106 protein-coding genes and 1 pseudogene (1 of these 107 cut by a window edge) are annotated in these 112,756 nt (G+C 70.4%); 57 read left to right on the top strand and 50 right to left on the bottom strand.

All coding sequences use genetic code 11. The annotated features are described in order from the left end of the window. Positions 1–325, bottom strand: the start of a protein-coding gene (locus tag AB0J87_RS02650; protein ID WP_363962324.1) for a BMP family ABC transporter substrate-binding protein. It extends 746 nt beyond the left edge of the window; only the first 325 of its 1,071 coding nucleotides appear in the window; its start codon is at positions 323–325; its stop codon lies off the left edge, out of view. Positions 326–604: 279 nt separating this feature from the next. On the opposite strand from AB0J87_RS02650, the gene AB0J87_RS02645 reads away from it, so the two are divergent. Beyond that, positions 605–2,485: a Xaa-Pro dipeptidyl-peptidase gene (locus tag AB0J87_RS02645; RefSeq protein ID WP_363962323.1), complete on the top strand. Its 1,881-nt coding sequence runs from the start codon at positions 605–607 to the stop codon at positions 2,483–2,485. 3 nt (positions 2,486–2,488) lie between these two features. On the opposite strand, the gene AB0J87_RS02640 is transcribed toward AB0J87_RS02645, so the two are convergent. After that, positions 2,489–3,715, bottom strand: coding sequence for a M20 family metallopeptidase (locus AB0J87_RS02640; protein ID WP_350731293.1), 1,227 nt, complete (start codon positions 3,713–3,715; stop codon positions 2,489–2,491). A gap of 533 nt (positions 3,716–4,248) precedes the next feature. On the opposite strand from AB0J87_RS02640, the gene AB0J87_RS02635 reads away from it, so the two are divergent. Further along, on the top strand, positions 4,249–5,601 hold the full coding sequence (locus AB0J87_RS02635) for a peptide ligase PGM1-related protein (protein ID WP_350731291.1): 1,353 nt from the start codon (positions 4,249–4,251) through the stop codon (positions 5,599–5,601). Here AB0J87_RS02635 and AB0J87_RS02630 read toward each other — a convergent pair. Beyond that, positions 5,573–5,806 (bottom strand): hypothetical protein, encoded by a 234-nt coding sequence (locus AB0J87_RS02630; protein ID WP_363962322.1) that lies wholly within the window; start codon positions 5,804–5,806, stop codon positions 5,573–5,575. The genes AB0J87_RS02635 and AB0J87_RS02630 overlap by 29 nt on opposite strands. An 83-nt stretch (positions 5,807–5,889) precedes the next feature. Between AB0J87_RS02630 and AB0J87_RS02625 the strand changes: the two genes are divergently transcribed. After that, entirely contained in the window at positions 5,890–7,002 is a 1,113-nt protein-coding gene (locus tag AB0J87_RS02625; RefSeq protein ID WP_363962321.1) for a D-alanyl-D-alanine carboxypeptidase, read from the top strand. Here the strand turns inward: AB0J87_RS02625 and AB0J87_RS02620 are convergent. Beyond that, entirely contained in the window at positions 6,991–7,953 is a 963-nt protein-coding gene (locus tag AB0J87_RS02620) for a YihY/virulence factor BrkB family protein (protein ID WP_363962320.1), read from the bottom strand. The genes AB0J87_RS02625 and AB0J87_RS02620 overlap by 12 nt on opposite strands. 44 nt (positions 7,954–7,997) lie before the next feature. After that, positions 7,998–9,278, bottom strand: coding sequence for an amidohydrolase family protein (locus AB0J87_RS02615; protein ID WP_363962319.1), 1,281 nt, complete (start codon positions 9,276–9,278; stop codon positions 7,998–8,000). A gap of 61 nt (positions 9,279–9,339) precedes the next feature. On the opposite strand from AB0J87_RS02615, the gene AB0J87_RS02610 reads away from it, so the two are divergent. Then, the gene (locus AB0J87_RS02610; RefSeq protein ID WP_363962318.1) at positions 9,340–9,843 is read left to right on the top strand and encodes a MarR family transcriptional regulator; all 504 of its coding nucleotides are present in this window, start codon (positions 9,340–9,342) and stop codon (positions 9,841–9,843) included. A 7-nt stretch (positions 9,844–9,850) separates the two neighbouring features. Here AB0J87_RS02610 and AB0J87_RS02605 read toward each other — a convergent pair whose 3' ends face one another. Then, positions 9,851–10,729 carry a haloalkane dehalogenase gene (locus AB0J87_RS02605; RefSeq protein ID WP_363962317.1) on the bottom strand — a complete coding sequence of 293 codons (879 nt, stop codon included), beginning with the start codon at positions 10,727–10,729 and terminating at the stop codon, positions 9,851–9,853. Positions 10,730–10,810: 81 nt separating this feature from the next. Here AB0J87_RS02605 and AB0J87_RS02600 point away from each other — a divergent pair, with 81 nt between their 5' ends. The 3 genes from AB0J87_RS02600 (at position 10,811) to AB0J87_RS02590 (ending at position 12,818) form a co-directional block, all read left to right on the top strand. Then, entirely contained in the window at positions 10,811–11,284 is a 474-nt protein-coding gene (locus AB0J87_RS02600; RefSeq protein WP_350731278.1) for a MarR family transcriptional regulator, read from the top strand. 71 nt (positions 11,285–11,355) lie between these two features. Beyond that, positions 11,356–12,546: a helix-turn-helix transcriptional regulator gene (locus AB0J87_RS02595; protein ID WP_363962316.1), complete on the top strand. Its 1,191-nt coding sequence runs from the start codon at positions 11,356–11,358 to the stop codon at positions 12,544–12,546. Positions 12,547–12,623: 77 nt separating this feature from the next. After that, on the top strand, positions 12,624–12,818 hold the full coding sequence (locus AB0J87_RS02590) for a hypothetical protein (protein ID WP_363962315.1): 195 nt from the start codon (positions 12,624–12,626) through the stop codon (positions 12,816–12,818). Positions 12,819–12,901: 83 nt separating this feature from the next. Here AB0J87_RS02590 and AB0J87_RS02585 read toward each other — a convergent pair whose 3' ends face one another. The 3 genes from AB0J87_RS02585 to AB0J87_RS02575 form a co-directional block, all read right to left on the bottom strand. Beyond that, complete coding sequence (locus tag AB0J87_RS02585) at positions 12,902–13,720, bottom strand: alpha/beta hydrolase (protein ID WP_363962314.1); 819 nt, start codon at positions 13,718–13,720, stop codon at positions 12,902–12,904. 121 nt (positions 13,721–13,841) lie between these two features. Further along, the gene (locus AB0J87_RS02580) at positions 13,842–15,425 is read right to left on the bottom strand and encodes an MDR family MFS transporter (protein ID WP_363963091.1); all 1,584 of its coding nucleotides are present in this window, start codon (positions 15,423–15,425) and stop codon (positions 13,842–13,844) included. 118 nt (positions 15,426–15,543) lie between these two features. Beyond that, complete coding sequence (locus AB0J87_RS02575) at positions 15,544–16,215, bottom strand: sulfotransferase family protein (RefSeq protein WP_363962313.1); 672 nt, start codon at positions 16,213–16,215, stop codon at positions 15,544–15,546. A gap of 181 nt (positions 16,216–16,396) precedes the next feature. On the opposite strand from AB0J87_RS02575, the gene AB0J87_RS02570 reads away from it, so the two are divergent. Further along, complete coding sequence (locus AB0J87_RS02570) at positions 16,397–17,014, top strand: helix-turn-helix domain-containing protein (RefSeq protein ID WP_363962312.1); 618 nt, start codon at positions 16,397–16,399, stop codon at positions 17,012–17,014. Between the two features lie 192 nt (positions 17,015–17,206). On the opposite strand, the gene AB0J87_RS02565 is transcribed toward AB0J87_RS02570, so the two are convergent. Together AB0J87_RS02565 and AB0J87_RS02560 are read right to left on the bottom strand one after the other, a co-directional pair. After that, positions 17,207–17,407 carry a hypothetical protein gene (locus AB0J87_RS02565; protein ID WP_363962311.1) on the bottom strand — a complete coding sequence of 67 codons (201 nt, stop codon included), beginning with the start codon at positions 17,405–17,407 and terminating at the stop codon, positions 17,207–17,209. Further along, on the bottom strand, positions 17,404–18,012 hold the full coding sequence (locus AB0J87_RS02560) for a hypothetical protein (RefSeq protein ID WP_363962310.1): 609 nt from the start codon (positions 18,010–18,012) through the stop codon (positions 17,404–17,406). Before AB0J87_RS02560 ends, AB0J87_RS02565 begins: the two co-directional genes overlap by 4 nt. A gap of 218 nt (positions 18,013–18,230) precedes the next feature. On the opposite strand from AB0J87_RS02560, the gene AB0J87_RS02555 reads away from it, so the two are divergent. Further along, positions 18,231–19,769, top strand: a complete 1,539-nt coding sequence (locus tag AB0J87_RS02555; RefSeq protein ID WP_363962309.1) for an alpha/beta hydrolase — start codon at positions 18,231–18,233, stop codon at positions 19,767–19,769. Positions 19,770–19,882: 113 nt separating this feature from the next. Here AB0J87_RS02555 and AB0J87_RS02550 read toward each other — a convergent pair whose 3' ends face one another. Then, positions 19,883–20,602, bottom strand: coding sequence for a GntR family transcriptional regulator (locus tag AB0J87_RS02550; protein ID WP_363962308.1), 720 nt, complete (start codon positions 20,600–20,602; stop codon positions 19,883–19,885). A gap of 3 nt (positions 20,603–20,605) precedes the next feature. Further along, on the bottom strand, positions 20,606–21,193 hold the full coding sequence (locus AB0J87_RS02545; protein WP_363962307.1) for a UTRA domain-containing protein: 588 nt from the start codon (positions 21,191–21,193) through the stop codon (positions 20,606–20,608). A 232-nt stretch (positions 21,194–21,425) separates the two neighbouring features. Between AB0J87_RS02545 and AB0J87_RS02540 the strand changes: the two genes are divergently transcribed. Continuing rightward, complete coding sequence (locus AB0J87_RS02540; RefSeq protein WP_363962306.1) at positions 21,426–21,755, top strand: hypothetical protein; 330 nt, start codon at positions 21,426–21,428, stop codon at positions 21,753–21,755. Between the two features lie 588 nt (positions 21,756–22,343). Here AB0J87_RS02540 and trpS read toward each other — a convergent pair. Both trpS and AB0J87_RS02530 read right to left on the bottom strand, forming a co-directional pair. Beyond that, positions 22,344–23,348, bottom strand: a complete 1,005-nt coding sequence (trpS, locus tag AB0J87_RS02535; protein WP_350731256.1) for a tryptophan--tRNA ligase — start codon at positions 23,346–23,348, stop codon at positions 22,344–22,346. Between the two features lie 14 nt (positions 23,349–23,362). Next, complete coding sequence (locus AB0J87_RS02530; RefSeq protein ID WP_363962305.1) at positions 23,363–24,676, bottom strand: hemolysin family protein; 1,314 nt, start codon at positions 24,674–24,676, stop codon at positions 23,363–23,365. Between the two features lie 86 nt (positions 24,677–24,762). Here AB0J87_RS02530 and galE (AB0J87_RS02525) point away from each other — a divergent pair, with 86 nt between their 5' ends. Beyond that, the gene (gene galE / locus AB0J87_RS02525) at positions 24,763–25,713 is read left to right on the top strand and encodes a UDP-glucose 4-epimerase GalE (RefSeq protein WP_363962304.1); all 951 of its coding nucleotides are present in this window, start codon (positions 24,763–24,765) and stop codon (positions 25,711–25,713) included. 210 nt (positions 25,714–25,923) lie between these two features. Here the strand turns inward: galE (AB0J87_RS02525) and AB0J87_RS02520 are convergent, their stop codons facing one another. Next, positions 25,924–26,910: a malate dehydrogenase gene (locus AB0J87_RS02520; RefSeq protein ID WP_363962303.1), complete on the bottom strand. Its 987-nt coding sequence runs from the start codon at positions 26,908–26,910 to the stop codon at positions 25,924–25,926. A gap of 53 nt (positions 26,911–26,963) precedes the next feature. Continuing rightward, a complete protein-coding gene (locus AB0J87_RS02515; protein ID WP_363962302.1) occupies positions 26,964–28,904 on the bottom strand; it encodes a serine/threonine-protein kinase in 1,941 nt (646 codons plus the stop codon). 144 nt (positions 28,905–29,048) lie between these two features. Here AB0J87_RS02515 and AB0J87_RS02510 point away from each other — a divergent pair, with 144 nt between their 5' ends. Further along, entirely contained in the window at positions 29,049–30,176 is a 1,128-nt protein-coding gene (locus tag AB0J87_RS02510) for a saccharopine dehydrogenase NADP-binding domain-containing protein (RefSeq protein ID WP_363963089.1), read from the top strand. Here AB0J87_RS02510 and AB0J87_RS02505 read toward each other — a convergent pair. Beyond that, positions 30,163–30,693, bottom strand: coding sequence for a hypothetical protein (locus AB0J87_RS02505; RefSeq protein WP_363962301.1), 531 nt, complete (start codon positions 30,691–30,693; stop codon positions 30,163–30,165). The two genes, AB0J87_RS02510 and AB0J87_RS02505, sit on opposite strands and share 14 nt — an antisense overlap. Positions 30,694–31,367: 674 nt before the next feature. On the opposite strand from AB0J87_RS02505, the gene AB0J87_RS02500 reads away from it, so the two are divergent. Next, the gene (locus AB0J87_RS02500) at positions 31,368–32,054 is read left to right on the top strand and encodes a hypothetical protein (RefSeq protein WP_363962300.1); all 687 of its coding nucleotides are present in this window, start codon (positions 31,368–31,370) and stop codon (positions 32,052–32,054) included. Here AB0J87_RS02500 and AB0J87_RS02495 read toward each other — a convergent pair. From AB0J87_RS02495 to AB0J87_RS02480, 4 genes are all read right to left on the bottom strand, one after another. Then, positions 32,048–33,052 (bottom strand): polysaccharide deacetylase family protein, encoded by a 1,005-nt coding sequence (locus AB0J87_RS02495; RefSeq protein WP_363962299.1) that lies wholly within the window; start codon positions 33,050–33,052, stop codon positions 32,048–32,050. The genes AB0J87_RS02500 and AB0J87_RS02495 overlap by 7 nt on opposite strands. 170 nt (positions 33,053–33,222) lie before the next feature. After that, the gene (locus AB0J87_RS02490; protein ID WP_355190438.1) at positions 33,223–34,440 is read right to left on the bottom strand and encodes an NADP-dependent isocitrate dehydrogenase; all 1,218 of its coding nucleotides are present in this window, start codon (positions 34,438–34,440) and stop codon (positions 33,223–33,225) included. A gap of 56 nt (positions 34,441–34,496) precedes the next feature. Continuing rightward, a complete protein-coding gene (locus AB0J87_RS02485; RefSeq protein ID WP_350731236.1) occupies positions 34,497–34,793 on the bottom strand; it encodes a DUF3017 domain-containing protein in 297 nt (98 codons plus the stop codon). Next, positions 34,790–35,911 (bottom strand): citrate/2-methylcitrate synthase, encoded by a 1,122-nt coding sequence (locus AB0J87_RS02480; protein WP_363962298.1) that lies wholly within the window; start codon positions 35,909–35,911, stop codon positions 34,790–34,792. Before AB0J87_RS02480 ends, AB0J87_RS02485 begins: the two co-directional genes overlap by 4 nt. Before the next feature lie 237 nt (positions 35,912–36,148). Between AB0J87_RS02480 and AB0J87_RS02475 the strand changes: the two genes are divergently transcribed. Then, the gene (locus tag AB0J87_RS02475) at positions 36,149–36,796 is read left to right on the top strand and encodes an FHA domain-containing protein (protein WP_192790024.1); all 648 of its coding nucleotides are present in this window, start codon (positions 36,149–36,151) and stop codon (positions 36,794–36,796) included. A gap of 152 nt (positions 36,797–36,948) precedes the next feature. On the opposite strand, the gene AB0J87_RS02470 is transcribed toward AB0J87_RS02475, so the two are convergent. Next, a complete protein-coding gene (locus AB0J87_RS02470) occupies positions 36,949–38,412 on the bottom strand; it encodes a family 10 glycosylhydrolase (RefSeq protein WP_363962297.1) in 1,464 nt (487 codons plus the stop codon). A 152-nt stretch (positions 38,413–38,564) separates the two neighbouring features. Here AB0J87_RS02470 and AB0J87_RS02465 point away from each other — a divergent pair, with 152 nt between their 5' ends. Continuing rightward, positions 38,565–40,001 carry a glycoside hydrolase family 3 protein gene (locus AB0J87_RS02465; RefSeq protein WP_363962296.1) on the top strand — a complete coding sequence of 479 codons (1,437 nt, stop codon included), beginning with the start codon at positions 38,565–38,567 and terminating at the stop codon, positions 39,999–40,001. Beyond that, positions 39,986–40,858 (top strand): MurR/RpiR family transcriptional regulator, encoded by an 873-nt coding sequence (locus tag AB0J87_RS02460; protein ID WP_363962295.1) that lies wholly within the window; start codon positions 39,986–39,988, stop codon positions 40,856–40,858. The genes AB0J87_RS02465 and AB0J87_RS02460 overlap by 16 nt, the downstream gene beginning before the upstream one ends. 101 nt (positions 40,859–40,959) lie before the next feature. On the opposite strand, the gene AB0J87_RS02455 is transcribed toward AB0J87_RS02460, so the two are convergent. Then, positions 40,960–41,730 (bottom strand): IclR family transcriptional regulator, encoded by a 771-nt coding sequence (locus AB0J87_RS02455; RefSeq protein WP_363962294.1) that lies wholly within the window; start codon positions 41,728–41,730, stop codon positions 40,960–40,962. 101 nt (positions 41,731–41,831) lie between these two features. Between AB0J87_RS02455 and AB0J87_RS02450 the strand changes: the two genes are divergently transcribed. The 6 genes from AB0J87_RS02450 to AB0J87_RS02425 are packed head-to-tail and all read left to right on the top strand — an operon-like array spanning position 41,832 to position 48,199. Next, positions 41,832–42,773 (top strand): ABC transporter substrate-binding protein, encoded by a 942-nt coding sequence (locus tag AB0J87_RS02450; RefSeq protein ID WP_363962293.1) that lies wholly within the window; start codon positions 41,832–41,834, stop codon positions 42,771–42,773. Beyond that, entirely contained in the window at positions 42,770–43,549 is a 780-nt protein-coding gene (locus tag AB0J87_RS02445; RefSeq protein WP_363962292.1) for an ABC transporter permease, read from the top strand. Before AB0J87_RS02450 ends, AB0J87_RS02445 begins: the two co-directional genes overlap by 4 nt. After that, positions 43,546–44,298 carry an ABC transporter permease gene (locus AB0J87_RS02440; protein WP_363962291.1) on the top strand — a complete coding sequence of 251 codons (753 nt, stop codon included), beginning with the start codon at positions 43,546–43,548 and terminating at the stop codon, positions 44,296–44,298. The genes AB0J87_RS02445 and AB0J87_RS02440 overlap by 4 nt, the downstream gene beginning before the upstream one ends. Continuing rightward, positions 44,291–45,061 (top strand): ABC transporter ATP-binding protein, encoded by a 771-nt coding sequence (locus AB0J87_RS02435; RefSeq protein ID WP_363962290.1) that lies wholly within the window; start codon positions 44,291–44,293, stop codon positions 45,059–45,061. The genes AB0J87_RS02440 and AB0J87_RS02435 overlap by 8 nt, the downstream gene beginning before the upstream one ends. After that, entirely contained in the window at positions 45,058–46,728 is a 1,671-nt protein-coding gene (locus tag AB0J87_RS02430) for a thiamine pyrophosphate-dependent enzyme (RefSeq protein ID WP_363962289.1), read from the top strand. Before AB0J87_RS02435 ends, AB0J87_RS02430 begins: the two co-directional genes overlap by 4 nt. Positions 46,729–46,738: 10 nt before the next feature. Further along, the gene (locus AB0J87_RS02425) at positions 46,739–48,199 is read left to right on the top strand and encodes a benzaldehyde dehydrogenase (RefSeq protein WP_363962288.1); all 1,461 of its coding nucleotides are present in this window, start codon (positions 46,739–46,741) and stop codon (positions 48,197–48,199) included. Between the two features lie 57 nt (positions 48,200–48,256). On the opposite strand, the gene AB0J87_RS02420 is transcribed toward AB0J87_RS02425, so the two are convergent. Continuing rightward, positions 48,257–49,105 (bottom strand): bifunctional methylenetetrahydrofolate dehydrogenase/methenyltetrahydrofolate cyclohydrolase, encoded by an 849-nt coding sequence (locus tag AB0J87_RS02420; protein ID WP_363962287.1) that lies wholly within the window; start codon positions 49,103–49,105, stop codon positions 48,257–48,259. Between the two features lie 289 nt (positions 49,106–49,394). Between AB0J87_RS02420 and AB0J87_RS02415 the strand changes: the two genes are divergently transcribed. Further along, positions 49,395–50,306: an ROK family protein gene (locus AB0J87_RS02415; RefSeq protein ID WP_363962286.1), complete on the top strand. Its 912-nt coding sequence runs from the start codon at positions 49,395–49,397 to the stop codon at positions 50,304–50,306. 121 nt (positions 50,307–50,427) lie between these two features. On the opposite strand, the gene AB0J87_RS02410 is transcribed toward AB0J87_RS02415, so the two are convergent. The 3 genes from AB0J87_RS02410 to purN all read right to left on the bottom strand — a co-directional run bounded on the left by AB0J87_RS02410 (position 50,428) and on the right by purN (position 53,272). Next, positions 50,428–50,604, bottom strand: coding sequence for a hypothetical protein (locus AB0J87_RS02410; protein WP_350731209.1), 177 nt, complete (start codon positions 50,602–50,604; stop codon positions 50,428–50,430). A gap of 503 nt (positions 50,605–51,107) precedes the next feature. Continuing rightward, a complete protein-coding gene (gene purH, locus AB0J87_RS02405; RefSeq protein WP_363962285.1) occupies positions 51,108–52,646 on the bottom strand; it encodes a bifunctional phosphoribosylaminoimidazolecarboxamide formyltransferase/IMP cyclohydrolase in 1,539 nt (512 codons plus the stop codon). Further along, entirely contained in the window at positions 52,643–53,272 is a 630-nt protein-coding gene (gene purN, locus AB0J87_RS02400) for a phosphoribosylglycinamide formyltransferase (RefSeq protein WP_363962284.1), read from the bottom strand. Before purN ends, purH begins: the two co-directional genes overlap by 4 nt. Before the next feature lie 74 nt (positions 53,273–53,346). Between purN and AB0J87_RS02395 the strand changes: the two genes are divergently transcribed. Next, positions 53,347–53,766, top strand: coding sequence for a hypothetical protein (locus tag AB0J87_RS02395; protein WP_350731203.1), 420 nt, complete (start codon positions 53,347–53,349; stop codon positions 53,764–53,766). 12 nt (positions 53,767–53,778) lie between these two features. Here the strand turns inward: AB0J87_RS02395 and AB0J87_RS02390 are convergent, their stop codons facing one another. The 3 genes from AB0J87_RS02390 to sucC all read right to left on the bottom strand — a co-directional run bounded on the left by AB0J87_RS02390 (position 53,779) and on the right by sucC (position 57,761). Continuing rightward, complete coding sequence (locus tag AB0J87_RS02390; RefSeq protein ID WP_363962283.1) at positions 53,779–55,404, bottom strand: DUF6350 family protein; 1,626 nt, start codon at positions 55,402–55,404, stop codon at positions 53,779–53,781. Positions 55,405–55,700: 296 nt separating this feature from the next. Next, entirely contained in the window at positions 55,701–56,576 is an 876-nt protein-coding gene (sucD, locus tag AB0J87_RS02385) for a succinate--CoA ligase subunit alpha (RefSeq protein ID WP_350731199.1), read from the bottom strand. 3 nt (positions 56,577–56,579) lie between these two features. After that, positions 56,580–57,761 (bottom strand): ADP-forming succinate--CoA ligase subunit beta, encoded by a 1,182-nt coding sequence (sucC, locus tag AB0J87_RS02380; protein WP_363962282.1) that lies wholly within the window; start codon positions 57,759–57,761, stop codon positions 56,580–56,582. A 413-nt stretch (positions 57,762–58,174) separates the two neighbouring features. Here sucC and AB0J87_RS02375 point away from each other — a divergent pair, with 413 nt between their 5' ends. After that, the gene (locus AB0J87_RS02375; protein WP_363962281.1) at positions 58,175–58,966 is read left to right on the top strand and encodes a hypothetical protein; all 792 of its coding nucleotides are present in this window, start codon (positions 58,175–58,177) and stop codon (positions 58,964–58,966) included. 161 nt (positions 58,967–59,127) lie between these two features. Here AB0J87_RS02375 and AB0J87_RS02370 read toward each other — a convergent pair whose 3' ends face one another. Genes AB0J87_RS02370 through galE (AB0J87_RS02355) form a run of 4 tightly spaced genes read right to left on the bottom strand, consistent with a single transcriptional unit; the run spans position 59,128 to position 61,206 of the window. Further along, the gene (locus AB0J87_RS02370; RefSeq protein ID WP_363962280.1) at positions 59,128–59,478 is read right to left on the bottom strand and encodes a hypothetical protein; all 351 of its coding nucleotides are present in this window, start codon (positions 59,476–59,478) and stop codon (positions 59,128–59,130) included. Continuing rightward, entirely contained in the window at positions 59,475–59,726 is a 252-nt protein-coding gene (locus tag AB0J87_RS02365) for a zinc ribbon domain-containing protein (RefSeq protein WP_355190404.1), read from the bottom strand. Before AB0J87_RS02365 ends, AB0J87_RS02370 begins: the two co-directional genes overlap by 4 nt. Then, a complete protein-coding gene (locus AB0J87_RS02360; protein WP_350731191.1) occupies positions 59,723–60,169 on the bottom strand; it encodes a MarR family transcriptional regulator in 447 nt (148 codons plus the stop codon). The genes AB0J87_RS02365 and AB0J87_RS02360 overlap by 4 nt, the downstream gene beginning before the upstream one ends. A gap of 59 nt (positions 60,170–60,228) precedes the next feature. Next, positions 60,229–61,206, bottom strand: coding sequence for a UDP-glucose 4-epimerase GalE (gene galE, locus AB0J87_RS02355; RefSeq protein WP_363962279.1), 978 nt, complete (start codon positions 61,204–61,206; stop codon positions 60,229–60,231). Between the two features lie 648 nt (positions 61,207–61,854). Here galE (AB0J87_RS02355) and AB0J87_RS02350 point away from each other — a divergent pair. From AB0J87_RS02350 to AB0J87_RS02325, 6 genes are all read left to right on the top strand, one after another. After that, complete coding sequence (locus tag AB0J87_RS02350; protein ID WP_363962278.1) at positions 61,855–63,264, top strand: glutamate--cysteine ligase; 1,410 nt, start codon at positions 61,855–61,857, stop codon at positions 63,262–63,264. Further along, entirely contained in the window at positions 63,261–63,905 is a 645-nt protein-coding gene (locus AB0J87_RS02345; protein WP_350731185.1) for a neutral zinc metallopeptidase, read from the top strand. The genes AB0J87_RS02350 and AB0J87_RS02345 overlap by 4 nt, the downstream gene beginning before the upstream one ends. Before the next feature lie 101 nt (positions 63,906–64,006). Continuing rightward, positions 64,007–64,264, top strand: coding sequence for a WhiB family transcriptional regulator (locus tag AB0J87_RS02340; RefSeq protein ID WP_192790004.1), 258 nt, complete (start codon positions 64,007–64,009; stop codon positions 64,262–64,264). A gap of 220 nt (positions 64,265–64,484) precedes the next feature. Then, positions 64,485–65,168, top strand: a complete 684-nt coding sequence (locus tag AB0J87_RS02335) for a CPBP family intramembrane glutamic endopeptidase (protein WP_363962277.1) — start codon at positions 64,485–64,487, stop codon at positions 65,166–65,168. A 188-nt stretch (positions 65,169–65,356) separates the two neighbouring features. After that, positions 65,357–65,557: a type II toxin-antitoxin system VapB family antitoxin gene (locus AB0J87_RS02330; RefSeq protein ID WP_363962276.1), complete on the top strand. Its 201-nt coding sequence runs from the start codon at positions 65,357–65,359 to the stop codon at positions 65,555–65,557. Next, a complete protein-coding gene (locus tag AB0J87_RS02325; RefSeq protein ID WP_350731179.1) occupies positions 65,551–65,982 on the top strand; it encodes a PIN domain nuclease in 432 nt (143 codons plus the stop codon). The genes AB0J87_RS02330 and AB0J87_RS02325 overlap by 7 nt, the downstream gene beginning before the upstream one ends. Before the next feature lie 6 nt (positions 65,983–65,988). Here AB0J87_RS02325 and AB0J87_RS02320 read toward each other — a convergent pair whose 3' ends face one another. Next, a complete protein-coding gene (locus AB0J87_RS02320; RefSeq protein ID WP_350731177.1) occupies positions 65,989–66,708 on the bottom strand; it encodes a PIG-L deacetylase family protein in 720 nt (239 codons plus the stop codon). A 125-nt stretch (positions 66,709–66,833) separates the two neighbouring features. Here AB0J87_RS02320 and pcrA point away from each other — a divergent pair, with 125 nt between their 5' ends. Further along, the gene (pcrA, locus tag AB0J87_RS02315; RefSeq protein WP_363963087.1) at positions 66,834–69,053 is read left to right on the top strand and encodes a DNA helicase PcrA; all 2,220 of its coding nucleotides are present in this window, start codon (positions 66,834–66,836) and stop codon (positions 69,051–69,053) included. 68 nt (positions 69,054–69,121) lie between these two features. Here pcrA and AB0J87_RS02310 read toward each other — a convergent pair whose 3' ends face one another. From AB0J87_RS02310 to AB0J87_RS02300, 3 genes are all read right to left on the bottom strand, one after another. Continuing rightward, complete coding sequence (locus AB0J87_RS02310) at positions 69,122–70,096, bottom strand: L,D-transpeptidase (protein ID WP_363962275.1); 975 nt, start codon at positions 70,094–70,096, stop codon at positions 69,122–69,124. A gap of 502 nt (positions 70,097–70,598) precedes the next feature. After that, positions 70,599–71,231, bottom strand: a complete 633-nt coding sequence (locus AB0J87_RS02305) for a response regulator transcription factor (RefSeq protein ID WP_185070757.1) — start codon at positions 71,229–71,231, stop codon at positions 70,599–70,601. Further along, on the bottom strand, positions 71,228–72,436 hold the full coding sequence (locus tag AB0J87_RS02300) for a PspC domain-containing protein (RefSeq protein ID WP_363962274.1): 1,209 nt from the start codon (positions 72,434–72,436) through the stop codon (positions 71,228–71,230). Before AB0J87_RS02300 ends, AB0J87_RS02305 begins: the two co-directional genes overlap by 4 nt. Before the next feature lie 113 nt (positions 72,437–72,549). On the opposite strand from AB0J87_RS02300, the gene AB0J87_RS02295 reads away from it, so the two are divergent. The 8 genes from AB0J87_RS02295 to AB0J87_RS02260 all read left to right on the top strand — a co-directional run bounded on the left by AB0J87_RS02295 (position 72,550) and on the right by AB0J87_RS02260 (position 82,668). Further along, positions 72,550–74,133 carry a PspC domain-containing protein gene (locus AB0J87_RS02295; RefSeq protein ID WP_363962273.1) on the top strand — a complete coding sequence of 528 codons (1,584 nt, stop codon included), beginning with the start codon at positions 72,550–72,552 and terminating at the stop codon, positions 74,131–74,133. Then, a complete protein-coding gene (locus AB0J87_RS02290) occupies positions 74,123–74,326 on the top strand; it encodes a hypothetical protein (protein WP_350731169.1) in 204 nt (67 codons plus the stop codon). The genes AB0J87_RS02295 and AB0J87_RS02290 overlap by 11 nt, the downstream gene beginning before the upstream one ends. Positions 74,327–74,397: 71 nt before the next feature. Then, a complete protein-coding gene (locus tag AB0J87_RS02285; RefSeq protein ID WP_350731167.1) occupies positions 74,398–74,880 on the top strand; it encodes a (2Fe-2S)-binding protein in 483 nt (160 codons plus the stop codon). Next, positions 74,877–77,237 (top strand): xanthine dehydrogenase family protein molybdopterin-binding subunit, encoded by a 2,361-nt coding sequence (locus AB0J87_RS02280; RefSeq protein WP_363962272.1) that lies wholly within the window; start codon positions 74,877–74,879, stop codon positions 77,235–77,237. The genes AB0J87_RS02285 and AB0J87_RS02280 overlap by 4 nt, the downstream gene beginning before the upstream one ends. Beyond that, positions 77,234–78,088: a xanthine dehydrogenase family protein subunit M gene (locus tag AB0J87_RS02275; protein WP_363962271.1), complete on the top strand. Its 855-nt coding sequence runs from the start codon at positions 77,234–77,236 to the stop codon at positions 78,086–78,088. The genes AB0J87_RS02280 and AB0J87_RS02275 overlap by 4 nt, the downstream gene beginning before the upstream one ends. A gap of 83 nt (positions 78,089–78,171) precedes the next feature. Beyond that, complete coding sequence (locus tag AB0J87_RS02270; RefSeq protein WP_363962270.1) at positions 78,172–78,867, top strand: SRPBCC family protein; 696 nt, start codon at positions 78,172–78,174, stop codon at positions 78,865–78,867. 109 nt (positions 78,868–78,976) lie between these two features. Continuing rightward, on the top strand, positions 78,977–81,607 hold the full coding sequence (locus AB0J87_RS02265) for a CDP-glycerol glycerophosphotransferase family protein (protein WP_363962269.1): 2,631 nt from the start codon (positions 78,977–78,979) through the stop codon (positions 81,605–81,607). Next, positions 81,604–82,668 (top strand): glycosyltransferase, encoded by a 1,065-nt coding sequence (locus AB0J87_RS02260; protein WP_363962268.1) that lies wholly within the window; start codon positions 81,604–81,606, stop codon positions 82,666–82,668. The genes AB0J87_RS02265 and AB0J87_RS02260 overlap by 4 nt, the downstream gene beginning before the upstream one ends. A gap of 20 nt (positions 82,669–82,688) precedes the next feature. On the opposite strand, the gene AB0J87_RS02255 is transcribed toward AB0J87_RS02260, so the two are convergent. Genes AB0J87_RS02255 through AB0J87_RS02245 form a run of 3 tightly spaced genes read right to left on the bottom strand, consistent with a single transcriptional unit; the run spans position 82,689 to position 86,071 of the window. Further along, positions 82,689–83,726 carry a sulfotransferase gene (locus tag AB0J87_RS02255; protein WP_350731155.1) on the bottom strand — a complete coding sequence of 346 codons (1,038 nt, stop codon included), beginning with the start codon at positions 83,724–83,726 and terminating at the stop codon, positions 82,689–82,691. Positions 83,727–83,746: 20 nt separating this feature from the next. Next, entirely contained in the window at positions 83,747–84,574 is an 828-nt protein-coding gene (locus AB0J87_RS02250) for a CDP-alcohol phosphatidyltransferase family protein (protein ID WP_363962267.1), read from the bottom strand. Between the two features lie 48 nt (positions 84,575–84,622). Further along, positions 84,623–86,071 carry a glycosyltransferase family 2 protein gene (locus tag AB0J87_RS02245; protein ID WP_363962266.1) on the bottom strand — a complete coding sequence of 483 codons (1,449 nt, stop codon included), beginning with the start codon at positions 86,069–86,071 and terminating at the stop codon, positions 84,623–84,625. A 147-nt stretch (positions 86,072–86,218) separates the two neighbouring features. Here AB0J87_RS02245 and AB0J87_RS02240 point away from each other — a divergent pair, with 147 nt between their 5' ends. Together AB0J87_RS02240 and pseI are read left to right on the top strand one after the other, a co-directional pair. Next, positions 86,219–86,710, top strand: coding sequence for a GNAT family N-acetyltransferase (locus AB0J87_RS02240; RefSeq protein WP_350731149.1), 492 nt, complete (start codon positions 86,219–86,221; stop codon positions 86,708–86,710). Next, positions 86,707–87,750: a pseudaminic acid synthase gene (gene pseI, locus AB0J87_RS02235; protein WP_350731147.1), complete on the top strand. Its 1,044-nt coding sequence runs from the start codon at positions 86,707–86,709 to the stop codon at positions 87,748–87,750. The genes AB0J87_RS02240 and pseI overlap by 4 nt, the downstream gene beginning before the upstream one ends. Here pseI and AB0J87_RS02230 read toward each other — a convergent pair. Together AB0J87_RS02230 and AB0J87_RS02225 are read right to left on the bottom strand one after the other, a co-directional pair. After that, entirely contained in the window at positions 87,731–88,696 is a 966-nt protein-coding gene (locus AB0J87_RS02230) for a hypothetical protein (RefSeq protein WP_363962265.1), read from the bottom strand. The genes pseI and AB0J87_RS02230 overlap by 20 nt on opposite strands. Further along, the gene (locus tag AB0J87_RS02225) at positions 88,693–89,421 is read right to left on the bottom strand and encodes a glycosyltransferase family protein (RefSeq protein ID WP_350731143.1); all 729 of its coding nucleotides are present in this window, start codon (positions 89,419–89,421) and stop codon (positions 88,693–88,695) included. The genes AB0J87_RS02230 and AB0J87_RS02225 overlap by 4 nt, the downstream gene beginning before the upstream one ends. Before the next feature lie 104 nt (positions 89,422–89,525). On the opposite strand from AB0J87_RS02225, the gene pseB reads away from it, so the two are divergent. Then, on the top strand, positions 89,526–90,503 hold the full coding sequence (gene pseB / locus AB0J87_RS02220) for a UDP-N-acetylglucosamine 4,6-dehydratase (inverting) (protein ID WP_363962264.1): 978 nt from the start codon (positions 89,526–89,528) through the stop codon (positions 90,501–90,503). Beyond that, a complete protein-coding gene (locus AB0J87_RS02215) occupies positions 90,503–91,627 on the top strand; it encodes an aminotransferase class V-fold PLP-dependent enzyme (protein WP_363962263.1) in 1,125 nt (374 codons plus the stop codon). The genes pseB and AB0J87_RS02215 overlap by 1 nt, the downstream gene beginning before the upstream one ends. On the opposite strand, the gene AB0J87_RS02210 is transcribed toward AB0J87_RS02215, so the two are convergent. Genes AB0J87_RS02210 through AB0J87_RS02200 form a run of 3 tightly spaced genes read right to left on the bottom strand, consistent with a single transcriptional unit; the run spans position 91,624 to position 96,010 of the window. Next, positions 91,624–93,510, bottom strand: coding sequence for a glycosyltransferase family 2 protein (locus AB0J87_RS02210; RefSeq protein ID WP_363962262.1), 1,887 nt, complete (start codon positions 93,508–93,510; stop codon positions 91,624–91,626). The two genes, AB0J87_RS02215 and AB0J87_RS02210, sit on opposite strands and share 4 nt — an antisense overlap. 59 nt (positions 93,511–93,569) lie before the next feature. Next, positions 93,570–95,198, bottom strand: coding sequence for a hypothetical protein (locus AB0J87_RS02205; RefSeq protein WP_350731135.1), 1,629 nt, complete (start codon positions 95,196–95,198; stop codon positions 93,570–93,572). Continuing rightward, a complete protein-coding gene (locus AB0J87_RS02200) occupies positions 95,174–96,010 on the bottom strand; it encodes a hypothetical protein (protein WP_363962261.1) in 837 nt (278 codons plus the stop codon). Before AB0J87_RS02200 ends, AB0J87_RS02205 begins: the two co-directional genes overlap by 25 nt. Positions 96,011–96,172: 162 nt before the next feature. Between AB0J87_RS02200 and AB0J87_RS02195 the strand changes: the two genes are divergently transcribed. The 10 genes from AB0J87_RS02195 (at position 96,173) to AB0J87_RS02150 (ending at position 107,457) form a co-directional block, all read left to right on the top strand. Continuing rightward, the gene (locus AB0J87_RS02195) at positions 96,173–96,421 is read left to right on the top strand and encodes an acyl carrier protein (RefSeq protein WP_350731131.1); all 249 of its coding nucleotides are present in this window, start codon (positions 96,173–96,175) and stop codon (positions 96,419–96,421) included. Further along, positions 96,396–97,154, top strand: coding sequence for an SDR family oxidoreductase (locus AB0J87_RS02190; protein ID WP_363962260.1), 759 nt, complete (start codon positions 96,396–96,398; stop codon positions 97,152–97,154). Before AB0J87_RS02195 ends, AB0J87_RS02190 begins: the two co-directional genes overlap by 26 nt. Beyond that, positions 97,154–98,461 (top strand): AMP-binding protein, encoded by a 1,308-nt coding sequence (locus AB0J87_RS02185; protein ID WP_363962259.1) that lies wholly within the window; start codon positions 97,154–97,156, stop codon positions 98,459–98,461. The genes AB0J87_RS02190 and AB0J87_RS02185 overlap by 1 nt, the downstream gene beginning before the upstream one ends. Positions 98,462–98,543: 82 nt before the next feature. Beyond that, complete coding sequence (locus tag AB0J87_RS02180) at positions 98,544–99,569, top strand: acyl-protein synthetase (RefSeq protein ID WP_363962258.1); 1,026 nt, start codon at positions 98,544–98,546, stop codon at positions 99,567–99,569. Continuing rightward, on the top strand, positions 99,569–100,789 hold the full coding sequence (locus tag AB0J87_RS02175; protein WP_363962257.1) for an acyl-CoA reductase: 1,221 nt from the start codon (positions 99,569–99,571) through the stop codon (positions 100,787–100,789). The genes AB0J87_RS02180 and AB0J87_RS02175 overlap by 1 nt, the downstream gene beginning before the upstream one ends. After that, positions 100,786–102,957 carry a hypothetical protein gene (locus tag AB0J87_RS02170; protein WP_363962256.1) on the top strand — a complete coding sequence of 724 codons (2,172 nt, stop codon included), beginning with the start codon at positions 100,786–100,788 and terminating at the stop codon, positions 102,955–102,957. Before AB0J87_RS02175 ends, AB0J87_RS02170 begins: the two co-directional genes overlap by 4 nt. Before the next feature lie 109 nt (positions 102,958–103,066). Continuing rightward, a complete protein-coding gene (locus AB0J87_RS02165; protein ID WP_363962255.1) occupies positions 103,067–104,278 on the top strand; it encodes a glycosyltransferase in 1,212 nt (403 codons plus the stop codon). 3 nt (positions 104,279–104,281) lie between these two features. Then, a complete protein-coding gene (locus tag AB0J87_RS02160; protein WP_363962254.1) occupies positions 104,282–104,980 on the top strand; it encodes a class I SAM-dependent methyltransferase in 699 nt (232 codons plus the stop codon). A gap of 65 nt (positions 104,981–105,045) precedes the next feature. Further along, positions 105,046–105,717 (top strand): polysaccharide deacetylase family protein, encoded by a 672-nt coding sequence (locus tag AB0J87_RS02155; RefSeq protein ID WP_363962253.1) that lies wholly within the window; start codon positions 105,046–105,048, stop codon positions 105,715–105,717. A 6-nt stretch (positions 105,718–105,723) separates the two neighbouring features. Beyond that, positions 105,724–107,457: a hypothetical protein gene (locus AB0J87_RS02150; protein WP_363962252.1), complete on the top strand. Its 1,734-nt coding sequence runs from the start codon at positions 105,724–105,726 to the stop codon at positions 107,455–107,457. A 15-nt stretch (positions 107,458–107,472) separates the two neighbouring features. On the opposite strand, the gene AB0J87_RS02145 is transcribed toward AB0J87_RS02150, so the two are convergent. Further along, positions 107,473–107,943: a helix-turn-helix domain-containing protein gene (locus AB0J87_RS02145; RefSeq protein ID WP_350731111.1), complete on the bottom strand. Its 471-nt coding sequence runs from the start codon at positions 107,941–107,943 to the stop codon at positions 107,473–107,475. An 81-nt stretch (positions 107,944–108,024) separates the two neighbouring features. Here AB0J87_RS02145 and AB0J87_RS02140 point away from each other — a divergent pair, with 81 nt between their 5' ends. Continuing rightward, a complete protein-coding gene (locus AB0J87_RS02140; RefSeq protein WP_363962251.1) occupies positions 108,025–109,428 on the top strand; it encodes an MFS transporter in 1,404 nt (467 codons plus the stop codon). A 52-nt stretch (positions 109,429–109,480) separates the two neighbouring features. On the opposite strand, the gene AB0J87_RS02135 is transcribed toward AB0J87_RS02140, so the two are convergent. Beyond that, positions 109,481–109,954: an ATP-binding protein gene (locus AB0J87_RS02135; RefSeq protein ID WP_363962250.1), complete on the bottom strand. Its 474-nt coding sequence runs from the start codon at positions 109,952–109,954 to the stop codon at positions 109,481–109,483. Positions 109,955–110,290: 336 nt separating this feature from the next. Between AB0J87_RS02135 and AB0J87_RS02130 the strand changes: the two genes are divergently transcribed. After that, the gene (locus AB0J87_RS02130; RefSeq protein WP_363962249.1) at positions 110,291–110,812 is read left to right on the top strand and encodes a hypothetical protein; all 522 of its coding nucleotides are present in this window, start codon (positions 110,291–110,293) and stop codon (positions 110,810–110,812) included. A gap of 60 nt (positions 110,813–110,872) precedes the next feature. Here AB0J87_RS02130 and AB0J87_RS02125 read toward each other — a convergent pair whose 3' ends face one another. Continuing rightward, entirely contained in the window at positions 110,873–111,787 is a 915-nt protein-coding gene (locus AB0J87_RS02125; RefSeq protein ID WP_363962248.1) for a CHRD domain-containing protein, read from the bottom strand. Between the two features lie 353 nt (positions 111,788–112,140). Between AB0J87_RS02125 and AB0J87_RS02120 the strand changes: the two are divergent. Further along, positions 112,141–112,756, top strand: a pseudogene (locus AB0J87_RS02120) (hypothetical protein); the annotation flags it as partial.

Genomic DNA, 112,756 nt, shown 5'->3' with positions numbered 1-112,756 from the left:
CGTCGGCGAGCTGGCGCAGCAGGTCGCCACGGTTGGAGCCGTCGGCCGCCGGGCTCAGCTCCTTGATGTCCGCGCTGAGGTCCGTCTTGGCCTTCTCCAGACCGGCGTAGGCCGCGTCGTTGAAGGACTTGTCGCCCCGGCCGCCGACGTCGAACGCCAGTCCGACCTTCAGCCCGCCCTTCGACGCCTCACTGCTCGCGTCGGCGCTGCTGGGCGCCTCGCTGGCCGTGGTACCCCCACCACTGCCGCCGCAGGCCGCCGCGGCCATGAGCATGACCCCGGCCACGGAGCCGATCGCCATCCTGCTGAATCGCTTGCCGAGCAAGGCGACTCCCTTCCATTTCCCCGTCGTCCTCGCCGCTGTCAGGCCCAAAAGAACGTACGGCACCTGCACGGAAGATAGTTGCTTGACCAGGGCGAACCAAACCAGCGCACAGGGTCGCAACCGCTCCGTTATCGACATCACTCGCGTCCGTGACCTGAAGGACGAATCGGGAGCAATCCGTGACACACGGAAGGTTTTGCCCAACTTTGACCCCTTGTGCCGGCGCGGATCATGACGGAGATTCCGACAGACGGTGGAAACCTGATCTCGGAGCCCCGTATGCATCCTTGGAAGGTCCTGACAGTGCCGCTGGCCACATTGCTCGTCGTGGCCCTGAGTGGAAACACGCCCGCGACGGCCGACGCACCGGCCATAAAGATCGAGAACAACGCCACCCAGCCCGTCTTCTCCCGCGCGGACGCCGTCAAGCAGACGGTGTTCGTCGAGGTCGAGGGCACCGACAGCGACAACGACGGCAAGCCCGACCGGGTCGCCGTCGACATCCTGCGCCCCAAGGAGACCGACCAGGGGCTGAAGGTCCCGGTCATCATGGAGGCCAGCCCGTACTACGCCGGCGGCAACGACGTTCCCAACCACCCCGTGGACGTGGACGCGAACGGCAACCCGCTGCCCGCCCTCGCCGCCGCCAGGAACAAGCTGGCCGCCGAGCCCTTCGACGGCTACTACGACAACTACTTCCTGCCCCGCGGGTACGCCATCGCGCTGGTGGAGAACCTCGGCAGCGGCCGCGCCACCGGCTGCCCCACCTCCGGCGACCGCAACGAGACGGCCGGCCCGAAGGCCGCGATCGACTGGCTGAACGGCCGCGCCAAGGGCTTCGACGCCGCCGGCAACCCGGTCGAGGCCACCTGGTCGACGGGCAAGGTCGGCATGATCGGCGTCTCGTACAACGGCACGCTGCCCAACGCGGTCGCCACGACCGGCGTCGAGGGCCTGAAGACGATCGTGCCGATCGCCTCGATCTCCAGCTGGTACGACTACTACCGCGCCAACGGCGGCGTGCTGGCGCCCGGCGGCTTCCAGGGCGAGGACCTGGACGTGCTCGCCAAGTACGTGCTGACCAGGCAGGACGGCCAGGCCGCCTGCGGCGCCCTGATCGACGGGATCACCACGGCCCAGGACCGGATCACCGGCGACTACAGCCAGATGTGGGACGCCCGCAACTACCTGAACGACGTCGGCAAGGTCAAGGCCAGCGTCTTCCTGGTGCACGGGCTCAACGACTGGAACGTCAAGACCAAGCAGTTCGCCCAGTGGTGGTACGCCCTGGCCAAGCGGCACGTGCCGCGCAAGATCTGGCTGCACCAGGGCACCCACATGAACCCCTTCAACCTGCGCACGGTCGAGTGGCTGCGCCAGCTGCACGGCTGGTTCGACTACTGGCTGTACGGGATCGACTCGGGCATCATGCGCGAGCCGCAGGCCGACGTGGAGATCGCGCCCGGCCAGTGGGCCCAGCACGCCTCATGGCCGCTGCCCGGCGCGGCCACGGTGCCGCTCTGGACGGGCTCGGGCTCGAAGCTGGGCCTGCTGCCCAGCCCGCGCTCGGCCAGGGAGTCGTTCGTGGACCAGAAGTCCAGGACGGCCGAGCAGCTGGTGGAGGCCACGGGCTCCGATCCGAACCGGCTGGCGTACGTGACCGGCGACCTGCCCGCCGACGTGCGGATCTCCGGCACCCCGACGGTGTCGGTGCGGGCCTCGCTGAAGGACGGCTCCTCGCCGTACCTGACGGCCCTGCTGGTGGACTACGGCACGGACGTCCGCGCGAACGGCTCCCTGGTCTCGACCGGCCAATCCTACTGCTACGGCGAGGGCTTCCCGGGTGACACGGGCTGCACGACGCTCAGGACGCTCGGCACCGCCACCACCCCGTACAAGATCGTCACCAGGGGCTGGCTGGACGTCCGCAACCGGCACCGCGCGGACCGGACCGAGGCCCTGCGCCCGGGCAAGGAGTACACGTTCACGTGGGACTTCCAGCCGACGGACTACCTGTTCAAGAAGGGCCACCGGCTGGGCCTCGTGATCATCTCGACCGACGTCGACTACACCCTGCGGTACCCGCCGGGCACGAAGGTCACGGTCTCGCCCGGGCAGTCGTCGCTGCGACTGCCCGTGGTCTTCGGCAAGCTGCTGTAGGGACTAGGCCATCGCGGTGGTGGTGACCGTGTCGAGCGGGCCGACCTCCCACAGCGCGGTCAGCGCCGTGGCGGCCATGACGCGCACACCCATCGCGATCGCCTTCTCGTCGACGTCGAAGGTGCCCTGGTGGATGTCGTACGTCACGCCGTCGGGCGAACGCGTGCCCAGGCGGGCGAACGCGCCGGGGATCGACTCGAGGTACCAGGCGAAGTCCTCGCCGCCGAGTGACTGCTGGGTCGGGACCACCGCGCCCGCGCCCAGCACGCGCTCGGCGGCCTCGGCCAGCATCTCGACGCTGACCTCGTCGTTGACGACCGGCGGCACGCCGCGCGTGTAGTCCATCTCGGCCTCCACGCCGTAGGCGCCGGCCACCGACTCCAGCAGCGACTTGATCAGGTCGGGGGCGGCGTGCCAGGCGCCCTCGTCGAGGCAGCGGACCGTCCCGGCGGCCAGGCCGTCGTCGGGGATCGCGTTGGCCGCCGTGCCGGCCTCGACCTTGCCCCAGACCAGGCTCAGCGAGGAGCGCGGGTCGACCCGGCGCGACAGGGCGGCGGGCAGCTCGGTGAGGATCTTGGCCAGGGCGAAGACCAGGTCGGCGGTCAGGTGGGGGCGGGCGGTGTGCCCGCCGGGGCCCGACACCCTGACGACCAGCTTGTCGCAGGCCGAGGTGATCGGGCCGGCCTTGAGCCCGACCTGGCCGACGTCCACGCGCGGGTCGCAGTGGAGGCCGAAGATGCGGTCGACGCCGCTGATGCCGCCCTGGGCCATGACCTCGAGCGCGCCGCCGGGCAGCTCCTCGGCGGGCTGGAAGATCAGCCGCACCCGGCCGGGCAGCAGGCCGGCGGCGGCCTGCTGGGCGAGGAAGAGCGAGGTGCCGAGCAGGACCGTGGTGTGCACGTCATGGCCGCACGCGTGGCAGACACCGGCCACGGTGGAGCGGTAGGACACGTCCTTCTCGTCCTGCAGCGGCAGCGCGTCGATGTCGGCGCGCAGCGCGACGGTCGGGCCGTCGCCGCTGCCCACGTCGCAGATCAGCCCGGTGCCGCGCGGGAGCACCGAGGGGGTCAACCCGGCGGCGGTGAGCCGCTCGGCGATCCGCTGCGTCGTGCGATATTCCGCGAAGGCCAACTCAGGGTGCATGTGCAGGTCGCGGCGGAACGCCACGAGATCCTGCTCGGTCTCCGCCAGGAACGCGTCGAGTTCCCCCCGAAGCTCACGTCCCCGCATATGTCACCGTCCCGTCCATGCCGCGCGCACCAATATGTCTGACCACCGCGGCTCATCCGCTGTGAAAGCTCGTCCATCCCGCCGTGGCCTCCCGGTCGAGCGGCACACTCGGCGGATCAAAAAACACACCCACTGGTAGGGGTGCGCGAGATCGTCAGCATGGGCTTTGCGTTCGTCAGTCGCGAGCGCCGCTGCAGCCCGGGAGCACAGCGGTCGGCCGTGAGCCCGATGGCGATGCTTCGACTTTATCGCCCCGGCGCAAGTTCGCGGTGACAGATACTCCAAAAGTTCCTGTGAGCATGTCCGTAACCCCAGGTGGTCACGGTCCGTGAACGTTCAGGTGATCCGGAAATGGTCACAACGGATCAGTAGATCATGACCCGATGCTGTTAGTTCAAACGTGGTCAGCGATTCCGAATCCTGTCACCTTCTGTCATGGTCATCACACTTCGACGATGGCTGCATTTGAGAAGAATGCGTGTTTCACTCGCAATATGATCACTAATATCCCGTTCGGGGAGAAGTATGCTGGGTTGAGCATCTTCAAGCCGAGCGAGGGGACCCTGGTGGTCGTACCCTCGCTCTCCCTTCCTCAGGATGAGCTCCGCCGGATCACAGGGGCCAGATCCTACGAGGAGCGGCTGCTGTTCCTGCTGCTCACGCTCCGCGAGCCCGGGGTCAAGGTGGTCTACCTCTCCTCCGCGCCCATCGATCCCGACATCATCGACTACTACTTCGCGTTCCTGCCGGATCCGGATGACGCGGCCAAACGGCTCACATTGATCAGCCTCGACGACCCTTGGTCCCAGCCGCTGACCAAGGCCCTGCTCGCCCGCCCGGACGCGCTGGAGCAAGTGCGCGCGGCCATCGAGGGCGACGCCTGGCTGGTGCCGTTCGTCCTGAGCGAGCTCGAGGAGGAGCTCGCCTCGTTACTCAACGTCCCCCTCTACGGACCGGCCACCGCCCTGGCCTATTACGGCTCCAAGAGCGGGGCGCGCGAGGTCGGCCACGAGGCGGGCGTGCCGATGGCGCGGGGCTTCGGCGACGTCCGGCACGTGCTGGAGATCGAGGAGGCGATCGAGGCCCTGCCGGGCGAGCGGGTGATCGTCAAGCTGAACGACAGCTACTCCGGGCTCGGCAACGCGATCGTCACCAAGGCCGACCGGTCGCTGACCAGCTTCTCGGCCTCCGGCGAGACCTGGGCCAATTTCACCGCGAAGATCAGGGATCGGGGGGCGGTGGTCGAGGAGTTCATCGAGCACCGGCCGCTGTACTACCCGAGCGCGCTGGCCTGCATCACGCCGGGCGGCACCGCGCAGGTGCTGGCCACGCACGACCAGATCCTCGGCGGGCCCAACGGCCACGTCTACCAGGGCTGCACGTTCCCCGCGGCGCTCGAGTACCGGGCCGAGGTGGGCTCGTCCGCCGAGCGGATCGCCCAGGTGCTGGCCGATCGGGGCGTGGTGGGGATATTCGGCATGGACTTCTTCGCGCTGAAGGCCGACGCCGGGTACGCGGCGCTGCTGTGCGAGATCAACCTGCGGATCGGCGGCACCACCCATCCGTTCGGCGCCGCCGTGCTGACGACCGGGGCCACGTACGATCCGGCCACCGGCCTCCTCATGTCCGGAAATCAGCCGAAGTTCTACACCGCGACCGACAATTGCTCATCGACCTGCCTGCGCGGGCGCAGCCCCGGCGAGGTCGTGCGCATGGCCGATCGGCTCGGGGTCGGGTTCGACGCGGAACGGCGTACCGGGAACGTCTTCCACCTGCTCGGCGCCGTGCCCGAGCACGGGAAGCTGGGCTTCACCACGATCGGCGACTCCCGGGAGGAGGCGGACGAGCTGCACGCCCTCACCCGGCGTCTCCTGTGCGGCCCGTGACCCCCTTCTCGCCACTCCCGCGCAACCCCCGCCAGCCGATGATCCCCAGCACGATGGCGAGGATGATGTTCACCGCGATCAGGATTCCGTGCACCACGTAGAAGCTGGTCGGATGCCCGTCTGCCAAGTTAAACCCGAGGTTCACCCACTCGAAGATCATGAATGCGCCGAGGATGATGAGGAATCCGGCGATCTTTCGTGACATGAGCGCCTCTCTAGTATCGAAGGTGGATCAACGGGGGATGTGTCGCCACATGGGCATTCACTCGAAGCTACGCTGAGACCGCCATGTGGACGAAACTCGTGCCGGTCACGGCACTCATCGCCTCGGTCTCGCTCACCGGCGGGACAGCATATGCCGCTCCGACGACACCGGTCGGGGGTGAGGCGCTGGGCAGCCGCGGCCTGGTGACGCCCGAGGGCGTCAAGGAACCGCCCAAAACCCAGGCTACGTCGTACGTCGTCGCGGACGTGGACACGGGTGAGGTGCTCGCGGCCAAGGACCCACACGGGCGCTACCTGCCGGCCAGCACGCTCAAGACGCTGACCGCGCTCACGCTCATTCCCAAGCTCGACAAGGACCGCAGGATCCGGCCCAGCGAGAACGCCTGCAACCAGGAGGGCACGGCGGTCGGCCTGTCGGTCAAGGCGACGTACAAGATCGACGACCTGTTCAGGGCGCTGATGATGTCGTCGGGGAACGACGCGGCCATGGCCCTGGCCGAGACGAACGGCGGCGTCGCCAAGACCATGAGCGACATGAACGCCACGGCCAAGCGGCTGCAGGCGTACGACACCGTGGCCAAGACGCCCAGCGGGCTGGACAAGCCGGGGCAGAGCAGCTCGGCGTACGATCTGGCGCTGATCGCCCGCGCCGGCCTCGCCAATCCCGCTTTCCGCGGATATATCAGCACGAAGACGTCCAAGTTCCCCGCGCCCAAGGGCTACTACGAGATCAGCAACCACAACAAGCTGCTCTGGCGCTACAAGGGCATGATCGGCATCAAGAACGGCTGGACCTCGAAGGCCCTGGGCAGCTTCGTCGGCGCGGCCACCCGCGACGGGCACACGATCGTCGTGAGCATCATGCGGCACGAGGGGTACTTCTGGGAGGAGGTGGCCAAACTGCTCGACTGGGGCTTCTCGGTCAGGGGCAAGGTCCAGCCGGTCGGCCGGCTCGTCGACCCGCTCCCGGCGGTCCAGGCCGTCCCGCGCTCCTCCGCTCCGCCGGCCTCCAAGGTCACGCCCGCGGCCCAGCCGCCGCTGCTGGACACGGCCGCCTCCAAGCAGACCGACTCCACGAAGACGATCGGATCCGTGGTGATCGGCGGAGGGCTGCTGTTCGGGCTGGTCTGGCTCGGGTTCGGCATCCGCCGCCGGCGCGGCCGCTCAGGCTCCTGACGTGCCCTCGCGCACGGCCCAGCCGTCCGGGTTCCAGGACGGGACCGGGGTCGGAGAAGGCGGCGGGCAGCGGCCGGCGGTGGCCGTCCAGGCGGCGACGTAGAGCACGAGCCTGGCCGAGAAGTTGATCCAGACGAGCAGCCCGACGATGACGGCGAACGTCCCGTAGATCGGGTTGCTCAGCGTCTGCCCGAGCACCAGCGTCGCCGCCTGCTTGAGCACCCCGAACCCGATCGCGCCCAGCAGCGCCCCCCTGGCGATCAGCCGGAACGGCCGGGTCGGCCGGTCCACCCACCCGAGCAGGATCAGGAACAGCAGCCAGTCGGCCGCCACGCTCGCCACCACGCCCGCGAGCCGCAGCCCCCAGGTGGCCAGCGCCGACTCGCTCCCGAAGACGAACTGCATGACCTTGTCCGTGGCCGTGGTGGCGAACCCGGCGACCAGCACGGACGCGATCATCGTGACCCCGATCAGGAGGATCGAGGCCAGGTCGCGCAGCTTGCCGACGAGGAAGCTGAGCGGCGGCGCGGTGGTCATCGACATCTCGCGCAGGGCCCCGCGCAGCGCGTCCAGCGCGCCGAGCCCGGCGTAGAGCAGACCGAGCAGACCGATGACCCCGGCCGTCTGCCTGGCCGTGGCGATGGCGTCGAGGTTGAGCTGGGTGGCGATGCCGGGCAGCCGCTCGACGATCGCCTTCTCCAGCGCGTCCCTGGTGGCCTCGCTGGTCGCCACCACGAACCCGAGCACCGCGTACGAGAGCGCCACGAGCGGGAAGAACGACAGGAACGCGTAGTAGGTGACGGCGCCCGCCAGCGTGTCGCCGGACTGGTGCTGGTAACGCCGCACCGCCCTGATCGCGTGGTCCAACGCCGGACGCCGTTCCCGCCAGCGTGTCACCTTGCGGCGGCCCCGGGCCTTGACCGCCTCGATCCGCTTCATCACGCTCGCCATGACGCGCCTCCTGGGGACCCACTACCCCGGCGCCGGGGCGACGATCAGGGGTTCGCCACCATATCCGCCGATTCGATCAGTGTGGAGAGGACCGCCGCCACGTCGTGGTGGAGCAGCCGCCCGTCACGCTTGACCACCCGGCCCCCGACCAGCACCGTGTCCACGGCGCTGGTGTCGGCGTTGAGCACGACGGCGCCGATCGGGTCGTGCGCCGCTGCCATGCCGAACGTGTCCGTACGCAGCAGCACGAGGTCGGCCTGCTTGCCCGGCCGCAGCGAGCCGATGACGTCGGCGAGGCCCAGCACCTGGGCGCCCTCGATGGTGGCCATGCGCAGCGCGTCGCGGGTGGTGAAGCCCATCCCGGCGCCGCCGGGGCGGCCGCGTTCGAGCAGGTGGACCGCCCGCATCAGGCTGAACAGGTCCCCCGGCGCGCAGACCACGGTGTCCGCGCCGAGGCCGGTCGGGATCCCCGCCGCCCTCAGCCGGCCGGTGGCGGGGTAGCCGAGGCCCAGGTTCATCTCGTCCACGGGGGCGAGCGAGGCGGTGCCGCCGGCGGCCGCGATGCGCCGGAGCGCCTCGTCGGTGTAGTGCAGCGCGTGCACGAAGGTCGTGGGGGTGGCCAGGAGGCCGTTCGCCTCCAGGAACGCGAGCCCGCGCTCGGCGCTCTCCGGGCCGTGGCCGCCCAGGTGCGCGGTGACGGGAAGGCCGAGCTCGGCCGCCACGCGCCACTCCTCCAGCGAGCGCTCCTCCCCCACGATCTCCGGACCGAGCGCCGCGACCACCATCGTGACCAGCCCGGACGAGCAGAAGAGCGAGTCGTGGACCCGCCGGGTCTCCTTGGTCAGCTCGTCGGAATCGCCGCCGTAGCAGTAGCCGAACACGGCCCGGATGCCCGACTCGCCCAGCCCCCGCACGGCCGCGTCGGTGTGCTCCGGGCTGAACTGGACGTGCGACCAGTCGAGCAGCGTGGTGATGCCCGCGTCCAGGCACTCCAGCGCGCCCGCGAGGTTGCCCGCGTAGACGTCCTTGGGGCGGTGGCGGGGTGCGAGCTCGGTGAGGACCCGCCGCAGATAGGTGTCGAACGTGATGTCGGGCGCGACGGCCCTGATGCCCGCCTGCCAGGTGTGGCGGTGGGTGTCGACGAAGCCGGGGAGCACGATCCGCCCGGTCGCGTCGATCACCTCCGCACCCGGGACGTCCGGCAGGCCGGGGCCCACTTCGGCGATGAGGCCGTCCTCGATCCGCACGTCCACCTGACCCAGCACGACGGGCTCGGGCTCGGTGTCCACGACGACGCCGTTCCTGATCAAGATCGTAGATGTCATGGCCGAAAGCTTAATGAGAAGCTTTTAAGAAAGCAATATTGTGACAGGTATCCTCGATGGCGTGACACACGATGAGGTCGACGCGCTGGTCCCCCGCTGGAAGGACGCGGGCCTGTCGCCGTCGCTCATCGCCGCCCTGGAGCTCAGCAAGCGGACGGCGCGGCTCCATCTGCTGTTCGATCAGGTGGTCAAGGCCGAGCTGGCCGAGCTGGGGCTGACGTATGCCGAGTTCGACGTGCTGGCCGCGCTGAGCCGGGCGCCGGCGTACCGGATGAAGCCGAGCGAGCTGTCGAAGGCGCTGTTCCTGACGTCGGGCGGGATCAGCAACGTGCTGCAGCGGCTGGCGACGGCGGGATACGTCGAGCGCGAGGCCGACGCGGGCGACGCGCGCAGCCGCTGGGTGCAGCTCACCGAAGAGGGGCAGCGCGTGGCGGAGGCCGCGCTGGTGGCCTCGGGGCGGGCGACCGAGGAGGTGGCGGGCGGGATCCCGGACGAGGTCGTGCGCGAGGCGGCCGACGCGCTGCGCGAGGTCCTCTCCCGCCTCGGCCGCCGCCGCTTCCGCTGACCCCCGCTCAGGACGTGCCCGCGCGCCACCCGTGGCGGGCCGCCCAGCCGGCGATCGCGGCGGCGATGGCCTCCGGCTGGTCCTCGGAGGCGTGGTGGCCGGCCGGGCCGCAGTGCTCGACCTCCAAGGCGGCCATGTTCGCGGCGCACCAGGCGGCCGCCTCGGGCCCGATCAGCAGCGTCGGGGAGGAGTCGAAGGTCAGCAGCAGCTTGGGCACGTCAGAGCTGGCCCCGAGCCACTTTCCGTAACCCTCGACCCGCTCGGCCACGTCGGCGGGCTCGCCGTCCAGCGGCAGGGACCGCGCCCACTCCAGCAGCGGCCGCCTGCTCTCCCTGGTGGGGTACGGCGCCCGGTACGGCTCCTTCTCCTCCTCGCTCAGGCTCGTCAGCACGCCGCCCGAGAACGCCGTCTCCACGAGGAAGTTCTGGTCGAGCGCCAGCGCCTCCCCCTGGGCGCTCCGCAGCATCTCGGCGCGGGCACGCGGGGCCTCGCCCAGGTCGCTCCAGCTCATCGTGCGGACGATGCTCTCCATGAACGCCACCCCACGGACCCGCTCCGGGCGACGGGTGGCCCAGTCGAACGCGAGCGCGCCACCCCAGTCATGCCCGACGAGCACCACTTCCTCCAGCCCGAGCGCGTCGAACCACGCGTCGAGGTAACGGGCGTGGTCGCCGAACCGGTAGGGAATGTCCGGCTTCCCCGAGCGCCCCATGCCGATGAGGTCGGGGGCGAGCAGGCGGCCGTCCAGCCCCCGCAGCACCTTCCGCCACGCATGGGACGAGGCCGGGTTCCCGTGCAGGAACACGAAGGGCAGGCCGGAGCCGCCGGAGTCCTCGAAGTACATGGTCGAGTCGAGCACGTCGATCGTCGGCATGACGGTTCTCATTTCGTAAGTGCGACTAACGTTTATGACACTAACGAACGTACATCGTTAGTGCCACTAACGCAAGGGACTATCATCGGGAGCATGACGGACGACCTCAGGGCCACCCCCGCAGCGCTGCGGCTCCTGCCGAGCCGGACGCTGTCGCTGGTCGCGATGCACGCCGACCGGCTGGTCAACGAGGGTCTGGCCGCCGTCGACGCCCGCAAGTGGCACTACGCGGCGCTTGTCGCGCTCCGCGAGGCGGGCCCGGTGAGCCAGGCCGAGCTGAGCAGGCGCACCGGCATCTACCGCAGCGACATGGTCGCCGTCATCAACGAGCTCGCGGAGCGCGGCTTCGTCGAGCGCGCCCCCGACCCCGCCGACCGCCGCCGCAACGTCATCACCATCACCCCCGAGGGGATCCAGCAGGTACGACGGCTGCACACGCTCATCGCGAGCCTTCAGGACGAGCTGTTCGCCCCTTTGAGCCAACCGGAACGCGAGCAGTTGTCAGGTCTGCTGACCCGCCTCCTGGAGCATCACGCGCGCTCCGGCAGCTCCTCTGAGCAGGGCTGAATCCAGGACAGGCGATCTCCTGGAGCCCTAGCCTGTGGGATGTCGGGACCCACCCAGGAGGCCGCACGTCCATGTCCGAAATAGCCACCGGGCAGATGATCAGGCTCCAGCGCGAACGAAGGGGCATGAGCACCACCGCGCTGGCGACCCAGTCCGGCTGCACCCCCAGGCACATCGAGCTGATCGAGCACGGCAAACGAACCCCCTCGCTCCCCCTGCTGCGGGAGATCGCCAAAGTGCTGGGCGTACGCACCGCCGTGCTCTTGGGGGAGACCCCGCGCGACTCGCACGAGCCCAGCCGGCCGCAGATCAGCGACATCGAGCGGGCGTTGTTCACGTGGCGCTCGCTGGAGCCCGACATCGAGCCGCCCGACGCCGAACAGCTCTCCGAACGGGTGGCGGCGGCGCGCAGCGCCTGGTTCACCTCGGCGCACCGCTACTCGATCCTGATGGCGTCCCTGCCGTCCCTGATCTCCGACGCCGAGAACCTCGCACTCGCGGACACGCCGCAGGCCCACCGCGTCGCGTCCGACGCGTACATGCTGGCCAGGGGGGTGCTCAAGCACCTGCGGCGGGTCGATCTCGCGCATCTGGCCGCGGACCGGGCCATGAGGTTCGCGGAGGAGTCGGGGGATCCGCTGATCCGGGCGTGGGCGTACTGGAGCCTGGGGCAGTCGATGTTGTCGGACGACATGCACCAGATCGCGTACGACATCGGCCGGCGCGGCATCGAGATGCTGGAACCCCACGTCGCCGACGGCGACGAACGCCACGTCAAGGCGCTCGGCGCGCTGCACCTGCTGACCGCGATCGGCGCGGCGCGCGGGGGCTACGACGACGAGGCCAGGGAGATCGTCCGCGGGCCCGCGGCGCGGCTCGCTCAGCGCGTCGAGGACGGGGCCGACGTCTACGACCTGGCCTTCTTCGGGCCGACCAACGTCGCCATCCACATGGCCAGCATCGAGAACGACCTGGGGCGGCCGGAGGCGGTGCTGCAGATCGCCGACGACATCGACCTGCGGCACACGCCGTCCATCGAGCGGCGCGCCACCCACCTCAGCCAGGTCGCCCGCGCCTGCGAGGACGTGGGCGACGACGCCGCCAGCCTGCTCCACCTCCTGCGGATCGAGCGCGAATGCCCGGAGGAGCTGGACCACAAGCTGCTGCTGAGGGAGATGGTGCGGTCCCTGGCGCGGCGCGCGCGGCCGTCGTGGGCGCCGGAGGTCCGCTACCTGGCCGAGCGCCACGGCATCGCGAACTGAGAGTTCGGGCCGGATGAACGGGGAGTTCTGCGGCCGGAGTTCGTCACGGAGCGGGGTGTTGGTGCCACGCTGTGTTCATGACCACAGCGCCGAGTGCCGAGTTCGTCATGGAACGACTGCTTCAGGAGGCAACGCGGGAGTTCCCCGGGTGGTCGTTCCAGCGGGATCGTTCAGGCTGGACCGCCACCCACGGGGACACCCGCCTCACCCGCCCCAGCCTGGCGGCCCTGCGCGCCCTGCTCCGGCTCCACCGCAGCACCCGCCGGGGCTGACCGAGCCATCGCAGCGGCCCGCCGGGACCTCGGCGACCCTTGAGCCTCGACTACCGGCCGGGACCTTCCGCGACTCCGGCACCTCAGCGACCGGGTCGGCCGAGCACCTTGGCGGCGAAGGAATCGATGACGGCGGCGACCTCACCGGGGGCCTTGGCGTGGGCGGAGTGCCCCTGCCCGCGCATCACCACCCGCTCCACCCGCGGCATCACCCGCTCCAGCGCGTCGAGCCGCTCCCCGAGATGCGCCGGACTGCGATCACCGCCGAGCAGCACGGTGGGCACCTCGATCCCCGAGTAGGCGTCGAGCCGCACGCCGAGCGAGTCCATGCCCACGTTGTCCTCGATCTGCGACGGAACGAGCGCCCGCATCCTCGGCACCACCGTCACGAACACCCCGGCCAGTAACGCCACCCACGCGGGAACCCGCACGGAACGCCGCAGGAAAACCCTCAGCGCCTTCCCCGGCCGACCGGCCGCGATCGCCGCCCGAGCCCGCGCGTGCACCTCACCGTGCGGCCCGCCGAGCGGCGCCCCGATCACGGTGGGCGGCTCGTACAGGACCGCCCCCGCGAACGCCGACGGGCCGGCCACCAGGGCCTCCAGCGCGATCACGGCACCCGAGGAATGCCCGACGAGCACCATCGGCCCGCCACCCAGCGCCGCCACCACGGCCAGGACGTGCTCGACCTCCTGAGCGACCGTGCAGGAGGCGCCGTCGAGATCGAGCCGGTACCGCCGCCGGTGCAGCCGCACGACCCGGTAGCCCGCGGCGAGCCGCGCGGCCACCTCCCGCCAGGACGAGCCGTCGTCGAGGCCGGGATGGAGAACGAGAACGATCGGCCCCTGCCCCTCATCGACAGCCCGCGCCTCGGTCCCGTCGGCCGTCATCACGCTGATCATCAGCCACCCCCTTAGCGTCGCTAAGGCAAATTTAGCACCGCTAAGGCCGCACGACTACTGGGTGCCGTATCGCCTCGCGTCGTGGGCGTTGCCTGGTGCCGGCCGGTGGCGGCGGATGGCCTCACCTACCGGCCGCGACCGGCTCGGCGTCGGGGCTGGCAGCCGGTGCGGCGGCGCTGCGCAGTGGGACCTGGCGGATGAACAGGGCCAGGATGACGCCGACGGCGGTCACCGCCGCGCCCCAGGTGAACAGGGTGGTGATGCCGTCGGTGACGGCTTGCTGGAACAGGTGCCGGGCTGCCTCGGGCAGGGCACGCAGCGCTTGCGGGGTCATCGAGACGGCGGAGGCGGCCACGCCCTGCCCGGCCGGCCCGGCGGCTGCCAGGGAGTCGGCCAGTTGGCTGGTGTAGACGGCGCCGAGCAGGGAGACGCCGAGCGAGCTGCCCATGTTGCGCAGGAAGGTCGACACCCCGGTGCCTGCGCCCATGTCGCGCAGGTCGAGGCTGTTCTGGGCGATGAGAGTGCTGGTCTGCATCAGCGCGCCCATGCCGGCGCCGAGGACCACCATGTAGAGGGCCGTCATCGTGGTGGTGGTGTCGAGGCCCACGGTGGCGAACAGTGCCAGGCCGACGGTGACGAGGATGGAGCCGATGATGGGCAGCGATTTGTAGTGCCCGGTCTTGCTGATCAGTGAGCCACCGGCCAGGCTGACGATCATCGCGGCGATCATCATGGGCATGAGCAGCAGGCCGCTGTTGGTGGCCGAGGAGCCCTGGACGAACTGCTGGAACTGCGGCAGGAAGCCCGTGGCGCCGAACATGGCGAAACCCGAGATGAAGGCGACGGCGCCGGCGAGGGAGAAGTTGCGGCTCTTGAAGACTCGCAGCGGCATGATCGGCTCGGCTGCCCGCCGCTGGACGATCACGAAGGCGACGAACCCGGCCACTGCCAGCGCCGCCAGGCCAAGGATCTGCGGCGAGCTCCAGTCATACTGGGTGCCGCCCCAGCTGGTGATGAGCACCAGTGCGGTGATCCACACTGTCAGCAGCGCGGTGCCCCACCAGTCGATCACGGCCTTGCCGGTGCCCTTGGGCAGCTTGGCCAGGGTGATCCAGCACAGGACCAGGGTGACGGCGCCGAGCGGCAGGTTGACGTAGAAGGCCCAGCGCCAGCTCAGGTTATCGGTGATGAAGCCGCCGATGAGCGGGCCACCGATCATCGCCACCGGCATGGCGGCCATCATCACGCCCTGGTACTTGCTGCGGTCCCGCGGCGGGATCATCTCACCGATGATCGACAGCACGCCGACCATCAGGCCGCCCGCTCCCAGGCCCTGCAGCGCGCGGAAGCCGATCAGCTGCGCCATGTCCTGTGACATCCCGCACAAGACCGAGCCGAGCAGGAAGAGCGCCACGGCGGCGACGAAGACGATACGCCGGCCGTACAGGTCGCCGAGCTTGCCCCAGATCGGCGTGGCCACGGTGGAGGCCAGGACGTAGCCGGTGGTCACCCACGCCAGGTGGTTCAGGCCGCCCAGATCACCGACGATGGTCGGCAGCGCAGGGGCGACGATCATGTTGTCCAGCATCGCCAGCATCATGGCGATGACCAGGCCGCTCATGGTCACGAGGATCTGGCGATGACTGAACCCCAGTCCGGCCTGCTGCCCCGCCGCCGGGGGACTCGTCGCGCTGTCTCCTGCCATCATTGCGCTCCCATCGATGCAATAGAACTTACCGGTCGGTCGGCAAGCTTACTTGCTAACCGGCCGGTAAGCAATTGCACGACTGTCCTCCTCGCCGGCATCTGACGCGGCACTGGGGTCATTGCCCGCCGAGGTCGCCCATCCGGGCCCGCATGTCGGCTGCGGTGTTCTCGTGCGGGAACGGCTCGTCGGGAACCGGGAGGTCGAGTGCGGCGCACAAGGGCTGCCAGCCGTCGGCCGGCTGCCATTCCAGCAGCCGGTGCGCCGGCACGGTGGCGCGGACCTCAGCGAGGTGCCGCTCGTAGGCCGCGATGACCTTGTCGCGGTCGTGGGGGTCGCCGAACGCGCCGCCGAACAGGGCCCGGATCATCTCCTCCATGGCGCGGGCCTGCTCCGGGGTGCCACCGGCGTCCATCGGCGGCCGCGCGCCGGCGAAGTCGCCGCGCGTCAGGCGGCGCGCCCCTTCCAGCACCGTCCGGTCCATGCTCTGGTACCAGCGCTCGGCACTTTCCCGCCGGGACAGCAGCACCAGCGCGTCCGGGAACTCGGCGGACAACTCCCGCCAGAACCACGACATCGGCCAGTCCACCCCGGTGGCGTATCCTGCGAGGAACCGCTGCCAGTCAGGCATGACACCCGCGCAGGCGTCGCGCCAGACCGCGGCGTCGTCCGGCCGCCCGAACAGGTCCCGCATGTGGTAGCAGGGCGCCCCGAGCAGCCGTTCCAACGCCGCCTTCAGCGAAGTCGTCCCCGTACGCGGAAATCCCGCTCCCACAACTCGCAAACTCATGCCAGCCCTTCCTTCCTCGATCACGGCGACCCCAGTCACCTCCGGCTGGGCCAGGTCATCAAACACCCATGCTCCGCCCCGGAGGTGGTTGCCTACCGGCCGGCTAGCAAGCTACTTGCCGACCGGCCGGTAAGCAAGGTGTAGACTTTCCGGAGAGCTGAGCCTGGGAGCAAGAAGAGCGATGTCAAAGACGGAACAGGCCACGGCCCCGCGGCGCAAGGGCAGCCAGACGCGGGGTGAGATCCAGCAGGCCGCGCTGTCGCTGTTCACCGAGCGCGGCTACGACGCCACCTCGATGCGCGAGATCGCCGAACAGATCGGCATCACCAAGGCGGCGCTCTACTACCATTTCGACAGCAAAGAGGCGATCATCCTCAGCCTCTTCCAAGACAACATGCGCGCCCTCGACGACCTCCTGGACTGGGCCGCAGGCCAGGCGCTCACTCCGGAGCTGTCCTCCGAATTCCTGGGCCGCTGGATCGCCCTGAGCGGCGGACGGGGACTGCGGGTCATGCGGTTCGCCGCCGCCAACCATGCCACCCTGCGCAAGGTGATGCCACTACGGGACGGCGGCCCGCTGGAACGGATAGGCAGGGCCACACAGCTCCTCCTCGGCCCCGACGCGCCGCTGACCGACCGGCTGCGCGTCCGGATGGCCCTGCTCAGTGTGCACAACGCCGTGCTGGCCGCCCAGGGCACCGAAGCCACGGACGACGACATCCTCGCCATCGCCACGCAAGCGGCGACGCTGCTGGTCGGCGATCTGTTCCCGGCGCCGCGGCTCCCCGTCCCCGAGTAGGCACGCAGGACGTGGCGACCGGTTGTTCGATCTCTGGCGCCACTCCGACGACCCGCACGCCCGCCTGCCTCGCTCTTCGGGCGTGAAGTCGTCGAACAATGCCGCCGCCGATCGTGACGGTCCGAGCTCACCCGCGTGGGAAGCGCCCGTGCTGCGTGAAGTACTGCCAGGAGACGTTGGTCAACGGCACCCCTACTGCTCGTCCGGTGGTGAATCCTCCGCGGTTCGCAGGTGTGCCGCGTCCTGGTACGCCCGGATCACGGCGGCGATCATGGCGAGCAGCGCGACGGCGGGCGCGACGAGCCAGCCGATCTCCCCGGAGACGTACCAGGCGGGAATCAGCTGCGCGGCAGCCAGGTAGACCCAGAAGCCGGGCGTTCCGGGGACTCTCAAAACCGGCTCTCCCATACGTACCAGGGACCCCGGATATGCGTGTATCCGGTGTGGGACTCGTCCGGCGGCTCACCGCCGGGGCTCCACGCGAAGCCATAGCGGTCGAGGAACCCGGTGTCGCTCACCAGGAAACGAGCCCCGCCCTCGATCCGCTCGATCGACGTCAACGGGTAGAGCCCCGCCCATTGGTCGTCGTGCCCGCCGGCCTCGTCCCCCGAGGCGACCGTCCGGGCGAGCTGCTCCAGGCTCGCCTCCGAGAACGCAAACCGGGCGGCGAAAGGCAGGTCGGTATACACCAGGCCGACCACGGCCACCCCGATGACCGGCGCGCACGCCCAGCGCAGCCAGTGCCGTCGCAGCCCGGCGCGGCCGTCCGAACGCAGCAGGCCCACCAGGAACCGGGCGGTCCAGACGACGACCGTGGCGAGCCCCAGCAGCAAGCCCGTCAACACCAGCGGGAAGGGACCGCCGCCCGGCAGGCTCCAGTGGTTCAGGATGATCAGCGCGAGCAGGACGACCAGGGGAAGCAGCACCTTGCCAGGCGGACCGATCAGGATCCGGGTGAGCTCCGGTAACGGAGGTTGCGCGGTGGCATCGTCGGACACGCCGCGAGCGTATCGCGGCGTGCCCGCTACAACGTGGGAGAAGCTACTGGCCCGGGTGGAAACGCACAGCCTGGGCGAGTCCGCCGCCAGGCGCCAGGCGCCCGACCTTTGACCGGTGCATAGGACCAAAGACCCAGTGCCGTCGTCCTCGCGAAGGAGCCGCCGGTCCATACCTGCGCCCGATTCACAGTCGTCCGGAGGCCGTTGAAGATCAGAGCATGCGAAGACTCACCGCATTGTTGTTAGGACTCATCTCGCCGCTCGCCTTACTCACGCCGGTCTCGGCCGCCACCACGCGGGCCACGCAGCCACGGGACACGATCTCGTGGGCGCCGTGTCCGGAAGAGCCGGCCGTCGAGTGCGGAACGCTCACCGTGCCCATCGACTGGAACCAGCCGTCGAGCGGCACGTTCGAGGTGGGTGTGGCGCGCCGCAAGGCCACCGATCCCGCCGCCAGGATCGGCGCGCTCGTGCTGGGAGCGGGCGGCCCCGGAGGATCCGGGGTGAGGCTGGTCTTCGGCAGCCCGTACACGTTCAGTCCCGAGATCCTGCGCCGCTTCGACATCGTCGGCCTCGACCCGCGGGGCACCAACCGCAGCCACCCCGTGGTCTGCTCCACGGACGTGATGATGCAGGCCCCGGATCCGCTCCTGAAGAGCCAGGCCGACTTCGACAGGATGCTGGCCTACAACGACCGCCTGCGTGCCGACTGCCGGGCCCGTACCGGCCCGCTCTTCGACCACGTCGACTCGCTCAGCACCGCGGCCGACCTCGACGCCTTCCGCGCCGCGCTCGGCGAGGAGAAGCTGACCTTCTGGGGCGGCTCCTACGGCACCCTCCTCGGCCAGTTGTACGCCGAGCGTTACCCGTCGCGGGTCCGCGCCTTCGTGCTCGACAGCACGATGGACCACAGCCTGGGCACGCGGGGTTTCATGGACACGGAGACCTGGGGCGCGCAGGACGCCTTCAACGAGTTCGTGGCCTGGTGCGACCGCGACAGCCGGTGCGTCCAGCACGGCAAGGACGTCAGGTCGATCTGGAAGGGGCTGCTGGAGCGCGCCGACCGCGGCGAACTGCCCGTCCCGGGAGAGCCGGACACCAAGGTGACCGCGTTCATGCTGATCCGCGAGGCCCTGGGCGCCTTCTACGATCCAGCCAACTGGCAGCCGCTTTCCCAGCTGCTCGCCGATCTGGAGGCCGGTGAGACCCCGCGCCCGGGCGCGTTCCCCTTGGCGATCGACCGGACGCAGGAGGTCAGCCCCAACCCGTTCCAGGTCTTCTGCCTGGACTTCCGGCTGCCCGTACGCGACTACCGGGAGTTCAGCAAGCACCTGCGCCGCCTGGCGAAGATCGCGCCCGATATGCGTTACAGCCCGCTGGCGATCGGTCCGGTCATCTCGTGCCTCGGCCAGCCGGACCCGATCCCCAACCCGCAGCACCGCCTGAAGGTGCGGACGAACACGCCGCTGCTGGTCCTCAACTCCCTGCACGACCCGGCCACCGTCTATCCGTGGGCGCTCAGCACGACCCAGCAGCTGGGCCGGTCGGGCCGGCTGCTCACGTACGAGGGCTGGGGCCACATCGCCTACGGGCGTGGAGCCTGCACCACGGGGGCCGTCGACACCTACCTGATCTCGCGGACCCTCCCGGCGCCGGGGACCCGTTGCCCGGCTGTCCCACCCGCCGAGGTCCAGACGTTCAGGGAGCCCGTCTCCCCGCTGCCCGGAACGCCTGGCTGGATGGGCCTCTTCAAATGATCTTCGGGTGATCTCGTGATGAGGGGTGGCTCGTGCGCGTACGAGCCACCCCTCTGTCGACTGTCACGCAGAGCAGGGAACGCCAATGGGGAACCGCCGGCGGCGGCTGAGCACTATTGGTCGGCGACCTGGTGGTAAGAAAGCTCGTAGAGGTGCCCGCCTTTGATCAGGATCGAAATCTCCACCGGTCGCTGGAAGTCGCTGTAGATGACCCGGAACTGCCGGAAAACCGGTACATCGGCCGGCAGGTCCAGGCCCTCTACTTCGTTCACGGTGGGTTGCCGGACAGAGATGCGATCATCGAAATGCCGCTCGGGAAACCCAAGGTCCGCCAGGACCCGCGGTGCGCCACCGCGGATCTTCTTGCGGCTTGCCAGGGGACTCCCACCAGCGATGTCCACGGGATAGAACGACCACGAGAGCTCAACGGGCTCGCCGTCATGCAGCAACAGCCGATGACGCATGATGACGCTGCCACCGGGAGACATCGCGAATGCCGCGGCGACATCGTTGGGCGGCTCCACCTCGCCGACGTCGAGCAGTTCGTAGCTGTAGCCACGCGGGCCCGGGGACTTGTACGGGGTGGCTTCGACAACGAATTGCCGTCCCTCTCGGACGAACACCCCTTTACCAGCATGGCCGCGTACGAATCCCTCGTCCTTCAGTGATTGAAGGGCGCGTTGAATCGTCGCGTTGGCCGCCCCGAAACGCGCGACCATCTGGGGTGTCGAAGGAAGTTGCTCGCCCGGCTTCAGTGCGCCGGACATGATCTCGGCTCGCAGCTCCGCGGCGATCTGCTGATGACGAGGACGTGGGTCCGGGCGCCTTGCCAAGGGTCAGATCTCCTCGTTAATGATCATTCTGTAGCGTAGCTCACGCCCGTCGGCGACCATCGTCATGACGGTGGCCTCGATCGGCATTCCAGTGTCCGTGCGCAACACTCTAGTGAGGACCATCACCCAGTCTTCCGGGTGGATATCAAGCGCATCCTGTTCAGGCTTGGTCGAAGGACGGGCCGTTACCGACTCCTCAGCGCTATGGGGCCGGTAACCCAGTTCGGCCAGCGCGGTGAGGGCCCCACCTGGAATCTTGCGCTCTTCGGCCAGCCGCGTGCCGCGGGCGATCGACGCCGGATAATAGGAGTCGGCCAACTCCGTCGGCCGGTCGTCGAGGAGCACCAGCCTCCGCCGGATGACCGCCGCCCCCTCGGGACCAAGGTCGAGCGCATCAGCCACTTCGCGGGGAGGGCTCGCCTCTTCCACGGCTCGCAGACGGTTCGTACCGACGTGACCATGCGCGGCCGCTTCCTCCGTCCAGGCATCCGCTTCGCCGGGCCGCCGCGGCCTTACGTAAGGGGTGGAGACGCTGGCCCAGCCTGGGTCTGGCATGTGCTCCTCCATCGAGACGAAAAGGACCACCAGCACGCCACTATCCGGTTCGTACGTGGCGCCTGGATCAAAGCGTACTCAGGTCAGCGTCAACTCTACCTTGCCGCCTTTCGGGAATGGCATTAAGGTTGTCCTGGGCGACCAAGGCTTGGATCCCAGGGACGGGCACGGTTTCAGCACTGAACGGCCCCTGATCAGGAATCGAGGTCCACGCAGTGATGGCTTGTCTTTACCGCACCGGCAGGCAGGCGACCGGAAGGGTGGGGCGATGACGGGCACCGAGCAGGACGGCGTCGTTCCTCCGGTGGGTCAGAACATGCGTCAGGTCGTCGCGCAGGCGGCGCTCCTACAGGACTGGGCAGGTCGCCAGCTTTCGACCTTGAGAAGCACCTATCCAGCATGGGACATCGGACGCGAGCGTGATGTGTCCGGTCAGATGTGGTGGACCGCCAGGCTGCGCCAGCAGCTCAGCCTCGACATGGTGGCGGCTGGGGTGCTGCAGACCGTCCAGCAGCCGGACGCCATTGCGCTCGCGGCAGCACTGGCCTGGCAGACGGCCTTCTTGCAATACGCCCGGGCCCGCGTCGCACCACGGTGAGCATGCTGGTTCGAAGAGTCCAAAGCCAAAGATCCAGCCTTGCGCAAGGAAGCCATCTCGCGGCCTCATAGGTCCGGCAAGAAGAGATCCGAACGGACTCTATGGGTCTGAGCCCGGACGCCATGAGCCGGCGCGGCGGTGCTTCCCTTCGACCGGTCCCACCGCCGCGCCACAAGATCTCCCGCAGCCCTCCGGAGTGCTGCCGGAGGCCCCGCCTGTCCGGGTCGGGCGGTGCCACTCTTCTGCCGCCGCGTGACGGGCATAGCCTGCGGAATCGCACCTTTGGCGTCGACGAACCGCGCTCGGGCGACAGGGCAGCCTTGGGCGATAGCGCGGCCGAAGGCCGCCCGAGGGAGGGCAGCCCGAGCGTCAGCGAGGACCGCTCGGGGTGGGCTCCAGGAGGCCCACCCGGTAATCGGGCAACGGGCGGGCGAGGCGCCGCGAGGCGCGGGGGTTGCGCCGCCAGGCGCCCAAATGGGGACGCCTGAGCCCCGAGCGCGAAGCGCTCCCGGCGAAGACCTTTGGCCCGGGGCGGGGTCCAGCGGGCCCACCCGGTGACCGGGCAACGGGTGGGTGGAGCCGCGCGACCTACAGCGTGGGGAGGAAGCCGACCTTGTCACGAACTTCGGCCATGGTCTGCTTGGCCACCGCCGCGGCGCGCTCGGCGCCGATGGCGAGCAGGCGGTCGAGCTCGGCCTCGTCCGACAGCAGCTTCTCCGTACGCTCCCTGATGGGCGTGAACGTGTCCGCCACCGCCTCCGCCACGTCCTTCTTGAACGTGCCGTAGCCCTGTCCCTCGTAGCGGGCCACGAGGTCGGGGATGGGGGTGCCGGTCAGGGCCGACTGGATGCGGAGCAGGTTGGAGATGCCCGGCTTGTTCTCCTCGTCGAACAGCACCTCGGAGCCCGTGTCCGTGACCGCCCGCATGACCTTCTTGCGCAGCGGGCCGGGCTGCTCCAGGACGTCGAGGATGCCGGCGGGGCTCGAGGAGGACTTCGACATCTTCGCCGTGGGGTCCTGGAGGTCGGTGATCTTCTCGACCTCCTTGAGGATGTACGGCTCGGGCAGCGTGAACGTGTCGCCGAAGCGGTGGTTGAAGCGCTGGCCCAGGTCGCGGGTGAGCTCCAGGTGCTGCTTCTGGTCGGCGCCCACCGGGACCCGGTTGGCCTGGTAGAGCAGGATGTCGGCGGCCTGCAGGATCGGGTAGGTGAAGAGGCCGACGCTGGCCGCGCTCTCCCCGAACTTGGCCGACTTGTCCTTGAACTGGGTCATCCGGCCCGCCTCGCCCATGCCGGTGAGGCAGATCAGGATCCAGGCGAGCTCGGTGTGCTCACGTACGTGCGACTGCACGAAGACCGTGGACTGCTCCGGGTCGAGGCCCGCGGCGAAGAGCTGGGCGGCGGCGACGCGAGTGCGGCGGCGCAGCGCGGCGGGCTCGGTCGGCACGGTGATCGCGTGGAGATCGACCACGCAGTAGAAGGCGTCGTGGGTCTCCTGCAGAGCAACCCACTGACGGACGGCACCCAGGTAGTTGCCCAGGTGGAAGGAGTCCGCTGTGGGCTGGATGCCGGAGAGTACACGAGGTCTGGCCATAGCACGCAATTGTGTCAGGAATCTTGCTCGGGCGGCGACTCGACCGCCGGGCCGCGTTTCACTCTCACCCTGGCGATACGGCGCCCGTCCAGCTCTGTGACAGTCATCTCAAAACCCGATATTTCCACCTTTTCCCCCACGACCGGCACATGCCCCAGCATCGCCATGACAAATCCGGCAAGCGTCTCATAAGGGCCGTCCGGCAATCGGATGCCGGTCTCGGTGGCGAAGTCGTTGAGGTTCGTGAGGCCGTCGATCTCGATCTCACCGGCGGGCAGGACCACGACGTCCTCCTCCTCGTCGTACTCGTCCCTGATGTCCCCGATCAGCTCCTCGACCAGGTCCTCCAGGGTCACGATGCCCGCCGTGCCGCCGTACTCGTCCACCACGATCGCCAGGTGCTGGCCCTCGTCGCGCATCTCGTTCAACGTGCTGAGCAGCCGCTTCGAGGCAGGCACGAACTTGGCCGCGCGGATCGGCACCACCGCGCTGATCGGCTCGGTCCGCCCGTTGAGCTCGGGGTCCAGCAGGTCCCGTACGTGTACGAACCCGATGACCTCGTCGTACGTCTCCCGATAGACGGGGAAGCGCGAGTGCGGCAGCCCCGCCGCGAGGCGGGCCGCCTCGTCCAGCGGCGTCTCGGCGTCCATGAACTCGACCTCGGTACGCGGCAGCATCACCTCCCTGAGCTGCCGTTTCCCGGCCGCGAACACCTCGCCGATCAGCTTGCGCTCGTCGGCGGTGAGGTCGGTGTGCCCGACCACCATGTCACGCAGTTCCTCGGTGGTGACCTCTTCGCGGTCGGCCTCCGGATTGCCGCCGAGCAGCCGGACCACGAGGTCGGTGGACTTCGACAACATCCAGATGATCGGCCGCGACAGGGACGCGATCCGGTCGAGGAACGGCGCCACGTACAGCGACAGCCCCTCGGCCCGCTGCAGCGCCAGGCGCTTGGGCGCCAGCTCGCCGAGCACGAGCGACACGTACGAGATCGCCAGCGTCACCAGCACGAGGCCGAGCACGGGGGCCACGGCCTTGGGCACCTGCCACTGCTCCAGCACGGGCACGAGCTGCGCGGCCAGCCGGTCGGCGCCGAACGCGGCCGACAGCATGGTGGCGACGGTGACGCCGATCTGGACGGCGGACAGGAAGCGGTTGGGGTCATGGGCGAGTTTGGCCACCCGCTCGCCGCGGCGGCCCCGCTGGGAGAGCTTGCGGACCTGGCTTTCCCGGAGGGAGACCATGGCGATTTCGGCGGCGGCGAAGAACCCCCCGATCAGGATGAACACCAGAACCAGGGCGATGTTGGCCGCGAGGGTGTCAAACATGGTGGTTGGCAGCGTACTCGGCGGCCTTCGCGCGTATGCTGGGCGGCGAGCCGTACAAAATCCAACATATTTGAACAGGAGTACACATGAGACTATTGGTCACCGGGGGTGCCGGATACGTCGGCAGTGTCGTGGCGGCGCAGCTCATCGAGGCAGGGCACGAGGTGACCGTACTCGACGACCTGTCAACCGGGCATCAGGACGCGGTGCCGGAAGGTGCCCGATTTGTCCAAAAAAGCATCACCGAGGCACATGACGTGCTCGACGGCATGGACGCGGTGCTGCACTTCGCGGCCAAGTCGCTGGTGGGCGAGTCGGTGGAGAAGCCGGGCCTCTACTGGGCGCACAACCTCGGCGGCACGCTGGCCCTGCTCGACGCCATGCGGGACAAGGGGGTGAGCAGGATCGTGTTCTCCTCGACCGCGGCCACGTACGGGGAGCCCGAGCGCTCCCCCATCGAGGAGGACGACCCCACGCGCCCGACCAACCCCTACGGCGCCTCCAAGCTGGCCGTCGACACCGCGCTGAGCGCGTTCGCGGCGATCCGCGGGCTGGGCGCGGTGAGCCTGCGCTACTTCAACGTGGCCGGCGCCTACGGCCGCTACCGCGAGCGGCACACGATCGAGACCCACCTCATCCCGAACGTCCTGAAGGTCGCGACCGGCGAACGCGAGTCCGTGAGCGTCTTCGGCACCGACTACCCGACGCCCGACGGCACCTGCGTGCGCGACTACGTTCACGTGTCCGACCTGTCGCGGGCGCATCTGCTGGCGCTGGACGCCGTCACGCCGGGCGAGCACAAGATCTACAACCTGGGCAGCGGCACCGGCTTCACCGTCCAGGAGGTGATCTCGGTCTGCCGCGAGGCCACCGGGCACGAGATCCCGGCCGTGGTCGCGGACCGGCGCCCCGGCGATCCCGCCGTGCTGGTCGCCTCGTCCGCCAGGATCCAGCGGGAGCTCGGCTGGAAGGCCGAACGACCCGCGCTGCGTGACATCGTTTCTGACGCGTGGGACGCGCTTTCCGCAAATGCGTGATGTGGCACCGGAAAATGTGCTGTGATACCGAAATGTGAGGAACTTTTCACCAAGGGTCACGAAGCTGCTCTTCGGTGTCCTCATCGTGACGGGTAGTCTCCTGGCCGCCGCCGGCGTGATCTTCGCCACCCCGCCGGCCGTCCCCGCCGTGCAGCCCGTGTTCTGTCCGCCCTGAAGCCCCCCGCCTCGCGCGGGGGGCCGGGCCGGTCGTCAGATGAGGCCGAGTTCCTTGACCGCGTCGCGCTCCTCCACCAGCTCGCGCACGCTGGCGTCGATCCGGTCGCGGGAGAACGCGTCGATCTCGAGCCCCTGGATGATCTCGAACTTGCCGTTCGCCGCACGCACGGGGAACGACGAGATGAGCCCCTCGGGCACGCCGTAGGAGCCGTCGGAGACGACGGCCGCGGAGGTCCACTCGGTGCCGTTGACCCAGTCGTAGACGTGGTCGATCGCCGCGTTGGCGGCCGAGGCGGCCGAGGAGGCGCCGCGGGCCTCGATGATGGCGGCGCCGCGCTTGGCCACCGTCGGGATGAACGTCTCGCGCAGCCACTCGCCGTCGACCTGCTCGGCCGCGATCTTGCCGCCCACCTCGGCGTGGAACAGGTCGGGGTACTGCGTCGCGGAGTGGTTGCCCCAGATCGTCATCTTCTTGATCTCGGTGACCGGCACCTGGAGCTTGGCGGCCAGCTGGGACAGCGCGCGGTTGTGGTCGAGCCGGGTCATCGCGGTGAAGCGGTCGGCGGGCACGTCGGGCGCGTTCTGCTGGGCGATGAGCGCGTTGGTGTTGGCCGGGTTGCCCACGACCAGGACCTTGATGTCGTCGGCGGCGTGGTCGTTGATCGCCTTGCCCTGGGGGCCGAAGATGCCGCCGTTGGCGCCGAGCAGGTCGCCGCGCTCCATGCCGGCCCTGCGCGGCATGGCGCCGACCAGCAGCGCGACGTTGGCCCCGGCGAAGGCGACGTTGGGGTCATCGGTGATCTCGATGCCGGACAGCAGCGGGAACGCGCAGTCGTCGAGCTCCATCGCGGTGCCCTCGGCCGCCTTCACCGCCGCCGGGATCTCCAGCAGGCTGAGCTTGACCGGGACGTCGGCGCCGAGCAGCTGGCCCGACGCGATGCGGAACAGCAGTGCGTAACCGATCTGACCGGCGGCTCCGGTGACGGTTACCTTGACGGGCCCGTTGGCTGACGACGCCATGGCCTTCCCCTCACTCGCAGGATATTCGTTGACTTTGGGATGCTACCTGCTCGTCATCCACAGCTTTCCATCGCGGGCACCTTCAGCTCCGGATCGAATTCGACCTTGGCGAAGTACTTGCTCAGAAGCTGCTTCATGAAGCCCGTGCGATAGAGGTCGGCGATGACCGCCTTCACCGCCTTGCAGGTCTTCACGTCGCCGTTCTTGATGCCGACGGCGTACCGCTCGTTGTTGAGCTTGGCGCCGACGATCTTGTAGCGCATGTTCTCGCGGGCGGCGAACCCGGCCAGGATCAGGTCGTCGCCGGGGATCGCGTCCACCTTGCCGTCGCGGAGCAGCTGCATGCAGACGGCGTAGTCGCCGGCCGAGACCGGCTCGACCTTCACCTTCTGCTGCACCTCGCCGACGGACGGGCTGTCGGGCGCGCAGAGCTTCTTGCCCTCCAGGTCGTCCACGGAGTCGATGCCGCTGCCCGCGCGGACGAGGACGTCGTGGTGCGCCACGTAGTACGGCCCCGCGAACTGGGTCTCGGACCGGTCGACGGAGTAGGTGGCCACGACCAGGTCGACGCTGCCTTCGGCCAGCGCGTCGGCCCGGTCGCCCCTGCTGACCTTGACGAGCGCGGTGTCCTTCGCTCCTAACTCGGCGGCGATGCGCTTGGCGACCTCGACGTCGAAGCCCTGGAAGTCGTCGCCGTCCTGCAGCGCGACGCCGGGCAGGTCGCCCTTGACGCCGATCACGATCTTCCCGGTCTGCGCCACTTTGTCGACCACGGTGGCGAACGCGGTCGAGGGAGCCTTCTGCTCGGCCGTCTCCGTGGGCTCGGGCCCCTCGCGGAACGCGAGCGGCCAGCCGCCGTTCATCGCGAGCGCGATGGCGGCGGCGGCGAGCAGGACGACGGCGGTGCCCACCGCGAACCACACCCTCGCGCGGCGCGACCGCCCTGGGAGGGAGGGCTCGGTCACCGGGTACGGCACCCTGTCCCCCTCCGGCGGCACCGTCGCGGGAGGCGCAGCCGTGGCGGAAGGCGCAGCCGCAGGCGGTGCCGTCGCGGACGGGGCCGTCGCGGGTTGCGGCCGGGGCAGGTCCGTGATCGACCCCGCCGACACCCTGTTGAACGGCGTCGTGTCGTCGCTGGCCACCTGCACGCCCCGGGTGAGCACCGCAGTGGACGCCCCCACCGTGGACGGCTGCCCGAGCAGCCGCAGCAGGATCTGGTCGGCGGACGGCCGGTCGGCCGGGGACTTGGACAGCGCGGAGCTCACCACGCCGCGCAGCGGCTCCGGCATCATGCCGACGTCGACCTCGTGGTTGAGGATCCGGTTGAGCACCACGGCGATGGACTTGCCCTCGAACGCGGGCGTCCCCGTGGCCGCGAACGCGATGGTGGCGCCCCAGGAGAACACGTCCGTGTAGGGCCCGACGTCGTCGCCCGCGATCTGCTCGGGCGCCATGTAGGCGGGGGTGCCGATGGCCCGGCTGGTGATCGTGCCGGTGGAGTCGATGATCCGGGCGATGCCGAAGTCCACCACGCGCGGCCCGTCGGCGGCGATCAGCACGTTGTCGGGCTTGAAGTCCCGGTGGACGATCGAGGCGTGGTGGATCGCGGTGAGCGCGGTCGCCGTGCCGATGGCCAGCCGGTCGAGCACCGTGCCGGTGAGCGGCCCGTCGGTCTCGATGATGTCCCTGAGCGCCCGGCCGTCGATGTACTCGCTGGCGATGTACGGCGTGTTGCCGTCGAGATCGGCCTCCATCACCCTGGCCGTGCAGAACGACGCCACCCGCTTGGCCGCCTTCAGCTCCCTGGCGAAGCGCGACCTGGCGATCGTGTCACCGGTGAACTTGACGTGCAGCAGCTTGATGGCCGCCTGCTCCCCGTTGTCGTTGACGCCCAGGTAAACGATGCCCTGACCGCCTTCCCCGATCCGTCCGGACAGCCGGAAGGACCCCAGCTGTGTGGGATCGCCGGCGACCAGCGGCGAGATTTGCGGCATTCGTCATCCCCACGTGTGCTAACCCCAACGACGCAAACTTTACGACGTTCAGCAACTCCTCAGGGATCCGTTAAGCGTTCGTGACGTCACGGTTTTACCGGCGTGGAGTTGCGCGCGCGGGCCGTCGAGGGGAGGCTCGGGATCATGGAGCGCCCCTACGACATCGTACTTTTCGGAGCGAGCGGCTTCACCGGCGCGCTCACGGCCGCCTACCTCGCGCAGGCCGCCGGACCCGGCACACGGTGGGCGCTGGCCGGGCGCGACCGCGCCAAGCTGGAGCGGCTGGGGCTCGACGTACCGATCCTGCTCGCCGACGCCACGGACCCCGCCTCTGTGGCCGCGCTCGCCCGTCAGACGCGCGTCCTGGCCACGACGGTCGGCCCTTATGTGGCGTACGGAGAGCCGCTGGTGGCCGCGTGCGCCGACGCCGGCACCCATTACCTGGATCTGACGGGCGAGCCCGAGTTCGTGGACCTGGTCTACGTGCGCTACCACGACCGGGCGGCCAGGAGCGGCGCCAAGCTCGTGCACGCCTGCGGCTTCGACTCCATCCCGTACGACCTGGGCGTGCTCCACACCGTCACCCACCTCCCCGAGGGCGTCCCGCTCAGGGTGAGCGGCTTCCTGCGGGCGAGGATGGCCCCGTCGGGCGGCACCCTGGCCACGATGATGTCCATCCTCGGCCGCGCCCGCCAGACGGTCCAGCAGGGCACGCAGCGCCGCTCCGCCGAGCCCCGGCCCAGCGGCCGCAGGGTGAGCTCGCTGCCCGGCGGCGTCCGCTACGTGGGCGGCTGGGCGCTCCCGATGCCGAGCCTCGACCCGTTCGTGGTCGGCTACTCGGCCCGCCTCCTCGACCGCTACGGCCCCGACTTCACCTACCGCCAGCACTACGCCGTCCGCACCCTTCCCGAGGCCCTGGCCACCGTGACGGCCGCCGGCGCCTTCGCCGCACTCGCCCAGATCCCGCCCGTACGCGGCTGGATCCAGGACCGGCTGAAGCCCGGCGAGGGCCCGTCGGCCGAGCGCCGCGCCCGGAACTGGTTCAAGGTCACGTTCCTGGGCGAGGGCGGGGGCGAGCGCGTGGTCACGGAGGTCGCGGGCGGGGACCCGGGCTACGGCGCGACGGCCAGGATGTTCGCGGAGTCGGCCCTCTGCCTCGCCTTCGACGACCTCCCGGACCGCGCCGGCCAGCTCACGACGGCCTCGGCCATGGGCCGGCCGCTCATCGACCGCCTGCGCGCGGCGGACATCTCCTTCGTCAGGAAGCGTTGACGCGGCAAGCGGACTCGACCGAGAGGGTGTGCCAGGGTTCCTCGGACTGCGCCTCGGCGGTGGTGCGGCCCCACCACTGCTCCACCTCCACCACGAGGGGGACATCCTCCGACAGGGCGGCCCGGCAGTCGGTGACACCGAGGACGAGGGCCAGCGTCATCCGCGTGCGGGGCGGGATCGAGCGGGGAAAGGCACCGCTACCGTCGAGGGTCACCGATCGGAGCGCGAGACCGGCCGAGCGCACGCCCACCGCCGTGACCGTCGTGGGCAGCCAGCCTTCGTTGACGACCTCCAGGCCGATCAGCACCTCGACGTGCCGCCGACCCGCCTCATCCTGGGACGTCGTGCCGGAGCCACCGCTCGCGTCGTACGACAGGCGGGGGACGATCGCTCCGCTCATCCAGGTGGCCCCGGCGGCGAGCACCGCGATCGCGGCCAGGACCCAGCGTCCGTAGGCGAACCGGCGCACCATGCCCGTCCTTGGGTCCAGGCGCACCCAGACTTCATCGGAAATCACTCGAGCCCCCTTTTTGGCGATTCCGCATTCTGCTACTTTTCCGGGCGTGGCGAAAGACGACTCTTGTTGCTGACCGGCTTTCTGGTCTTCCTGTTATTGGCGATACCGATGGTCGCCGCGGCCGCCAACTCACCCCTGCACCGCGTGGAGGCGGACCGATTCGGACACCGCCAAATGGTGGACGTCACCGCGTTCAACGGCCCTCACATACTGCGATATCTCCAGGTGACGCGGCGATACCGGTGGATGGGCACCAGCGCGGGACTGGCCACGGGTGTTTTCAGCGCATCATCCGGATCAATGTTTCTGGCTCCTTACTTCGTGCTGATCGGCTGGCTCCTCGGAGTCATGGCCGGTGAAATCGCATTCGGCCGCCCGCGGGGCCCAATTCGGCGCGCGCCAGGAATACGACTCGTCCCGCCGCAGCTCACCGCGACCTGGCTGATCTGCGCCGCCCTCTCCTGCGGGGTCGCCTTCAGCACGGTCGAACGGTCCCTCTCCGCGGAGACCACCGTCGGCCCTCGACTCGGCGCCGCGGCCGCGCTTGCCGTGGTGGCCGGCGTCCAGTTCATGGTCAGCGGCCTGCACCGGCGGGCGCTGCTCCCGGGGCCGGCTGACCTCGTGGGCGGGGAACTGGCCACGCGGTCCCATGCCGCCCGCTCAAGGCGCTCCCCGTGCGGCAGAAGGGCGGCACGGTCAGCGAGATGTTCGGCGCCCAGATCCCGCTGTTCTCCCTCGACGGCCGCCACCTGCTCATCCAGCGCGACCACCTGGACAAGGACGACGAGACCGTGCTGGAGAACCCGATGATCGTGGACCTCGGCACCGGCGCCGTCCGTCACCTGCCCGCCGTCGGGCAGGTCGTCGGCTGGACGTCCGCGGGGCTCATGACCAAGACGACCCGTCGCACGAACAGCCTGCCCGGGCACACCACGTCGGCCTCGTTCACCGTCTGGTCGGCCAAGGGCAAGGTGGTCGGACGCTTCACGCTGCCCGGCAACCTGGCGGCTGGCGCCATGCCGTCGCCGTCCGGGCGCGCGACGGCCACACTCGCCCGCGAGATCACGCCGGACGGCGTCGTCGGGCACGGCATCGTGCTCACCGACACGTCAACCGGCAGGCCGGCGCGGACCGTCGCGCCGGGGCTGCCGGCGGGCTGGCAGGCCACGAGCGTCCTGCGCTGGGACGGCGAGGACGCCGTCGTCGTGCGGACCTCCGGACCTCGTGCCGAGATTGCCTACCACGTCGTGGACCTCGCCACCGGGGCGGCGCGGCGACTCGACGTACGCATGAGTGACGTGGCCGACCTTTTCCTGCAGCCCGCCGAACTGGGAGTGGTCCTCGGGAAGGTCCGTCAGTAGGGCAGCCCCCACTTGGAGAAGGTCTTGCGCAGGTACGGGTTCTTGAACTTCGGATACGCCACGGTCCGCACGTCCCCGTCCGAGGTGTAGCGCATGTCCGGGTTGTTCTTGAGCCAGTCCAGCCACGCCTCCGAGCAGAACTGCTTGCAGTCGCCCTTCTTCTCCATGACCTTGATCCGCGGGATCCCCGGCGGTTCGAACGCCTTGCTGAACGGCGCCGGCGCGGGCGTGTAACCGGCCAGGAACGCGCCCAGGTGGTTGTAGGCCTTGCCGTGCATGGCCCACTCCTTGGTGCTCGGCTGGTTGCCGTACGGCAGGGCGATCGTGGTGGGGTGGACGCCGGAGAGGGAGGCGATCTGCTGGGCGATCGTGCTGATCTGCTCGTCGACCTCCTGGTGCGAGCGTCCGCGCAGGTTGATGTGGTCGCGGGTGTGGTTGCCGATCTCGAAACCGTTGTCCTTGAGCCAGCCCAGCATCTGGGCCTGCTCCTCGCGTACGGTCTTGCCGAACATGTCGCGGGTCACGTAGAAGGTGGCCTTCGCCGGGAAGCCCGGGTTCTTGGCCGCCACGTCCTTGAGGATGGCGACGGCGGTGTTCGGGGCGGGGACGCCTACCTCGTTGAGCGTCAGCTGCGACGGCGACGAGTCGTCGAAGGTCAGCACCACCGGGTGCTTGCCCGCCGGAATGTCGATCTTCCCGGCCACCATCTCGGCGGCGGTGATCGGCACGTACCCCTCCCTGGCCAGCCGCTCCAGATCCGCGCGGAACTGCTGCGGCGTCCTGTCGTCCGTCGAGCCCGGTTTGTCGATCACCCGGTGGAACATCAGCACCGGGATCTGCCCCAGCTCGTTCGCCTTGACCTCGGCGGCGCGCTTGGCCTTGGCAGCCTGGGTCGCCTTGAGCTTGGCGGCGGCGTCGACCTTGGTGTCGGCCATCTTGACGGTGGTGGGCTGCGAGTCGCAGCCGCTCAGGAGGGCGGCGGCGGCCAACAGCCCCACTCCACTGAAAATACGCAGTCGCATCCGAACCCCCCGAGACGCGCACGACTGTTACGAGGTGGCTCTTACCCAGCTGATCAACTGCGCCACGCCGCGTCACTGTCAAGAGATGGTCTGGGAAGCGGACAAGCGAAAGGGCCGCCCGCGGGCGGCCCCTTAAGCTGAAACGATCAAATTGCCATCTTCTTCTTGAGGTTCTCGTCCAGTGCGCCCAGGAAGTCCTGGGTGGTGAGCCACTTGGCGTCGCCGCCGACCAGGAGCGCCAGGTCCTTGGTCATCTGGCCGCCCTCGACGGTCTCGACGCAGACCTCTTCCAGCTTGTTGGCGAAGTCGGTCACGGCGGGGGTGTTGTCGAGCTTGCCCCGGTGGGCCAGGCCGCGCGTCCACGCGAAGATCGAGGCGATGGGGTTGGTGGAGGTGGGGTTGCCCTTCTGGTGCTCGCGGTAGTGGCGAGTCACGGTGCCGTGCGCGGCCTCGGCCTCGACGGTCCTGCCGTCGGGGGTCATCAGGACCGAGGTCATCAGGCCGAGGGAGCCGAAGCCCTGCGCCACAGTGTCGGACTGCACGTCGCCGTCGTAGTTCTTCGCGGCCCAGACGTAGCCGCCCTCCCACTTCATCGCCGCGGCGACCATGTCGTCGATGAGGCGGTGCTCGTACGTGAGACCGGCCTTCTCGAAGTCGGCCTTGAACTCGCTCTCGTAGACCTCGGCGAAGATGTCCTTGAAGCGGCCGTCGTATGCCTTGAGGATCGTGTTCTTCGTCGACAGGTAGACCGGGTAGTTGCGGGCCAGGCCGTAGCGCATCGAGGCGCGGGCGAAGTCGCGGATCGACTCGTCCAGGTTGTACATCGCCAGCGCGACGCCGCTGCCGGGGAAGTCGTACACGTCGAGCTCGATCGGCTCGGAGCCGTCCTTCGGCGTGTACGTCAGGGTCAGCGTGCCCTCGCCGGGGATCTTCAGGTCGGTGGCGCGGTACTGGTCACCGAAGGCGTGACGGCCGACGACGATCGGCTTGGTCCAGCCGGGGACGAGGCGCGGCACGTTCGACATGATGATCGGCTCGCGGAAGATCACGCCGCCGAGGATGTTGCGGATGGTCCCGTTGGGGGACTTCCACATCTTCTTGAGACCGAACTCCTCGACCCGCGCCTCGTCCGGGGTGATGGTGGCGCATTTCACACCGACGCCGTACTTCTTGATGGCGTTTGCGGCGTCGATGGTGACCTGGTCGTCCGTCTCGTCCCGGTACTGGATACCGAGGTCGTAGTACTTCAGGTCGACGTCGAGGTAGGGAAGGATCAGCTGGTCCTTGATGAACTGCCAGATGATCCGGGTCATCTCGTCGCCGTCAAGCTCGACGACAGGACCCTCCACCTTGATCTTGGGCATGCGAATGGTTCCCCTTCAATGTTTTGATGCGTTGAGGCTATCGGACCGTCCGGTCATCAGGCGAAAAGGGACAGTATCAACGCTTTGAGCTCGTTGTTGTAGAGCAGGAGCGAGGTCAGGACCAGCACGAACCCGAACCCGGCCAGCGTGATGACGTCAACCTTCTTGCTGCGGATGGACAGCTGCCCACCGTAACCGGCGAAGCGGAGGGCGGCGGCGATCATGATGACGGCGCCCAGCGCGAACCCGCCCCAGCGCGGGTTCACGAAAAAGATCACGAGTACGCCGACGACCGCACCCGCCAGAATCAGCGGGTACGGCCCCCAGCTCTCACGCTTGGTCCCGTGGCTCAACGTTCCTCTAGTGGCTTCCACTTCTGATCGGTCTCACCGATGTACTCACTGTCAGGCCGGATCAGCCTATTGTCTGCGTGCTGCTCTATGACATGGGCAGTCCAGCCAGACATTCGGCTGATCGAGAAGACCGGCGTGAAGAGGTCCGTCGGGATCCCGAGATAGTGGTAGACCGAAGCCGCGTAGAAGTCGACGTTGGGGTAGAGGCCCTTCGTCTCGAAGACGACCTCCTCCATCTCCTTGGACATCCGGTAGTAGGTGTCGTCGCCGCCGGCCTCGGCCAGTTCGGCGGACATCTTGCGCAGATGGGTCGCGCGCGGGTCCTCGGTCTTGTAGACGCGGTGCCCGAAGCCCATGATCTTCTCGTGGGCCGCCAGCTTGTCACGTACGACCTGGGCCACCTGGCCCGGAGGGATCGACTCCAGCAGCTTCATGACCTGCTCGTTCGCCCCGCCGTGCAGCGGGCCCTTGAGGGTGCCGATGGCGGCGACGATCGCGGAGTGCATGTCCGAGAGGGTCGCGGCGCAGACGCGGGCGGCGAACGTGGAGGCGTTCATGGTGTGGTCGGCGTGCAGCACCAGGCACTCGTCGAAGATCTCGACCGCCCGGGGGTCGGGGACGCGGCCGGTGACCTCGTGCAGGAAGTTCGCGGCGATGCTGAGCGACGGGTCGGGCTCGGGAACGCTTCCGCCGGTGCGGGCGGCGTGGTAGCGGGCGACCAGCAGCGGTTGCTGCGCGGTCAGCCGGGCCGCCTTGCGCAGGTTGGCGTCGGGGGAGATGGAGTCCTTGTCCGCGTCGTCGGCGCCGGCCAGCGAGACCAGGCTGCGCAGCGCCTCCATCGGTTTCTGCTTCTCGGCGATCTCGGCGATGTTCGCGGAAGCCAGGGCGCCCAGCTCCCGGCCCTGCGCCAGCTCGTCGACGTACGCGTCGAGCTCGGACCGGTTGGGCAGCTTGCCACGCTGAAGCAGGTGTGCGGTCTCCTCGAACGTCGCGCGACCGGCCAGGTCGTGGATGTCGTATCCACGGTAGAAGAGCCGGCCGGCCTTTCCGTCAATGTCGCTCAGCGCTGTGGACGCGGCAACGACATCGGCCAGGCCTTTCGTGGGCTTGTCCGCCATGAGTGTTTCCTCCGCTTATCTTCGTCCGAAGTCTACCCGTGAGCAGGCAAAACCGGCCTCAAAGGTCCAGACCAATTTCACGCCGGATTCTCCTTTCGGCAAAGGCGATTCCGCATCCCCTCGTTTGGGTAAGCCGGAGCTGTAGTAATAGTTACGGCGGGCTACCTGGGGAGGAACTGCCGTGCCCAGGTGGAGGCGTGCCGTTCATACGCTGCCTCACAAGGGGAGGAACCGCCAGTGGAGGGGCCGTTCATACGCATCGAGGACACTGGCGAGGTGGTCCCGTTGCGCCCCGAGATCACGACGGTCGGGAGAGGCCGGGGGGTCGACATCCGGCTCACCGATCCCAGTGTGTCTCGACTCCATGCCGAGTTCGTCAGACGAGGACCCTACCTGTACGTCGTCGACCTGGGGCTGTCCAGGAACGGCACGCGGGTGAACGGCAGGCCGATCGCCCGGAGGGTCCTTGACGACGGCGACGTGGTCTCCTTCGGCGCGGCGCGCGGTCGCATCGGTGGAGTCCCCCGAGAGGACTTCACCCCGGAGGTCGAGCTGCGCAGAGCGGCGGCGCCCGAGCTGACCAGGCGCGAGGTCGACGTGCTGACCTCGCTCTGCAGGCCGGCGCTGTCGGACGAGGCGTTCGTCGCCCCGGCGACCGCGCGCGAGATCGCCGACGACCTGGTCGTGACCGAGGCCGCGGTCAAGCAGCATCTGCTGCGGCTCTACCAGAAGTTCAGGATCCCCGAGGGCACCAACCGGCGCACGCGCCTGGCCAATGAGGTCGTCGCGCTCGGTCTGGTCCGTCCGACCCCCGTGGTGCCACCACAGCGGTCGACGGGCACCCCCGCCGAGCAGCCGTCGGCGGCTGGGCGAAGGGCTTCTTGACGACGGTTCTTGGGGCCTGATCGCGACCGGGGCTTCGGCGAGGGGTTCCGGCAGCGTCGGAACCTGAGCGTCAGCGTGCCCGCGACCCACGGGAAACGGGCACGTCGCCGGCCAGGAAACCGGCCGGCGACGCTTATCGGCGAAGCATGCGCTCAGATCACCCTGAAGCCGTTGCTCGGCTTGCTGGTCCGGTTGGCCCGGTCCACCGCGACCACGTAGTAGTGGTCGCCGCGCTTCCCGTCGGCGTCCGTCCAGCGGACCTGCCGGTCGCCGGGCACGACCGCGACCAGGTTGCGGGCGTCGGCGAAGTCGCGCGAGGACGCATGCTGGCCGAAGCGGAAGATCGCGAACTGGAACGGCTCGTCCCTGCCGGTGGCCACCGCGCGCACCTCGACCCCGCCGGGCTTGCGCAGCGCGTACGCCAGGACCGGCCTGTGCGGCGGCTCGCCGTTGGCCAGCCGGGGCAGCACGGGAGCCAGCGCGGGCCGCTGATAGTGGTCGTTGACGGCGGTCGTGATGGAGCCGATCCGGTCGACCTTGACGTCGTTGGCGTTGTACCAGATGTCGCCGCTGATCTCGGGGTGGTCCCGGTTGAGCGTCAGGTGGGCGGACAGCTCGCCGGGGGCCTGCCACTGGGCCGCCTGGGCCGGGTCGCCCGCCTTGTAGGCGGCCTGGCCGATCCACAGCAGCGTGTTGGTGCCGCTCGCCACGTCGGACCACCAGGGCACGAGCTTGGTGTAGTCGGCCGGCGGCTGCCCCATGTACCAGTAGAGCTGCGGCGCGATGTAGTCGAGCCAGCCCTTCTTGACCCAGCCGCGGGTGTCGGCGTGCAGGCTGTCGTACGACTGGCCGCCGTTGGTGTCCGAGCCGAGCGGGTCGGAGGCCTTGTTGCGCCAGATGCCGGACGGGCTGATCCCCCACGCGATCTCCGGCTTGGCCGCCAGGACGCGCTGCTGCATCTCCTGGACCATCAGGTCGACGTTGTTGCGCCGCCAGGTGGCCAGGTCGGGGAAGCCGGCGCCGTACTTGGCGAACGTGGCGCTGTCGTCGAAAGCCGTGGTGTTCGTGGGGTAGAAGTAGTCGTCGAAGTGCAGGCCGTCGATGTCGTAGCGGGTGATCGCGTCCATCATCGCGTCCTGGCAGAACTTCCGTACCTCCGGCAGGCCCGGGTTGTAGTACAGCTTGCCGCCGAACGGCAGGATCCAGTCGGGGTGCTTGCGCCCGGGGTGGTCGGGGTGCAGCTTGGCGGGGTCGGGCTGCATCGAGACGCGGTACGGGTTGAACCAGGCGTGGAAGGCCAGGCCGCGCTTGTGCGTCTCCTCCACGGCGAAGCCGAGCGGATCGTAGCCGGGGTCCTGACCTTGGGTTCCGGTCAGATACTGTGACCAGGGCTCGAACGGTGACGGCCAGAACGCGTCCGCGGTCGGCCTGATCTGCACGAACACCGAGTTGAGCTTGCGCTGCACGGCCACGTCCAGCCAGGCGACGAACTCGGCCTTCTGCTCGTCGGCGGTCAGCCCTGGCTTCGACGGCCAGTTGATGTTGACCACCGAGGCGATCCACATACCGCGCATCTGACGCAACGGCGGCACGTAGTCCTGCGCCAGGGCAGGCATCGGAACGGCGGTGGCGGCGGCAGCGAGGGCGAGGCCCTTCAAGAGAGTCCGTCTGCTCGGCATGGGGGGGTGGCCTCTCGGAAAGTGGTTGTATCGAAGGCGACGATGACAGAAAATTACCTTCAGATCAACAACCGTGAAGGAAAGTGCCGATGAGCGGTGACCTGTCCAGACTGGCGATGACAGTGTTGCACCCAGGGTACGAGGGGACCTCGGTCCCCGACTGGCTGCGCCGCGCGCTGGGCGAGGGTCTGGGCGGGGTTGTCCTGTTCGCCCGCAACGTCATAGATGCGCAGCTCGTACGGCATTTGCGAGCCGAGAACCCGGACACCGTCGTCGCGATCGACGAGGAGGGCGGCGCGGTCACCCGGCTGGAGGTCCAGGCCGGCAGCTCCTTCCCCGGCAACCGGGCCCTGGGCGTGGTGGACGACGTGACGCTCACCGAGCGCGTGGGCCGCCAGATCGGCCGGATGCTCGGCGAGCTGGACATCACGCTCGACTACGCGCCCGACGCCGACGTGAACTCCAACCCGGCCAACCCCGTCATCGGCATCCGCTCCTTCGGCCCCACGCCCGACCTGGTCTCCCGGCACACGGTCGCGTACGTGAACGGCGTCCAGGGCGCGGGCGTGGCCACGTGCGCCAAGCACTTCCCCGGCCACGGGGACACCGTCACCGACTCCCACCTGGCGCTGCCCACCGTGCACGCCTCGCGCGAGGTGCTCTTCGCGCGCGACCTGCCGCCGTTCCGCGCCGCGATCGCCGCCGGGGTGCGCTCGATCATGTCGGGCCACCTGCTCGTCCCCGCTCTCGATCCGTCGATGCCGGCGACGCTGAGCCGTACCGCCATGACCGAGCTCCTGAGGGGCGAGCTCGGCTTCGACGGGATGCTCGTCACCGACGCGATCGAGATGCAGGCGGTGGCGGCCATGTTCACGCCGGGCGAGATCGCGGTGCGGGCCCTGGACGCGGGCGTGGACGCCATCTGCGTGGGGCTGGCCACCGAGGAGAGCCTGCACGCGATGCGCGACACGATCGTGGCCGCCGTACGCGCCGGGCAGCTGCCCGAGGAGCGGCTCGCGGAGGCGGCCGCGCGGGTGCTCGCGCTCTCCCAGTGGTACGGGGCGCAGGCGGCGCTGCGCGACAAGGCCCGCGGCGACGTGGACGAGGGCGTGGGCCTGGAGGCGGCCAGGGCCGCGCTGACCACCTCCGGCACCGCCCGGCTCGACCGCGCCCCGCTGGTGGTCGAGGTCAACACCCGCTTCAGCAAGGCCGTGGACCCCTCGACGCCGACCGGCATCACGGCCGCCCTCACCTCCCTCCTGCCGAACACGGCCCGGCTGCAGCTCGAGCCCATGGGCGACCTGCCGGACCTGGCGGCCGACGGGCGGCCGATCGTGCTGGTGGTGCACGACGCCGCCCGGTACGACTGGGTGCGTTCGACGGTGGCCAAGGCGCTGGCGGTGCGGCCCGACGTGATCGTGGTGGACACCGGCGTGCCGGCGCCGCCCGGCGGGGCCGTCCACCTGGCCACCCACGGCATCTCCCGCGTCTCCGCACAGGCGGCGGCAGAATGGCTGACCCAGTGACCGCCGAACCCGCGAACCCGGTCGCCGCCGTACGCGCCGTGCTGCCCTCGCTCACCCCGGCGGCGCAGTCCATCGCCCGCATCATCCTGGACGACCCCGGGCTGGTGGTGCGCAGCACGATCACCGAGTTCAGCGCGGTCTCCGGGACGAGCGAGGCCACCATCGTGCGCACGGCCCGGGCTCTCGGGTTCGCGGGATACTCGCAGATGCGCTTCGCCCTGGCTGCGGCCGTGGCCAAGGAGCCGGAGCGGCTGGTGCCCGGCGACCTCGGGCCCGACGACCCGCTGACCGACGTGATCGCCAAGGTCGCCCGCGCCGAGTCGGAGGCGCTGGCCGACACCGCCGCGCAGCTCGACCCCGACCAGCTGGGCGACGTGGTGAAGGCCATCTCGGTGGCGCGGCGGGTGGACGTGTACGGGGTGGGGGCCTCGGGGCTGGTGGCGGCGGACATGTCGCAGAAGCTGCTGCGGATCGGGCTGTCCAGCCATCCGTTCAGCGATGCGCACCTGGCTCTGACCAGCGCGGCGCTGCTCAAGGAGACCGACGTGGTGGTGGCGATCAGCTGCAGCGGCGAGACGCCCGACGTGCTGGTGCCCGCCCGCACCGCGGCCGACACCGGGGCGCTGGTCGTGGGCATCACCAACAACCCCCGGTCGTCGCTGGCGGAGCTGGCCGATCACACGCTGGTGTCGGCGGGGCGGGAGACGGCCTTCCGGCCTGGGGCGCTGGCCAGCCGGATCAGCCAGTTGTTGATCGTGGACTGCATCTTCGTGGGGCTGGCGCAGCGGACGTACGACACGGCCGACGCGGCCATCCGGGCCACCCGGGACGCCACGGACCGCTACCGCAACCGCTGACCCACCGGCCCCGGCGCAACCGCCGACGTCGGTTGCCGTCCCTTGGGAGGGATCCCGTCGAGGGGGGTGGCCGAAGCGACCGCCGACGTCGCGGGCGGGGGTCAGGCGCGGGCGACCGACAGGGCGGTCAGGTCGGCCTCGATCTTGGCGGCCGTGGCCAGCAGCGGCGGCAGGAGGTCGCGGCGGGCCGCCTGCAGGGTCGTACGGCTGGCGTGGGTCGAGACGTTCACGGCGGCCACCGTCCGCCCCGAACGGTCGCGGATCGGCGCGGCGATCGAGCGCAGCCCCTCCTCCAGCTCCTGGTCCACCATCGCCCACCCCCGCCCGCGCACCTTGCCCAACTCGGCCCGCAACGCGGCAGGCAGCACGATCGTGTGCGAGGTGAGGCGGCGCAACGAGGCCCCCTCCAGGTACGCGTCCAGCTCGTCCGGCGGGAGGGCCGCCAGCAGGACCCGCCCCATCGACGTGCAGTACGCGGGGAACCGGGTCCCGATGCTGATCGTCACCCGCATGATCCGCGCCGTCGCCACCCGCGCCACGTAGACGACGTCCTCCCCGTCCAGCACCGCCACCGAGGCCGACTCGTGCACCTCGGCCGCCAGGCGTTCCAGGTGCGGGTCGGCGACCTCGGGCAGCGACAGGCTCGACAGGTACGCGTACCCCAGCTCCAGCACCCGGGGCGTGAGCGAGAACAGCCGCCCGTCGCTGCGCACGTACCCCAGGTCCTCGAGCGTGAGCAGGAATCGCCTGGCCGCGGCCCTGCTGAGGCCGGTCGCGCGGGCCACCTGGCTGAGCGTCAGCTCAGGGTCGGTGGCGCTGAACGCCCGGATCACCGCGAGCCCCCGGGCCAGCGACTGCACATGATCAACCATCGTGATCCCCTTGACATGAGCCGGCAAGAGCGTAGGTTCCGCGATACGGGATTGTTCGGTCAGAGAATACATGTGCGCATCGCGAACAAATAGGAGCAGCCGTGCGTCGCGCTCTCATCGTCCTCGCCGCCTTGTTCACGGCGGCCTGCGGCGGCACCCAGCCCTCGACCTCCCCCGGCCAGGCCAACCAGGCAGACAAGGTCAACGCCGGAGTGATCGCGATCGTCGACACCGCTCCGATCCACCTCGGCAAGGCCAAGGGCTTCTTCACCGAGCAGAACATCGATCTCACCATCACCCCGGTCCAGGGCGGCGCGGCCGCCGTCTCGGGGGCGGTGAGCGGGCAGTTCCAGTTCGCGTTCGCGAACACGACCTCGCTGCTGACCGCCAAGCAGCAGGGCCTCGACGTCAAGGTGGTCGCCAACGGCGTCTCCTCCACCGGTCAGCAGGGCAAGGACTTCAGCGCGGTGCTGGTCAAGCAGGACAGCCCGATCAGGACGGCCAAGGACCTGGCGGGCAAGAAGATCTCCGTCAACCAGCTCAAGAACATCGGCGACACGACCGTACGGGCCTCCGTGCGCAACGCGGGAGGCGACCCCACCGGCATCGAGTTCGTGGAGCTGCCCTTCCCGGACGCGCCCGCCGCGCTGCAGAGCGGCCGGGTGGACGCGATCTGGGTGGTCGAGCCGTTCGTCAGCCAGGCCGTCAGCCAGGGAGCGCGCCCCGTGGCCTGGAACTTCGCCGACGCCGCCCCCAACCTCACCGTCGCCATGTACTTCACCACGGGCAGGACCGACGCCGACCTGACCAGGCGGTTCACGGCGGCGATGCGCAAGTCGCTGGAGTACGCGGACGCGCATCCGGACGAGGTCAGAGAGGTGCTGAAGACGTACACCAAGATCGCGCCCGAGGTGATCGCGAAGATCAACCTGCCGAAGTGGCCCGTCGAGGTCAACAAGGCCTCCGTGCAGACCGTGGCCGACCTGGCGCTGGCCGACGGGGTGCTCAAGCAGAAGGTCGACGTCTCGGCGCTGGTGCCGTGACCGGCTCGCTCGGCAGGCTCGGACATGGGCTCGCCGGCCTCGGCGGGCTGCTGGTGCTGGCGGAGGCCGTACCGCGGCTGGGCCTGGTCGACGAGCGGTTCCTGCCGCCCGCCTCGCGCATCCTGGGCACGCTCGCCGCCGAGCTGGCCACGCCCGAGCTGTGGATCGCGCTCGGCGAGACCATGCTCGGCTGGGTGCTGGGGCTGGCGCTGGCGTTCTGCGCGGCGGTGGCGGCCGGGGTGGTCATCGGGATCGTGCCGGGCCTGCGTGCGATGACGAACTCCACCGTCGAGTTCCTGCGCCCGATCCCGTCGGTCGCACTGGTGCCGCTGGCGACGCTGCTGTTCGGGCCGTCGCTGGGCTCGACGCTCCTGCTCGTGGTGTACGCGTCGTTCTGGCAGGTGCTCATCCAGGTCCTGTACGGCGTCGCGGCCGTGGACTCCGTGGCCTTCGACACCGCCCGGTCGTACGGGCTGTCGGCCTGGTCCAGGGTCAGGCACCTGGTGTGGCCGACGGCGCTGCCGTACGTCATGACCGGGCTCAGGCTGGCGGCGGCGGTGGCCTTCATCCTGGCGGTGACGGCCGAGCTCGTGATCGGCAGCCCCGGGCTGGGCGCCGAGATCCAGGTGGCGCAGAGCAGCGGGGCCGTGCCGACCGTGTACGCGCTGATCGTGCTGGCCGGGCTGGTCGGCATCGGGGTGAACGCGGTCGTGCGGCTCCTGGAGCGCCGGGTGCTGGCGTGGCATCCGAGCGTCCGGTCGGAGGTGGCCGCATGATGCGGGTCGTCAGGCTGCTCTCCCTGCCGGTGGCGCTGGTGCTGCTCTGGTGGGCGGTCAGCGGCAGCTCGTTCTACCTGCCGAGCCCCGGCCTGGTCGGGCAGGCGTTCGCGGAGACCTGGTTCTCCGAGCGGGTGGTCGAGGACGTGCTGCCGAGCGTGGGGCGGCTGCTGGCGGGCTACGCGGTGGCGGGGCTGCTGGGCGTGGGCCTCGGCGTGCCGATCGGGCTGTCGCCGCGGCTGCGTGCCACGCTCGAACCGGTGCTGGAGTTCTTCAGGGCCGTCCCGCCGCCGGTGCTGGTGCCGCTGATCATGTTGCTGGCCGGGATCGACACCCCCATGAAGGTGCTGGTCATCGTCTCGGGCTGCCTGTGGCCCATTCTCCTGAACACCGTGGAGGGCGTACGGGCGCTGGACGAGGTGCTCGCCGACACCTGCCGCATGTACGGCGTACGAGGAACCGCCAGATTGCGGCGGTTCGTGCTGCGCGGCGCCAGCCCGCAGATCATGACCGGGCTCCGGCAGGCGCTGTCCATCGGGATCATCCTCATGGTCATCAGCGAGATGTTCGCCAGCTCCAGCGGGCTGGGGTTCACGATCCTGGTGTTCCAGCGGCAGTTCCAGATCGCCGAGATGTGGAGCGGGATCCTGCTGCTCGGGCTGATCGGCCTGACCCTGTCCGTCCTCTTCCGCCGCGTGGAGCGGCGGGTCCTGGCCTGGTACTACGGCAGTGGAGCGGCCCGTGCTTGAGATCTCCTCGTTGCGCAAGGTCTACGAGAGCCCCGGCCGCACCGTCGAGGCGATCCGCTCGATCACGTTCGGCGTCGGCGCCGGTGAGCTGGTGTGCGTGGTGGGGCCGTCGGGGTGCGGCAAGACCACGCTGCTGAGGTGCGTCGCCGGGCTGCTGCCGGCCAGCGGGGGCGAGGTGCGGGTGGACGACGTGCCCGTGACCGGGCCGCCGCCGCGGATGGCCGTGGTGTTCCAGGAGTACGGGCGCAGCCTCTTCCCCTGGATGACCGTGCGCGAGAACGTCGAGCTGCCGCTGAAGGAGAAGAAGGTGCCCGCCGGGCAGCGGCACGAGCTGGTCCACGGCTCCTTGAACGCGGTCGGTCTCGGCGACGCCGCCAACGCCCATCCGTGGCAGCTCTCCGGCGGCATGCAGCAGCGGGTGGCCATCGCCAGGGCGGTGGCGTACCAGCCGCAGGTGCTGCTGATGGACGAGCCGTTCGCCGCCGTGGACGCCCAGACCCGGGCGGACCTGGAGGACCTGATCCTGCGGCTGTGGCGGGACCTGGAGGTGACCACGCTGTTCGTCACCCACGACATCGACGAGGCCGTCTACCTGGGGCAACGCGTCATCGTGCTGTCCTCGTCGCCGACCGTGATCCTGGAGGACCTGAAGGTGGATCTGCCGCCCGAACGCGACCAGCTGACGACCCGCTCGCTGCCCCGGTTCGGCGAGTTGCGCGGGCACGTCTACCGGCAGATCCAGCGGGCGAGGGACCGGCGATGACGACCGTCCGGGACGCCACGTTCGACGTGCTCAGGCGGTACGGCCTGACCACGATCTTCGGCAACCCCGGCTCCACCGAGGTGACCCTGCTGACCGGGCTCCCGGACGACCTGCGTTTCGTGCTCGCGCTCCACGAGGGGTCCGTGGTGGGGATGGCCACGGGGTGGGCGATCGGGCACGAGGCGCCCGCGCTGGCCGTGCTGCACACCACGGCCGGGCTGGGCAACGCGGTGGGAGCCATCGCCACCGCCCGGGTGAACCGGGTGCCGCTGGTGATCCTGGTCGGGCAGCAGGACCGGCGGCATCTGGCGCTGGAGCCGTTCCTGACCGGGCACCTGAGCGGGCTGGCCGGGGACTATCCGGTGCGGGTGGACCAGCCGGTACGCGCGCAGGACGTGCCCGGGGCGGTGGCCCGGGCCTTTCACGAGGCGACGACCTTCCGCGGGCCCGCGCTGGTCGTGGTGCCGATGGACGACTGGGAGGCGCCCTTCTCGGGCGAGACGGTGGCGGCGCCCGCGCGGATGGTGCGGCCCGCCGGCATCCCGGACGATGACCTCGCGCCGCTGGTGGAGCTGCTGTCGGGGGCCCGGTCGCCGGCGATCGTCGCGGGCGCGGGGGCCGGGTGGGAGGCGCTGGTCGCGCTGGCCGAGCGGCTCGGGTGTCCCGTGTTCCAGGAATCGTTCGGGGGGCGGGCCGGGTTCCCGCAGGACCATCCGCAGTACGCGGGGGTGCTGCCCGCCGACCGGGTTCGGCTGCGGGAGGCGCTGGCGGGGCACGACGTGGTGCTCGCGGTGGGGGCTCCCGTCTTCCGGCAGTATCCGTACGTGCCCGGTCCCCTGGTGGCGGCGGGGACGTCGGTCGCGGTGATCACGGACGACCCGGCCGAGGCGCATCGCAGCCCGGCCGACCTGGCCTACCTCGCCTCGCCGTCGGCCGTCTGCGCCCGGCTGGCCGCTCTGCTCCCCTCATCGTCACCGGCCGCGGGACGGGCTCCCGCGCCGGACATCCCCGAACCGCCGTCAGCGGGACGTGCTCCCATGGCGGACATCCCCGAACCGCTGTCAGCGGGACGGGCTCCCATGGAGGACGTTCCCGAACTGCCCGCTGTGGGGCGGCCGTTGCGGGCGGCGCACGTGCTGCGCGAGCTGGCGCTGCGGCTGCCCGCCGACACCGTGCTCGTCGAGGAGACCCCCTCGTCCCGCCCCGACCTGCACCGGCTCGTGCCCGCCAGGACCCCGCTCGGCTTCCTGTCGGCGGCCATGGGCGGGCTCGGGTTCGCCGTGCCCGCCGCGGTGGGCCTGCGGATGGCGCTCCCCGACCGGCCCGTGGTCGCCGTCGTGGGCGACGGGTCGGCCCTCTACGGCGTGCACGGGCTCTGGAGCGCCACGCACTACCGGGTGGGCGCGCTGTTCGTCGTGCTCTCCAACGGCCGGTACGCGATCATGGACCGGCTGGCCGACAAGCAGGGCGGCAAGGCGCCGTGGCCGCCGTTCACCGAGGTGGACATGGGCGGCCTGGCCAGGTCTTTGGGCTGCCCCGCCAGGCGGGTGGACTCGTACGACGAGCTGACGGCGGCCCTCGACGAGGTGCTCCCGTCGCTCGCGGCCCGCGAGGAGCCCCTGCTGCTCGACGTGACCGTGACCGTGGATCCGGACTTCCAGCCTTAGGAGGCTCACCATGACGTTCCTCGACCCCAAGATCTGGACGGGATCGATCTTCGACGGCGGATGGACGGCCTCGCGCGCCGGTGACGCGCCCGTCACCGAGCCCGCCACCGGCGACGAACTCGGCCGCGCGGGCACCGCCGGCGCCGACGACGTGGCGGCCGCCGCCGTACGGGCCCGGTCGGAGCAGCGGGCGTGGGCCGCCACGCCGTACGAGGAGCGGGCGGCGCTGCTTCGGCGGGCCGGACGGCTGTTCGAGGAGCACGCGCAGGAGATCCAGGACTGGATCGTCCGGGAGTCCGGCGGCGTGCCGGGCAAGGCCGGGTTCGAGACGCACATGGCGGCGCAGGAGTGCTACGAGGCGGCGGCGCTGGCCTCGCAGCCCCTGGGCGAGGTGCTGCCGACGGCCCGCAAACGGCTCAGCTTCGCGCGGCGGGTGCCGGTCGGGGTCGTGGGGGTGATCGCGCCGTTCAACTTCCCGCTGATCCTGGGCATCCGGTCGGTCGCCCCGGCGCTGGCGCTGGGGAACGCGGTGGTGTTCAAGCCGGACCAGCGTACGGCCGTGTGCGGTGGGTTCGCGATCGCGCGGGTCTTCGAGGAGGCCGGGCTGCCGAGCGGGCTCCTGCACGTGCTGCCCGGCGGTCCCGAGGCCGGCCAGGCACTGGTCGCCGACCCGAACATCCCCGTGATCTCCTTCACCGGCTCCACCGCCGCCGGGCGCAAGGTCGGGGAGGCGGCGGCGCGCCTGCTCAAGCGGGTCCACCTGGAGCTGGGCGGGAACTCGGCGCTGGTCGTCTTCGACGACGCCGACCTCGGGGCCGCCGCGTCGGCGGGCGCGTGGGCGTCGTTCTTCCACCAGGGGCAGATCTGCATGACCTCGGGACGGCACCTCGTGCACGAGGCCGTGGCCGAGGAGTACGTCGAGCGCCTGGCCGCCAAGGCCACGGGGCTGCCGGTGGGCGACCCCGCCACCGGGCAGGTCGCGCTCGGGCCCCTGATCGACGCCGGGCAGCGCGACCGGGTGCACCAGCTGGTCACGGCGAGCGTCTCCGCCGGGGCCCGGCTCGCCGCCGGGGGGACGTACGAGGGGCTGTTCTACCGGCCGACCGTGCTGGCCGAGGTGCCGGTGAGCGCGCCGGCGTACGCGGAGGAGGTGTTCGGGCCGGTGGCGCCGGTGACGACGTTCTCCACGCTGGAGGAGGCTGCGGCGCTGGCCGCGGACTCGGAGTACGGTCTGTCGCTGGGCATCCTCACGCGGGACGTGATGAAGGGGATGGCACTGGCCGACCTGGTGCCGACGGGGATCGTGCACATCAACGACCAGACCGTGGACGACGAGGCCGTGGCGCCGTTCGGCGGGGTGGGGGCCTCGGGGACGGGGGCGCGGTTCGGCGGCACCGGAGCGAACGTCGACGCCTTCACCGAGACGCAGTGGGTCACCATGCAGGGGGACATCGCCACGTACCCGTTCTAGGGGGTGTGCGGCCGGCGCGGGGCGCCGGCCGCACGTACGTCGAGAGCGTTCAGCAGCTCATAGGGAGCGCTCGGCGGCCTCCACCACGTTGGACAGCAGCAGAGCGCGGGTCATGGGCCCGACGCCGCCCGGGTTGGGCGTCAGGAACCCCGCGACCTCCGCCACGTCGAGCGCCACGTCACCGGCGATCTTGCCGTTGACGCGGGAGACCCCCACGTCGAGGACGGCCGCGCCGGGCTTGACCATGTCACGGGTGACCAGACCGGGTACGCCCGCCGCCGCCACCACGATGTCCGCCCGGCGAACGTGTCCGGCCAGGTCCTGGGTGCCGGTGTGGCAGAGGGTCACGGTGGCGTTCTCGCTGCGGCGGGTGAGCAGGAGGCCCAGCGAACGGCCCACCGTGATGCCGCGCCCGACCACGGCCACCTCGGCGCCCTTGATCGGCACGCCGTACTCCTGCAGGAGCAGCACGATGCCGTACGGGGTGCACGGGAGCGGGGCGTCGACCATGTGGACGAGGCGGCCCAGGTTGATCGGGTGGAGGCCGTCGGCGTCCTTGGCCGGGTCCATGCGCTCGAGCAGGGCCATCGCGTCGAGGTGCTTGGGGAGGGGGAGCTGGACGATGTAGCCGGTGCACTCGGGTGAGGCGTTGAGCTCGTCGATGGCCGCCTCGACCTGGGCCTGAGTGGCGGTCGCCGGGAGGTCGACGCGGATGGAGGCGATGCCCACCTCGGCGCAGTCGCGGTGCTTGCCCGCGACGTAGATCTGGCTGCCGGGGTCGTCACCCACGAGAACGGTGCCTAGGCCGGGCGTGATGCCGCGTTCCTTGAGCGCGGCCACTCGGGTCGTGAGGTCTGCCTTTATCTTGGCGGCGGTCGCCTTGCCGTCGAGTTTCACTGCGCTCATGCGGCAATCCTTCCACGTCCCCTCACGCCCTCAACACGCCACTCCCAACAGCGGCTGCCCGCCCTTGCCCCCGAGAGCCCACCCTGGGCCGGGGTATCCACAAGTTATCCACAGAAACCAGGTAGCCAGCCCCAGTTATCCACAGGCAATCGTTGACATCGTTGTCATTGATCTTGGAAGGGCTTAGTGTTGCGGGCGCCAGCAACTTGCGCGCCAAGAAGGTCGAACTCGTGCCCGGACTCGAACACCCTGGCGGCCCCCGCCAGCCCGACAACCACCACAAACATTGATGAACTACGTACTTGCCATCGACATCGGAGGGACCAAGCTCGCCGCCGCACTGGTGGACGAGGAAGGTTCCGTGCTGCGTTCCGGTACGCGGCCCACGCCGCGTACGGACGTCATGTCCGCCCTGGCGGCTCTCATCACGGAAGTGACCGAGGGCGGCCCGCCGCCGGAAGCCGTCGGGATCGGATGCGCCGGACCGCTGGACCTGACCGCCGGGACGGTGAGCCCGGTGAACATGCCCAGCTGGCGCGGATTCCCCTTGCGCGAGGAGGTGCGGAAGCTGACAGGGCTGCCCACCGTGCTCGCCGGCGACGCACAGTGCTTCGCGCTCGGTGAGCACTGGCTGGGAGCGGGACGCGACAGTACGTCCCTGCTCGGCATCGTCGTGTCCACCGGGATCGGCGGCGGATTGGTGATCGACGGCATGCCGCTCCTGGGAACGACCGGGAATGCCGGACATGTCGGTCACATGTCCATCGACCCCAACGGCGAGCGGTGCGAGTGCGGCGGCCGGGGCTGTGTCGAGCGCTACGCCAGCGGACCCAACCTCGCCCGCTGGGCCTTGGACAACGGCTGGTCCCCCGCCCTCGATGGACTTGAGGAGAAGGCGGACGCCCGAGCACTCGCCAGGGACGCGGCAGCGGGAGATCCGGTCGCGGTGGCGGCGTTCGAACGCGGCGCGCGAGCGCTGGCCGGAATGATCGCCTCCACGGCGGCCGCGGTCGAGATCACCACGGTGGTCATCGGGGGTGGCGTGTCGGCGGCCGGGAAGGTGCTGTTCGATCCGCTGGAGCGCATCCTCGATGACGTGGCCGGGCTGGCGTTCGTCCGGGCGGTGCAGGTCCATCAGAGCACCCTTGGCGTGGACGCAGCCCTGGCGGGAGCAGCCCGTTTGGCGTCTATGGCCCGTTAGGCGGCCTTTGAACGCCTCCTGCCGGTGCGCGATCGATCGATGGCGTGCCGGCGGGAGCGCCGATCACGTTCAGCCCATGGGGGTGCCGACCGTGTTCAGCCCGTGGGGGTGGAGCGGTGGGTTACTCGCGTTCGGCGGCCTGGGCCTCGCGGCGTTCGATGATCCGGCGGGTGATCGGGATGATCTCCACCACGCGGCTGCCGAGGTAGGCCCCGATCAGGGCGAGCACCAGGAGGACGAAGGGGCTGGTGGCAATGCCGTTCATGGTGACGAAGACCTGCAGGATCAACTCGAGCAAGAGGGGCTCCGGGGGATTGGGCGAGCTAGGGGCGGCACTCAGGGTAACCGCAGCCGGCGTGTGCTCGCCCATAAAACGGCCAAACGACAACATGATCGTCAATGCCGCTCTTTAGCGGACGATTGAGACTCCATCGGACGATCATCACGCAATGAGCACCGGGACCGCCGACTCGTGGGCGTCGACAAATCCGGCGCCCCTGCACGGCGATCGTCCCGCCCTGGGTAACACCGCGATCCCCACCGTGAGCGACACAGCGGCCCCCGCCGTACTCAGCGAATGCCCCGAGGGAGGCGGCGAGCCCTCCGTGCACGACGGCCCTTCCGAGCGAGGTGATGGTGTCCGCCGTACCCGACGAACGCCCCAGGCGGCACGGAGGTCCCCTGCCTCGCCCTACGAACCCCCGAACGGCACGGAGGTCCTCGCACGGTCACCGGGGTGAGGTGAGGGCCAGAGGCGGGTTCTGGCCCTGAGGTGGTGAAGGTGCGGGTTGCCGTGGTGGGTTAGTGGAAGAAGTGGCGGGTGCCGGTGAAGTAGAGGGTGACGCCGGCCTTTTCGGCGGCCTCGATGACTAGTTCGTCCCGGATTGAGCCGCCGGGCTCCACGATGAACCGGACGCCCGCGTCGATCAGCACCTGAGCCCCGTCCGGGAACGGGAAGTACGCGTCCGAGGCTGCGACCGCCCCCTCCGCGCGCTCGCCCGCCCTGGAGACCGCCAGGCGGCACGAGTCGACCCGGTTGACCTGGCCCATGCCCACGCCCACCGTCGCCCCGTCGCTGGCCAGCAGGATGGCGTTGGACTTCACCGAGCGGCAGGCGCGCCAGGCGAACTCCAGGTCGGCCAGCTGCTCGGGCGAGGCCGGGGTGCCGGTCTTGAGCTCCCACTGCGCGGCCGAGTCGCCGGACGCGTCCACCTTGTCCACGGACTGCGCCAGGACGCCGCCGTCGATCTCGCGGAGCTCCACCTGCCGCGACGGCCCCTCCGGGCACTCCAGCAGGCGCAGGTTCTTCTTGGCCCGCAGGACCTCCAGCGCCTCCGCCGCGTAGGACGGCGCGATGACGACCTCGGTGAAGATGTCGGCGATCTGCCGGGCCAGCTCGGCCGTGACCTCGCGGTTGACGGCGATCACGCCGCCGTACGCCGAGACGGGGTCGCACGCGTGCGCCTTGCGGTGCGCCTCGGCCACGTCGGCGCCGATGGCGATGCCGCACGGGTTCTGGTGCTTGATGATGGCCACGCACGGCTCACTGAAGTCCCAGGCGGCCCGCCAGGCGGCGTCGGAGTCGAGGTAGTTGTTGTACGACATCTCCTTGCCGTGCAGCTGCTCGGCGTTGGCCAGCCCGCTCGTGCCGGCCGTGTAGAGGGCGGCGCTCTGGTGCGGGTTCTCGCCGTAGCGCAGCGTGGCCTTGCGCTCGTACGTCGCCCCCGTGAAGGCCGGGAACCGGTCCTCCCCGTACGTCCGCGCGAACCAGTTGGCCACCGCCACGTCGTACGAGGCCGTGTGCGCGTACGCGATGCCCGCCAGCCCCCTGCGCTCGGCCAGCGTGAAGCCGCCCTCGGTCAGCGCGTTGAGCACGTCGCCGTAGAACCCGGGGTCGACCACGACGGCGCAGGTGTTGTGGTTCTTGGCGGCGCCGCGGATCATGGCGGGCCCGCCGATGTCGATCTGCTCGACGCACTCCTCGTCGGACGCGCCGGAGGCCACCGTCTCCTGGAACGGGTAGAGGTTGACCACGACCAGCTGGAACGGGTCGATCTCCAGCTCCTCCAGCTGGGACACGTGGTGCGGCTTGGTGACGTCGGCCAGCAGGCCGGCGTGCACGCGCGGGTGCAGCGTCTTGACCCGCCCGTCCAGGCACTCCGGGAACCCGGTGAGCTGCTCGACCTTGGTCACCGGGATCCCGAACGACGAGATCGCGGCGGCCGTGCCACCGGTCGAGACGATCTCCACCCCGGCGCCGTCGAGGGCTCTGGCCAGCTCCTCGAGCCCGGACTTGTCGTAAACAGCGATCAGCGCGCGCCGGATGGCGATGCGTGTCACGTGGATTCCCCTCTTGTTAGGTTGCCGATGCGGACCTGGCGTCCGCTGACCGTCCAGCCCTCGCGAGCCATCCGGCCGACGATCTCGACGAGCAGGCGCCGCTCGACGGTCTTGATGCGCTCGTGCAGGACCGCCTCGTCGTCGTCCGGGAGCACGGACACCGCCTCCTGGGCGACGATCGGCCCGGTGTCGACGCCGGAGTCGGCCAGCATCACCGTGCAGCCGGTCACCTTGACCCCGTGGGCGAGCGCGTCCCGCACGCCGTGCGCGCCGGGGAACGACGGCAGCAGCGCCGGGTGCGTGTTCAGCACGGGAAAGGCGTCGAGGGTCGGCGGCCCCAGAATTTTCATGAAACCCGCCGACACCACCAGGTCAGGCTCGTACGCTGCGATTCTGGCCGCGATGGCGGAATCCCATTCCGCCCGCGTCGCATAATCGCCCAATTTTTCAACAAAAGTCGGGACTTGTGCCCTCGTTGCCCTGGCCAGCCCTTCGATCCCATCCCTGTCCGCACCGACCGCGACCACCCGAACCCCGTACGACGGGTCGGCGGAAGCGTCCAGCAGGGCCTGTAGGTTGGTTCCAGAGCCGGAGACGAGGACGACGAGCCGCCCAGCCTTAGACACGCACACTCCAATAAGGAAACAGGGTGGGGGTGTCAGAATATCGGTTCCTCGCCCGGCGACGCAGAGGAGGTCAGGTGTCGACACCGGTGCAGGCACCGGCAGGCCAGCAGCCCGCCGATTCGGCGGGTCGCCGAGCGATCTGGTTGTCCATCGCAGCGCTGGCCATGACGTTCATGTTGCCGCTCGCAGGCCTGGTCATGGCGCTGTTCGCGCTCGTGGCGGGGATCCGGGCGCTGCCGCTGCTGAAGTCCGCGGGCCGGTCCACAGGCGTCGCCGTGGGCGGCATCACGATCTCCTCGATCGCGCTGGCGCTGTCGGCCATGGCCACGGGGATGCAGCTGTACCTGATGGACGAATACTCGGCCTACCAGGAGTGCATGAAGGGCGCGGGGACCGTTTCGGCGCAGGGCGAGTGCTTCACGCAGTTCAGGGACGCGGCCCAGCGCAAGCTGCCCGCCGACGTGCTGCAGCTGCTCGGCACCGTGCAGCCCTGAGCCGGACGCGGGTCAGTCGCGGTCCCAGGCGTACGGGTCGAGGTAGATGACGTGGCCGCCGCGGTCGTCCGACTCGTCCACGATGTCCTTGCGGGGCGGGCGGTCGGGCTGCGGCAGGCGCGGGCGGGCCTGGGCCAGTGTCTCTGCCTCGGCTGAGGCGTGCTCGTCCTGCCAGTCGTCCCGGATGACCGGGATCTCCTGAGTGTCGGCCTCGGTGGCGTCCATCCAGTGGCCGGGCAGCGGGCGCGGGTCCGACTCGGCCAGGCCGACCTTGCTCGCCGCCTTGGCGATGGCGGCCCCGGCCTTGCGTACGGGGGCGGCCGCCTTGTCGAGCGGCGTGCGGGCGCGCTTGTTGAGCAGCAGCAGGTTGGCCACGCCGGCGGAGATGCCCGCGGCCACGCCGACCTCCACGGCGACGGAGAGCGCCACCTCCCAGGGCGAGGGCCCGATCGTGGCCAGCCGCCCGCCGCCGATGGGCCCGCCGGACAACGCCGCCAGCAGTCCCGCCACGAGCCCGGTGACGACCCCGCTGAGGAACCCCCACAGCGGCGCCGCCTCGTAGGAGGGCGACGGCGAGATCCGGGCCACCATGACCCCCGCGACGGCCCCCGCCGCGAACGGCACCGCGACCACCGCCATCATCCACCCCGGCACGGTCCCGCTCTCCGGCAACGCCCCCAGCAGCGGCAGGCTCGGCACCGTGCCGAGCTGCACCCCCGTGGGGGCGACCAGGGTCTCGGCGCCGATCGCGAACCCGGGCCCGGCGATGTAGGACGAGGCCCAGACGACGGCGTTCAGCAGGTAGAGGAGTTGCAGCAGCAACAGCAGCACGCCGCCGACGAGCCCCGGCGAGAGCACGTCGGACAGCTCCTTGACCTGCCCGAAGTTCAGCACGATGGCGACCAGCACCAGCGCGAGCCCGGCCACGAGCAGCAACGCCGTGGCGACCGCCGTGCCGACGGTGAGCGCGCGCACCCGCTCGGGCAGCAGCCGCAGCATCACCCGCCAGGGCCCGATCATCCGCGCCGTGGCCAGCGACCCCGCCAGGAACGCCAGCACGAAGTGGCTGAGCAACGCCTCGCCGATGAACGGCTGCGTGATCTCGTTGCTCGCCGCGAGCGCGATCAACCCCGCGAGCAGCGCGTACGGCGCCGCCAGCGACACCCCCGCCTGGACGACCACGGCGAGCTGGGCGCGGCGACGGGCCCCGGCCTGCTCCTTGGGGCTGTTCTTCGGCAACCGGGCGGGCAGCCGCAGCCGCAGGTCGGCGTCGCGGGCCATCCACCGCCCGGCACGGTAGAGGAGCACGGCGGGCAGCACGGTCAGCCCCAGCGGCAGCAGCCCGACCCGCCCGCCCTGGATCGCGAACCCGGCGTGGTGCGCGGCCAGCCAGAGCTGCGCCGCCGTGCGGAACACTCCCGGCAGCCCCGTGCCCAGCGTGCCGCGCGGCGCGGCGATCCAGCCGACGAGGGTGAGCGTGGTGAGCGCGGCCAGCCCGACGCCCAGCGTGGCGGCGGCGGCCAGCATCCCGGAAACGGGTAGCGGCCGCCTCGTCTCGTCGTCGTCGCCCGAGCTCCCGGGGAGCTTGCCTAGCATCGACCGGGGGGCAGCACGCAACTGGTCGAGAATCGCCGTCACAGTAGGCGATTTTCTCAAGGTTTCCCGACCGGCGCTTGGTTGACGCGCCGCCGTCCACCCACTTTGTGACGTCGAACTACACCCGATTTGTCCTCCGGGCCCTCGGATCGGCCACGGAGACGGCCCACGGGACGGCGTAACGGCGGCCGGCCCCGCGCACCTCGTGACCGTCTCCCTGGACAGGGGCCGGCCACGTGCGGCGGGTGGGTTGCCCGCCGCAAGCGTAAAAGATGGGGAAGGGAAAGCCCCGTGCGGTGAGAACCGCACGGGGCTTTCGGAAAACGGAAACCCGCTGATCAGCGCGCCTGCATGATCTCGCGCATGAGGCGGGCGGTCTCGGAGGGGGTCTTGCCGACGCGGACGCCGACCTTCTCCAGGGCCTCCTTCTTGGCCTGGGCGGTGCCCGCGGAGCCCGACACGATGGCGCCGGCGTGGCCCATGGTCTTGCCCTCGGGGGCGGTGAAGCCCGCGACGTAGGCCACGACCGGCTTGGTGACGTGCTGCTCGATGTAGGCGGCGGCCCGCTCCTCGGCGTCACCGCCGATCTCGCCGATCATGACGATCGCGTCGGTGCCCGGGTCCTCCTGGAACGCCTGGAGCGCGTCGATGTGGGTCGTGCCGATGACGGGGTCGCCACCGATGCCCACAGCGGTCGAGAAGCCGAAGTCACGCAGCTCGTACATCAGCTGGTACGTCAGCGTGCCCGACTTCGAGACCAGGCCGATGCGGCCCGCGGTGGTGATGTCGGCCGGGATGATGCCCGCGTTGGAGGCACCGGGGGAGGCGATGCCGGGGCAGTTGGGGCCGATGATGCGGGTCTTGTTGCCCTTGGAGACGGCGTACGCCCAGAACGCGGTGCTGTCGTGGACCGGGACACCCTCGGTGATCACCACGCACAGCGGGATCTCGGCGTCGATGGCCTCGATGACCGCGTCCTTGGTGAACGCCGGCGGCACGAACACGACCGACACGTCGGCGCCCGTCTTCTCCATGGCGTCCTTGACCGTCCCGAACACCGGCAGGCCCTCGTGCGTGATGCCGGCCTTGCGGGCGTTCACGCCGCCGACGACGCGGGCGCCGGAGGCGAGCATGCGGCGGGTGTGCTTGGTGCCCTCGCCGCCGGTCATGCCCTGAACGATGATCTTGCTGTTCTCAGTCAACCAGATGGCCATGGGTCACGCACCTACCGCAGCGAGCTCGGCGGCACGCTTGGCCGCGTCGTCCATCGTGTCTACCAGCTCGACCCGCGGGAGCGCGGCGTCGGCCAGGATCTGCCGCCCGAGCTGGGCGTTGTTGCCGTCGAGGCGGACCACGAGCGGGTGGGTCACAGCCTCGCCGCGGCTCTCCAGCAGCTTGAACGCCGAGACGATGCCGTTGGCGACGGCGTCGCAGGCGGTGATGCCGCCGAAGACGTTCACGAAGATCGACTTGACGCTCGGGTCGGAGAGGATGATCTCCAGGCCCGCGGCCATGACCTCGGCCGAGGCGCCGCCGCCGATGTCGAGGAAGTTCGCGGGGGACGGCTTGCCGGGGAACTGCTCGCCCGCGTAGGCGACCACGTCGAGCGTGGACATGACCAGGCCCGCGCCGTTGCCGATGATGCCGACGTCGCCGTCGAGCTTGACGTAGTTGAGGTCCTTCTCCTTGGCCTTGGCCTCGAGCGGGTCCTCGGCCGCCTTGTCGGCGAGCGCCTCGTGGTCGGTCTGGCGGAAGCCGGCGTTGTCGTCGAGCGTGACCTTGCCGTCGAGGGCCTTGACCTGGCCGTCGGCCGACAGGATCATGGGGTTGACCTCGACGAGCGTGGCGTCCTCGTCGACGAAGCAGCACCAGAGCTTCTCGATGAGGTCGGCGGCGCCGTCGAGCGCCTTCTCCGGCAGGCCGCCGGCCACCGCGATCTCGCGGGCCTTCGCGCGGTCGATGCCGGTCAGCGCCGAAACCGGCACCTTGGCGACCTTCTCGGGCGCGGTGTGGGCGACCTCTTCGATGTCCATACCGCCCGCGGCGGAACAGATGGCGAGGAAGGTACGGTTCGCGCGGTCGAGCAGGAAGGAGAAGTAGTACTCCTCCGCGATCGCGCTGGCCTCCTCGACGAGGACCTTGTGGACCGTGTGGCCCTTGATGTCCATGCCGAGGATGGCTTCGGCCTTCGTCACGGCGTCGGCCGCGTCGTCGGCCACCTTGACGCCTCCGGCTTTGCCTCGGCCACCGGTCTTGACCTGGGCCTTGACGACAACGCGGCCGGTCAGCTCCTCGGCGGCCGACCGCGCCTCCTCCACGTTGTGTGCGACGATGCCGCGTGGCACCGGGATGCCGTAGTCGGCGAAGAGCTCCTTCGCCTGATGTTCGAACAGGTCCACGAGGGTCCGTCCTCTTCCGTTTGGTCGCTCACCCTCTGTCGGGTTCGCGCCCTGCTTTTCCGACTGATGTTCGACGGCCCGGGCAACTGCGCTGACGGTCGCGTCCGCTCACCGCTCGTCGGCATCGTGCCTCGCTCTCTCACGGCGAGCTCCTACGCTCAGGGGTGCGTGCCGGGCGTTTCCGCCGGTAAAGCCTAGCCCGAAGCTTGACCTGCACAGGTCATGGGGGCATGGTTCTTCCGCTCTGTGACGGTCATCTCACTTCTCCAGACCGACCCTGCACGAAAAATGCACCGTTTTGGCATCGCGTGCCCCGGCTGTCGATATATGGTCGTGATCTTCTATTGGCAGGCTTCTGCTCCCTCTCCTTTTGAATCGAACGGGGAAATCGTATGAAGCGAATTCTCGCGGGCTTGGCGTTAACCACGGCCGCAGCGCTCGTTACCGCCACACCTGCCGCGCAGGCCGCGCCGGTGGACCCGGTGAAGGCGCTCAAGAAGCAGTTCGTCGCGGGGCACGGTGTACGGATCTCCGAGAAGACCCGGATGTCCATGGACGGCAAGAGCGTCGGGGTCAGCACGACGCTCGGCTCTTTCGAGTTCGGCAAGTCCGGAATCGTCGCGAGCGATCTCCGGACCCGCAGGCCCAGCAAGGACAAGAGCCTTGCGGCCGCGCTCGCCCCGCCGCGCATCATCACGGTCGGCGGTTACAGCTACGTTCAGGGCGGGCTGTTCACCGAGGACCTGCCCGAGGGCAAGAAGTGGGTTCGCTACGGCGGTGGCGAGGCGACCGGCGGCACCTACAACCAGATCCTCGACATCTTCGAGCCGAAGGTGCTGAAGACGCTGGTTTCGCGTGCCAAGAGCTTCAAGGGCGGCACGTACAAGGGCGCCCTCACGTACAGCGAACTGGCCAAGGCCTACGGCCAGAAGCTGTCCGGCACGATCGGCAAGATCAAGATTGACTACGCGCTGAAGGTCAACTCCAAGGGCCTGGTCACCGCGCTCACCTCGGGCTGGAGCCTGGACTTCGGTGTCCTGGGCAAGACCCGCTCCGAGACCGAGACCCGGTACCTCGGGTGGGGATCCAAGGTCAAGATCAAGGCTCCGGCCAAGGACCTGTGGGTCGACGTGGACGACCTCGGTGAGGACAGCGACGTTCCGCTGGAGATCCCGAACAACTCCCTGAACTCGCTCACCAACTGAGTAGCCCTTCTCCGCCTCCTTCCGCCCGCCGGGTGGGAGGAGGCGGACGATCAAAGCCCCGCCCGAGGAGCTGGTGACCAGCTCCGAAGAGCTCATTGACGAGATGCTGCAGGAACTGCAGATCCTCCCGAACGAGGCGCTCGCCTCCCGGCAGGCGGTCCTCAGCCCGCGCGGGCCAAGTGAGGCTGTTTGGTGTAGTCGGTCAGGCCGACGACGTTCCCCCAGGGGTCGGCGACCTCGACCGTCCACCCCGTGAACACCTCGAACGGCTCGATCCCCAGCTCATCGGCCGCCGCGCGGGCGTCGGGCACCTCCAGCCATACGCGCATGGAGCCCGGCCCGCCCTCCTGGAGCCGTACCAGCAGCCCCGGGGTCTCCTCCCCGATCGCGAACAGCGCCAGCTCCCCCGTCGCGAACTTCTCCTCCAGCCCCAGCACACCCCCGTAGAACTCCCGGGCCCGCGCCAGGTCCGCGACCCCGACCAGGATGTTGTCGACGCCGAGGATCCTCATGACGCGAGCCTCGGGTGGTCGCGCCAGGCGGGCATCGAGCGCATGTAGGCCCTGGTGGCCTCCTCGGCCTCGGCCCTGGCCTGGCCGGTGCGCTGGGTCTGCCACTGCACCATGCGCTCGAACCGCTCGTCGAAGTCCTGCAGCGTCCCGTCCGGCTTGGCGCACATCCGGCACCACGTGCTGTCCGGGTGACCGGGGGCGTGGTCGTCGGCGGTCCGCATGGGCATCCCGCAGCTCTGGCAGTTCACGGCTCGTCCTCTCCTGGGTCTTCGCCCCTGAGGAGCGCCCGGAGCCCCGTGACGAGCCCTTCGCGCTCCTGGGACGTCATCTGACGTACGGCCCGCGCCAGCAGGTCGTCCTCGAGCACCCGCGGCGCGGCCGCCGCGAAGGCCGCCCGCCCTTCGTCCGTGACCCACACGAATACCCGCCGCCGGTCGCGCTCGTCCCTGATCCTGCCCACCAGGCCGCGCTCCTCGACCCGGTTGACCAGCTCGGTCGTCGCGGCCTTGGACAGTTGCAGGTGCTCGGCCAGCTCGCTCAGGGTGAGCGGCCCGGCGGCCTGCAGGTGGCCGAGCACGGCGTGCATCCTGGCGGTCAGCCCGGCCGCGATCGGTCTCTTGGACGCCTTGAACCGCCGGTAGATCGCAGGGTAGAGCCGCGCGACCTCGCGGGCCGCCTCCGCTTCTTCCATCACTTCTTTCGTGTACGAACTATTCGTGTACGAACTGTACTCCGCCGCAGGACGGAGGTCTACCCGAGCCGGGACTCCCGCAGGCCCGCCCATTCGAGCGAATGCCTGATGCCCTCCTCGACGGAGTAGCGGGCCTGCCAGTCCAGCAGGCTGCGGGCGCGGTCGCTGCGGGTGTAGGCGCCGGCCACGTCGCCGGGGCGCGGGTCGGTCTCGACGACCTCGATCGGGCGGTCGACGACGTGGTTGAACGCCTCGGCCAGCTCGCGGACGGTGGTGCCGGCGCCGGTGCCCAGGTTGATCACGTCGACGTCCAGCTCGTCGAACCGCCGCAGCGCCGCCACGTGCGCCGTCGCCAGGTCCCAGACGTGGACGTAGTCGCGGATGCCCGTGCCGTCCCTGGTCGGGTAGCCGGTGCCGGTGATCCGGAAGGGGATGCCGTCCTCGTACGCCTCGATCATCTTGCCGAGGGCGTGGCTGGGCCGCCGCAGCTGCAGACCGGTGCGCATCTCGGGGTCGGCGCCGATCGGGTTGAAGTAGCGCAGGGAGAGGATTCTGATCGGGCGGCCTGCGGCGATGTCGGCGAACATGGCTTCGCAGACCGCCTTGGTCCGCGCGTACGGGCTCTGGGGGTCGAGGGGGGAGTCCTCGTTCACCGTGTGGTCGTCGCCCGTGCGGTAGATGGACGCGGAGGAGCTGAAGATCATCCGGGTGCAGCCGTTGCGGATCAGGTGATCGACGAACTCGAGGCTCTTGGTGACGTTCGCGCGGTAGTAGCCGATGGGGTCGGCGACGGAGTCGGGGACCACAATGAGCGCGGCACAGTGGACTACGGCCTCAATATCCGGATATTCGGCGAATATCTTGTCAATCAGCGGGCCGTCGCTGATATCCCCTTCATAGAACGCCCGCCCCTTCGCGAACTCGCGCCTGCCCGTGATGAGGTTGTCGAGAATGACGGGCTCGATCCCGGCATCGAGGCACGCCGACGCGACCGTGCTCCCGATATATCCCGCCCCGCCAGTAATCAATACACGCATCCCAGCACCCTAAACCCATAATCATCTTGTACGGCCGGCTCCCGCCCACTCACCCCGCCTCCCCGAACTCCGCCCACCACACCCCGTCCCGGACCTCGCTCGACGCGGCTCTGGAGGCACACCTCGACCCCATGGCCGCACCACCACCCGGCCTCGCCCGCGCCTTCCAGGAACCCCACCGCCCCCGGGGAGGGCCAGCGCCGCCGTCGCGGGCACGCCCCAGCCCATAGCCGCACCCACCACCGCCCCCGAGGGAAGGCCAGCGCCGCTGTCGCGGGCACGCCCCAGTCGATAGCTGCACCCCACCACCGCGACCCGCCCCGCATCCGCCCTCGTCGCCCCTCCAGGAACCCCGGGGGAGCCGCACCCCCCGGGGAGGCCCACCTCCGGGGAGGCCCAACCCCAGCCCCAGGAAGGCCAGCGCCACCATCGCGGGCACGCACCGAGCGGCGCGGCGGCGTTCGCCTGCGGGTCGGCCGAAATCGCTGGAGCAAGGGGGGCGGGGCCGCCCGGCTGCCGCGGGATCGGAAACGGGTGGTGGTCTGGGCTTGTTGGGTCTGGTGTTGGCGTGCGACATTTCCTGATATGGGCAGAGACGTGCCAAGCGTCGTCTTCAGCCGGGACGACCGACGGAAATATCGGGAAAAGGTGTATCGATGCCTCGACGTCTTCGCCCAGATGTTGCGCGAGTCCCGCTTTGAGATCGAGCGCCCCCTCGCCGGCCTGGAGATCGAGCTCAACATCGTGGACGCGTACGGCGAGGCGGCCATGCGCAACGCCCAGGTGCTGGCCGCGATCGAGCAGCCGGACTGGGCCACGGAGCTGGGACAGTTCAACATCGAGATCAACATCGAGCCGCAGGAGCTGGGCGGCGACGGCGCACTACGCCTGGAGGACGACGTCAGGACACGGCTCAACCACGCCGAGGAACGCGCCCGCTCCCAGGACGGTCACCTCGTACTGATCGGCATCCTGCCCACGCTGCGCGAGCAGGACATCGGCGAGGGCACGCTCTCCGCGAACCCCCGCTACCGCCTGCTCAACGAGCAGATCTTCGCGGCCCGAGGCGAGGACCTGCACCTGGCCATCGAGGGCGTCGAGCGCCTGGACACCCACGCGGACAGCGTCGCCCCCGAGGCCGCGTGCACGAGCGTGCAACTGCATCTTCAGGTCAGCCCCGACGCGTTCGCCTCGCACTGGAACGCGGCCCAGGCCATCGCCGGGCCTCAGGTGGCGGTGGCGGCCAACTCCCCGTACCTGTTCGGCAAGGAGTTGCACCGCGAGACCAGGATCACCCTGTTCGAGCAGGCCACGGACACGCGGCCGGCCGAGCTGAAGACGCAGGGGGTGCGGCCGAGGGTGTGGTTCGGGGAGCGGTGGATCACGAGCGTCTTCGACCTGTTCGAGGAGAACGTCAGCTATTACCCTGCCCTGCTGCCCCTGTGCGAGGACGAGGACCCCCGTACCGAGCTCGAACAGGGCCGCATCCCCCACCTGCACGAGCTGACCCTGCACAACGGCACGATCTACCGGTGGAACCGGCCGGTGTACGCGGTGGTGGACGGGGTGCCGCACCTGCGCGTGGAGAACCGCGTGCTGCCCGCCGGGCCCACCGTGGCCGACATCGCGGCGAACGCGGCGTTCTACTACGGGTTGATGCGCGTGCTGCCGTACGCCGAGCGGCCGATCTGGAGCCAGATGTCGTTCCAGGCGGCGGAGGACAACCTCGGCGCGGCGGCGCGGCACGGGCTGGACGCGCGGCTGTACTGGCCGGGCATGGGTGAGGTGCCGGCGGCCGAGCTGATCCTGCGGCGCCTGCTGCCCATGGCGCGTGAGGGGCTGGCCAGGTGGGGCGTGGACGGTCCCGTGGCCGACCGGCTGCTCGGCATCATCGAGGGGCGCTGCCTGACCGGCCGTACGGGGGCGAGCTGGCAGGTGGAACGCGTGCGCGCGCACGAAGAAGTCTCCGGGGACCGGCACGAGGCATTGCGGTCCATGACGCTCGAGTACATCGAGCGGATGCACACCAACGAACCCGTGCACAATTGGGACGTGTGAAGCCCGTGAAGCGCATCCTGGTCCTCGCCCTGGTCCTCCTGGTCGGCGCCTGCGGTCTGGGCAGGCGGCCGTCCATGGACACCCAGGGGGCCGACTCGTTCGAGGACGATGTGCGCACAGCCCGTACGCTGACGGAGGCGTTCTGGACGCAGCAGTTCCAGCAGAGCGGGCGGACTTATCGGCCTATCTCCGACTTCGTCCCCTATTCCGGGAACTCCGGACCCAGCTGCGGCAACGAGCCCGCCGTCCCGAACAACGCCTTCTACTGCCCCATCGGCCACTTCATCGCCTTTGACCAGACCTGGATGGAGTCGCTCTGGAACGAGATGGGCGACGGGTCGGTCTATGTGATCATTCCCCACGAGTTCGGGCACGCGATCCAGGCGCAGCTCCAGACGAACTTCCAGCTCAACGTACAAATGGAGCTCCAGGCCGACTGTTATGCGGGCGGGACCCTCTCGGCGCTCGTGCGCTCGGGCGTGCTCGACACGCAACCGGGCGACGAGGACGAGCTGCTCACGAGCCTGGAGGCGGCGGGCGACCCGACGGACGACTGGCTGAACCCGTCGGCTCACGGGACGGCCGAGCAGCGCCAGACATCGTTCGCGACCGGCTACCGGGACGGTGTGAACGCATGCTGACCGGGGCGTACACGCGGGGCGCGGATCGGACCCCAGGATGTATACGCGGGTCAACCCAGAGGATGATGTATCTGATCATGCCCACGCTCTACCGTTGACCCATGCCATTGGAGGAGATCGGCTGGCTGCGAAGGGGTGCGTGCAGATCCAGCGACCCTGACCTCTTCTTCCCTCTCGCCCCCACCCCCTTGCAGGAGGCCCGCGCCAAAGCGGTCTGCGCGCGCTGCCAGGTCATCGAGGAGTGCCGCGCGTACGCGTTACGTTCGGGCGAGTCGGAGGGCATCTGGGGCGGCCTCACCCCGGAGGAGCGCCGCCGCAGCCGCTTCCCCACAGGCTGGCGCCGCCCAGCCGCCTCCTGACGCCAATCGGCCGACGGCGCGGGCGAAACCGACCGCGTGGGCGAAACCGACCGCGTGAGCGTGGGCGAAGCCGACCCCGTGAGCGTGGGCGGAACCGACCCCGTGAGCGTGGGCGGAGCGCGTGAGCGTGGGCGAAGCCGACCCCATGGGCGAAGCCGACCCCGTGAGCGTGGGTGGAGTGCGTGGGCGAAGATGCGGTGAGCGACGTAGCCTGGCAAGGGTGTTGCTCCGCTCGATCGCGATCCTCGCCGCAGCCAACCTCCTGAACAACAAGGTGGCCCCCCGCCTGGCCCCCCTGACCTCGGCCGCCGCGACCGCCGCCCTGGTGGCGGCGGCCCGCAGGTCCGGCCTGTCGTGGAAGGAGCTCGGGTTCGAGCACGGCCGGCGCGGCGCCGTGGCGGGAGGCGCGCTGGCGGCGGCGGTGGCGGCCGTTTACGCCGTCGGCATCGCCAACCCCCGGACCAGGCAGCTCTTCCACGACGAGCGTGCCGTGTCGCTCTCGCGCGCCCGCGTCCTGGAGGAGGCCCTGCTCCAGGTCCCGCTGGGCACGGTCCTGCTGGAGGAGGTGGGTTTCCGGGGCGCCCTGTACGCGATGCTGCGCAAGGATCACGGCACGGTGGCCGCCACGGCGATCTCGTCGTCCCTGTTCGGCCTCTGGCACATCCTCCCGGCCATCGACATGGCCCACGCCAACCCCGCCCTCGGCGCCCTGACGTCGGCCGACTCCCCGGCCCGTCTGGACACGGCGCGGGTGGTGGCGGGGAGCGTGGTGTCCACGGCGGCGGCCGGGGTGCTGTTCTGCGAGCTCCGGCGCCGCGGCGGCCTCCTGACCCCGGCCATGCTGCACCTGGCCACCAATTCCTTCGGCTATCTCTTCGCTCGCCTCGCCGCCAAGCGAAAGTGACGGAACGTGAGCATTTCCGGCACTCCGGTGGATCTTTGATCAGCCGAGGATGAGGATTCCTGACCCGAAGGGGGAAGATCCTTCACTTTCGATTGGAGCGTTCCATGCACGTCCCACCTCGATGCTTTAACGTCTCCAGCGCGCGCTTCCCGAGGTCGGGAAATGCGTAGGCACGGAGGTGGTGTTGCATGCGTACGGTAATCGACATCGACAAGGAGCTGCTGGAGGTCGCCCAGCACGAGTTGGGGACTTCGACCATGAAGGAGACGGTCAACGCGGCCCTGGAGGAGATCGCCGAAAGGGCAAAGCGTCGCGAAGCGTCCGAATACTGGCGCACCCGGGACTATTCCGATCTTCTGGATCCGGAGATCATGAAGCATGCGTGGTAGCCACCGGCGTGGTCTACCTCATCGACAAGAGCGCCCTGGCGCGCATGCCGCACCCGGCGGTCCACCGGGCACTCGAGCCGCTCATGCTCGACAAGATGCTGGCCATCTGCGAGGTCACGCAGCTCGAGGTCCTCTTCAGCGCGCGTGACCCGGCGGGCTACGAGCGCGACGCCCACTACCTGCGCGAGGGCTTCCGCCTCCTGTCGATCCATGAGAAGGAGGCGGCCGCCCGGGCGCTGGACGTCCAGGCGATCCTCGCGCGCAAATCGCACCACCGGGCCGTCGGACCGAGCGACCTGCTGATCGCCGCCTGTGCCGAGGTGCACGGGGCGACGATCCTGCATTACGACCGGGACTTCGACGTCATCTCCGAGGTCACCGGCCAGCCCTCGCTCTGGGTCGTGTCCCCAGGGTCGGTGCCCTAGGGAGAGTCAGCCCGTGGGGACGACCTGGAAGGCCTCCGCGTAGTGGCCCGAGGCGAAGCCGGCCTGGTCGGCCCAGGCGGCGAAGCGGGTCTTGACGAAGTCGACGAAGCCCTCCACGTGGGCGACCTGGCTCACATGTGACTGCAAGGCCGCGAGCTTGCGGTCCATGGCCTCGGTGACGTCCACCCAGTGGTTGGGGGTCGAGCCGCCCGTCAGCCAGACCTCACGTACGGTCCAGGCCTCCAGGCCCTCCTCCCGCACCAGTTCGGGGAAGGCGTAGGGGTTGCGGGCGTCCGGGTAGACGGCGTCCAGGGCGGAGCCGCCCACCGCGCGGTGGTCGGGGTGGCTGGGGGCGACGTTGTGGTAGTTGCGGTCGGGGTGGTGGGTGATGACCAGGTCCGGCCTGACCTGACGGATCACGCGGGAGATGTCGCGCCTCAGCTCGATCGAGGGCACCACGAGCCCGTCCTTGTAGCCGAGGAACCGCACGTCGGTGACGCCGACCGCCTTGGCGGCGGCCCGCTGTTCGGTCCTGCGGAGCTCGGCCATGCCGGAGTTGTCCAACGTACGTTCGTTGCCGCCCGCGTCGCCATCCGTGACCAGCAGGTACGTGACCTCGACGCCCTTGTCGACGAACAGCGCCACGCTCCCCGCCGCGCCGAAGTCGACGTCGTCCGGATGGGCGGTCACCACGAGGACCCGGTTGATCTCGGCTTCCGGCAGCATGACTCCCCTTTCTGAAGTTCTACGAAAAGACAACCGGCCCCCCGCCGAAGGCATTCCGGGCGCCGATTGTCGGTGGGGCGTCTTAACCTAGGTAGGTGCCGACCCAAGTCTCTGTTGACCACCCTCTGCTCGACGGCCTCAACCCTCAGCAGCGCGAGGCCGTGATCCATCATGGCAGTCCGCTGCTCATCGTGGCGGGGGCGGGCTCCGGGAAGACGCGGGTGCTCACGCATCGCATCGCGTACCTGCTGGCCGAGCGTGAGGTGCACCCGGGCGAGATCCTGGCGATCACCTTCACCAACAAGGCCGCCCGCGAGATGAAGGAGCGCATCGACAAGCTGGTCGGCCCGCGGTCCAGGGCGATGTGGGTGATGACGTTCCACAGCGCCTGCATGCGCATCCTGCGGCGGGAGGCCAAGCGGCTGGGGTTCCCGTCGAGCTTCTCGATCTACGACCAGGCCGACTCGCAGCGGCTCATGGCCATGGTCTGCAGGGAGATGGAGCTCGATCCCAAGCGTTACCCGCCGCGCTCCTTCTCGGCCCAGGTCAGCAACTTCAAGAACGAGCTGATCGACTACGAGACCGCGCTCGACAAGGCGGGCTCGCACCTGGAGAAGACGCTGGCGGAGGCGTACAAGGCCTATCAGCTCAAGCTGACCGAGGCCGGCGCGATGGACTTCGACGACATCATCATGAACACGGTGACGTTGTTCCAGCTCTTCCCCGACGTGGCCGAGCACTACCGGATGCGGTTCAGGCACGTGCTGGTCGACGAATACCAGGACACCAACCACGCCCAGTACATCCTGATCAGGGAGCTGGTCGGGCATCCCGAGCTGCGCACGACCGACGGCGAGCTGGTCCGGACGGGCTCCGACATGTCCGAGCTGTGCGTGGTGGGCGACGCCGACCAGTCCATCTACGCCTTCCGCGGCGCGACGATCCGCAACATCCTGGAGTTCGAGCGCGACTATCCGGACGCGCGCACCATCCTGCTGGAGCAGAACTACCGCTCCACCCAGAACATCCTGGCCGCCGCCAACGCGGTCATCGCCCGCAACGAGTCGCGCAAGCCCAAGAACCTCTGGTCCGACCAGGGCGACGGGCCCAAGATCGTGGGATATGTCGCCGACAACGAGCACGACGAGGCCATGTTCGTGGCCCAGGAGGTCGACCGGCTCAGCGACGAGGAAGACGTCAAGCCGGGCGAGGTGGCCGTCTTCTACCGGACCAACGCGGCCTCCCGTGTGTTCGAGGAGATCTTCATCCGCACCGGGCTGCCGTACAAGGTGGTCGGGGGCGTGCGCTTCTACGAGCGCAAGGAGGTCAAGGACCTGCTGGCGTACCTGCGCGTGCTGGCCAACCCGGCCGACGTGGTCTCGCTGCGCCGCATCCTCAACGTGCCCAAGCGCGGCATCGGCGACCGCGCCGAGGCGATGGTCGAGGCGCTGTCGTCGCGCGAGCGCATCCCGTTCTGGGACGCGCTGCGCAGGGCCGACGAGGCGTACGGGATGGCCACGCGCTCGCTCAACGCCGTACGCGAGTTCGTCGCGATGCTCGAGGAGCTGATCGCCAAGGCCGAGGGCATGCCGCCGTCGGCGCTGGCCGAGGAGGTGCTGGTGGCCACCGGCTACCGCGCCGAGCTGGAGGCGTCGGAGGACCCGCAGGACGAGTCGCGCCTGGAAAACCTTAACGAGCTCATCTCCGTCGCCTCCGAGTTCGAGGAGGCCAATCCGGAGGGGACGCTGGTGGAGTTCCTGGAGCAGGTGTCGCTCGTGGCCGACGCCGACCAGATCCCCGAGGCCGACGGCGGGCAGGGGGTCGTCACGCTGATGACCCTGCACACCGCCAAGGGGCTGGAGTTCCCCGTCGTCTTCCTGACGGCCATGGAGGACGGGGTGTTCCCGCACATCCGCTCGCTCGGGGAGCCCAAGGAGCTGGAGGAGGAGCGGCGGCTGGCGTACGTGGGGATCACCAGGGCGCAGCAGCGGCTCTACATCACGCGGGCGGCCGTGCGCAGCTCCTGGGGGGCGCCGGCGTTCAACCCGGCCTCGCGGTTCGTGAACGAGGTGCCGGGGCAGCTCATCGACTGGCGTACGGATCCGGAGAAGTCCGCCTGGAGCGCGGCCACCCGCAAGGAGCCCGCCGCCCGCCCACCCGCCAAGACCGGCGGGCGGAAGGTGCCTTCGCTGGCGCCCGGCGACCGGGTGACGCATGACGCGTTCGGGCTGGGCACCGTGGTGTCCGTGGACGGGGTGGCGGAGAAGACCAAGGTCAAGATCGACTTCGGCAGCGGCGGGGAGAAGACGCTGCTGCTGGCGTACGCGCCCATCGACAAGCTCTGACGCGCCCCTGACGGCCGCAGGGCCGCCCTCCCTGGCCTTGGGAGGGCGGCCCTGATGTCTTTACGGGGTCAGCCCTTCAGGGCGCTGCCCTTCTTCCACTGGGTCCAGTTCAGCTGCCAGTAGCTCCAGCCGTTGTTCCACTGCAGCTTGCGCTTCGTACCGGTGATCTTGACGACGTCGCCGCGCTGGGCGATGCCGTAGAACCACTTGGCTCCGGCGGGGGTGGCCCGCACGCAGCCGTGGCTCTGGTTGGAGCGGCCGAGGAACTGGTAGTAGCCGGCGCTCTGGTGGACGTACTCACCGCTGTCGGAGATGCGGACCGCCCACGGGATCTCCTCCTTGTAGTAGCGCGGATCCTTGGGATCCGTCACGCCCATCCAGGAGGAGGTCATGGTCTCCACGGCCTTCTTGCCCATGGTGAGGTGAACACCGCTGGTGGTGAGGTAGACGTCCACGCCGTTCTTGATCAGCCCGCCCCTGCCTGCGCTGATCGGGATCTTCTTGGTCAGCTTGCCGTCGCGGTAGACCTTCATCTGGTGGTTACGGGTGTTGACCACGGAGATCTGCGACGTGCCGACGGCGAAGCGGCGGGAGACGTCCTTGGCACCGGTGTTGCCGGGGAGCTGCGACAGGCGGGCGGTGAAGAGGACCTTCTGGTGAGGCTTCCAGTACGTCTTCGTCCGGTAGATGACCTTACGCGCCGACACCCAGCGCCAGGCGCCGTCGACCGGCTTCTCCGCCTCCACCTCCAGCAGCGCCTCCACGGCCGCCCGGTCCTTCACGTCGCGGTCGAACGTGACGATGATCGGGAAGCCGACGCCTACCTTCTCCGTCTTCTCCCCCATCGGGGTGATGTCGGCTATATCGAGCTTGACCTTCTTTGCCGGTTTGTCCGGCTCATCCGGGGCCGTGACGCTCGCCGCGCCGGCGGCCCGGACCACCGAGGCTTGCTGCGTTTGCGGAACGGGGACGTTCTCCGCCGCACAGGCCGTCATGGCGGCCAATGCGACCAGGACCGGCAGCATCCGGGGGACGCGATTCAAGGGGGCTACTCCTGGGATATGTGCTTTTTCTCCTTTTATGTGTGACAACTGAGGCGGGAGTTTTGTGGGCGTACCAACGATAACTATCCCGTAACGTTCCAAACCGGCACGGATGAACCCCCTCCCCACGGGGAACCCGCGCCCGACGCGGTGCCGGGGGCACGGCGGTGGCCGATGCGGGGCGCGTCGGCGGGCGCGGGACGGCGTGGACGGAGGCGCGGGGGCGGCGCGGACGGCGGAGTGCGCGGGACGGGCGGAACGGCGCCGGGCTGGTGGGACGGTGATGTGCCGGCGACGGGCGTGGGAGCGCCGGGGTGTGGGAGCGGCGACGGGAGGGACCGGCCGGGTGAGGGTTGGCCGCGGTGAGGGGGTGGCCGTATGAGGCGGACCGTGGTGCGCAGTGAGGCGGACCGTGGTGAGGGGTGTGGAGGACGTGAAGGGGTGACCCTGGTGGGGGGGTGGAGGAAGTTGGGAGTTGGGTGGGGTCCGGAGGTGTGGGGGGTTAGACGAGGCGGCGGGCGGTGGCCCAGCGGGAGAGTTCGTGGCGGTTGGAGAGTTGGAGCTTGCGCAGGACCGACGAGACGTGGGTTTCCACGGTCTTGACGGAGATGAAGAGCTCCTTGGCGATCTCCTTGTACGCGTACCCCCGCGCGATCAAGCGCAGCACCTCGCGCTCGCGCTGCGTCAGGGAGTCCAGCTCGGGATCGATGGACGGCGCCTCCGACGAGGCGAAGGCGTCCAGGACGAACCCGGCCAGCCGCGGCGAGAAGACCGCGTCCCCCTCCGCCACCCGGCGGATGGCGTCCGTCAGCTCCTTGCCGCTGATGTTCTTGGTCACGTAGCCCCGCGCCCCGCCCCGGATCACGCCGATGACGTCCTCGGCGGCGTCCGAGACCGACAGGGCGAGGAAACGCACCTGGGAGCCGGCGCCCAGGACCCGGCGCAGCACCTCCTGGCCCCCGCCGCCCGGCATGTGCACGTCCAGCAGGACCACGTCGGGCTGGTGCTCGGCGATCGCCTTGACGGCCGTCTCCACGTCCTCGGCCTCGCCCACCACCTCGATCGAGTCGCCCAGTTCGGCGCGTACGCCGGAGCGGAACAGCCGGTGATCGTCGACGATCAACACGCGCGTCATGCCTTCTCCACCTTCATGGTCAACATCACTTCCGTGCCCTCACCGACGGAGGTGCGTACCCGGGCCGTGCCTCCGTGGCGTTCCATTCTCCCGATGATGGACTCCCGAATGCCCATCCTGTCGAGTGGCACCGCGTCGAAGTCGAACCCCTTGCCACGATCCTTCACGAAAATCGTGACCTCTTCACCCTCTACTTCGGCATAGACGGAAATAGCTGGACTCTCAGAGTATTTGGCCGCGTTGACCATCGCCTGCCGGGCCGCCTTGAGCTGGGCGGCCAGCTTACCCGCCGGGTCGAGGGCGATGTCCCCCACGCAGACGACCTCGATGGGCACCCCGTGGGCGTCCTCCTCCTCCGCCGCGATCCTGCGTACGGCGGCCGCCACGGTGGCGTCGGCGTCCTGGGCGGGCTGGTAGAGCCAGTTGCGCAGGTCGCGCTCCTGGGAGCGGGCCAGCCGGGTGACCTCGCGCGGATCGTGGGCGACGCGCTGGATGAGCGTGAGCGTGTGCAGCACCGAGTCGTGCACCATGGCGGCCACCTCGGCGCGTTCCTCCTGCCTGATGCGCTCGCGCCGCTCCAGCTGCAGCTCTTTCCACAGGCCGGCGAGCCAGGGCGCGGCGATGACGGCCAGGCCGCCGACCACCACGACGGTGAAGAGCAGGCCGGGTTTGGCCTGGTTCAGCTCGCCCTCCGCGTACAGGAAGCCCGCCGCGCCGATCACCACGAGCACCACGCCGAGCAGCGTGCGAACCCGGTTCTTCCTGATGCTCGTGGTGGCGCCCTGCACCCAGCTCTTACGGCGCTCCGGGTCGGCCTGCTGCCAGAGGATCAGCGCCCCGATCCCGCCCACGGCGAACGGAAGCATGCCGATCCCGCCCTGGGACGCCCCCGTGAGCCAGCCGAACGCGAACAGCGCCACCCCGATCGCGCTGAACGCGGCCAGCTGGCTCCAGTCCCGCTGCGGCGGCTGCCCCTCGTACGGTTGCCGGGGCGTGACCATCCACAACACGGCGTACGCCACCATGCCGACCCCGTCGACCACGCTGAGCAGCACGAACATCAGCCTGATCACCACGGGATCGAGCGAGAGCTGCGTCGCGAGGCCCTGGGCGACACCGCCCAGCAGGCGGCCCTCCATGGGGCGCATCAAGCGCCGATAAGGCGCGTCGCCGGTCGGCTCGGCGAGAGTCTTCTGGTCAGCCATAACATCGCCATAGTCACATGTCGGGGGCACTTCGGGCATCAGGGAACAACCCCCGGGTCGGGTCAGGGGTGTCCCGGATGCGAGCACACCACACGTAGGTCCACGATGGTGACATGACAGAAGCTCCGCCCAAAGAACCGGCCGCCCTGCCCCGGTCGCTGCGACGCAGCAACGAGGGGCGCTTCCTCATGGGGGTCTGTTCCGGTCTTGGGCGGCACACCGGCATCGACCCCGTGGTGTTCCGCGTGGCTTTCGCCGTGCTTCTGCTGGGCTCCGGCATCGGCCTGTTCCTCTATCTCGCGGCGTTCCTGCTGATGAAGGAGCCGAACGGCAAGCCGGGGATCATCGAGCAGTGGACGCGCCGCGACTTCGACGCCGAAACCGTGATGGCGTTGATGACGGCGGTGCTGGCGTTCGGGCTGGCGCTCAACCTGGCGACGGTGTGGCTTGACGTCGGCACCCTGGTGGTGGCCGTCCTGCTCGCCGTCTCGCTGCTCGCCGCCCACTCCAGCGGGGTGGACCTGCTGGGGCTGGCCCGCTCGATGCCCGAACGGCTGAGCAGGAGGCAGCGGCACGCGACCGCCGCTCCCGAAGCCCCGCCGGTCAGGCCCACGCCCCCCGCGGAGCCGTCGCCGGTATGGTCCTCCCCGGAGTCGTCGCCGGTGAGACAGCCCACACCCCCGCCCACACCCGCGCCCTCGGCGGGGCCACCGCCGGTCAAGGAGCCCGCTGCCCCGGAGCCGGTGCAGGAGGCGGTCGTCCCAGAGCCGGTGCAGGAAGCTGTTCGGGAGCCGGAACCGCCGACCCGGGTGCACGAGGCCGCGCCCCCCGCGCCCCCCGCGCCGCCCGCGCCCGCCGGTAAGGACGCGCCCGCCGGTGAGGATGCCAAGGTCACCGCCGAGCACCGAGTCCCCTCGTACCAGTCGCAGCCCAGAACCCGCCTCGACTACACCCCCTACGGCGAGCCGTTCGCGCCGAAGGGCCCCTACCAGCCGCTCGACCCGGCCAAGCGGGCAGCAGGCTACTCGCCGTACGACCCCGTCCTGTACGGCCGTCCGGTCCCCAAGAGGGAGCGGAAGCCGCGCCCGAGGTCGTTCATCGGCGCCATCACCATCCTGCTGGCAATCATCATTGGAGGGATCGTCGTGGCGGTCCAAGCCAGGTCGGCCGCCGGAGTGAGCCCGACCATCGTCGGCGGCGCCGTGCTCATCACGATCGGCGCCGGGCTGCTCATCGCCGCCTGGTGGGGACGCGGGGCCGGACTGGTGGCCGCGGGGACGCTCGTGGCGGTCATCGTGGCCCTGGGCTTCGTGCTCGGAGGCATCCCGCGGAACATCGGCGAGTCGGACTGGGCGCCGACCAGCGTGACCCAGTCGACCATGCTGTACGACGTCGGGGTCGGCGACGGGCGGCTGGACCTGTCGGAGCTGAAGCTGGAGCCGGGCACCGAGGTGACGTTCAACGCCGCGGTGACGATGGGTGAGCTGATGGTGATCGTGCCGCCGACGGCCAGGATCGAGGTGCACGCCACCAACAAGGTCGGCGACATCAAGGTCGACCATTCGGTCAGGGGCGGCGTGGACGTGCGGTACAACAAGGTGCTCGAGCCCGAGGTCAAGCCTGACGGCAAGGTCTCGACCATCGTCCTCAACCTGCGGGGCGGGCTCGGGGACATGGAGGTGCGGCGTGCCGCGTGACGTCGAACGCCCGCGACGCCTGCATCGCACGGACTGGATGGCGCTGCTCAGCGGTGTGCTCTTCGTGGTTCTGGGCATTCTCATAGTGACACGCGCGATCACGGATCCGCTGGTCCTGATCGGGGTATTGGTGCTGGGATTGGCGTTCGCGGGGCTGGTGGCGATCATCGCCAGGGTGGTTCGCGGTAAGTAACCCTTGACCGGGAAAGACACCGGCGTAGTTTCGGGTGTGTCCGCCAATCCCCTGCTCCTGAGGGAGGACGTATGCCCCGAATCACCGTCACCGTCGACGGGATCAAGTACGAGGAGGATGTGGAGCCGCGGCTCCTGCTCGTACATCTGCTACGAGAGCGGCTCGGCAAGACCGGCACCCCCATCGGGTGTGACACCAGCAACTGCGGCGCCTGCACGGTCATGCTCGACGGCAAGAGTGTGAAGAGCTGTTCCGTGCTCGCCGTGCAGGCCGACGGCTGCGAGGTCCTGACGATCGAGGGCCTGGGCGTCAACGGGTCGATGCACCCGATGCAGCGGGCCTTCCACGAAGAACACGCGCTCCAGTGCGGTTACTGCACGCCCGGCATGGTCATGGCCGCGATAGACCTGCTCAGGGAGGATCCCGAGCCGTCGGAGGAGACGATCAGGGAGGGCCTGGAGGGCAATCTCTGCCGCTGCACCGGCTACTGCAACATCGTCAAGGCCGTCCGCCGGGGCGCGCAGGAGATGGGGCGGGCGGTGACCACGCCATGACCGTCCAGCAGGAGATCGGCCAGGAGATCGGCCAGGAGATCGGCAGGCCGAGGAAGCGCAAAGAGGACGCCAGGCTCCTGACGGGGCGCACGCAGTGGACGGACAACCTCGTCCGGCCGGGCATGCTGCAGGTGATGTTCCTGCGCAGCCCGATGGCTCATGCCCGGATCACCAGGGTCGACGTGTCGGGGGCGCGCGAGCTGCCCGGGGTCGTGGCGGCCTTCAGCGGCCAGGACTTCGCCGCCGAGCAGGGCAGCCTGCCGTGCGCGTGGCCGGTGAGCGAGGACGTCGTCATCCCCGACCACCCGCCGATGGCGGTGTCCGAGGTCAGGTACGTCGGCGAGGCCGTGGCCTGCGTGATCGCGACCGACCGCTACCGCGCCGCCGACGCGCTCGAGGCCATCGACGTCGAGTACGAGCCGTTGCCCGCGGTCCTCGACATGAACGAGGCGCTGACGGACGGCAGCCCGAAGGTGCACGAGGCCGGCAACAAGGCGTTCAGCGTCAAGATCAACTCCGGTGACCTCGAGGCCGCGTTCAGGGACGCCCCCGTCATCATCGACCGGACGTACATCCAGCAGCGGCTCATCCCGAGCGCGATGGAGCCGCGGGCGGTCATGGCCGACACCGACGGCGACGCGTTCACGGTCTGGTCGTCCACGCAGATCCCCCACGTCCTGCGGGTCATGCTGGCCGTCGTGACCGGCATCCCCGAGCACAAGATCCGCGTGATCGCCCCCGACGTGGGCGGCGGGTTCGGCTCGAAGCTGCAGGTCACCGCTGAGGAGGTGCTCTGCCTGCTGCTGGCCCGCAAGCTCGGCAGGCCGGTCAAGTGGACCGAGTCCCGTTCCGAGGGCAACCTGACCGTGCACCACGGCCGCGACCAGATCCAGCACATCCGGCTGGCCGCCGAGGCCGACGGACGCATCCGCGGGCTGCAGGTCGACCTGCTGGCCGACATGGGCGCGTACCTGATGCTGGTCACGCCGGGCATCCCGCTGCTCGGCGCGTCGATGTTCAACGCGATCTACAAGATGGACGCGTACGAGTTCGGCTGCACGGGCGTGTTCACCACCAAGATGCCCACGGACGCCTACCGGGGCGCGGGGCGGCCCGAGGCCACGTTCGGCATCGAGCGGATGATGGACGAGCTGGCCGCCGAGCTGAAGATCGACCCGGTGGAGGTGCGCAGGCGCAACTGGATCAAACACGACGAGTTCCCGTACACCACCATTTCCGGCCTGACGTACGACTCGGGCAACTACGAGGCGGCCACGGACAAGGCGCTGGCCCTGTTCGGCTACGACAAGCTGCGCGCGGAGCAGGCCGACCGGCGTGACCGGGGCGACCCGGTGCAGCTCGGCATCGGCGTCAGCACGTACACGGAGATGTGCGGCCTGGCCCCGTCCAGGATGCTCGGCGAGGCGAACTACGGCGCCGGCGGCTGGGAGCACGGCTCGGTGCGCATGCTCCCCACGGGCAAGGTCGAGGTCATCACCGGCACCTCGCCGCACGGGCAGGGCCACGTGACGTCGTGGAGCCAGATCGCGGCGGACGCGCTCGGCGTGCCGTTCGACGACGTCACGGTGCTGCACGGCGACACGGCCATCGCGCACAAGGGTATGGACACCTACGGCTCGCGCTCGCTCGTCGTCGGCGGCATCGCCGTGCTGAAGGCGTGCGAAAAGGTCAAGGACAAGGCCCGCAAGCTCGCCGCGCACGTGCTCGAGTGCTCGCCCGAGGACCTGGAGTACGCGGGCGGGGCGTTCAAGGTGCGTGGCACGGACGCGCAGAAGACGATCCAGGAGCTGGCCTACGCCGCATTCACGGCGCACGACCTGCCGGATGGCGTGGAGGCGCGGCTCGACTCCGACGCCACGTTCGACCCGGAGAACTACTCCTTCCCGCACGGCACCCACCTGTGCGCGGTGGAGGTGGACACCGAGACGGGCATGGTGAAGATCCGCTCGTACGTGGCGGTCGACGACGTCGGCAAGGTCGTCAACCCGCTGATCGTCGAGGGCCAGGTGCACGGCGGCATCGCGCAGGGCATCGCGCAGGCGCTGTTCGAGGAGGCCGTCTACGACGCCGAGGGCAACCTGCTGACCACGACGATGGCCGACTACCTGCTGCCGTCGGCGGCGGACCTGCCGGCGTTCCAGCTCGACCGGACCGAGTCCCCGGCGACCAGCAACCCGCTGGGCGTCAAGGGCGTGGGCGAGGCGGGCACGATCGCCTCGACCCCGGCCGTCGTGAACGCCATCGTGGACGCCCTGCGCCCGAGCGGCATCCACGACGTGCAGATGCCGTGCACGCCCGAACGCGTATGGCGTGCCATGGAAGGAGTGCGGCGATGATCCCCGCGCAGTTCGACTACGTGCGGCCGGGTTCGCTGGCGGAGGCCTGCCAGGAGCTCGCCTCCGACGAGGACGCCAAGGTCCTGGCGGGCGGGCAGTCGCTGCTGCCGCTGATGCGGCTGCGGATGGCGTACCCGTCGAAGCTGGTCGACGTCGGCCGGCTGCCCGAGCTGAAGGGCGTGCACGACCGCGGCGACCACGTCTTCATCGGCGCGATGACCACGCACGACGAGATCCTGCACTCCGGCGTCGTCCGGGCCGACTGCCCGCTGGTCGCGCTGGCCACCGCCCAGGTGGCGGATCCGGCGATCAGGCACCGCGGCACGTTCGGCGGCTCGCTGGCCCACGCGGACCCGGCGGGCGACCTGCCCGCCGTGGTGCTGGCGCTGGACGGCGCGTTCGTGGCCTGGTCGCAGGAGGGTGAGCGGGAGATCCCGGCCGCCGAGTTCTTCGTCGACTACTGGGAGTCGGCGCTGGGTCCCGGCGAGGTCCTGGTCGGGGTGAAGGTCCCGAAGCTGGGCGCGGGCTGGGGCTTCCACTACGAGAAGTTCCACCGGACCGCCCAGGCGTGGGCGATCGTCGGCGTGGCCGCCGCCGTCAGGCGCTCCAACGGGTCGATCGCCGAGGCCAGGATCGGGCTGACGAACATGGGTTCGACGCCGCTGCGCGCCCACGCCGCCGAGTCCGCCCTGGAGGGCGTGGAGCTGGGCGACCAGGTGCGCCAGGCGTGCGCGGAGGCGGCGGCCGGCACCTCGCCGCCGTCCGACCTGCACGCGCAGCCCGACTACCGGCGGCATCTGGCCAGGGTCCTGACCCACCGCGCGGTACGCACGGCGGCCGGATCGCCCTGACCACCGAGGTCCGAGGGGGCGCCTCTTCCGGGGCGCCCCCACCCCGACGTAGTGTCGCAACCAGCGGGAAAAGGAGCGGATCGATGGCGATGCGGTTCGAGCACGAATTCACTGTTCCAGTTCCGATCGAGCAGGCGTGGGCGGTGCTGCTCGACGTCGAGCGGGTCGCGCCGTGCCTGCCGGGGGCGACGCTGGACATCTTCGAGGGTGACGAGTTCACCGGCAGGATGAAGGTCAAGGTCGGCCCGATCGTGGTGACCTACAAGGGCTCGGCCAGGTTCGAGGACGTCGACAAGGACTCGTACACGCTCACCATCCGGGCGTCCGGCAAGGAGGCCCGGGGCTCCGGCACGGCCTCGGCCACGGTCAAGGCGCGGTTGGCGCCGGTCGACGAGGCCACGCGGGTGACTGTGGAGACGTCGTTCAACGTGACCGGCCGGCCCGCCCAGTTCGGGCGCGGCGTGATGGCCGAGGTCGGCGGCAAGCTCATCGAGAAGTTCGCGGCCAACCTGGCCGAGCTGCTGTCCGAGCCCACGGTGGAGCTGGTCGCCGCCACGCCGGGACCTGAGGAGGAGCGGCACCTGACCGCGGTGCCGACGCCGCCCGAGCCGGAGTCGCGGCCCGCGGGCACGACCCGCACGTCGCGCACGGCCGACGAGGAGGCGCTGGACCTGCTGGAGATCGCCGGGCAGCCGCTGCTGAAGCGCCTGGCGCCCGTCGCGGGCGCGCTCGCGGCGCTGCTGGTCATCGTGTGGGTGATCCGCCGGCTGCGGCGCTGATCGCCTAAAGGGCTGATTTTCAGCAAATACTCCATCAAGTCCGGACACTTCGCCCGAGCTGGGGGAAGTCCCATTTCCGCAGGTGGTCGAACCAGCGGGGGGACGTGGGATGCCGGACTGCACCGTGGTCGTGATCTCCTACAACGACGCGGCCCGCCTGCCCAGGGCCGTGCGATCCGTGCTCGGGCAGTCCCTGCGCGACCTCGAAGTGATCATCGTGGACGACGCGAGCACGGACGGCACGCCGGAGGTGGCCGCCCGGCTCATGGACGGCGATCCGCGGGTGCTCTACCTGCGCAGGCAGGTCAACAGCGGGGGCTGCGGCGCGCCCAGGAACGACGGGCTCGACGCCGCGGCCGCGCCGTACGTGATGTTCCTCGACAGCGACGACGAGCTGCCCAGGCACGCCTGCAAGAGCCTGCTCACCGAGATCGAGCGGACCGGGGCCGACTTCGTGTCGGGGCAGATCTCGCGGCTGTTCGAGTCGAACGGGCGGCTGAGCCCCTACTATCCCGAACTGTTCGCCAGGCGGAGGGTGGTGGAGGGGATCCGCCAGGAACCCGACCTGTTCCTCGACTGCTTCAGCACGAACAAGCTCTACAACGTGGGCTGGCTACGGGAGCACGCGCTGCGCTTCCCCGAGGACATCCATTACGAGGACCACGTCTTCTCGACCGGGCTGTACGCGGTCTCGCGCAGGTTCGCGATCGTGCCGTGGACGGTCTACCTCTGGCACCGGGCGGCGACGAACGACTCGATCTCGCTGAGCGTCGACGACCTGGAGAACGTGCGGCAGCGGGTCATCGCGGCGCGGCTGAGCGACGACGTCCTGCGCGCCCACGGGGCCGGGGACCTGGTGCCCCAGCGGCAGCGCCGGTTCGTGCGCCAGGACCTGCGGGTCTACCTCAACCCGCTGCCGGCGCGGGAGCCGGTGTGGGTCAAGGAGTTCGCCGCGGTGGTCCGGCCGTACATGGAGGAGATGCCCCGCTGGGTGCTGGAGGAGCTGGAGCCGCTGGACCGGGTCTGCTGCCAGCTCATCCTCGACGACCGAACCGAGGACCTGCGGGTGGCCGCGGCCTCGCTCACCGGGCCGAGGGCCGCCCCGCGCTCGGCGGTGCGGCTGAACGGGCGCACGTACTGGGGGACGACGGTGTCGCCCGGCATGGACATCACGAAGCTGCGGCTGGCCGAGCTGCCCTTCTCCGAGTCCAGGCTGCGCCACGAGCTGACGGAGATGCTCTCGGACGGCGAGCGGGTGCGGATGACCGTGCGCACGTACGACCCGTTCGGGGCGCTGCCGCTGGACTGGACGGCGGTCCTGGAGCTCGGATCCCTGAAAATCCCGATAAAGCCGCAGCCGTCCGGCGGTGGAGGCTACGTCACCGACGTCGTCTGCAGGCCCACGGGCAGGTGCGAGCCGCGCATCGTCTTCACCAGGACCTCCGACGGGCACACCACGGCCGACCGCATCCTCGCCGACCCGCGGCTGCGGCCCGTCGAGCTGCCGGGGTGCACGGTGAAGGCCGCGGGGTGCGCCGCGTACCTGTGCGTGCGTCCCGACTCCGTCACCCGCTCGGCGCTGCGGCGGGTCAAGCAGGCGCTGATGAGCCGGCTCAACACGCCGGCGAACAAGCTGCGGGCCTACAAGCTGCTCATCAAGGTGGTGCCGCCCCGGCAGAACCTCGCCCTGTTCGAGTCCGACGTCGGAAAGGGCTACAGCGGCAGCCCCCGGGCCATCTACGAGGAGCTGCGCCGCCGCGACCTGCCGATCGACGTCGTCTGGTCGGTGGCCAAGGGGCGCCGGAACTTCCCAGCCGACGCGCGGCTCGTCCGGCGCGGGAGCTGGGCCTACGTCTGGACCATGGCCCGGGCCGGGATCTGGGTGGACAGCCACGGGTTCCCGCTGGACTACCCGAAGCCGCACGGCACCCGCTACCTGCAGACCTGGCACGGGCAGGGGATCAAGTCGATCGGGTTCGACGCGCCCGACCTGCGTACCGACTTCGACGGGCCGCGGGCGCAGTGGCGGGCCGCGGTCGGGCGGTGGGACGCGCTGGTCTCGCCGAGCGCCGAGTTCTCGCGAGTGTTCCTGCCGTCCAACGGCTATGCGGGGAAGGTCTACCGGTACGGGACGCCGCGGTGCGACGCGCTGGTACGGGCCGAGCCGGCCGATGACGTGCTGGAGCGGCTGGAGATCCCGCCCGGCCGAAAAATCCTGCTTTATGCGCCTACGTACAGGGATAGCGTCAAAGGCAGCGGCCAGTCCGTACGGGTGGATCTGGAGCTGCTGGCCGACGAGCTGGCCCGCGAGTGGGTGCTGATCCTGCGTACGCACCCGGTCGAGCGATACAGCCCGCCCGAGCACCTCAAGCACTTCGTCCGGTCCGCCGGGTCGTACCCCGAGATCAACGACCTGATGCTGGCCTCGGACGCGTTGCTGACGGACTACTCCTCGGTGATGTGCGACTACGCGCTCACCGGCAAGCCGATGCTGTTCTACATCGACGACTGGGACGACTACCGGCTGGCCGAGCGCGGCGTGTACCACGACCTGCCCGCCATCGCGCCGGGCCCGTGCGTGTCGACCACCGCCGAGCTGGTGGACGCGCTCAGGCGGCTGCCCGACCTGCACAACGCCTACGCCGGCCGGTACGCGGCCTTCCGCGACCTGTGGTGCGCCGACGAGCGGGGCGACGCGGCCGCCAGGATCGTGGACGACTTCTTCGAAGGTGCGCGATGAGCGTCGTCTTCGCCTGCGTGGACGCCGACACGCTCGGCGGCGTCCAGCGGGTGACGCACACCCTCGCCCAGGGGCTGGCCGGGCGCGGCCACGAGGTGCACGTGATCGGGCTGCACCGGGCGGCGGCGCCGTTCCGGTACGTGGACCGCCCGCTCTACCACCACCACGTGATCAGCCGGCGGCCGACGGAACCGCAGGGCCTCCTGGCCCGCAAGAGAGCCGGCCGGCGGCTGAAGGAGCTGCTCGGGAAGATCCGGCCCGGCTACGCCGTGATGACCTCGCCGGCCGCGGTGGCCCGGGTGTCGAGGCTGCTGCCCGCGGCGTTCCGGCCGATCGGGCAGTATCACGGCTCGTACGACCACGCCCGCGGCTGCTGGCACCTCGGCTCCATCAAACGGCACTACCCCGGCCTCGACCAGGCGGTCTTCCTCAGCGAGGACGACGCCCGGCTGTTCTCCGAGCACGCGCTGCTGCCCAACGCCTGGGCCCTGCCGAACCCCCTGGCCCACTGGCCGGAGGAGCTCTCCGCGCTCGACGCGCCCCGCGTCCTCGGCGTGGGCCGGCTGGAAGGGGTCAAGCGGTTCGACCGGCTGATCAGCGCGTTCGCCCGCTCGGGCGCGCCGCCCCCGTGGGAGCTGCACCTGATCGGCGACGGCACCGAGCTGGACCGGCTGCGCGAGCACGCGCACGGGGAGGGCGTCGGTGACCGCGTGGTCTTCAAGGGGCTGGTGCCGAGCGACCGGATGCCCGCCGAATACCTGAACGCCTCCGTCCTGGGCCTGACCAGCGGGCACGAGGGGCTGCCCGTCGTGCTGCTGGAGTCGGCCGCGCACGGGGTGCCGTCGGTGGCGTTCGACGTGTCGGGCGGCGTGCGCTCCGCCGGGTCCCTGCTGGTGCCGCCGGGGGACGTGGACGCGTTCGCGACCGCGCTGGGCGGGCTGGTCGCCTCCTGGGAGGAGCGGCGGCGGCTGGGGGCCGACGCCCGCGCACGGGCCGAGGCGTTCCGCCTCGACCACGTGCTCGACGGCTGGGAGCGGCTGTTCGCCCACATCCGGCGCTAGACGGCACCAGACGGCGCTATTTAGACGGGCTCGGCCAGCTCCGTACGGTGCTGAGGCACGCCCGCCAGGGAGCGCTGGCGCGCGGTGAGCATCGCGCCCACGGGGCTCGGCTCACGCAGCCGGTTGAACCGGTCGCGCATCTGCTTGCGCATGCGGCTGGCCTTGCGCTTCTGCATGGTCTTCTGGCAGGCCGTCACGTGCTCTTTTGCCGGCTTGGGCGCGCCGGTCAGCTCGTACCCCATGGACTCCAGGCGGTCGCCGAGCATGTGCTCGCACAGCGCGATCTCCCAGTCGTCCAGCCGGTTCGCCCAGCTCCCGACGCGGCTGCGGATGACCTCGCCGTGCGTGTTGCTGTGCCAGACCTTGTGCTGGGGCACCGCCACGCTGGCCGCCTCGCGCGGGGAGATCATCGAGGCCGAGAACTCCTCGTCGAGGAAGTGGCAGAGCTTCTTCAGCTCGGTCATCGGGTCGTCGGTGAGGTCCTCGTAACGCAGCTCGTAGTACGTGTCCTCGCCCAGCGTGCGCTTGAGCCGGCCGCCCGCGTCGATGGCCTCGGCCCAGGTGGCGACCGCGTGGAAGGAGTCCAGCGTGTACCAGGGCATCTCCTTCAGCGAGGCCACGCAGTCGCGGCCGTCCCTGATGAGGTGGATGAACTGGGCGTCGGGGAAGAGCCTGAGCAGCAGGTCGACCTGCTTGACGTAGCTGGGCCGCTTGTCGCCCCAGCGGACCTTGTCGAACCGGTCGGCGTACATGCGGAAGGCCGTCCCGATCACCGATCCCAGCGAGCCGGGCCCCTCCACGGCCTGCCTGACGAAGTCGTCCTTGTCGATCTTGAGCTCGCGGAACTTCGTGCTGCGGTCGGTCGCGATCCACTGCGCCAGCGCGCGGCGGCGGGAGACGATCCGCAGGTCGCCCCACGTCCGGCGGCGGTAGTAGGCGGGAATGAGGAATCGCGTCTCCGGCGGCACCGCCATGCGGGGGTGCGAGTGGAGCATGAGCTGGAGCATCGTGGTGCCGGACCGCGGACATCCAATGACGAAGACTGGCCGGTCGGACATTTCGTAGTAACCCCCGAAAACTAGACGAGAACGTGCTCTCGACTCTCCTGAGAGGAGGGCACACCGTGCCTGCGCGTGAAGCGCCACAACCGGTAGACGAGGAAGACCTCGTTGACCAGCAGCAGCGCCCCGGCCACCGCGGCGAGCGGGATCAGCGCCCATGCCCCCGCAAGGGGCGCGACCACGAACACCGCGGCGTGAAACTCGATGCCGCTGATCAGGTGCGAGCGGACCCGGTGCCGGGCCAGGAACCTGTTGAACCGCTTGGGGAAGCTGCGCGGCCGGCGTGGCCTCGGGACGAGAGCCACCCGCTCGAGAGAGTCGATGTCCTCCTCGGACTCGGGCTCAGGCTCGCGCTCCCCCCGCTCCTCCCTGACGGCATCGCGGACGCGCTTCATCTGCGGCGCGTTGACGTACCGGAAGAGGTCCAGTACGGCCACCGCCGCCCCGAGCACGACGTAGCGCACATCCGAGGTGAGGGTGTACTGCCCGTATGCCAGCCCCCCGGCACACAGGACCACCCTGACCCGGTCCCCCACGTAGTCGAGCCAGAGGCCGAACGGCGTGCCCGTGCCCTTCAGCCGGGCGATTTTGCCGTCCACGCAGTCGATCATGAAGCTGAGATAGAAAACCACGGCGCCCGCTACGTGGTGGTTCAGGGCGAAACAGGTGGCCGACACCGCACCGAGGACCAGCGAGAGCACGGTGAGGCCGTTGGGCGTCAGCTGGGTGTGGTTGGCGATGGGAAGGGCGACCCGGCAGGCGACCGGGTCCACGAAGTAAACGGTCCACCAGGAATCTCTCCGCTTGCGTGTCTCGAAGACGTCATCGAGCGAATAGGTCCTCATGGACTCCAGCATGACCACGCGACGCGCCTGATCGATTACTGTCTGGAACTACTGGGTGATGTCCATGCCGCTTCTTGACCAACCCGGCACGGAAAACCGCCACGCGGAGTTCGCGTCCCCGTCCCTGAACCAGCTCTTGAGCACGAGGCCGCGGGTCTCGGCGCGCACCATGAGGCGCCAGGTCGGCCCGCCGCCTTCGAGCCGCTTGGGGTCGAAGGCGGCGAAGACGCCGTGGCGGCCGGCGCGCCGCACCTCCAGCGGCACCCGGCGACGGCCGTCGCTGAGCCACAGGCTGACCTTGCCGACCTTGCGGTCGACCCGGTGGATCGCCACCTGCCCGCGCAGGCGGTATTCGGACCCGGTCCACGCGCACTCCTCGACCCTGGCGACCACTTTGAGCTCGTCGCGGGCGTCGAACACCTCGTCGGGGATCCGGAGCCGGCGGCGCTTGCGGAAGAAGGGATAGTCGCCGTACCAGTTGGTGACGCGCAGCCCCCGCGGCACGATGCGGGTGCCGTCCTCGCAGGTGCGCCGGAACTCGCGTACCTTGCGCAGCTCGGCCACCAGGCCGCGCCTGAGCAGGTGCAGCTCCAGGCGGCGCAGCGACGGCGCGGTGGCCAGCGCCTTCGGGCTCAGCGTGGCCAGCCACGCGTCGGCCAGCTCCAGCAGCGCCCCCGGCTCATCGCTCTCCTCCAGCGCCTGGAACAGGAACACGATGTCCTTCTCCAGCACCAGCGCGTCGAAGCCGTCGAGCAGCTCGGGCGCCCGCTCGTCGAGGAAGGAGCGGACCGCGCGGATGGCGGCCAGCCGGTCCCACAGGTTGGGCAGCTCGGCCCGGCGCTGCGTGATCGAGGTCTCCCCCGCGTCCCGCCTACGCCAGTGGTAGACCACGTCGCCGACCATGTCGACGCTGCCGGCCAGGACGTGCGCCTGCATCGCGACGGGCACGTCCTCGTAGATGCCGGCGGGGAAGGCCAGCGCGTTGCGCTCCCAGAAGTCGCGCCGGTAGACCTTGTTCCACACCGTACGATCCCTGACCAGCACCTGCTTGTCGGTGATGTGGGTGCACAGCTCCGGCCGCCTGAACGCCTTCTCGTGCAGGATCGACTCCTCCAGCACGCCGTCCACGAGCCGCGCCACCGCGCCGCACGCCAGGTCGGAGCCGGTCTCCGCGAGCGTGCCGACGAGCCGCCCGTACGCCTCCGGCGGCACGACGTCGTCGCTGTCGGCGAACGCGAGATAGGTGCCGCGGGCCTGCCGGATCCCCACGTTGCGCGCGGGACCCGGCCCGAGGTTGTCCCGCTGGTCGATGAGGACGAAGCGGCCGTCCCGCGCGACGAAGTCGGCGGCGACGCGCCGGCTGCCGTCGTCGGAGCCGTCGTTGACCAGGATGACCTCGATGTCGTCCAGGGTCTGGGTGGCCAGCGACTTCAGGCATTCCGTGATGTACGGCTCGACGTTGTAGATCGGGACGACCACGCTGAGCAGGGGGATCATCCGATTTGCTCCTTGGCTCTCGGGATGTGGGTTCGAGGGCAGCATGCCTTGACCACTCCGCGGATTCCGTGTCCCTGATCAGCTCTTTACCGGACGCATAATCGGCTACGTTGAGCAATTGATTGGACACCAACAGTAGGGGGAGAGGTGCTGAGAGGCGTCGAGGACAAAGATCTGCCGTCCATGCGGCGATGGCGCAATCATCCGCGCGTACGAGCGGCCAGCTTCGCCACGCACAAGATCGGAGAGGACGAGCACGCCCAGTGGTGGGAGGCCACCCGGGCCGACGCGCGCAAGCGCGTGCTGATCTACGAGCACGACGGAAACCCCTCGGGCGTGGTGACCTTCTTCGGGCTGTCGTCCGAGAGCGCCTCCTGGGGCTTCTACCTGGACCTGGAGGGGCTTGAGCAGTCGGGGGAGCTGCTGCGGGCCTGGATCGGCCTGGAGCGGGCGGCGATCGACCACGCCTTCGGGACGCTCGGCCTGACGACGTTGCGCGGCGAGGTGCTGGCCTGCAACCAGGCGGTCAGGCGGCTGCACAGGCGGTTCGGCTTCCTGGAGGTCGGGGCCTACCTGCGGGACGTCGACGGCGAGTCCCGCGACGTCGTTGCCATCCGGCTTGTGAAGGAGCAGTCATGATCTCCATCGAGGGGCGGCCGATCTCGCGGAACGACCCGCCGTTCATCGTCGCCGAGCTGTCCGGCAACCACAACGGGAGCCTGGAGCGGGCCCTGGCCATCGTGGACGCCGCCGCCGCGGCCGGGGCGCACGCGGTGAAGCTGCAGACCTACCGGCCCGACACGCTGACCATCGACTGCGACGGGCCCTCGTTCCGCGTGGGCGACGGGCACGATCTGTGGGGCGGCGAGAGCCTCTACCGGCTCTTCCAGCGCGCCCACACGCCGTGGGAGTGGCATCAGCCGATCTTCGAGCGGGCTCGCGAGCACGGGCTCATCGCGTTCTCCACACCCTTCGATCCCACGGCGGTCGAGTTCCTGGAGAAGCTGGAGGTGCCGGCGTACAAGATCGCCTCGTCGGAGATCGTGGACCTGCCGCTGATCAGGCTCGTGGCCGCCACCGGCAAGCCGGTGATCATCTCCACCGGGATGGCGTCGCTCGGCGAGATCCACGCCGCGCTGGTCGCCGCGCTGGAAGCGGGCACCAGCCAGCTGGCCCTGCTGTCCTGCACGGCCAGCTACCCCGCCTCCCCCGACGAGAGCAACCTGCGGTCGCTGATGGCGCTGAGCGCGCTCACCGGCGTGGAGGTCGGGCTCTCCGACCACACGCCCGGGATCGGGGTGCCGCTGGCCGCGGTGGCGCTGGGTGCGTGCATGATCGAGAAGCACGTCACCCTGTCGCGCGCCGACGGCGGGGTCGACTCGGCCTTCTCGCTGGAGCCGGACGAGCTGGCGGCGCTGGTGGTGGAGAGCCGGCGGGCGTGGCTGTCGCTGGGAGAGGTGATCATCGGGCCGCGGCCGTCGGAGCGCGAGGGGCTGCGGTTCCGCCGGTCGCTCTACGTGGTGCAGGACGTGCGCAAGGGCGACGTGGTGTCCCCGGCGAACGTACGGTCGATCCGGCCGGCGGGCGGCCTGCCCCCGGACACGGCCACGGTGGTCATGGGGCGGCAGTTCACCAAGGACGTGCCCTACGGCACGCCGTTCACCTGGGATCTGATCTAAGGAGCGCGTCGGCGACGCGTTCCCTGCCCTTGCCGTCCACGAGGCCGCGACCCCGCCGCCCGTGCTCCTCGCGGGCGGCGGGATCGGCGAGCAGGCGGGCGAGCACGCCGACCGCCGCGGCGTCGGCCGCGCGCCCGAGCCCGGCCGCGACGCCCCGGCCGACGAGCTCCTCGTAGCCGATGAGCTGGTTGTCCGCCACCCAGGTCAGGGCGGTGGGGACGCCGAGGTGGAGCAGCTCCCAGACGGCCGAGCCGGCGGCGGTGAGCACGAGGTCGGCCCCGGCCATGAGCTCGGGCAGCCGGTCCGTCGGCGGGATCACGGCGATCGGCCCGCCCGCCTCGAAGGGCGCAGGGCTGACGACCGTCGCCTCGAACGGCACCCCGGCCGCCAGGAGCGCCCCGGCCCAGGCGGGGGCCACGCCGGCGCTGTCGGTGCCGCCGAAGAAGCACAGCACGCGCGGCACCGGCCCCGCCGGCCGTGCCCGCCCGAGCCCGCGCACGCTGTCACGCAGGAGCACGTAACGCGCCCCGGCCAGGCGCCGGGCGGGCACGGGGAAGGGGCGGCGCTCCGCGCCGAGGTTCTGGTCCAGGTAGAGATCGGCCTCCTGGCCCAGCGGGTCGCCGTCCACGATCGCCAGCACGGTCAGGCCCGCTCCCCGCAGCGCCGCCCCCGTCCCCTCCGGCAGCTCGTACGAGTCGAGGACCGCGGCGTCCAGCCGGAGCTCCCGGGCCAGCGCCGCCAGCCGGGCCGGCTCCTCGGGGGCGGGCACCAGCGGCAGCCCGCGCTCGCGCAGCTGGGCCCGCGCCCAGACGGACCCGCGCACCTCGCCGAGGAAGGTCACCTCGACACCCCGCGCGCGCAGCTCCTCGGCCAGCGCCACGCACCGCACCAGGTGGCCGACCCCGCTGCGCACCCCGGCGTCGCACCGGAAGCCGACCCGGATCACGCGTCCTGGAGCTCCTTCTGCTGGACGTGGGCGTTGAGCCCGCAGACCTCGGGGCGCTCCCGCAGCCAGCTCACCAGCGTCCCGAACGGCACGCACCGGTCGCCGAGGCCGTCCACCACCCGGGTGATGAGCCGCCAGTCGTCCTCGGTGTCGAGCGTCACCCGCAGGTCGCCGGCGACCGGCTGGTAGGCGAGCCCGAGCAGCCGCGCGTCGTCCGGATGCGAGTAGACGTAGGAGGTCACGTGGGTGCGGTGGAAGTCGGCGGCCTCGGTGTCGGCCCGCTCCAGCGCGCCCCTGCCCACGATCTCCACGTCGAGCCCGCGCGGCAGCGTCCGCGTCAGAGCGGTGCTCAGGTAGTCGAGCCCGCGTACGGCGCGGAACACCAGCGCCGCCTCCCTGATCACGGCCGGGTCCAGCAGCGGGCAGTCCGCCGTGAACCGCATCATCGCGTCCCACCGCCGCCCCGCCAGCGCCTCCATGAACCTCGTCAGCACGTCGTCCACCGGCCCACGGTGCCACGACACGCCGAGGCGGCGGCACTCGGCCACGACCGCGTCGTCGGCCTGCTCCGTCGTGGTCGCCACCACGAGCTCGTCGAGCGTGCCCGCCTCGCGGGCGGCGCGAACCACCCATTCCAGCACCGACCGGCCGCCCAGCTCCCTGAGCACCTTGCCCGGCAGGCGTGTCGAGCCCATCCGCGCCTGAACAATCCCGACAATGCGCACCGATGCCCCAATCCCCCGTGTGACCGTGTGTCGCTTATCGATCGCGCTATGCTACCGCCCTGCTCGAACGACTACTGCGCGTAAGCGCGAACCCAGGGGGCCACGTGAGCATTCTCAGTGGATCGTCGATTCTGATCACCGGAGGAACGGGGTCCTTCGGCAAGGCGTTCATCCGCAACGCACTCGACTCGCTGGGGGTGCGGCGCCTGGTGGTCTTCTCCCGCGACGAGCTCAAGCAGTACGAGACCAGGCAGCTCTTCGGCGACGACGAGCGCCTGCGCTGGTTCATCGGCGACGTCAGGGACCGCGACCGGCTGGCCCGCGCCATGCACGGGGTGGACTACGTGGTCCACGCGGCCGCGCTCAAGCAGGTGGACACGGCCGAGTACAACCCGTTCGAGTACGTCCGCACCAACGTCGCAGGGTCACAGAACGTGGTGGAGGCCGCGATCGACAGCGGCGTGCGCAAGGTGGTCGCGCTCTCCACCGACAAGGCCTCCAGCCCGATCAACCTGTACGGGGCCACCAAGCTGGTCGCCGACAAGCTCTTCGTCTCCGCCAACCACTATGCCGCCGCCCACGAGACCCGCTTCTCCGTCGTCCGTTACGGCAACGTCGTCGGCAGCCGGGGCTCGGTGGTGCCGCTCTTCCTGCGCCTGGCCGAGCAGAGCGCCAGCCTGCCGATCACCGACAAGCGCATGACCAGGTTCTGGATCACGCTCGACCGGGCGGTCCGGTTCGTGGTGGACTCGTTCGACCTGATGCGGGGCGGCGAGCTCTACGTGCCGCGCCTGCCGAGCATGCGCATCACCGACCTGGCCGAGGCGCTGGCGCCGAACAGCCCGATCTACGAGATCGGCATCCGGCCGGGCGAGAAGCTGCACGAGGAGATGATCGGGCCGGACGACGGCCGCAGGACGCTGCGCCTGGCCGACCGCTACATCGTCCAGCCCACGATCGCGACCTGGGGCTACACGCCGCCGCAGACCGGCGAGCCGCTGCCCGAGGGCTTCTCCTACCGCTCCGACACCAACGACGAATGGCTCTCGGTGGACGACCTGCGCGCCATGGTGGCCCGCTGATGCTCCCCTACGGACGGCAGTCGATCGTCGAGTCCGACATCGAGGCGGTCGCCGAGGTGCTGCGCGGCGACTGGCTGACCACCGGGCCCGCGGTCGGCAGGTTCGAGGCGGAGCTGGCCCGCTGGACCGGCGGCGTGCCGTGCGTCTCGGTCACGTCGGGGACGGCCGCGCTGCACGTCGCCTACGTGGCGGCCGAGGTGCGGGCGGGCGACGAGGTGGTCACCTCGCCCCTGACGTTCGTGGCCACGGCCGCCGCGGCCGCGCTGCTGGGCGCGCGGGTGGTCTTCGCCGACGTGCAGCCCGACACGGGCAACCTCGACCCCGACGCCGTCGCCGCCGTGGTCACCCCGAGGACGCGGGTCGTCACGGCGGTGGACTACGCGGGCCATCCCGCCGACTACGACGAGCTGCGCGCGGTCGCCGACCCGGCCGGGGCGGTGCTGATGGCCGACTCGGCGCACTCGATCGGGGCCGCGTACAAGGACCGGCCCGTGGGGGCGCTGGCCGACCTGACGACCTTCTCGTTCTTCCCGACCAAGACCGTGACCACGGCGGAGGGCGGGGCGGTGGCGGCGGCCGACCCCGAGCGGTTCCGGCGGGCCGCCCGCTTCAGGAACCACGGCCTGGTCAGGGAGCCCGCCGACCAGCGCGAGCCGGACGTGGGCGGGTGGCACCAGGAGGTGCACGAGTTCGGGCTGAACTACCGGCTGCCCGACGTGCTGTGCGCGCTGGGCGTCAGCCAGCTCCGGCGGCTGGAGGGCTTCCGCGAGCGGCGCCGCGAGCTCGTCGCGCGTTACGACGCGCTGCTGCGCGACGTGCCGGGGCTGACGCTGCCCGCGCAGCGCGCGTACGTGCGGCCGAGCTGGCACCTCTACCCGGTCAGGGTCCGCGACGGCCGGCGGCGCGAGGTCTACGACCGCATGCGTGCCGCCGGCATCGGCGTGCAGGTCAACTACGTGCCGGCGTACTGGCACCCGGTGTTCGAGGACCTCGGCTACCGGCGCGGGCTCTGCCCGCGGGCGGAGGCGTACTACGCCGAGGAGCTGTCGCTGCCGCTGTTCCCCGACCTGACCGACGCCCAGCAGGACCGGGTCGTGGAGACCCTGGCGGCGATCCTGCGCTAGCGCTCCGCCAGCAGCAGGCAGCCGTCCTCGCCCCGGTCGACGAGGAAGCGCCTGGCCGCGACGGTCGCGATCGGCCGCTGCCCGGTCCGCACCAGCGGGCGGATGGGTGTGCCCTGGTCGATGACGACCTCCCACCACGACTCGTGGCCGACGCTCTCGTCGATGTCGGCCAGCGGCACCCGCGCGTGGAAGTCGCGCCCCGCCAGCGTCACCGGGAAGTACATCTCCTCGCCGTCGCTCCTGCGCCGCAGTCGCAGCACCGGCTCGCCGTCGCCGATGTCGGTGATCTCCCCCGAGAACACCAGGTCGCCGCCGTCCACCCGGCACTCCCCGATGACCGCCCGCGCCTTGCGCAGGCGCAGGCCCCAGGCGCCCTTGGCGCTGCGGATCGGCACCACCCACACGCCCGACCTGCGCCTCGGCGCGGGAATCAGGGGCGGCAGCCAGCGCGGCCCGGCCACCCGGCCGTCCAGCCGCAGCCCATGCCCTCTGAGCTGCACGCGCAGGTCCCAGCGGCCGCGCCTGGCGAGCTGCGCGGATGTCAGCACGGCCGGGTCGAACGCGAAGCGGAACGGGAACGCGTGCTCCGGCAGCGCGCCGCCGTCCTCCTGCACCACGTTCTCCCAGGTGGGCGCGCTCTCCTCGTCGGACAGCGGGATGGTCGCGCCGGTCCTGCGCTCCTCCAGCCAGACCCGCACCCGCATGCGGCGCAGCTCCCCCACGTCGAACCGGCCCACCGCCACCCGGCCCGCGCCACAGAGCACGCTGTCGCGCCAGTCGAGGTCGACCAGCCGGGGGACCAGGGTCAGCTCGCCGGAGACCTCCGACAGGTGCGGCGGCATCGACGGGTGCCTGGCGTACCAGCGCCTGCGCAGCAGCCCGGCCGCGCCGACGCGCGGCTGCAGCTGCCCGCAGCGGTCCTGGGTGAACACGTACGCCAGCTCGCCCAGGCGGCGCCGGTGCAGCAGGTGGACCTGGAGGCGCTGCGCGAACGGGATGCTGTGCCAGGCCTCGCGCGACACGCCGTCGAGGTAGCGGACGATCATGTCGAGCAGGGCCGGGTCCGCCGTCGTGCCCATGGCGGCCATGGCCTCCACGGCGACGGCCATGTCGATGTCCAGCGTGTCGCGGTCGAAGTCCGCCTTGAGCGCCGGCGCCCCGCGGCCCAGCAGGGAGCCGGTCTCCAGCACCGACAGGAGGCGGTCGCGCAGGTTGTCGGGCTCCAGGCAGCGCTGGGTGATCGAGCTGCCCGGCTCGTCGCGCTGCCGCCAGTGGTAGACGACCGAGGCCAGCACGTCCACCGACCTCGCTCCCACGTGGGCCGCCATCGCGACGGGCTGGTCCTCGTACATGCGCTCGGGGAAGCTCAGGCCCAGGCGCTCCCAGAAGGAGCGGCGGTAGACCTTGTTCCACAACATGCGGTCGCGGATCAGCAGCGGGTGGCGGGTGATGTGGGTGCTCTTCACCGGCTTGGCGAACGCCTCCCGGTGGGCCCACGACGGCATGAGCAGGTTGCGGTAGAGCCGCATGACGTTGCCGCAGGCCAGGTCGGAGCCGGTGGACTCGAGCGAGGTCACCAGGCGTTTGAACGCGTCGCGCGGCACGGTGTCGTCACCGTCCACGAAGGCCAGGTAGCGGCCGGTCGCCCGGCGTACGCCCACGTTGCGGGCGCGGCCCACGCCCATGTTGTCCTGCCTGATGAGACTTATCCGGCGGTCGGCCGCCTGCCTGGACCCGACGACCGCCGGGCCGCCGTCGACGCTGCCGTCGTCGACGCAGATCACCTCCAGATCGCCCAGCGTCTGCGCGGCGATGGAATCCAGGCAGGGTCCGATGTACTTCTCGACGTTGTAGAACGGAACGATCACCGAAAGAACCGGCACACCTATTCCTCTTCCTTTTGTCCTTCGTCCTTCCGCCCTGCGTCTGCGTCCTTGCCGTATCAGCCGGACAGGAGGCGGATGACCTTGCGGGCGACCTTGCCGGGGCGCGCCAGGCGGCGGGAGAGGCGATATCCGAGCGTCCTGCGGAAGGCGCTGGCCTTGCGCTGGGTCCTGCGCAGCTTGGCCTTCGCCCTGACCAGCTCGCGTTCGCGGTAGGAGAGCTTGGTCTCCAGGCGCGAGATCCTGGCCAGCGCCGCGGTGAGCTGGTCGGCCAGGCGGTCCCGGGCGCCCAGCAGATCCCGGTACGTGGGCGCGTGCTCCGCCACCTCGGCGGGGCAGCCCAGCTCCACGTCCAGCTTGCGAGCACGGTCGAGGTCGCCCTGGTCGCAGGGACGGTCGGCCATGCCGCACAGGGTCAGCGCGAGCTGGTCGGCCTCCAGCGGCCACGGCCACGGGTGGTGGTGACCGGCCGCCAGCAGCCTGACCGCGAACCGCCACAGGATCCGGCACAGGACGACTTTCGGGCCGGGCGGGGTGGACGGCTCGGCGGCTGGGCTGATGGCCGCGAACCGCTCGCCGTCGTACACCAGGCTGTCGGTCGCGGCCGTCACGTCGCCGCCCGCCTCCAGCCATTCGGCCAGCCGGGCCAGCAGCTCGCGCACGGTCCTGACGTCCTCGCGGGCGCACGCCTCGACGAGGATCTCCTCGACGACCCGGCCGGCCGGGATCGGCAGCTCCTCGCCGTCCGGCAGCCGCCTGGCGCCGCCGGCGGTGAGCTCGTACAGGGCGGAGCCCTCCTCGACCAGCCCCAGCGGCAGCTCCACGTGGTCGTCATCGTCTGAAGCGGCGGTGGCCACGGCCAGCCAGAGCGGCGCGAGCTCCTCGCCCAGGCCGTGCCGGAAGACCAGGCGGGTCAGCCGGAGCGGGTCGGCCACCAGCATGCGGTCGCCGCCACGCGCGCTCAGCGGGAACGTGAGGGCGTCCGGCAGGTCGGCGGCCAGCGCCTCGCGGGACAGCAGCGCCCGGGGCGCCTGCCTGCCCGGATACGCCGCGTAGCACCGCCGCACGCGCAGCCCCGCCGACTCCAGCCCGCGGTCGAGCGCCTCGGGCCCGCTGGGATAGCTCGGGTCGAAGCCGTGCGGCGCCCACTGGTCGTCGGCGCCCTCCCGGTCCGCGGGCCTGGCCTCCAGGAACCGATCGACGCCCAGGTCGTTGCGTACGCCGAGCACCAGCCGCCCCCCGGGCGCGACCAGCTCGGCCAGCGCCGCCAGCGACTCGCTCCACGCCGCCGCCGAAGCCTCCGCGGAGTGCGTGCGGAGCAGCCCGTCGAGGGCCAGCACCAGGTCGTACGGCTGCTCCGCGGCGAACACCTCCAGCCGCCCGCAGAACACCGCCAGCCCCGGGTGCCGTTCGCCCAGGGCGCAGGCGTCAGGGTAGGAGCGCAGCAGCACGGCCGCCGACGGGGCCCGCGCGACCACGTCGTCCACCAGCACCTGCGGATGCGGGCCGACCAGCAGCACCCTGCCGCTGTCGGGGACGAGCCGGCCGACCAGCTCCAGTGCCGTGCCCCGCCAGTCCGTTATGCCGCCCATGTTGGACATGTCGGACCACAGCAGCATCTCCCCGCCGATCAACCGAACGTTCTCGGGCGCCTCCCCCGTGATCACGTGCGCGCCCCCCGTTTCCATCCGAACATTCGCCGTAGCTCCTCCGGTGTCGCCTGATACTCGAATCCCAGCTCGCGCCGCGCCACCTCCGACGCCAGCTCGGTGTCGACGCGCGTGCCGTGCAGCTCCGGCCAGAGCCGCATGCGGCGCGCCGTCCCCCCGTACTCGGGACGCTCGTCCTCGAACTGCATCGGATCCCCGTACACCGCCACCTCGCATCCCACCGAGGCGCCGTAGAACAGCGCGCTGCCGAGCCGGTTGGAGGCCACCCTGCGGTGGCGTCGCAACTGGACCAGCTGCTTGCGCAGGAAGTCGCGTCCCTTTCCCTCCCACCGGGAGCCGCGCTCGCCATGGCAGGTGACCCGGAATCCCCTCGATTCGTACGCTCGCCGAATGTCCGGATTCGCGAATTCCAGCCAATATAGGCAGACCGTGACCGGACCGGTCTCGACATTTCGGATTTCGTCGGCCAACCGGGCATGGTCACCACTGACGGAATGCTTTTCCCAGCCATGAAAGGGATACCAGATCGTACCCTTGCGTTCGGGGACCACGCCCAGCTCAGGCTCCAGATGAAGGAGGTATATCCATGGCGCGCCGATGAGGTAGTGCCCCCTGCGGCCCATCGACCAGCCTCGGCGACGTAGCACGTCAGACCAGATGAAACGGGGATATCCAGGGCTGCACCAGTGGTCGTTGGGCGGAAATCCGTGGAGATAGTTCCATCCGTGCTGAAGGAAGCCCTGGATGCGTTTCGGCGTCTCATCCGGCAGGCCGCAGTATCGGCCGATTATGCGAGAGTGCCCGTACCAGTGATTGGATTCGTCCATCATTCCCCCCGTACGGTGGACCGTGTCCCGTCCGACATTCCCAGCCCTCAACGGGTGCCACGCCTCGTTATACGGTTCCATTACCCGAGAGGGGGCCTTGGTTTTCCCCTGGCGCGCAATTCCCGCTACACTACGTCGTGGCTTGAGGACAGAGAGTGAGTGATCATGAGTCATCTCGACCGCCTGCGGGCCGTCTTCCGCAGCGCGCTCAACCTTCCGGCCGACACCTACGTCGACGGGCTCGAATACCGCGCCATCCCCCAGTGGGACTCGCTGGCCCACATGGCGTTGATCGCCGCGATGGAGGACGAGTTCTCCGTCATGATCGACACCGACGAGATGATCGACATGAGCTCGTTCGCCAAGGCGGCCGGGCTGCTGGAGAAGCATGGCGTCGGCGCCGCCGCCGGCTGAGCCCAGGGTCGTCCTGGTCACCGGCTCGACGGCGGGCATCGGCCGGGCCGTGGCGGTCACGCTGGCCGGGGCGGGCCACGACGTGGTGCTCCACGGCCGCGGCGAGGAGCGCGCCGCGAAGGCCGCCGCCGAGGTCGCGGAGGAGACCGGCGGGGTGACCGACTCGGTCGCCTGCGACGTCGGCGACCCCGCCGCCGTCTCGGCCGTGATGCGGCAGATCTACCAGCGCCACGGCCGCCTCGACGCCCTCGTGATCAATGCCGGCATCCACGCGGCCGGCCCGCTCGGCATGGCCCACCACGACACGGTCCAGCGGCTCTTCCAGGTCAACGCGGTCGGCGCGACGTACACGCTGCAGTCCGCGCTCAGGCTGCTGCGGCGGGGCAGCTCCCCCGCGGTGGTCCTGGTCGCCTCGGTGATGGGCCGCATGGGCGGCGCGGGCCAGGCGGTCTACTCCGCCACCAAGGCGTCCGTGATCGGCCTCACCAAGGCCGCCGCCAAGGAGCTGGGGCCCGCCGGGATCCGGATCAACGCCGTGGCCCCGGGCTACATCCAGACCGACATGCTCGCCACGCTCGACAAGGAGAGCCGGGTGGCCACGGTCGCCGCGACCCCGCTCGGGCGGCTCGGCACGCCCGCCGACGTCGCCCGCGTGACCGCGTTCCTGCTCTCGCCAGACGCGGGTTTCGTCACCGGCCAGATCATCGGCGTCGACGGCGGGCTGGTGCTGTGATGTTCCCGCACCCACAGGCCCGGCTCGTCGTCGCGGGAGAGGCGGCGGGCCTCGGCGGCGACGAGCTGGCCGGCCACGTCGCGCGCACCGCGGAGGCCCTGACCCGGCTGCGGCCCGGGCCGCTGTTCTGCGGCATGCGCAACAACCTCACGTCCGTCCTGCGCTACCTCGCCGCCTGGCGGTCGGGCCGGCCGATCGCGCTGCTCGACCCCGACCTGGCTCCCGGAGCGCTGGCCGAGCTGGTGGGCCGGTTCAGGCCGGCGGCGCTGCTCGGGTTCACGCACGCGGCCGACGGCTCGCCGCCGCCGCGCCGCGACGTGCCCGAGCCGCACTCCGACCTCGCCGTGCTCCTCGCCACCTCGGGCTCGACCGGCAACCCCAAGCTCGTACGCCTGTCGCGCCAGGCCGTGCTGGCCAACGCCACCGCCATCGCCACGGCCCTGGCCATCGTCCCCGACGAGATCGCGCCCACCAGCCTGCCGCTCCACTACAGCTACGGGCTGTCCGTGCTCAACAGCCACCTGATCGTCGGGGCGACGGTGATGCTGACGGAGGCGGGGCTGCTGGAGCGGTCGTTCTGGACCCATCTGGACGCCCACCGGTGCACGTCGCTGGCCGCCGTCCCCTACCAGTACGAGATGCTGCGGAGGCTGCGTTACGACCGCTCCGAGCACCCCGCGCTCGCCACGCTCACGCAGGCCGGCGGGCGGCTCGGCCAGGACCTGGTCCAGGAGTTCGCGGGCCAGGCCGACCGGTTCTTCGTGATGTACGGGCAGACGGAGGCCACGGCCCGGATCGCCGTCCTGCCTCCCGACCGGCTGGCCGACAAACCCGGTTCCGCCGGGCCGGCCATCCCCGGCGGGCGGCTGACCGTCGACGAGGGCGAGGTCGTCTACCACGGGTCCAACGTCATGATGGGCTACGCCGAGACGGCCGCCGACCTGGCCAGGGGCGACGACCTGGGCGGGGTGCTGCGCACCGGCGACCTGGGCCGGCTCGACTCCGAGGGCTTCCTCTACCTCACCGGGCGGCTGAAACGCATCGCCAAGATCTTCGGCGTGCGGGTCAACCTCGACGACGTCGAACGCCTGCTGCGCGGCTCCGTCCCGGTGGCTGCGACCAGCGGCGACGACCGCGTGACGGTGTGGGCCGAGGGCCTCGACGCGGCCGGCCGCGCGGGCCTGGCCCGCAAGCTGGGCGCCGAGCTGCGGGTCCATTGGAGCGGGTTCGACGTGCGCGCCGTCGACAGCCTCCCGCTCCTGGCCACCGGCAAGATCGACTACCGAGCCCTGGAGTCCCGCACATGACGGCCCCGCCACGCTCCGCGGGCGGTCGCCCGGCGCGGCGCGCCGGGCTCTCGGGCGTCCCCGATCGGGCGGAGGGTGGCGGATGAGCGTTTTCAGTCTGGCGGAGCCCCAGCGGGAGGCGGCGCTGGTGAGCGAGCTCGCGGCGCTGACCGAGCGGCATCGGCGGGCGTGCGCCCCCTACCGGCGGGTGCTCGACGCCATTCAGGCCGGCCCCCCGTACGAGCGGCTCGCGGACCTGCCCTGGCTGCCGGTGCGGCTGTTCAAGACGCACGAGCTGCGCAGCGTGCCCGAGGACCAGGTGTTCAGGGTGCTGACCTCCAGCGGGACCACCGGGCAGCGGCCGAGCCGGGTCTACCTCGACCGCGAGGCCGCCGCGACGCAGCCGCGGATGCTGGCGGCCACGCTCAGGGAGGTGCTGGGCGGGCGGCGGCTGCCGATGCTGGTCGTGGACAGCCGCTCGGTCGTCCGCGACCCCACGCTGAGCGCCCGCGGGGCCGGGGTGCTCGGGATGATGAACTTCGGCAGGGACCACACGTTCGTGCTCGACGAGCGGGGCCGGGTGGACGCCGAGGCGGTCAAGGGGTTCCTGGCCCGCTACGGCGGCGAGCGGTTCCTGATCTTCGGGTTCACGTTCATGGTCTGGCTCCACCTGCGCGACCTCGGGGCGGACCTGTCGCAGGGGGTGCTGGTCCACTCCGGCGGGTGGAAGCGGCTGGCCGAGCAGGCGGTCGACAACGCCGAGTTCCGGCGGCGGCTGGCGGCCGAGTGCGGGCTGACCCGGGTGCACAACTTCTACGGGATGGTCGAGCAGATCGGGACCGTCTTCCTGGAGGGGCCCGACGGCGACGGGCTCTACTGCCCCGACTTCGCCGATGTCGTGGTCCGCGACCCGGAGACCTGGCAGGAGGTCCCCGTCGGCGAGCCGGGGCTGATCGAGGTCGTCAGCACGCTGCCCACGTCCTACCCGGGCCATGTCCTGCTGACCGAGGACCTGGGCGTGGTGCACGGCGTCGACGACGGGTGCTGGCCGGGCAAGCGGTTCGAGGTGCTGGGCAGGCTGCCCAGGGCCGAGGCGCGCGGCTGCAGCGACACCATGGGGCGGGGCTGATGCTGGACGACCCGAAGCTCGACGTGCGTTTTCCCGCCGCCGCTCCGGTGTCCGCCGAGGACCTGCTGGGTGAGCTACGCGGCGGGCTCGACGTGGGCGACGAGCGGGTGCGCGAGTTCCTCTCGGGCTTCGGCAAGCGGCTGCTGCGGCCCGCGCTGGCGCGGCGCCATCCCGAGCTGGGCTCGCTCGGCTTCTTCCTGCGCCCCAGCGAGCTGGCCCGCACCGTCGACGGCCTCGCCAACGAGCACGTACGCGTCCCGCGCGGCATGGTCTTCCACATCCCGCCCGCCAACGTCGACACCGTCTTCGTCTACTCCTGGGCCCTGTCGGCCCTGATGGGAAACCGCAACATCGTGCGCCTCTCGCCGCGCTCCGGCGCGGTCGCCGAGGTCATCCTGGAGACGCTGCACGACGCGCTGGCCGACGCCGATCCCGTCATAGCGGCGACCCAGCGCATCGTCTCCTACGGCCGCAGCGACTCCGTCACCGCCGCGCTCTCCGCCGCCTGCGACCTGCGGGTGGTGTGGGGCGGCGACCGCACCGTACAGGAGATGCGGCGGCACTCACTCGCCCCGCACGCCCGCGACCTGGTCTTCCCCGACCGCTCCTCGTTCGCCGTCGTGGGGGCGGCGGCCTGGCTGTGCGCGCCCAGGGCCGCGCGGGTCACCGTGGCCGAAGGCTTCGTCAACGACACCTACTGGTTCGACCAGGCCGCCTGCTCCTCGCCCAGGACGGTGTTCTGGGTGGGCGCGGAGGGCGACTGCGACACGGCGCGGGCCGACTTCTGCGAGCACGTGTCGCGCGTGGTCACGGTCCGGGGGTGGGGAGTCGACGCCGCGATGGCCGTGGAGAAACGGGTCTCCACCTACGGCCTGGCCGCCGACGGGCTGGCGGAGAGCATCGAGTTCCGGGGCAACGCGCTGGCCAACGTCACGCTGTCGGCCGCCGCCGCCGTGCCCAGGCAGTGGCTGGGCGCCGGCACGTTCGCGCACGCCAGGCTCGGGTCGCTGGCCGAGCTGGGCTCGCTGGTCGAGCGGCGGGACCAGACGATGACGCACTTCGGGTTCGCCAGGGCCGAGCTGGAGCGGCTGGCCAGGGAGCTGGGCGGGCGCGGGGTCGATCGCATGGTGCCGATCGGGAGCGCGCTGAGCTTCCATCGGGTGTGGGACGGGTTCGATCTCCCGGCCGAGTTCACGCGACTGGTGACCGTGATCAGATGACGTCCGCGCCCCCCACGGCCTGGTTCGCCCGGTGGCCGGCGTCGTCCGGGCGGTGGCTCGGGTGGGTGCCCGCGGGGGTCGTGTGCGCCGGTGCGGTGGTGGTGTTCCTGTGCTGCGGGGTCTCCGCCCGCGACCTGGCCGTTTTCGCGGCCTACCTCGGCGCCGGGGTGGCGCTGCCCGGGACGCTGCTGTGGCGGGCGCTGACCGGCGGCGGGAGGTCGACGGCCGAGGACGTGGCAGCCGGGCTGGCGATGGGGTACGCGGTCGAGGTCCTGGCCTACCTCCCGGCCAGGGCGGCCGGAGTGCCGCTGCTCGTGCTGGTGCCGTCCGCGGGGGTGCTCTGCGCGTTCGCCTGCGTGCCCCGGCTGCGGCGGCACTGGCGTGGCGGGGCCGCCAGAGAGCGCATGCCCGCGCGGTGCGCGTCGGCAAGCGGGGCCGCCGGGGAGCGCATGCCCGCGTGGTGCGCGTGGGCGCTGGCGGCGGTCGTCGCCTACCTGATCGCGTGGAGCACGCTCAACCTCTACCGCGTGCCGGTCTCCGCCGCGTACGTGGACCTGCCCTACCACCTGGCGCTGGTCGGCGAGGTCAAGCACCACGTGCCGCCCACGCTGCCGTCCGTGCTGGGCGAGCGGCTCTCCTACCACTGGTTCGTCTACGCCGAGCTGGCCGCCACGAGCTGGGTGACCGGGATCGAGCCGGTGACGCTGGTCTACCGGCTGGCCACGCTGCCGATGACGGCGGCCATGGTCGTGCTGGTGGCGGTGCTCGGGCGGCGGCTGGGCGGGAGCTGGGGCGCCGGGGTCGCGGCGGCCGGGGTCGCGTACTTCCTGCTCGGGCCGGTCCTTCAGGAGGACGTGGTCTTCACGACGCGGCCGATGTTCACCGCCTGGGCCAGCCCGACGCAGACGTTCGGGGCGCTGCTGTTCGCGCCCGTGGTGCTGCTGCTGACCGGCGGGCGGCGGTGCTGGGCGGCGCTGGTCGTGCTGCTGCTGGCGCTGACCGGGGCGAAGGCCACGTTCCTGCCGTTGCTGCTCGCGGGGCTGCTGGTCGTGGTGGCCGTGCGGTGGGCGGTGGAGCGGCGGGTGCCGGGCGCGTGGCTCGGCGTGGCCGGGATCACGCTGGCGTGCCTGCTGGTCGCGCAGCTCGTGGTGTTCAGACAGGGGTCCCAGGGGACGACCATCGCGCCGTTCGCGACGATGCGGGGGCTCTGGGGGCTGGTGACGGGCGTGGCGGCGCCGGAGCTGGCCGCCGTGCCGGTGACGCCGTTGCTGGTCCTGACCGTCGTGCACCTGTTCTGCCTGCTCTGCGTGTGGGGCGGGGTGGTGGCGCTGGGCCGGCGGGCGCTGGAGCCGTCCCTGTCGCTGCTGCTCGGCATGGGGGCGGCGGGGGTCGGCGCGGCGGTGCTGCTCGGGCATCCGTCGGACTCGCAGCTCTACTTCCTGGAGAGCGTCCGGCCCTACCTGTCGGTCGCCGCGGTGTGCGGGGTGGCCGGGCGGCGGGTGCCGTGGGCCGTGGTCGCGGCGGGGGCGGGGGGCGCGCTGCTCGCCACGTGGATCGTGGTGCCCGGGGACGCGGCGGTGCGGGTGGTGGTGCCGTACCTCGTGCTCGGGGTGGTGGCGGCGGCGGTGCTGGTGTGGCGGCGCGGGGCCGTGCTGGCGGTGGTGGCGCTGCTGGCGGGGTACGCGGTGCCGGCCTCCGCGCGCGAGCTGGTCCTGCGGGTGGTGCCGGAGGGCCGCGAGGCGGAGATCCCCGCGGGGGCGCTGAGGGCGGGGCGGTGGTTGCGTGCGCACTCCTCGCCCGGCGACGTGGTGGCCACCGACCTGCACTGCCGCCCGGTCGAAGCGCCCGGGTGCGACAGCCGGCACTACTGGGTGTCGGGGTTCACCGAGCGGCGGGTGCTGGTCGAGGGGTGGGCGTACGCGGAGAGCACGCTGTCGCGGGCCAAGCTGTTCGTCTCGCCGTATCTCGAGGTGCCGTTCGCGGATCCCGTACGGCTGGCGGCGAACGACGCGGCCTTCCGGGCGCCCACGGCGGAGAACGTCCGGCGCCTCGCCGAGGTCTACGGCGTCAAGTGGCTCTTCACCGGGATGAACCCGGAATTGGGGAAATACGCGCGACTGCGCTTCCGCAATTCGTCCTTCTCCGTTTACCGGCTCACCGCCCGGTAAAAGTCTCTCCCCCTCACGGAATGCTGCGGAGAAACGGCCCGCGCCACGCTGGACGGCCCCAGGAGCATTTTCGTGGACGTACGGCCACCGATCAGGATCAGGAACTCCCATGAAAACGCGTGCCGCGACGGAGCCGAGCCCCCGCGTTCTCGACACCACGGCCCGGCTGGCGAGCGTCGACATCGTCATCCCCGTGCTCAACGAGGAACGCGCCCTGCCCGGCTGCGTCCGCACGCTGGCCCGCTTCCTCGGCGACGGCTTCCCGCTGCCGTGGCGCATCACGATCGTCGACAACGGCAGCACCGACGCCACCTGGCCGGTCGCCAACGAGCTGGCCGGGCAGTTCGAGCGCGTACACGTCCGCCGGCTCGACATCCGGGGCCGGGGCGCGGCGCTGCGCGCGGCCTGGCAGGACAGCCCCGCCGACATCGTGGCGTACATGGACGTCGATCTGTCCACCGGCCTCGGGGCCCTGTTCCCGCTGGTCGCCTCGGTGGCCGGCGGTCACTCCGAGATCGCCATCGGCACGCGGCTCGCGCGCGGCGCGCGCACCCGCCGCTCGCTGCGCCGCGAGGTGGTGTCGCGGGGCTACAACGCCCTGCTCAGGTACGGCTTCGGTGTCCGCTTCAGCGACGCGCAGTGCGGCTTCAAGGCGGCCAGGGCCGACGTGGTCAGGCCGCTGATGGCCAAGGTCGAGGACGACTCGTGGTTCTTCGACACCGAGTTGCTCCTGCTGGCCGAGCACAACGGCCTGCGCGTGCACGAGGTGCCGGTGGACTGGATCGAGGACACCGACTCGCGCGTGAAGATCGTCAGGACGGCGGTCGACGACCTGAAGGGGCTGGCCAGGGTCGCCTGGTCGATGTCGATGGGCCGGGCCCGCGTCGAGGTGGCGCGGTCCGAGCTGACGCCCACGCATCCGGACGCGGTGGTGGCGCGGCCCCGCGCGGTGACCCTGGCGAAATTCACCTCGTTCGCCGTGATAGGCATTGTTTCCGCAATTCTGTACGCGCTCATTTATCTGCCGCTGCGGGATATCTGGTCGCCGGCAATGACGAATTTCGCCGCGCTCGTCCTCGCCGGAGTCGTCGGCACCGAGGCGAACCGCCGCTGGACATTCCACCGGCGCACCGCCATGCACGTGCGGGCGGCGACGCTCTTCCTGGCCAACTACGCCCTCACCACCATGGCCGTGCTCGCGCTGCCCCGTGGCGCCGGGCGGCTGGCGGAGGTCGGCGCGGTCGCCGGCACGTACTGCCTGCTCACCTTGATCCGCTTCACCGCCCTGGACCGCTGGGTCTTCTCCCGTACGAGGAACTGATCGATGGAAACCACTGAGATCCGCCGCTTGATCGCGCTCGAGGACCGCCACTGGTGGTACCGCGAGCGCCGGGCCATCCTGCGCAGGGAGCTGCGCGGGCTGGGCCGTCCCGGGCGGGCGCTGGACATCGGCGCCGCCGGCGGCGGGAACACCAGAGTGCTGGTCGAGGCGGGCTGGGAGGCGACCGCGACGGACTCGTGCGCGACGGCGGTCGAGGTGGCCAGGGAGCGCGGGCTCAAGGCGGTGCGCGCCGACGCGCGGGCGCTGCCGTTCGAGCCGGGGAGCCTGGACCTGGTGACCGCGTTCGACGTGCTGGAGCACGTTCGCGAGGACCATCTGGTCGTGGAGGAGATCGCCAGGGTGCTGGCGCCCGGCGGGCACGCGCTGATCGCGGTCCCGTGCGACATGGCGCTGTGGTCGGCCCACGACGACGCGGTCGGGCACGTGCGCCGCTACGCCCGCGAGTCGCTGACCGTCGTGGTGGAACAGGCGGGGCTGAAGGTCGATCGCGTCTGGAGCTGGAACGTGCTGCTCCGTCCCCTCGTCGCCCGGCACCGGCGCCGGTCCAGGGGCAGCGACCTGCGGAAGATGCCGCTCCTGGTCAACGCGGGGCTGTCGGCGGTCGTGCGGGCCGAGCGGTACCTGCCGGTCAAGTCGCTCAAGGGCGTCACGCTGTTCCTGCGGGCCCGGCTCGGGAGATGAGCGTGTTCAGACCGAGACGTGGGGGTGTTCCACGGTGTGTGCGCATTGGCTTTAGGCTGTGATCCGTGGTGATTCATGCCCTGCTGGCGGCCGTACTGGCCACGACCTCGCTGCCCGCCCAGGCGGCGACGGTCGACTGTGACCGGGTCAAGTGCCTGGCGCTGACGTTCGACGACGGTCCGGGCGAGGGCACCCCGACCCTGCTCAAGCTTCTCAAGCAGGAGGGGGTCAAGGCCACGTTCTTCCTGGTCGGCAAGCAGGTGGAGCGGCGGCCGCAGATCGCCAGGCAGACGCTGGCGCAGGGACACGCGATCGGCAACCACACCTGGTCGCACGCCTCCCTGCCGACACTGCTCGACGACCAGATCCTCGACGAGCTCAAGACCACGCAGGAAGCCATCCAGCAGGCCACGGGGCTGCGGCCGGCGATGTTCCGCCCGCCGTACGGGCACACCGACGACCGCGTGCTGGGCCTGGCCGACCAGGTGGAGCTCGCGCAGGTGCTCTGGACCGGCACGACGCTCGACTGGAAGCTGCGTGACGCCAAGAAGATCAAGGCCGCCGTGCTCAGGCTGGCCAAGCGCGACGGAGTGATTCTTATGCACGACACGGTCCCGGCGACCGTGAAGGCCATGCCGTCCATCCTCAAGGAGCTCAAGAAGCAGGGCTACCACCTCGTCACGGTGCCGACCCTGCTACGCGGCAAGAAACCCGAGCCCGGAGTGAGCTACCCCTGACGGGCCATGGGCACCGCGAAGCCAAGGCCGTGGGTCGCGATCCCGACCTTTCTGATCATTCAGGCCGTCCTCGCCTGCTGGTGGGCGGCCTTCTACCCCGGCCTGTTCAGCCGCGACTCGGTCCTCTACCTCAGCCACACCGTCGTCGGCCCCTGGGTGAGCGACCATTCGGTGCTCTACGACGCGCTGCTGTCGCTGAGCTTCACCAAGACGGGTGACCTGGGCGCGGTCACGTTCGCGCAGACCACCGCCATGGCGGCGGCGCTGACGTACCTGGCGCAGTCGCTCAAGGCGCTCGGCGCGCCACGCCTGCCGACCACGCTCGTGGCGATGCTCATGCCGCTGGCGCCGCCCGTGGGCGCGTTCTCGGTGACGCTGTGGAAGGACGTGCCGTTCACGATCTGCGCGATCGCCGTCGCGGGCGTGTGCGCCCGGATCGCGGCCAGACGCGCCGTCACCGTGCCCACGCTGGTCGGGCTCGGGCTGCTCTTCACGACATTGGGGCTCTTCCGGGCGAACGGCTTCCTCGTCGTGGGCGTCGCCGTCCTCGCGCTGCTGGTGATCGTCACGACCATGCGCGTACGGCTGCTGCTCGCCGGCACCCTCGCCGCGGCCCTGCCGCTCGTGCTCACGAACCTCGTCTTCCCGCAGTTCGGCATCATGGCCCCGTCCAAGACGTACGTGTACCACACGGCCTTCGGCGACATCGCGGTGGCGTACCGGGACCATCCCGAGCTGTTCACCGAGCAGGACAAGACCTTGATGGCCACCGTGGCACCGCTGACGCGGTGGTGGGACGGCGGCACCTGCTACACGATCAACCCGCTGATCTGGCGGCGGGACTTCAGCTGGCCTCAGGCCGACGCGCACGCCTCCGAGCTGCTCGGCCTGTGGAAACGGCTGCTGATCTCCGAACCCCGCATGATCATCGACACCCGGCTGTGCCGTGGGGCGATCGCGTGGCGGCCCGTGCAGGACGAGTTCGCCATCGGCGGGATGACGTACCGGTTCTCGCTGCGGCCCAACGCCGACACCTACGTCGGGCCGAACAAGGTGCCCGACTTCCCGGGGCGGTGGGTCTACTCGCTGCGGCCGCAGTCGTGGGAGCTGAACCAGGTGGCCGACCCGTGGCTGACCGGGGCGCTGGCGCCGCAGTACGACTGGGTGCTGTGGCGGGGGGCGTTGTGGGCGTACGTGTCGTATCTGGCGGGGGCCCTGGGGGCGCTGGCGCTGCGGAACCGGTACGTGCTGGGGGTGGCGGCCGTGGTGGCCGGGCAGCAGCTCACGGTGCTGGCCAACATCTCGGCGCAGGACTTCCGGTACATGGCCTCGCCCATCTTCGTGGGGGTGCTGCTGGTGCCGTTGCTGCTGGGGGGTGTGGGGCGGTTGGTGGTGGCTTCGGTACGGGGGGTCGGGCGCGCAGTACGCCGCAAGCCTGCCGAGCCCCGGCCCCCGTTGCCACAGCCCGGCGCCCCCGAGCCCGCCCCGGCCGCGCCCTCAGGGAACGCCCCCGCGCCGGACACACCTCCGGCCGCCGCGCCGGATGCGCCGTCAGCGGACGAGGCCACGGCTCACGGGACTGCGGGTCACGGGCCCGAGCCGGGTGAGCGCACGGCTCGTGCGGCGTCGCTCTCGGAGCCCGTGACGCCAGACCCTCAGCCGAGCGAGCCGAATGGACCAGGAGCCCCGGGCGCGTCGGGCGGGACGGGGGCGCTTGGGCGGGAGGGCGATCGGGAGTAGGCCGGCGGGGCGGGCTCAGACGGTGGCGGGGAAGCGTCCCGGAGCGGGTACGAAGCCCGGCGTCTCCTCCGCGGCCTGGCGGGCGTCGTACCGCTCCCGGGAGGCGGCCACGCACGCGCTGTGCTTCCGCGACCAGTTGGTGAGCGTCAGCATGGCCTCGTACAGCTCCAGCGCCATCGGCGTGGCCTGGTACTCGACCTTGGGCGGCACCGTCGGATAGACCGTGCGCTCCAGCAGCCCGTCGCGCTCCAGATTGCGCAGGGTGAGGGTGAGCATGCGGCGGCTGATGCCCTCGATCTCCCGCTCCAGCTCCGTGAACCTCCTCGGCCCGCGAGCGGTCACCACGACGATCTGGATGGCCCACTTCCCGGCGATCTTGTCCAGGATCTCGCGCGGCGGGATGGGGCAGAAGCCCTGCTCGATCATCGCCTGCGCGTCGTCCAACGTCCTGAGCTGCTCTGGTACAGCGGTGTTCCTCTGGGACATGAAAGTGCCTTCTTCCGGTCGACCTCGATGGTCACACATCATGGCCACTGTTACAAATCGTTCCCCTAGGAAGACTTGGTCATGAAGAACAAATGGGCCGCATTCTCACTACTGGCCACCACCCAGTTCGTACTGATCCTGGATTCTACGATCGTGGGCATCGCGATGCCGCACATGGGTCGTGAGCTGGGCATGAACGCCCAGGACCTGTCGTGGACGACGACGGCGTACTCGCTGGTGTTCGGCGGGTTGCTACTGCTCGGCGGGCGGCTGTCCGACTACGTGGGCAGGCGCCGGATCTTCATCGCCGGGATGCTGCTGTTCGGCGCGGTGTCCCTGATCGGCGGCGTGGCCGCGTCCGGCGTGCTGCTGATCGCCGTACGGGCGGTGCAGGGGCTGGCCAGCGCGCTGGTGGCGCCCGCCGGGATGTCACTGGTGATGACGATCTTCAAGGGCGACCCGGCGCTCAACAAGGCGATGGGCCTGTGGGGCGCCGTCGGCGGCATGGGCGCCTCGGCCGGGCTGGTGCTCGGCGGGCTGCTCACCGACTTGTTCGGCTGGCGATCCGTGTTCCTGGTGAACGCGCCCATCGGGCTGGGCGTCGCCGCGCTGGCACTCGTACTGCTGCCCGCCGCGCGCTCCGCCGAACGGACCCGCGGCTTCGACGTGGCCGGGGCCGTCACCTCGACCGCCGGGCTGGGCCTGCTCATCTACGCCCTGGTGGACGCGGCGGAGGCGGGCTGGACCTCGGCCAGGACGCTCGGCGTCGGCGCCGTCGCGATCGCCCTCATCGTCGCCTTCCTCGCCATCGAGCACCGCTCGGCCAACCCGCTCGTCCCCCTGAACGTCTTCCGCAGGCGCACGCTCCGCGCGGGCAACGTGATCATGTTCCTGGTGGCCATGGCGATGCAGCCGGTCGCCTTCCTGCTCAGCCTCTACACCCAGCTCGTGCTCGGCTACAGCGCTACCCTGTCGGGCCTGTCGACGCTGGCGATCCCCGCGACGATCGCGCTGACCGCCTCGTTCCTCGGCGGACGCGTGCTGACCAGGTACGGCCTGCGCACGACGACGGCCGCCGGTATGGCCTTCATCCTGGTGGGCGCGGCGCTCTACCTGCGGGTGGGGGTGCAGGTCGACTACCTGCTGGTCCTGCTTCCCGCCGAGCTGCTGGCCGGCTTCGGCTTCGGCCTCCTGGTCGGCGCGGTGACCGTCGCCGCCACCTCGGACGCCTCGCCGGAGGAGTCGGGGATGGTGTCGGGCCTGTTCAACGTGACGACGCAGGTGGGCATCTCGGTCGGCATCGCGGTGCTGGTGGCCGTCGCGGCCGGGGTCACGGGCGGCTCCCCCGCACCGGAGGCTCTGGTCTCGGGCTACCGGATGGCGTTCCTGGGCTCGACCTTGCTGGCCGCGGTCGGCCTGGCGGCGGCGCTCACGATGCTCCCCAGGCCCGCCAGGGACCGGGAGCCTGCGGCGGTGTCCGCCTGACCGCCCCGCCTCAGACAGGCCGGTTCCCACGCGGAACCGGCCTGTCTGTTTCTCAGGCTGCCATCGGGGTGAAGGCCTCGAAGGAGTCGGCTTCGGCTTCGGCTTCGGCTTCGGCGAATGTCGGGAGTTCGAACCAGATGGCCTTGCCGCGGGGAGTGGGGGTGCCGCCCCAGGAGCCGGAGAGCGTGTCGACCAGGAAGAGCCCGCGTCCGCGCTCGGCGTCGAGGTCGACGGTGCGCATGGTGGGCAGCTGGGGGTTCTCGTCTTCGACTTCGCAGCGCAGCAGGCCGTTCTCGGTGGAGAGGCTGAGGCGGGCCTGTCCGTGGGCGTGGTCCAGCGCGTTGGCGACCAGTTCGCTGACGAGGAGCTCCGCGACTTCGATCTGGTCGTCGAAGCCCCAGTCGGTCAGCTTGTCGCGGGTCAGCCGGCGGGCGGTACGCACCGAGCTGAGGTCAGGCGTCAGCCACCACGAAGCCGTGCGGCGTGTTGCCGGGCTGTGGCTGGTGGTCCGCGTAACGCTGTTCATTGCCCTGCATCCCGTGTGGCAGCTGAGGTGGCTGCCGTCCGGTTCCCTCCGGTCCTCTTCTTCAGGTGAGCGTGAATTGCTCACACCACGAGAATGCCTCGGTGAGCCCCCTGGAGGAGAGGTGAAAAATCCCCATATAGGCACCTATTCCGGACTACGTAGGTACCTACGTAGTCCGGACGTCAGGGGTTCCAGCGCACGGTGGGGCTCCGGGTGCCGGTGGGCCGGCGCTGATATGTGACGGCGGGGCCGTGACAGCGCGCGGTCAGCCCGGGAGCAGCGGTGGTCGGCATCGTCTTCCTCATCGAGAAGCACCCCCGATGAGGAGCCCCCGCCATGATGACCTTCGCCGCCGTTCTGCAGTTGCTCGTCGCTCTCGGCTTCGTGAGCATCCCCCTCGTACGCCACCGCTACGGCCGCGAGGCAGGGGTCGCCGCGGTGCGGGAGCTGGAGCGTCAGGGCGTCCCCGCCCGCATCCTGAAAGAGAACAACATCAGCTTCGACGCCAGCGGCCACGAGACCATCGTGCCCGCCACCGTCGCGCTGATCATGACGGCCCTGGCCGTGCTCAACCTGATGGGAAACCACTGGGGGCAGGTCCTGTCCTGGATCTTCCAGCCGCTCGTGCTCGCCGGCAACGTCCTCATCCTCTACAGCCAGCTGACCGCCGCCACGTCCGTGCGGAAGGCCTTCGAGCGCAAGGGCGACCCGATGCTCCGGCGCGTCGACGTGCCGGCGCTGCTGAAGGCGGCCGAGAGCGGCTTCCCGAGCTGGGTGATGCCGGGTCTGCAGAACGTCCGGCACACGGTGGTGATGGGCGGTTCGATCCTCGTCCTGGTGGCGTTGATCAGCGCCTGAGCCGGGACACGCGAACGCGCCGCGCGGGCGGGATCCCGCGCGGCGCGTTCGTGTGCGCCGCTACCAGCCACCGTTGTGGAGCTGGCCGCGCACCGCGCCGCCGGGGAACTCCGCGGTGTGCAGATTGACGTACCAGCCCTTGGGGTTGTGCTTGATGCCGTCGGCGACCTTGGCCGAGGCGGTGCCGGTGCCGGCGATGCCGTTGACGCCGGCCGGCAGGCCGTTGGCGGCGGCGAAGAAGTCCACGACCACCGGGCCGTTCTTGCCCTTCACGCCACGGTGGACGTGGCCGTTCGTGGGCGGGGCGAGGCGTTTCCAGGCGGTGGCGAAGTGCACCTTGGTGCCCTTCACCCAGACGAGCCACGCGGCGCGCCCGTCCTGGTCGCCGACCTTGGTGCCGGGCGCGGGCACTTCCTGGCGGCCGTCGGCCGGCGCGGTGAGCGTGTGGTGGGACGAGCCGGCGGCCAGCACCGATTCGAGCGAAACGGGACGTACCCGGTGCAGCTGGGCGCGGACGGCGCCGCCGGGGAACTCGCCCGTGTGCAGGTTGGCGTACCAGCCCTTGGGGTTGTTCGCGATCCTGGCGAGCAGGCCCGATTCCTTGACCGTGACGGTGCCCTTGACGGCGCTGAGCGAGGCGGGCAGGGCCGCGCCGAAGAACGGGATCTTGACGTCGCCGTTCTTGCCGGACTTGCCCCGGTGGATGTGGAACGCGGTCGGCGCGGCCACCTTCTGCCACCGGATCGCATAGTCGACCTGCTGTCCGTGGATGCGGAACACGGCGATCGCGCTGCCGTTCCGGTCACCCACCTTCGCGCCGGGGGCGGGTACTTCGTTCTCGCCCAGCAGCGTCGCCGCCAGATAGACGTCGGTGCTCGACTGCGTGTCCGCCTGTGCCATGGCCGGGCTGACGGAGGCGGCGATCAGCGCGGTGGCGAGCGCGAGGCCGGAGGCGGTGAGGATGCGCTTCGTCATGATTGACCCTTTCAGTTGCCTCAGGGGTGAGGCCGGGAGCGGTGTTCGACGCCCGGTTGTACGACCCGCGCCTCGCGCCGGGTTCAATCCGCAAATGTGTATAAATACGCATTCGCGCTGGTGGGAGGCGGTCTGGCGGCCCCTCCCGGACGCATGCGGGTGAACCCTCCCGTGAGAACCCCCGTACCTGTCGAAGATCGGACTTTCCTTGCCCACGACAAACCGGAGGGAGTGGTCGCATGTGGAGTCCATCGGGGGAAAGACGATTCAGGCCGTGGTTGGGGGCGGTTTGCCTGAGCGGAAGCGTCGCGCTCGTCCTGTCAGGCTCTCCGCCGTACGCGCAGACCGGGGCGGTGGATGTCTATCTGAGCACGGTCGCGACTGAGGGCATCTCCTGCCCGAACGTGGCGGACAAACTGCCCGACGTCCCGGCCGCCGCCAAAGCCGAGGTCGACCGCAACCTCGCCCAACTCGACAAACAACTCCAGGAAGCCAACGACCGACTCGCCACCTCAGCAGGAGAAGGAGGCGCCAACTTCGTCCAGAACGCCATCCTCGGCCCACTCGCCGACAAACGCGCCGCCGCCATCGACCGCATCTCCATAGCCATCGGACGCGTCGCAGAACGCCCCACCGGCCTCAACGAGCTCGCCACCTGCTCGGTCGGCGACACCGCCGCCCCGTCCCAGGAGGCCACCCCGACCGACCAAGCCACCCCGACCGACCAGGCAACCTCATCCGACCAAGCCACCCCACCGGAACAAACCACCGCACCTCCGGCGACCGGCTCCGCCACGCCTGATCCCAGCGGCAGCCAGACCGCGGCCCCGGCGGCGCAGACCATCGTCTGCCCGAACGTGGCGGACAAGCTGGCCGACGTCCCGGCCGCCGCCAAAGCCGAGGTCGACCGCAACCTCGCCCAACTCGACAAACAACTCCAGGAAGCCAACGACCGACTCGCCACCTCAG

Source organism: Nonomuraea sp. NPDC049625 (assembly GCF_040675285.1).
Classification (GTDB): domain Bacteria; phylum Actinomycetota; class Actinomycetes; order Streptosporangiales; family Streptosporangiaceae; genus Nonomuraea; species Nonomuraea angiospora_A.
Note: the sequence above shows the minus strand (reverse complement) of the source record. Positions and strands in the feature narration are given on the sequence as shown.

Excerpts from the sequence above, each read along its gene's own strand:
- AB0J87_RS02645 (WP_363962323.1), top strand. The coding sequence starts at position 605 with ATGCATCCTTGGAAGGTCCTGACAGTGCCGCTGGCCACATTGCTCGTC.
- AB0J87_RS02640 (WP_350731293.1), bottom strand. The coding sequence starts at position 3,715 with ATGCGGGGACGTGAGCTTCGGGGGGAACTCGACGCGTTCCTGGCGGAG.
- AB0J87_RS02630 (WP_363962322.1), bottom strand. The coding sequence starts at position 5,806 with ATGTCACGAAAGATCGCCGGATTCCTCATCATCCTCGGCGCATTCATG.
- AB0J87_RS02625 (WP_363962321.1), top strand. The coding sequence starts at position 5,890 with ATGTGGACGAAACTCGTGCCGGTCACGGCACTCATCGCCTCGGTCTCG.
- AB0J87_RS02620 (WP_363962320.1), bottom strand. The coding sequence starts at position 7,953 with ATGGCGAGCGTGATGAAGCGGATCGAGGCGGTCAAGGCCCGGGGCCGC.
- AB0J87_RS02615 (WP_363962319.1), bottom strand. The coding sequence starts at position 9,278 with ATGACATCTACGATCTTGATCAGGAACGGCGTCGTCGTGGACACCGAG.
- AB0J87_RS02605 (WP_363962317.1), bottom strand. The coding sequence starts at position 10,729 with ATGAGAACCGTCATGCCGACGATCGACGTGCTCGACTCGACCATGTAC.
- AB0J87_RS02600 (WP_350731278.1), top strand. The coding sequence starts at position 10,811 with ATGACGGACGACCTCAGGGCCACCCCCGCAGCGCTGCGGCTCCTGCCG.
- AB0J87_RS02595 (WP_363962316.1), top strand. The coding sequence starts at position 11,356 with ATGTCCGAAATAGCCACCGGGCAGATGATCAGGCTCCAGCGCGAACGA.
- AB0J87_RS02590 (WP_363962315.1), top strand. The coding sequence starts at position 12,624 with ATGACCACAGCGCCGAGTGCCGAGTTCGTCATGGAACGACTGCTTCAG.
- AB0J87_RS02585 (WP_363962314.1), bottom strand. The coding sequence starts at position 13,720 with ATGATCAGCGTGATGACGGCCGACGGGACCGAGGCGCGGGCTGTCGAT.
- AB0J87_RS02580 (WP_363963091.1), bottom strand. The coding sequence starts at position 15,425 with ATGGCAGGAGACAGCGCGACGAGTCCCCCGGCGGCGGGGCAGCAGGCC.
- AB0J87_RS02575 (WP_363962313.1), bottom strand. The coding sequence starts at position 16,215 with ATGAGTTTGCGAGTTGTGGGAGCGGGATTTCCGCGTACGGGGACGACT.
- AB0J87_RS02570 (WP_363962312.1), top strand. The coding sequence starts at position 16,397 with ATGTCAAAGACGGAACAGGCCACGGCCCCGCGGCGCAAGGGCAGCCAG.
- AB0J87_RS02555 (WP_363962309.1), top strand. The coding sequence starts at position 18,231 with ATGCGAAGACTCACCGCATTGTTGTTAGGACTCATCTCGCCGCTCGCC.
- AB0J87_RS02540 (WP_363962306.1), top strand. The coding sequence starts at position 21,426 with ATGACGGGCACCGAGCAGGACGGCGTCGTTCCTCCGGTGGGTCAGAAC.
- trpS (WP_350731256.1), bottom strand. The coding sequence starts at position 23,348 with ATGGCCAGACCTCGTGTACTCTCCGGCATCCAGCCCACAGCGGACTCC.
- AB0J87_RS02530 (WP_363962305.1), bottom strand. The coding sequence starts at position 24,676 with ATGTTTGACACCCTCGCGGCCAACATCGCCCTGGTTCTGGTGTTCATC.
- galE (WP_363962304.1), top strand. The coding sequence starts at position 24,763 with ATGAGACTATTGGTCACCGGGGGTGCCGGATACGTCGGCAGTGTCGTG.
- AB0J87_RS02520 (WP_363962303.1), bottom strand. The coding sequence starts at position 26,910 with ATGGCGTCGTCAGCCAACGGGCCCGTCAAGGTAACCGTCACCGGAGCC.
- AB0J87_RS02515 (WP_363962302.1), bottom strand. The coding sequence starts at position 28,904 with ATGCCGCAAATCTCGCCGCTGGTCGCCGGCGATCCCACACAGCTGGGG.
- AB0J87_RS02510 (WP_363963089.1), top strand. The coding sequence starts at position 29,049 with ATGGAGCGCCCCTACGACATCGTACTTTTCGGAGCGAGCGGCTTCACC.
- AB0J87_RS02490 (WP_355190438.1), bottom strand. The coding sequence starts at position 34,440 with ATGCCCAAGATCAAGGTGGAGGGTCCTGTCGTCGAGCTTGACGGCGAC.
- AB0J87_RS02480 (WP_363962298.1), bottom strand. The coding sequence starts at position 35,911 with ATGGCGGACAAGCCCACGAAAGGCCTGGCCGATGTCGTTGCCGCGTCC.
- AB0J87_RS02470 (WP_363962297.1), bottom strand. The coding sequence starts at position 38,412 with ATGCCTGCCCTGGCGCAGGACTACGTGCCGCCGTTGCGTCAGATGCGC.
- AB0J87_RS02465 (WP_363962296.1), top strand. The coding sequence starts at position 38,565 with ATGAGCGGTGACCTGTCCAGACTGGCGATGACAGTGTTGCACCCAGGG.
- AB0J87_RS02460 (WP_363962295.1), top strand. The coding sequence starts at position 39,986 with ATGGCTGACCCAGTGACCGCCGAACCCGCGAACCCGGTCGCCGCCGTA.
- AB0J87_RS02455 (WP_363962294.1), bottom strand. The coding sequence starts at position 41,730 with ATGGTTGATCATGTGCAGTCGCTGGCCCGGGGGCTCGCGGTGATCCGG.
- AB0J87_RS02440 (WP_363962291.1), top strand. The coding sequence starts at position 43,546 with ATGATGCGGGTCGTCAGGCTGCTCTCCCTGCCGGTGGCGCTGGTGCTG.
- AB0J87_RS02430 (WP_363962289.1), top strand. The coding sequence starts at position 45,058 with ATGACGACCGTCCGGGACGCCACGTTCGACGTGCTCAGGCGGTACGGC.
- AB0J87_RS02425 (WP_363962288.1), top strand. The coding sequence starts at position 46,739 with ATGACGTTCCTCGACCCCAAGATCTGGACGGGATCGATCTTCGACGGC.
- AB0J87_RS02420 (WP_363962287.1), bottom strand. The coding sequence starts at position 49,105 with ATGAGCGCAGTGAAACTCGACGGCAAGGCGACCGCCGCCAAGATAAAG.
- AB0J87_RS02415 (WP_363962286.1), top strand. The coding sequence starts at position 49,395 with ATGAACTACGTACTTGCCATCGACATCGGAGGGACCAAGCTCGCCGCC.
- sucD (WP_350731199.1), bottom strand. The coding sequence starts at position 56,576 with ATGGCCATCTGGTTGACTGAGAACAGCAAGATCATCGTTCAGGGCATG.
- AB0J87_RS02370 (WP_363962280.1), bottom strand. The coding sequence starts at position 59,478 with ATGAGGATCCTCGGCGTCGACAACATCCTGGTCGGGGTCGCGGACCTG.
- AB0J87_RS02360 (WP_350731191.1), bottom strand. The coding sequence starts at position 60,169 with ATGGAAGAAGCGGAGGCGGCCCGCGAGGTCGCGCGGCTCTACCCTGCG.
- galE (WP_363962279.1), bottom strand. The coding sequence starts at position 61,206 with ATGCGTGTATTGATTACTGGCGGGGCGGGATATATCGGGAGCACGGTC.
- AB0J87_RS02340 (WP_192790004.1), top strand. The coding sequence starts at position 64,007 with ATGCCATTGGAGGAGATCGGCTGGCTGCGAAGGGGTGCGTGCAGATCC.
- AB0J87_RS02330 (WP_363962276.1), top strand. The coding sequence starts at position 65,357 with ATGCGTACGGTAATCGACATCGACAAGGAGCTGCTGGAGGTCGCCCAG.
- AB0J87_RS02320 (WP_350731177.1), bottom strand. The coding sequence starts at position 66,708 with ATGCTGCCGGAAGCCGAGATCAACCGGGTCCTCGTGGTGACCGCCCAT.
- AB0J87_RS02305 (WP_185070757.1), bottom strand. The coding sequence starts at position 71,231 with ATGACGCGCGTGTTGATCGTCGACGATCACCGGCTGTTCCGCTCCGGC.
- AB0J87_RS02300 (WP_363962274.1), bottom strand. The coding sequence starts at position 72,436 with ATGGCTGACCAGAAGACTCTCGCCGAGCCGACCGGCGACGCGCCTTAT.
- AB0J87_RS02295 (WP_363962273.1), top strand. The coding sequence starts at position 72,550 with ATGACAGAAGCTCCGCCCAAAGAACCGGCCGCCCTGCCCCGGTCGCTG.
- AB0J87_RS02285 (WP_350731167.1), top strand. The coding sequence starts at position 74,398 with ATGCCCCGAATCACCGTCACCGTCGACGGGATCAAGTACGAGGAGGAT.
- AB0J87_RS02280 (WP_363962272.1), top strand. The coding sequence starts at position 74,877 with ATGACCGTCCAGCAGGAGATCGGCCAGGAGATCGGCCAGGAGATCGGC.
- AB0J87_RS02275 (WP_363962271.1), top strand. The coding sequence starts at position 77,234 with ATGATCCCCGCGCAGTTCGACTACGTGCGGCCGGGTTCGCTGGCGGAG.
- AB0J87_RS02270 (WP_363962270.1), top strand. The coding sequence starts at position 78,172 with ATGGCGATGCGGTTCGAGCACGAATTCACTGTTCCAGTTCCGATCGAG.
- AB0J87_RS02265 (WP_363962269.1), top strand. The coding sequence starts at position 78,977 with ATGCCGGACTGCACCGTGGTCGTGATCTCCTACAACGACGCGGCCCGC.
- AB0J87_RS02260 (WP_363962268.1), top strand. The coding sequence starts at position 81,604 with ATGAGCGTCGTCTTCGCCTGCGTGGACGCCGACACGCTCGGCGGCGTC.
- AB0J87_RS02255 (WP_350731155.1), bottom strand. The coding sequence starts at position 83,726 with ATGTCCGACCGGCCAGTCTTCGTCATTGGATGTCCGCGGTCCGGCACC.
- AB0J87_RS02250 (WP_363962267.1), bottom strand. The coding sequence starts at position 84,574 with ATGAGGACCTATTCGCTCGATGACGTCTTCGAGACACGCAAGCGGAGA.
- AB0J87_RS02245 (WP_363962266.1), bottom strand. The coding sequence starts at position 86,071 with ATGATCCCCCTGCTCAGCGTGGTCGTCCCGATCTACAACGTCGAGCCG.
- pseI (WP_350731147.1), top strand. The coding sequence starts at position 86,707 with ATGATCTCCATCGAGGGGCGGCCGATCTCGCGGAACGACCCGCCGTTC.
- AB0J87_RS02215 (WP_363962263.1), top strand. The coding sequence starts at position 90,503 with ATGCTCCCCTACGGACGGCAGTCGATCGTCGAGTCCGACATCGAGGCG.
- AB0J87_RS02205 (WP_350731135.1), bottom strand. The coding sequence starts at position 95,198 with ATGGAAACGGGGGGCGCGCACGTGATCACGGGGGAGGCGCCCGAGAAC.
- AB0J87_RS02200 (WP_363962261.1), bottom strand. The coding sequence starts at position 96,010 with ATGATGGACGAATCCAATCACTGGTACGGGCACTCTCGCATAATCGGC.
- AB0J87_RS02195 (WP_350731131.1), top strand. The coding sequence starts at position 96,173 with ATGAGTCATCTCGACCGCCTGCGGGCCGTCTTCCGCAGCGCGCTCAAC.
- AB0J87_RS02190 (WP_363962260.1), top strand. The coding sequence starts at position 96,396 with ATGGCGTCGGCGCCGCCGCCGGCTGAGCCCAGGGTCGTCCTGGTCACC.
- AB0J87_RS02185 (WP_363962259.1), top strand. The coding sequence starts at position 97,154 with ATGTTCCCGCACCCACAGGCCCGGCTCGTCGTCGCGGGAGAGGCGGCG.
- AB0J87_RS02180 (WP_363962258.1), top strand. The coding sequence starts at position 98,544 with ATGAGCGTTTTCAGTCTGGCGGAGCCCCAGCGGGAGGCGGCGCTGGTG.
- AB0J87_RS02175 (WP_363962257.1), top strand. The coding sequence starts at position 99,569 with ATGCTGGACGACCCGAAGCTCGACGTGCGTTTTCCCGCCGCCGCTCCG.
- AB0J87_RS02170 (WP_363962256.1), top strand. The coding sequence starts at position 100,786 with ATGACGTCCGCGCCCCCCACGGCCTGGTTCGCCCGGTGGCCGGCGTCG.
- AB0J87_RS02165 (WP_363962255.1), top strand. The coding sequence starts at position 103,067 with ATGAAAACGCGTGCCGCGACGGAGCCGAGCCCCCGCGTTCTCGACACC.
- AB0J87_RS02160 (WP_363962254.1), top strand. The coding sequence starts at position 104,282 with ATGGAAACCACTGAGATCCGCCGCTTGATCGCGCTCGAGGACCGCCAC.
- AB0J87_RS02150 (WP_363962252.1), top strand. The coding sequence starts at position 105,724 with ATGGGCACCGCGAAGCCAAGGCCGTGGGTCGCGATCCCGACCTTTCTG.
- AB0J87_RS02145 (WP_350731111.1), bottom strand. The coding sequence starts at position 107,943 with ATGTCCCAGAGGAACACCGCTGTACCAGAGCAGCTCAGGACGTTGGAC.
- AB0J87_RS02140 (WP_363962251.1), top strand. The coding sequence starts at position 108,025 with ATGAAGAACAAATGGGCCGCATTCTCACTACTGGCCACCACCCAGTTC.
- AB0J87_RS02135 (WP_363962250.1), bottom strand. The coding sequence starts at position 109,954 with ATGAACAGCGTTACGCGGACCACCAGCCACAGCCCGGCAACACGCCGC.
- AB0J87_RS02130 (WP_363962249.1), top strand. The coding sequence starts at position 110,291 with ATGATGACCTTCGCCGCCGTTCTGCAGTTGCTCGTCGCTCTCGGCTTC.
- AB0J87_RS02125 (WP_363962248.1), bottom strand. The coding sequence starts at position 111,787 with ATGACGAAGCGCATCCTCACCGCCTCCGGCCTCGCGCTCGCCACCGCG.